76 protein-coding genes are annotated in these 84,093 nt (G+C 71.8%); 17 read left to right on the top strand and 59 right to left on the bottom strand.

The window, feature by feature from the left end; translation table 11 throughout:
* The 30 genes from VKN16_24435 to VKN16_24290 form a co-directional block, all read right to left on the bottom strand.
* Positions 1–936: GntR family transcriptional regulator (locus VKN16_24435; GenBank protein HME97366.1), on the bottom strand; the 936-nt coding region annotated here is incomplete at its 3' end.
* A gap of 159 nt (positions 937–1,095) precedes the next feature.
* A complete protein-coding gene (gene trpD, locus VKN16_24430; GenBank protein ID HME97365.1) occupies positions 1,096–2,160 on the bottom strand; it encodes an anthranilate phosphoribosyltransferase in 1,065 nt (354 codons plus the stop codon).
* Between the two features lie 8 nt (positions 2,161–2,168).
* Positions 2,169–9,347: a GAF domain-containing protein gene (locus tag VKN16_24425; protein HME97364.1), complete on the bottom strand. Its 7,179-nt coding sequence runs from the start codon at positions 9,345–9,347 to the stop codon at positions 2,169–2,171.
* 51 nt (positions 9,348–9,398) lie between these two features.
* Positions 9,399–10,112: an ABC transporter ATP-binding protein gene (locus VKN16_24420; protein HME97363.1), complete on the bottom strand. Its 714-nt coding sequence runs from the start codon at positions 10,110–10,112 to the stop codon at positions 9,399–9,401.
* Positions 10,090–10,827: an ABC transporter ATP-binding protein gene (locus VKN16_24415; protein ID HME97362.1), complete on the bottom strand. Its 738-nt coding sequence runs from the start codon at positions 10,825–10,827 to the stop codon at positions 10,090–10,092. Before VKN16_24415 ends, VKN16_24420 begins: the two co-directional genes overlap by 23 nt.
* Complete coding sequence (locus VKN16_24410) at positions 10,824–11,774, bottom strand: branched-chain amino acid ABC transporter permease (GenBank protein ID HME97361.1); 951 nt, start codon at positions 11,772–11,774, stop codon at positions 10,824–10,826. The genes VKN16_24415 and VKN16_24410 overlap by 4 nt, the downstream gene beginning before the upstream one ends.
* A gap of 31 nt (positions 11,775–11,805) precedes the next feature.
* The gene (locus VKN16_24405; GenBank protein HME97360.1) at positions 11,806–12,648 is read right to left on the bottom strand and encodes a branched-chain amino acid ABC transporter permease; all 843 of its coding nucleotides are present in this window, start codon (positions 12,646–12,648) and stop codon (positions 11,806–11,808) included.
* A 36-nt stretch (positions 12,649–12,684) separates the two neighbouring features.
* Entirely contained in the window at positions 12,685–13,965 is a 1,281-nt protein-coding gene (locus VKN16_24400) for an ABC transporter substrate-binding protein (GenBank protein HME97359.1), read from the bottom strand.
* Positions 13,966–13,999: 34 nt separating this feature from the next.
* Positions 14,000–15,151: an acyl-CoA dehydrogenase family protein gene (locus VKN16_24395; protein ID HME97358.1), complete on the bottom strand. Its 1,152-nt coding sequence runs from the start codon at positions 15,149–15,151 to the stop codon at positions 14,000–14,002.
* An 18-nt stretch (positions 15,152–15,169) separates the two neighbouring features.
* Complete coding sequence (locus VKN16_24390) at positions 15,170–16,027, bottom strand: 3-hydroxybutyryl-CoA dehydrogenase (GenBank protein HME97357.1); 858 nt, start codon at positions 16,025–16,027, stop codon at positions 15,170–15,172.
* 78 nt (positions 16,028–16,105) lie between these two features.
* Positions 16,106–16,456 carry a hypothetical protein gene (locus tag VKN16_24385; GenBank protein HME97356.1) on the bottom strand — a complete coding sequence of 117 codons (351 nt, stop codon included), beginning with the start codon at positions 16,454–16,456 and terminating at the stop codon, positions 16,106–16,108.
* Positions 16,457–16,498: 42 nt separating this feature from the next.
* Positions 16,499–17,023, bottom strand: coding sequence for an adenine phosphoribosyltransferase (locus tag VKN16_24380; GenBank protein ID HME97355.1), 525 nt, complete (start codon positions 17,021–17,023; stop codon positions 16,499–16,501).
* A 15-nt stretch (positions 17,024–17,038) separates the two neighbouring features.
* Complete coding sequence (locus tag VKN16_24375) at positions 17,039–17,794, bottom strand: HAD family hydrolase (protein HME97354.1); 756 nt, start codon at positions 17,792–17,794, stop codon at positions 17,039–17,041.
* A complete protein-coding gene (locus VKN16_24370; GenBank protein ID HME97353.1) occupies positions 17,791–18,567 on the bottom strand; it encodes an enoyl-CoA hydratase-related protein in 777 nt (258 codons plus the stop codon). Before VKN16_24370 ends, VKN16_24375 begins: the two co-directional genes overlap by 4 nt.
* Positions 18,568–18,577: 10 nt before the next feature.
* Positions 18,578–18,904, bottom strand: coding sequence for a rhodanese-like domain-containing protein (locus tag VKN16_24365; protein HME97352.1), 327 nt, complete (start codon positions 18,902–18,904; stop codon positions 18,578–18,580).
* A 30-nt stretch (positions 18,905–18,934) separates the two neighbouring features.
* Positions 18,935–20,038 (bottom strand): ABC transporter ATP-binding protein, encoded by a 1,104-nt coding sequence (locus tag VKN16_24360; GenBank protein HME97351.1) that lies wholly within the window; start codon positions 20,036–20,038, stop codon positions 18,935–18,937.
* On the bottom strand, positions 20,035–21,210 hold the full coding sequence (locus VKN16_24355; GenBank protein HME97350.1) for an MFS transporter: 1,176 nt from the start codon (positions 21,208–21,210) through the stop codon (positions 20,035–20,037). The genes VKN16_24360 and VKN16_24355 overlap by 4 nt, the downstream gene beginning before the upstream one ends.
* Positions 21,207–22,880: an iron ABC transporter permease gene (locus tag VKN16_24350; protein HME97349.1), complete on the bottom strand. Its 1,674-nt coding sequence runs from the start codon at positions 22,878–22,880 to the stop codon at positions 21,207–21,209. Before VKN16_24350 ends, VKN16_24355 begins: the two co-directional genes overlap by 4 nt.
* Complete coding sequence (pelG, locus tag VKN16_24345; protein HME97348.1) at positions 22,880–24,292, bottom strand: exopolysaccharide Pel transporter PelG; 1,413 nt, start codon at positions 24,290–24,292, stop codon at positions 22,880–22,882. The genes VKN16_24350 and pelG overlap by 1 nt, the downstream gene beginning before the upstream one ends.
* A gap of 6 nt (positions 24,293–24,298) precedes the next feature.
* Positions 24,299–25,792, bottom strand: coding sequence for a GT4 family glycosyltransferase PelF (pelF, locus tag VKN16_24340; protein HME97347.1), 1,494 nt, complete (start codon positions 25,790–25,792; stop codon positions 24,299–24,301).
* Complete coding sequence (locus VKN16_24335) at positions 25,789–26,694, bottom strand: hypothetical protein (protein HME97346.1); 906 nt, start codon at positions 26,692–26,694, stop codon at positions 25,789–25,791. The genes pelF and VKN16_24335 overlap by 4 nt, the downstream gene beginning before the upstream one ends.
* Positions 26,695–26,753: 59 nt before the next feature.
* Positions 26,754–28,106 (bottom strand): GAF domain-containing protein, encoded by a 1,353-nt coding sequence (locus tag VKN16_24330; protein HME97345.1) that lies wholly within the window; start codon positions 28,104–28,106, stop codon positions 26,754–26,756.
* A gap of 7 nt (positions 28,107–28,113) precedes the next feature.
* On the bottom strand, positions 28,114–28,674 hold the full coding sequence (locus VKN16_24325) for a CsgG/HfaB family protein (protein HME97344.1): 561 nt from the start codon (positions 28,672–28,674) through the stop codon (positions 28,114–28,116).
* Positions 28,675–28,679: 5 nt separating this feature from the next.
* A complete protein-coding gene (locus tag VKN16_24320; GenBank protein HME97343.1) occupies positions 28,680–30,155 on the bottom strand; it encodes a tetratricopeptide repeat protein in 1,476 nt (491 codons plus the stop codon).
* Positions 30,152–32,374 (bottom strand): tetratricopeptide repeat protein, encoded by a 2,223-nt coding sequence (locus tag VKN16_24315; protein HME97342.1) that lies wholly within the window; start codon positions 32,372–32,374, stop codon positions 30,152–30,154. The genes VKN16_24320 and VKN16_24315 overlap by 4 nt, the downstream gene beginning before the upstream one ends.
* Entirely contained in the window at positions 32,371–34,494 is a 2,124-nt protein-coding gene (locus VKN16_24310; protein HME97341.1) for a hypothetical protein, read from the bottom strand. Before VKN16_24310 ends, VKN16_24315 begins: the two co-directional genes overlap by 4 nt.
* Entirely contained in the window at positions 34,491–35,378 is an 888-nt protein-coding gene (locus VKN16_24305) for an endo alpha-1,4 polygalactosaminidase (GenBank protein ID HME97340.1), read from the bottom strand. The genes VKN16_24310 and VKN16_24305 overlap by 4 nt, the downstream gene beginning before the upstream one ends.
* Positions 35,369–36,178 (bottom strand): anti-sigma factor antagonist, encoded by an 810-nt coding sequence (locus tag VKN16_24300; GenBank protein ID HME97339.1) that lies wholly within the window; start codon positions 36,176–36,178, stop codon positions 35,369–35,371. The genes VKN16_24305 and VKN16_24300 overlap by 10 nt, the downstream gene beginning before the upstream one ends.
* Positions 36,175–38,007, bottom strand: coding sequence for a glutamine--fructose-6-phosphate transaminase (isomerizing) (gene glmS / locus VKN16_24295; protein ID HME97338.1), 1,833 nt, complete (start codon positions 38,005–38,007; stop codon positions 36,175–36,177). Before glmS ends, VKN16_24300 begins: the two co-directional genes overlap by 4 nt.
* A 122-nt stretch (positions 38,008–38,129) precedes the next feature.
* Entirely contained in the window at positions 38,130–38,366 is a 237-nt protein-coding gene (locus tag VKN16_24290) for a hypothetical protein (protein ID HME97337.1), read from the bottom strand.
* A gap of 228 nt (positions 38,367–38,594) precedes the next feature.
* Between VKN16_24290 and VKN16_24285 the strand changes: the two genes are divergently transcribed.
* Together VKN16_24285 and VKN16_24280 are read left to right on the top strand one after the other, a co-directional pair.
* Positions 38,595–39,041, top strand: coding sequence for a hypothetical protein (locus VKN16_24285; protein ID HME97336.1), 447 nt, complete (start codon positions 38,595–38,597; stop codon positions 39,039–39,041).
* A gap of 27 nt (positions 39,042–39,068) precedes the next feature.
* Complete coding sequence (locus VKN16_24280) at positions 39,069–39,260, top strand: hypothetical protein (GenBank protein ID HME97335.1); 192 nt, start codon at positions 39,069–39,071, stop codon at positions 39,258–39,260.
* A gap of 13 nt (positions 39,261–39,273) precedes the next feature.
* On the opposite strand, the gene VKN16_24275 is transcribed toward VKN16_24280, so the two are convergent.
* Both VKN16_24275 and VKN16_24270 read right to left on the bottom strand, forming a co-directional pair.
* Positions 39,274–39,900 carry a FecR family protein gene (locus tag VKN16_24275; GenBank protein ID HME97334.1) on the bottom strand — a complete coding sequence of 209 codons (627 nt, stop codon included), beginning with the start codon at positions 39,898–39,900 and terminating at the stop codon, positions 39,274–39,276.
* Positions 39,901–39,908: 8 nt separating this feature from the next.
* Complete coding sequence (locus VKN16_24270; GenBank protein HME97333.1) at positions 39,909–40,928, bottom strand: beta-propeller fold lactonase family protein; 1,020 nt, start codon at positions 40,926–40,928, stop codon at positions 39,909–39,911.
* A gap of 226 nt (positions 40,929–41,154) precedes the next feature.
* Between VKN16_24270 and VKN16_24265 the strand changes: the two genes are divergently transcribed.
* A complete protein-coding gene (locus VKN16_24265; protein ID HME97332.1) occupies positions 41,155–43,962 on the top strand; it encodes a caspase family protein in 2,808 nt (935 codons plus the stop codon).
* Positions 43,913–45,547 carry a tetratricopeptide repeat protein gene (locus VKN16_24260; protein ID HME97331.1) on the top strand — a complete coding sequence of 545 codons (1,635 nt, stop codon included), beginning with the start codon at positions 43,913–43,915 and terminating at the stop codon, positions 45,545–45,547. The genes VKN16_24265 and VKN16_24260 overlap by 50 nt, the downstream gene beginning before the upstream one ends.
* Positions 45,548–45,572: 25 nt before the next feature.
* Here the strand turns inward: VKN16_24260 and VKN16_24255 are convergent, their stop codons facing one another.
* From VKN16_24255 to VKN16_24225, 7 genes are all read right to left on the bottom strand, one after another.
* The gene (locus VKN16_24255) at positions 45,573–46,229 is read right to left on the bottom strand and encodes an ABC transporter substrate-binding protein (GenBank protein HME97330.1); all 657 of its coding nucleotides are present in this window, start codon (positions 46,227–46,229) and stop codon (positions 45,573–45,575) included.
* 123 nt (positions 46,230–46,352) lie between these two features.
* Positions 46,353–47,525: a SpoIIE family protein phosphatase gene (locus VKN16_24250; GenBank protein ID HME97329.1), complete on the bottom strand. Its 1,173-nt coding sequence runs from the start codon at positions 47,523–47,525 to the stop codon at positions 46,353–46,355.
* On the bottom strand, positions 47,522–51,547 hold the full coding sequence (locus VKN16_24245) for a GAF domain-containing protein (GenBank protein HME97328.1): 4,026 nt from the start codon (positions 51,545–51,547) through the stop codon (positions 47,522–47,524). Before VKN16_24245 ends, VKN16_24250 begins: the two co-directional genes overlap by 4 nt.
* A 68-nt stretch (positions 51,548–51,615) precedes the next feature.
* Positions 51,616–52,440, bottom strand: a complete 825-nt coding sequence (locus VKN16_24240; GenBank protein ID HME97327.1) for a methyltransferase domain-containing protein — start codon at positions 52,438–52,440, stop codon at positions 51,616–51,618.
* 4 nt (positions 52,441–52,444) lie between these two features.
* On the bottom strand, positions 52,445–53,281 hold the full coding sequence (locus tag VKN16_24235; protein ID HME97326.1) for a Cof-type HAD-IIB family hydrolase: 837 nt from the start codon (positions 53,279–53,281) through the stop codon (positions 52,445–52,447).
* Positions 53,278–53,523, bottom strand: coding sequence for a hypothetical protein (locus VKN16_24230; GenBank protein ID HME97325.1), 246 nt, complete (start codon positions 53,521–53,523; stop codon positions 53,278–53,280). Before VKN16_24230 ends, VKN16_24235 begins: the two co-directional genes overlap by 4 nt.
* Positions 53,524–53,530: 7 nt before the next feature.
* A complete protein-coding gene (locus tag VKN16_24225) occupies positions 53,531–53,767 on the bottom strand; it encodes a hypothetical protein (protein ID HME97324.1) in 237 nt (78 codons plus the stop codon).
* 38 nt (positions 53,768–53,805) lie between these two features.
* On the opposite strand from VKN16_24225, the gene VKN16_24220 reads away from it, so the two are divergent.
* Positions 53,806–54,363, top strand: a complete 558-nt coding sequence (locus VKN16_24220) for an NUDIX hydrolase (GenBank protein HME97323.1) — start codon at positions 53,806–53,808, stop codon at positions 54,361–54,363.
* 254 nt (positions 54,364–54,617) lie between these two features.
* Here VKN16_24220 and VKN16_24215 read toward each other — a convergent pair whose 3' ends face one another.
* The 20 genes from VKN16_24215 to VKN16_24120 form a co-directional block, all read right to left on the bottom strand.
* On the bottom strand, positions 54,618–55,574 hold the full coding sequence (locus tag VKN16_24215; GenBank protein ID HME97322.1) for a hypothetical protein: 957 nt from the start codon (positions 55,572–55,574) through the stop codon (positions 54,618–54,620).
* Positions 55,567–57,429, bottom strand: coding sequence for an adenylate/guanylate cyclase domain-containing protein (locus tag VKN16_24210; protein ID HME97321.1), 1,863 nt, complete (start codon positions 57,427–57,429; stop codon positions 55,567–55,569). The genes VKN16_24215 and VKN16_24210 overlap by 8 nt, the downstream gene beginning before the upstream one ends.
* A 21-nt stretch (positions 57,430–57,450) precedes the next feature.
* Positions 57,451–58,188 (bottom strand): SDR family NAD(P)-dependent oxidoreductase, encoded by a 738-nt coding sequence (locus VKN16_24205; protein ID HME97320.1) that lies wholly within the window; start codon positions 58,186–58,188, stop codon positions 57,451–57,453.
* Between the two features lie 6 nt (positions 58,189–58,194).
* The gene (locus VKN16_24200; GenBank protein HME97319.1) at positions 58,195–58,506 is read right to left on the bottom strand and encodes a cupin domain-containing protein; all 312 of its coding nucleotides are present in this window, start codon (positions 58,504–58,506) and stop codon (positions 58,195–58,197) included.
* A gap of 169 nt (positions 58,507–58,675) precedes the next feature.
* Entirely contained in the window at positions 58,676–60,403 is a 1,728-nt protein-coding gene (locus VKN16_24195) for a putative 2-aminoethylphosphonate ABC transporter permease subunit (protein HME97318.1), read from the bottom strand.
* A gap of 3 nt (positions 60,404–60,406) precedes the next feature.
* Positions 60,407–61,501 carry a putative 2-aminoethylphosphonate ABC transporter ATP-binding protein gene (locus tag VKN16_24190; GenBank protein HME97317.1) on the bottom strand — a complete coding sequence of 365 codons (1,095 nt, stop codon included), beginning with the start codon at positions 61,499–61,501 and terminating at the stop codon, positions 60,407–60,409.
* A complete protein-coding gene (locus tag VKN16_24185; GenBank protein ID HME97316.1) occupies positions 61,498–63,453 on the bottom strand; it encodes an ATP-dependent DNA helicase RecQ in 1,956 nt (651 codons plus the stop codon). The genes VKN16_24190 and VKN16_24185 overlap by 4 nt, the downstream gene beginning before the upstream one ends.
* A 76-nt stretch (positions 63,454–63,529) precedes the next feature.
* The gene (locus VKN16_24180) at positions 63,530–64,543 is read right to left on the bottom strand and encodes a putative 2-aminoethylphosphonate ABC transporter substrate-binding protein (protein HME97315.1); all 1,014 of its coding nucleotides are present in this window, start codon (positions 64,541–64,543) and stop codon (positions 63,530–63,532) included.
* Positions 64,544–64,574: 31 nt separating this feature from the next.
* On the bottom strand, positions 64,575–65,339 hold the full coding sequence (locus VKN16_24175; protein ID HME97314.1) for an SDR family NAD(P)-dependent oxidoreductase: 765 nt from the start codon (positions 65,337–65,339) through the stop codon (positions 64,575–64,577).
* 59 nt (positions 65,340–65,398) lie between these two features.
* A complete protein-coding gene (locus VKN16_24170) occupies positions 65,399–66,766 on the bottom strand; it encodes a glutamine synthetase family protein (protein ID HME97313.1) in 1,368 nt (455 codons plus the stop codon).
* A 106-nt stretch (positions 66,767–66,872) separates the two neighbouring features.
* Entirely contained in the window at positions 66,873–68,021 is a 1,149-nt protein-coding gene (locus VKN16_24165) for a site-2 protease family protein (protein ID HME97312.1), read from the bottom strand.
* Positions 68,022–68,030: 9 nt separating this feature from the next.
* The gene (locus VKN16_24160) at positions 68,031–68,480 is read right to left on the bottom strand and encodes a ribonuclease III domain-containing protein (GenBank protein HME97311.1); all 450 of its coding nucleotides are present in this window, start codon (positions 68,478–68,480) and stop codon (positions 68,031–68,033) included.
* Complete coding sequence (gene fabF, locus VKN16_24155) at positions 68,481–69,728, bottom strand: beta-ketoacyl-ACP synthase II (protein ID HME97310.1); 1,248 nt, start codon at positions 69,726–69,728, stop codon at positions 68,481–68,483.
* Between the two features lie 19 nt (positions 69,729–69,747).
* Positions 69,748–69,984 carry an acyl carrier protein gene (locus VKN16_24150; protein HME97309.1) on the bottom strand — a complete coding sequence of 79 codons (237 nt, stop codon included), beginning with the start codon at positions 69,982–69,984 and terminating at the stop codon, positions 69,748–69,750.
* A gap of 46 nt (positions 69,985–70,030) precedes the next feature.
* Complete coding sequence (gene fabG / locus VKN16_24145) at positions 70,031–70,783, bottom strand: 3-oxoacyl-[acyl-carrier-protein] reductase (protein HME97308.1); 753 nt, start codon at positions 70,781–70,783, stop codon at positions 70,031–70,033.
* Positions 70,780–71,730, bottom strand: a complete 951-nt coding sequence (fabD, locus tag VKN16_24140) for an ACP S-malonyltransferase (GenBank protein ID HME97307.1) — start codon at positions 71,728–71,730, stop codon at positions 70,780–70,782. Before fabD ends, fabG begins: the two co-directional genes overlap by 4 nt.
* Complete coding sequence (locus VKN16_24135) at positions 71,724–72,707, bottom strand: beta-ketoacyl-ACP synthase III (protein HME97306.1); 984 nt, start codon at positions 72,705–72,707, stop codon at positions 71,724–71,726. Before VKN16_24135 ends, fabD begins: the two co-directional genes overlap by 7 nt.
* Complete coding sequence (gene plsX, locus VKN16_24130; protein HME97305.1) at positions 72,704–73,729, bottom strand: phosphate acyltransferase PlsX; 1,026 nt, start codon at positions 73,727–73,729, stop codon at positions 72,704–72,706. The genes VKN16_24135 and plsX overlap by 4 nt, the downstream gene beginning before the upstream one ends.
* 41 nt (positions 73,730–73,770) lie before the next feature.
* Positions 73,771–73,953 (bottom strand): 50S ribosomal protein L32, encoded by a 183-nt coding sequence (gene rpmF, locus VKN16_24125; GenBank protein HME97304.1) that lies wholly within the window; start codon positions 73,951–73,953, stop codon positions 73,771–73,773.
* Positions 73,954–73,963: 10 nt separating this feature from the next.
* A complete protein-coding gene (locus VKN16_24120) occupies positions 73,964–74,473 on the bottom strand; it encodes a DUF177 domain-containing protein (GenBank protein HME97303.1) in 510 nt (169 codons plus the stop codon).
* Positions 74,474–74,658: 185 nt separating this feature from the next.
* Here VKN16_24120 and htpX point away from each other — a divergent pair, with 185 nt between their 5' ends.
* From htpX to VKN16_24060, 12 genes are all read left to right on the top strand, one after another.
* Positions 74,659–75,531: a zinc metalloprotease HtpX gene (htpX, locus tag VKN16_24115; protein HME97302.1), complete on the top strand. Its 873-nt coding sequence runs from the start codon at positions 74,659–74,661 to the stop codon at positions 75,529–75,531.
* Between the two features lie 110 nt (positions 75,532–75,641).
* Positions 75,642–76,355, top strand: a complete 714-nt coding sequence (gene ccmA, locus VKN16_24110; GenBank protein HME97301.1) for a heme ABC exporter ATP-binding protein CcmA — start codon at positions 75,642–75,644, stop codon at positions 76,353–76,355.
* Entirely contained in the window at positions 76,352–77,029 is a 678-nt protein-coding gene (locus VKN16_24105) for a heme exporter protein CcmB (GenBank protein ID HME97300.1), read from the top strand. The genes ccmA and VKN16_24105 overlap by 4 nt, the downstream gene beginning before the upstream one ends.
* Positions 77,026–77,673, top strand: a complete 648-nt coding sequence (gene ccmC, locus VKN16_24100) for a heme ABC transporter permease CcmC (protein HME97299.1) — start codon at positions 77,026–77,028, stop codon at positions 77,671–77,673. Before VKN16_24105 ends, ccmC begins: the two co-directional genes overlap by 4 nt.
* On the top strand, positions 77,673–77,807 hold the full coding sequence (locus VKN16_24095) for a hypothetical protein (protein HME97298.1): 135 nt from the start codon (positions 77,673–77,675) through the stop codon (positions 77,805–77,807). The genes ccmC and VKN16_24095 overlap by 1 nt, the downstream gene beginning before the upstream one ends.
* Positions 77,804–78,247 (top strand): cytochrome c maturation protein CcmE, encoded by a 444-nt coding sequence (locus VKN16_24090; GenBank protein ID HME97297.1) that lies wholly within the window; start codon positions 77,804–77,806, stop codon positions 78,245–78,247. The genes VKN16_24095 and VKN16_24090 overlap by 4 nt, the downstream gene beginning before the upstream one ends.
* 170 nt (positions 78,248–78,417) lie before the next feature.
* Positions 78,418–80,397 carry a heme lyase CcmF/NrfE family subunit gene (locus tag VKN16_24085; GenBank protein ID HME97296.1) on the top strand — a complete coding sequence of 660 codons (1,980 nt, stop codon included), beginning with the start codon at positions 78,418–78,420 and terminating at the stop codon, positions 80,395–80,397.
* Complete coding sequence (locus tag VKN16_24080; protein HME97295.1) at positions 80,394–80,933, top strand: TlpA disulfide reductase family protein; 540 nt, start codon at positions 80,394–80,396, stop codon at positions 80,931–80,933. The genes VKN16_24085 and VKN16_24080 overlap by 4 nt, the downstream gene beginning before the upstream one ends.
* Positions 80,930–81,385: a cytochrome c-type biogenesis protein gene (locus VKN16_24075; GenBank protein HME97294.1), complete on the top strand. Its 456-nt coding sequence runs from the start codon at positions 80,930–80,932 to the stop codon at positions 81,383–81,385. Before VKN16_24080 ends, VKN16_24075 begins: the two co-directional genes overlap by 4 nt.
* Positions 81,382–82,329, top strand: a complete 948-nt coding sequence (locus VKN16_24070; GenBank protein HME97293.1) for a tetratricopeptide repeat protein — start codon at positions 81,382–81,384, stop codon at positions 82,327–82,329. Before VKN16_24075 ends, VKN16_24070 begins: the two co-directional genes overlap by 4 nt.
* Before the next feature lie 91 nt (positions 82,330–82,420).
* Positions 82,421–83,098: a lytic transglycosylase domain-containing protein gene (locus tag VKN16_24065; protein ID HME97292.1), complete on the top strand. Its 678-nt coding sequence runs from the start codon at positions 82,421–82,423 to the stop codon at positions 83,096–83,098.
* Between the two features lie 185 nt (positions 83,099–83,283).
* A partial coding sequence (locus VKN16_24060; GenBank protein ID HME97291.1) for an ATPase, T2SS/T4P/T4SS family occupies positions 83,284–84,093 on the top strand: 810 nt, incomplete at its 3' end.

The following is an 84,093-nucleotide window of genomic DNA, read 5'->3' as shown; positions in this document are numbered from 1 at the left end:
CGCGCAAGCGGATTTTTCGGTCGCCTGAACGTCGGAGCCGCCACTTGGGCGGCCGGGCTCCTTCGCGCAAGCGGATTTTTCGGTCGCCTGAACGTCGGAGCCACCAGTTGGGCGGCCGGGCTCCTTCGCGCAAGCGCTCATCCGAACTGCCCCGCGGTCGGTGGATGGGGCGGTGTCGGCTTCCGTCACCGTCGCCGCGGGCGGGTGGCCGTCGAGGGTGTCGTAGCGAAGCTGGCGGGTGATGCGGAAGCGGTCGCCCGGAATGAAGACGCGGTCGTAGACGATGGGGGTGCCGTCGGTGCCCGTCGAGATGCGATCGGAGCGGAAGGCGGCGGTGCCCGGGCGGCAGCCCATCTCGCGGGCGGCCTGCCGGTCCAGGGGCACCGCCGACACGGTTTCGTGAGCCGCGGTGACCTCGATGCCCAGCTTGAAGGACAGGACCTGGCGGAGCGGGGTCACCGCCAGATCGGCCTTGGAGACTTCTTCGCCGATCGCGGCGGGCAGGTACGAGGCCTGGAAGCTCACCGGCTCACCGTCTACGAGGCGCAGGCGCTCCAGGACGAAGACCGGCGCCCGCTCCGGGAGCCGCAGCGACTCGGCGACGCGACGGTCCGCGACCGTCTTGTAGCTGCGCACGAACCGCGTGGCCACGTCTTCCCCGAGCGCGGACAGATCGCCCGCGAGGGCCCGCAGATGGAGAATGTCGTAGTCGATCGACGGGCGGGCGATGAAGGTGCCCAGACCGTGGCGGCGGGCGATGAGTCCATCGCGCTCGAGCAGATCGAGGGCCTGGCGCAACGTCATCAGCGTGACGCCGAACTCCCGCGCGAGGCTCCGCTGGTTGTCGAGGCGTTGGCCGGGACCGTGACCGCCGGCCACGATGCGCTCGCGCAGCGTCTGGGCGATCTGGTGATAGCGCGGCACGCGACTGGCCAAGTAGCAATCCCTCGTCTTCGAGTGTTCTAGAACTCCGGCCGGCCGCCGACTGGCTCGGTCGAGCTTGAAATCGGGATTCACGCAAGCGCGACAGGCAGTTACTGCGACCGGCGCCCATTGTACCTGCGCCGGCGTGGCGCGGTCAATGGGCGCTCAGGGCTAGGCCGCGCCCTCTCTGGCGAGCCGCTGGGACAGCGTGACGAGGGCGTCGAGCTTGCCGCCGGCCGCCCCGGAGTCGATCGACTGTGCGGCCAGGCCCACGCCCTCTTTCAGATCGCGGGCCTTCGCCCCGGCCACCAGGGCCGCCGCCGCGTTCATCAGCACGATGTCCCGCCGCGGGCCGGAAGCGCCCGCGAGCACCCGGCGGATGATCACGGCGTTCTCCTGGCGGTCGCCGCCCTGCAGCTCGGCGATGGTGGCCCGCGGCATCCCGAAGTCCTCGGGGCGCACCCGCGTGCTCCGCACGACGCCCTCGTGCACCTCGGCGATGTGGCTCTCGCCGGTGTTGGAGATCTCGTCGAGCCCGTCGGCGCCGTGGACGACGAAGGCGCGAATCGTTCCGAGCTCGGCGAGCACGCGGGCCAGCGGCTCGGTGAGGGTGGGCGCGTACACGCCGATCAGCTGGGCGTTGGCCCCGGCGGGATTCGTCAGGGGGCCGAGCATGTTGAACACGGTGCGGACGCCCATCTCCCGGCGGGCGGCCATCACGTGCTTCATCGCGGTGTGGAGCAGCGGGGCGTAGAGGAACCCGATGCCGACCTCGTCCAGGCAGCGGGCCACCTTCGCCGGGCTCAAGTCGATGCTGATGCCGAGCGTCTCGACCACGTCGGCGGAGCCGCAGAGCGACGAGACCGAGCGGTTCCCGTGCTTGGCCACCTTCAGCCCGGCGCCCGCCACCACGAACGCGGTGGCGGTGGAGACGTTGAAGGTGCCCGAGGCGTCGCCGCCGGTGCCGCACGTGTCGATCAGCATCTCGCGATCGGTGCCGGTCTGGGCGACCAGGTCCGCGCCGTCGGCGCGCACCTTCACCGCCTTCTGCCGCATCACCTGCGCGAAGCCGATCAGCTCCTCGACGGTCTCGCCCTTCATGCGCAGCGCGGTGAGGAAGGCGGCGATCTGGGCGTTGGTGCCCGCCCCCGACATGATCGCTTCCATCGCGGCCGCCGCCTCGAGGCGCGTCAGGTCGCGATGGTCGATGAGGGCGCGCAGGGCCTCGGTGATGATCGGGCTGGTCACGCCTGGCCGTCTCCCGCCCCGCGGCCGCGCACGATCGCGCTCACCGCGCTCATCACGTCGCGGATCTGCAGGGGCTTGGCCAGGACGAGATCGACCCCGTTGGCGCGCAGCTCCTCCGACGCCACTTCCACGCCGAATCCGCTCATCAGCACGATATGAACCTCCGGCGCGCGGGCCTTGACCGCGCGCGCCACCTGCCAGCCGGTCATGCCCGGCATGGCCAGGTCCGTGAAGACCAGATCGAACCGCTCGGCGCCGACTCGCTCGACCGCAGCCTGCCCCGCGCCCACCACCACCGCGGTGTGCCCCGACGCGGCGAGGATGTCGGCGACGACCTCCGCAACCTCCGGCTCGTCGTCGACCACCAGGCAGTGCAGCGAAACCGCGGCGCCCGCGGGGGCCGCAGGCGCGGCCGCCTCCGCGACCTGGTCGCTCGAGGGAAACACCAGGCGGAACGTGGTGCCCTGGCCTTCTTCGCTCTCCACCGTGATGCGAGCGCTGTGGCGCGCCAGGATACCATAGGCCATCGAGAGGCCGAGGCCGGTGCCCTTCGGTCCCTTCGTGGTGAAGAACGGATCGAAGATCTTCTGCCGGATGTGCTCGGGAATGCCGGTGCCCGTGTCGCTGACGTCGACGCGCACCTCGCCGCCCGGCCCCTCGCCGGTGCCGGTGCGCAGGGTCAGCGTGCCCCCGTGCGGCATCGCGTCGAGCGCGTTGAGCACGAGATTGGTGAACGCCTCGCGCAGCTCGGCCGGATCGCCCGCGATCCGGGGCAGCCGCTCCGCGAGCACGGTGACCACCTCGACCGCGGCCCCGCGCCGCGCGCTGTCGTGACGCCAGGTCGACTCGGTGGCCTCGAGCACCTGCTGCACGACCTGGTTGAGGTCCACCGCCACCGCGGGCTGATCGCGCCGCACCCCCGTGAAGTCCTGGAGCCGGCGCACGGTGCGGGCGCCGTCCATCGCGGCGCGCTCGATGACCTTCAGCCACTGTCGCAGCTTGCCGTCCTGGATGCGCTCGAGCAGCAGCTGGGCCCGCCCGAGGATCGAGGCCAGCACGTTGTTGAAGTCGTGCGCGACTCCCGAGGCCATCTCGCCGAGGGCGCGCAGCTTCTCGGTCCGCACCAGCTGATCCTGAGCGTCGGCCAGCTCGCTGAACGCGCGCGAGCGGTCCTCGTACAGGCGCGCGCTGCGCAGCATGAGGGCGGTGAGCTGGGCGATGTTGACGAGCAGCCGCTCGTCGGCCTCGGTGTAGGGACGGTCCGTGCTCCGCAGCGACAGCACGCCCAGCACCCGCTCGCCTGCGGTCATGGGCACGATCAGGCAACAGGGCAAGCCGACCACCGCGGGCAGCGGCGCCACCCCGTAGCGGGCGCAATCGCCGACGTAGTCCGTCGTGCGGATCGGCCGGCCGGTGCCGACCACGTAGCCGGAGAGCCCCGCCCCGTCGCGCGGGTAGAACTGCGGCGCCTCCTCGTCGCAGCGCCGGCCGTCGCGCACCCGCAAGACCACCTCGAGCCGATCGTGGTCCTCGTCCAGCAGCAGCACGGTCAGGCTCTGGACCTCGAGCACGCGCGAGACCTGCTGGTACACCGCGTCGAGCAGCCCGGCCTGGTCGAGCTGCCCGGTGACCGCGCGCGACAGCTCGTGGAGCACGGACAGCTCGCGCAGCCGGCGCTGGTTGTCCTGGAACAGGCGCGCGTTCTGCAAGGCCACGCCGACCTGGCTCGCCATCGCCTCCATCAGGCGCAGCTCGGCGTCGGACACCTCGCGCGCCTCGGCCCACCAGCCGGCCGCGAAGCCGCCGATCACCTGCTCCTGCGCCACGACCGGGACGAACAGGTGCGTCCGCACCGGAATGACGCGGCGGATGTGCTCGGGCAGCCGCGGATCGTTCGTCCCGTCGGTGGTCACCACCGCCTGCCGGCGCCGGATCGCCTCCTCGTAGAACGCGTGGCCGGTGAGCGGGATGCGGGTGCCCCGCATCTCCTCCCGGTGATCGGCCGGGATGTGATACCCGGCCAGCGGGGCCATCCACTGCCCGTTGTCCTCGACGAGCCACATGCCGGCGAGGTCCGCGCCCAGGCCGCGCACCACGTGGCGCAGCAGCTGGCGCGTCAGCGCGTCCACGTCGAGCGTCGAGGCGAGCGCCTGGCTCACCGAGAGCAGCGTCTCGGTCTCCTGCAGCTTGGTCGCGGTCTGGCGGGCCAGCTCCGCGTTCTCCATGCCGAGGCCGACCTGGGCCGCCACGCCCTCGACCAGGCGCACTTCGGAGTCGGAGAACTCGCGGCCGGTCTGCCACCACACCAGGAACAGCGCGCCCACCGCCTCGCCGCGCACCGTGGTGGGCGCGAAGAGGACCGAGTGCGCGTCGAGCCCGGCCAGCGTGTCGGGATCGAAGCGCGGATCCGTGCGGGTGTCCGACGACCAGGCGGCGCGGCCCTCGCGCCAGACCTGGGCCAGCGCGGGAAAGCGCGAGAGCGGGAACGGGTGGTTGACGAAATGCTCCCGTAGATGCCCGGGCACGTGATGGCCCGCCATCGGGACCAGCGCGTCGTGGCGGGTGTCGAGCCGGTAGATGCCTACCATGTCGGCGCCGAAGGCCCGTCCGACCTCGCGCGCCACCAGCCGCATCACGTTCTCCGGCGAATCGGGCTGCGACAGCGCGCGGCCGACCGCCAGCAGCGCGGTCGTCTCGCGCAGCCGCTCCTGCACCTGCGTGTACAGGCCCGCGTTGGTCAGGGACAGCGCGAGCTGGCCCGCCACCGCCATGGCCAGGTCCACCTGCCAGGCCTCGAAGGACGTGGTCCGCTCGGTGTGGTCGAGGATCATGACGCCGATGACCTCGTCCTGACGAATCAGCGGCACCGCCATGGCCGACTTGACCCCGAAGCTCTCCACCCACGAGGCCGGCACCAGATCGCTCGCGCGGGCGTCGGGCACGATCACCGGCCGCCGGGTGGCCACGGTGCGGGCGTGCAGCGGAGGGTCCAGAGGCAGCGCCTCGGTCATGCGGCGCGCCTGCTCCGAGCGGTCGGCGTCCGGTCGCCCGTCGGCGAACTGCGACATGAGCGGCACCACGCGTCCGTCCACCCAGCGATGGATCGAGCAGCGGTCCACCCCGCACACCTGCGCGATCTTCATCGCCACCTGGCGGAGCAGCCGCTTCGAGTCGAGCGTGGAGTTCAGGATCTCGGCGACCTCGAGCAGCGCGCGGCTTTCCTCGAGCCGGCCCCGGGTCTCGCCGTAGAGGCCCGCGTTGCGGATGGCCACGCCGGCCTGGGCCACGAAGCTCTCGAGCAGCTGCTGGTCGTCGGCGCCGAGCCGGATCGGGCCCTTGCCCACCAGCGTGAGCACGCCCAGCAGCGAGTCCTGCACCAGGATGGGCACCGCGACGATGCTGCGGATGCCGTGGGTGGCCGCCCACGCCCTGAACTCGAAGCGCGGATCCTGCATCACGTCGGGCACCTCGAGCGGGCGGCGATGCTCGGCCACCCAGCCCGCCGCGCCCTCGCCGAATCGCAGATTCCGAGTCGGCAGATCCAGACCGAAGTCGGCGGAGACCGTCTGCAGGGTCAGCGTCCGGTTCACCTCGTCGGCCACCCAGAAGTTGGCGAGGGGCACCGCGATCAGCTCGGCGGCCGCCTCCGCGATCGCGCGCAGCACCTCGTCCATGTCCAGCGAGGCCGAGACGATCTGGGCGAGCCGGGTCAGGCGACGGAGCCGCGCGGCGCGCACGTCGAGAGCCTCGTACAGCCGGGCGTTCTCGAGCGCGGCGGCGAGCTGGTTGGCGAAGACCGACAGCTGCTCGATCTCGCGGTCCACGAAGTGCTCGCCGCGCCGCCGGTACGCCACCAGCGCCCCGCGGATGTGCTCGCGCACGAGCGGCACCGCCAGGATGGCCCGCCCCCCGATGTCCGCGATCCACCGGCGCGACTCGGGGCGCAGGTGCATCCGCGGATCGCTGAGCACGTCGGCGGTCCACACCGGGCGGCCCTCGGTGAGCGCGAGGCCCACCACGCCCTCGTCGCCGCGCAGCGGCTTGGCCATGTCGGCCAGCGGCGCCGAGAACTCGCCCTGCCCCACGGCCAGACGCAGCAGCTGGCTCTCCGGATCCTGCAGCCAGATCGCCAGGTCGGGGAACGCGAGAGTCTCCCGCGCCTGGGTGGCCACGAGGTCGAGCACGCGGCTCTCGTCGAAGGTCGACACCAGCACGCGCCCCAGCTCGGCCACCGCGCGCATGCGCTCGGCCTGCTCGGAGGCCTCACGGTAGAGCCGGGAGTGATCGATGGCGATCGCGGCCTGGCCCGCGAAGGTCTCGGCCAGCTCCTGCTCGCGCGCGGTGAAGGGTCGACGGCCGCGGAAGACGAGCACGCCGATGGGCCGCTCGCCGACCAGCAGCGGCACCCCCAGGAAGTGGGTGTAGCCGAGCCGCTGACCGGCGGCCTGATGGTCGGCGATCACGTCGGCCCCTTCGAGCTCGCACATGAGTGCCTGGCCGGTGGCCAGCACCTTGCCGCTCAGGCTCTCGCCCACCTGCAGTCGCGTCCGCATCATCGTCTCGGCCGCGGTGCCGGTGAGGCCCGCCACCACCAGCTGATCGCCGTCCAGGAGCCGGAACCCGGCGTTGTCCAGCTCGAGCAGGCGGGCCGCCTCCTCGGCGATCGAGGTCAGCAGGCTCTCCGGGGTCACGAGCGCGCCGATCTTCTTGTTGATCTCGAGCAGCGAGGACAGCGACGCCTTGCGGTCGCGCTCCTGGGCGAAGAGCCGGGCATTGGAGAGCGCGATCGCGGCCTGGCCGGCCAGGCCGCTCATCAGCGAGATCTCGCTCGCCGAGGGCGCGTGCGGCTCCCACCAGTAGGCGGCCAGCGCCCCGTGCGCCTCGCCCTTGCTCACGAGCGGCACCGAGAGCACCGCGCGATAGCCCTCGCGCACCACGAGGGCACGCGTCTCGGACGTCAGGGGCACCGCGGGGTCGTTCAGCACGTCCTCGCTCCAGACCGGCTCGCCCCGGGCGACCGCCCGGCCGGTGGTGCCCTCGCCCACGCGCACCCGCAGCGAGGTCATGAAGTCGGGCGACAGGCCCCGCCCGCGCTCGTAGACCAGGAGGCCGCTCGGGCGATCCAGGCGGAAGACGCCGAGGCCGGCCACCCCCAGGAGGGCCCGGCACCGGTCGACCACCAGGTCCAGCACGCGCTCGGGCTCGAGCGTGGAGGAGACCACGCCGCTGACCTCGAGCAGGGCCTGGTACTGCGCCGCGTTGCGGTGGGCCTCGGCGAAGAGCCGCGCGTGCTCGAGCGCGACCGCGGCCTGGGTGGCGAAGTCGGTGAGGATCGACAGCTCGTCCTCGACGAACGGCGGCGCGCCCGGCCCGCGCCCCGCGGTCATCACACCCAGCGGCCGGCTGCCCGCCATCAGCGGCGCCACCAGGAGCCGGCTCGTGAACGGCACGAACTCGGCCATCGCGTTCGCGGAGCCGGCGTAGTCGTTGATCAGCGCGCCCCGCCCGGCTGCGAGCGCTACCCCGGCCTCGCCGGTCCCGATCTTGAACCGGAGGTCGCGGATCCAGTCGCCCACGTCCGACCACGCGCGCGCGTGCAGCGTCTCGCCCTCCAGCAGGTAGAGGGCGGCGTAGGCGCCGCCGATCAGCTGCTGGGCCGAGCGCGCGATCACCACCAGCAGATCCTCGGTGTCCACCTGCTCCGAGATCTGGCGCTCGATCACCCGCTGGGCCTCGAGCCGGCGCAGGCGGGCCGCCGCCATCTCCTGCAGCTGGGCGCGCTCGACGGCCAGGCCCACCGTCTGGGCCACGCCGGCCAGGATCTTGCGCTCCTCGTCGGAGAAGTCGCGCGCCTCCTTGGACACCAGCGCCATGACCCCCCAGGTCTTCAGGTCGACCGGGATGGGCAGGGCGAGCTGGGTCCGGTGCGAGCGGTCCGCCGCCATCTGGCGGATGCTCTCCCCGGACGGCGGCGCCGCGTCGAGGTGGGTGACCAGGATCCGCCCGGTGCGCGCGGCCTCGCCCATGTGCGAGTCGCCGAGCGGCCGGACCTGGAAGCGCTCGACGTACTGCGGATCGAAGCCGCTCTGGGCCAGCATCACCAGCTCACGCGCCGCGCTGTCGAGCCGGTAGACCGCGCCGACGTCCATGCCGGACAGCTCGCGAACGACCTCGAGCGTCTCCTCGGCGGTGGTGGCCAGGTCGGCCCCGCGGCCGATCGTGGCCGAGATCGCGTTCAGCGCCTCCAGCTCGCGGTTGCGACGCTCGAGGGCCGCCCGCGGACTGCCATCCGTCCGCGAGCCGGCGTGCGACCGGGGGGGCTCGGGCAGGAACGCGAGCACCACGCCGGCCAGCACCACCACGCCGCCGGCCAGCAGCGTGAGGAACTCGAGCCCGAGGCGGCGCTCGGCTCGCGCGAACTCCCGCACCGGCAGGACGACCCAGAGGGCGCCGTCCGGCGAGCCGATCACCGGGCTCTCCAGCCGTCGGACCGCGTGAGGCTCCTGGCCGGCGGTGATGACGCCGGTGGCGGCCGCGGCGGTCCAGCCCGCCGGCGCCAGATCGGGGCGGCTCGACGCGAGCGCGCGATCGCCGGCCAGGAATACCACGGCGGGGCCCGACGGCAGTCGCTCGAGGAGCGCGCCGAGGCCATCGAGCCGGCGCCCCGCGACGACCGTGCCGACGGGGGTCGGCTCCCGATCGGTGGCGCTCCTGACCGGCGCGGTCACCAGGAAGTACGGCCGGCCGCCGGCCAGCCGCAGGGTGAGGACGGGCTCGGTCGGTATCGAGGGGCCGGGCAGGCTCGGCGGCGGGCCCGCCGGCACCTGCACCAGCGGCGTGCCGCGCCGGTCCAGTACCGTGATGAAGTCGGCGAGTCCGTCCTGCGTCACGGCGAGCACGCGCGGCGACGCCGCGCGGGCCAGCGTCGACCAGTCGCCCTGCGTGACGCCGTCGATCACCGCGGGATCCCGGGCCAGCAGCGCCGCCTCGCGACGGAGCGAATCCTGATAGTCGGCCACCAGCGCGGTGACCGCGTCGACGGTGCGCGCGACGGCGACGTCCCGCGTGCGCACGAGCTGTCGATGGGCGGCGAGGTAGCCCAGCGAGGCGAGGATGCCGAGCGGAATGGCCAGCAGCAGGAAGGGAACGAGGAAGCCTCGAGCGAAGCGCCTCACACGGCTATTCTCGTTCCGTCCGGCGGCGAACTGAACCGAAATTTCGGGGGCCTAGAGACCCAGGTAGGCCTGCTTGATGTGCCCGCTGGCCAGCAGCTCGTCCCGCGGCCCGGAGAGCGTCATCCGCCCGTTCTCGAGGACATAGCCCCGGTGGGCCAGGCGGAGCGACCGCAGGACGTTCTGCTCGACCAGCAGGATCGTGATGCCCCGGCCGTTGATGCGGGCCAGATCCTCGAAGATCGCCTTCACCATCACCGGAGCCAGACCGAGGCTCGGCTCGTCCAGCATCAAGAGCCGCGGCCGGGCCATGAGGCCGCGGCCGATCGCACACATCTGCTGCTCGCCGCCCGACAGGGTGCCCGCGAGCTGCGCGGTGCGCTCCCGCAGCCGGGGGAAGAGATCGAAGACCTCCGCGAGGGAGTCGGCCACCCGACCGCGGGCCTCCGGGGTCCGGGCCCCCAGCTCGAGGTTCTCGCGCACCGTCATGGTCGGGAAGAGCTGCCGGCCCTCCGGCACGTGGGCCACCCCGCGGGCCACGATCTGCGCCGAGCTCCGCCCATCGAGACGCTGGCCCTCGAACTCGATGCGGCCGCGGCGCAGGGGCAAGAGCCCGGAGACCGCGCGCAGGGTCGTGGTCTTGCCCGCTCCGTTGGCGCCGATCAGCGCCACCGTCTCGCCCTCGCGCACCTCGAGCGAGACGTCGCGCACCGCGGTCATGTCGCCGTAGCCGACCTCGATGCCGTCAACGCGAAGGAGCGTGGACATATTCCTCGCCGAGGTACGCCTCGATCACCCGCGGATGATTGGCCACCGCCGCCGGCTCGCCCTCCACGATCTTCTCGCCGAAGTTCAGCACCGCGATGCGATGGGACAGCGACATCACCGCGCGCATGTTGTGCTCGATCAGCAGGATCGCAATGCCGGAGGCGTTGATGCGCTTGACCAGCGCGACGATGGCCTCGATCTCGGTCGGGTTGAGCCCGGCCATCACCTCGTCGAGCAGCAGGAGGCGCGGCTCGGTGGCCAGCGCCCGCGCCAGCTCGAGGCGCTTGCGCTCGGCCAGCGTGAGGGCGCCCGCGGCGTGGTCGACCTTGCCTCCGAGCCCGACCTGCTCGATGACCTCGCGCGCCCGGGCCCGGGCGTCCTCCATCCGGGCCCGGCGGGACAGCGCGCCCACCCGCACGTTGTCCAGCACGGACAGACGGGGGAACGGCCGGACGATCTGGAACGTGCGGCAGAGGCCGAGTCGGCAGATCGCGTGGGGCGGGAGGCCCACGATGGACCGGCCGGCGAAGCGGATCTGCCCGCGGTCCGGCGCGAGGAAGCCCGAGAGCAGGTTGAAGGCGGTGGTCTTGCCCGCGCCGTTCGGGCCGATGAGCCCGAGCACCTCGTCGGGCGCCACCGAGAGCGAGAGGTCGCGCACCGCCTGCAGGCCGCCGAAGCGGCGGGAGATGCCGGTGACCTCCAGCAGCGGCGTCACCGTGCGGCCGGGCGGGCCCAGAGGCGGCGGAGCGCGGGATAGGCGCCCTGGGGCAGGAAGAGCACGACCGCGATCAGCAGAATCCCATAGGCGATCAGGTGAACGCCCGACCAGCCGCCCTGGCCGAAGTAGACGCGGGCGACCTCGGCGAGCGGGCTCAGGATGAACGAGCCGAGGATCGGCCCGAGCACGGTGCCCGCGCCGCCCACGATGGGCCGGATGATGATCTCCACCGAGAGCGGGATGCCGAACACCGCGTTGGGCTGCAGCGAGAACAGGTAGAAGGCGTAGAAGGTGCCGCCCACTCCGGTGAGGAACGACGACACCACCATGGCCAGCATCTTGTAGCGGAAGGTGTTGACCCCCAGGGCCTCGCAGGCGCCCTCGTCCTCGCGGATCGCGATGAGGTAGGCGCCGAAGCGCCGCCGCTCGATCGCGGCCACCACCAGGGTGGCCATCAGCATCAGACCGAGCGCGACGTAGTAGTAGACGCGATTGTCCTGGAACTGGAACTGGCGCGGGTTGCCGGTGAACGTGATGTAGTAGCCGAGGGCGCCGCCGACCGCGTCGGTGTTGAGCGCCACGATGCGGCAGACCTCCGCGAACGCCACGGTCAAGAGCACGAAGTAGAAGCCGCGCAGGCCGAAGCGAAAACCCAGATACCCCACCACCGTCCCGAGCGCCGCGGAGAGCACTCCGCCCACCAGCATGCCGATCCACGGGGTGAGCCCGACCTCCGCGGAGAGCAGGGCCGAGGCGTAGGCTCCGAGGCCGACGAACGCGGCGTGGCCGGCCGAGAGCTGACCCGCGTAGCCGCCCACGATGTTCCAGGCCTGGCCGAGGAAGGCGTAGAAGAAGATGAAGATGAACACGGTGACCGCGTAGGAGCTGAGCACCGCGGGCAGCGCCAGCAGGACCGCGAGGGCCGCCGCGGCCAGCCACTTCATGCGCCCGGCCGTTTCGTGCGCGACGGTCCGTTCATACGGGAGCCCGGCCGAAGAGCCCGGCGGGCCGGACGAGCAGGATGACGATCAGGAGCGAGAAGCTCACCAGCTCCTTCATGGACGGGCTCAGGAATACCGCGCCGAGCGACTCGGCTACCGACACGAGCAGACCGCCGAGGAAGGCGCCGGGCAAGCTGCCCATGCCGCCGATGATCACGATGTTGAACGAGGCCACCGACAGCGAGAGCCCGCCCGCGGGCTGGAAGGGCAGGATCGGCGAGACGAGCGCCCCCGCCGCGCCCACGCAGGCCGCCCCGATGCCGAAGGCCGCCGCGTAGACGCGCCGCACGTCGGCGCCGATGACGAGGGCGCCGTAGGCGTTGTCGGCGGCCGCGCGCATGGTGCGACCCAGATCGGTGCGCTGCAGGAAGAGGTACAGCGCGAAGGTCAGCACGATCGCGAGGACGAAGGTCACCAGCCGGGCCACGTCCACGAAGATCGGCCCCAGCCAGAGGGTCGCGGCGCGCAGCGGCGAGCGCACCCGTTGGGGATCGGGGCCGAAGGCGACGAGCGCCGCGTTCTCCAGCACCAGCGCCACGCCCAGCATCAGCAGGATCTGCATCTCGTGCGGGGCATCCACGATCCGGTCCACCAGGAGGCGCTGGACGATCACCCCGGTCACGAACAGCACCGCCGCGCAGCCCACGAAGCCCACGTAGGGATCGATCCCGGCGCGGGTGGCCAGCAGCCAGGCCAGGTACATCCCCCACACCATCATGTCGCCGTGGGCGAAGTTCACCACCCGCATCACGCCGAAGATCAGCGTGAGGCCCACCGCCATGAGGCTGTAGACGCCGCCGAACAGGAGCCCGTTCAGCAGGCTCTGGGCGATGAGCGCCGGATCCAGAGCCGGCTACGCCTTGGGACGCGGGAAGACGAACTTCTGCACCGCGGCCTCCCGGGGCCAGACCGCCACCGGCTTGCCGCCGAGGATCTGGATCATGGTGGTGACCGCGTTGGGATTGTCGCCGACCTCGTTGAAGGTCACCGGGCCCGCGTACTGCATGAGGCCGCCGCTCCAGTTCGACTTGCGCAGCGCCTCCACGATGGCGTCGGGGTCCGTCGACTTCGCGCGCTCGAGCACGTCGGCGATGAGCATCATGCCGTCGTAGGAGTAGCCCGAGTTGGTGTCGAAGGTCTTGCCGCCGGAGCGCTTCAGGTAGTCCTCCGCGACCTTCTGGGTCCGCGGATTCTTGAAGTTCGCCCAGGGCAGGCTGCTCATGACGTACTCGAGATCGTCCTTCAGGACCGCGAGCTGTCCGGCCTCGTAGAGGCCCGGGCTCCCCGGCCCCACGATGCCCATGATCTCGATCCGCTGCTTGCGGATCTCGGGCAGCAGCAGCTGCGCGCTCGCCGGCCGGGTGATCGGCGCGATCACGTCGGGCTTCGCCGCCTTCGCGCGAGAGACCTCGGTGGAGAGGTCCTGGGGCGGCTCCGGCCACGGGATGACGTCCACGATCTCCCAGGAGGGCTTCGCGGCGGCGTGCGCGGCCTGGAAGCCCTTGGCGTTGTTCTGGCCGAAGAGGTCGTTGCAGTACATCAGCACCACCCGCTTGGGCGACACCTTGGCTTCCTGGAAGACCTCGCCGAAATACTGCACCGCCCGACGCCCGAACGACGAGCCGGTGGGGAAGTTCCGGTAGACGTACTGCGTCTTCTGCTGGCCTTCCTTCACCGCCTTGGCCACGTTGGCGGTGATGGGGTCGGCGGCGGCGATGTCGACCAGGAACGGGATGCGCCGCTGCTGGGCCACCGGCACCATCGCCTGGGTGGATCCGGAGTCGAAGGAGCCCATGAGCATCTGGGCGCCCTGATTCATCACGCGCTCCGCCTCGGTGCGCCCGATGTCGGGCTTGGTCTGGGTGTCGCCCACGATCAGCTCGAGCTTCGCGCCGTTGAGGGACTTGATGCCGCCCGCCGCGTTGATCGCGTCGGCCGCCATCTGGGCCCCCAGCCGGCAGGCCTGGCCGGGCTCGGCCAGGGGGCCGGTCACCGGGTGGACGACGCCCACCTTGAAGGTCGGCGTCTGCGCGCGCAGCACGACGGGGAAGCCGAGGGCGGCGGCGCCCGCCGCCGCCCCGGCGGCCTTCAGAAGGGTGCGGCGCTGCACACGCGGCTGACGACGGTCGCTCATCGAGGTCTCCTGTCGGGTTAGGGGTGACGAGACGTCAGGCCTTGCCCAGCAGCTGCTGGGCGATGACCACGCGCTGGATCTGGTTCGTGCCCTCGTAGATCTGGGTGATCTTGGCGTCGCGCATGAACCGCTCGACCGGGAACTCACGGGTGTAGCCGTACCCGCCGAAGATCTGGACCGCATCGGTCGCCGCCTTCATGGCGGTGTCCGAGGCCAGGCACTTCGCCGCGGAGGCTTCCAGCGCCGTCCCGCTCACCCCGTGGTCGATCAGGGCGGCGGCGTGGTGGACGACCAGTCGCGACGCATGCACGGCCATCGCCATGTCGGCGAGCATGAACTGGATGCCCTGGAAGGTGGCGATGGGCTGGTCGAAAGCGCGGCGCTCCTTGGCGTAGGCCACCGAGGCGTCGAGCGCGGCCTGGGCGATGCCCACGGCCTGCGCACCGATGGTGGGCCGCGACTGCTCGAGCGTCCGCATCGCGATCTTGAATCCGTCGCCCTCCTTGCCCAGCCGGTTCTCGACCGGCACCTCGCAGTCGCTGAAGTGCAAGGCCACGGTGGGCGAGCCGTGGATGCCGAGCTTGCGCTCCGCCTTGCCGACCGTGAACCCCTTCATGCCGGGCTCCAGCAGGAGCGCGGTGACCGCCTTGGCCCGCTTGCCCGGATCGCTGGTCACGAACACGGTGATGACGCCGGCGTGGGAGCCGTTGGTCACCCACATCTTGGAGCCGTTCAGCACGTAGCGGTCGCCCTTGCGGACGGCGCGACAGGTCATCGCGGCGGCGTCCGAGCCCGATCCCGGCTCGGAGAGGGAGAAGGCCGCCGTCATCTCCCCGGTGGCCAGCTTCGGCAGGTAGTGCCGCTTCTGCTCCTCGCTGCCCGCGAAGATGATCGGGTAGCCGCCCAGGTTCTGCACCAGGAAGATGGTCGACGTCGACGCACAGGCCCAGGCCACCTCCTCGGCGGCCAGGCAGAAGGCGAGCGAGCCCGCCGCCGTGCCCCCGTACTCCTCGGGGATGTGCAGCCCCATCAAGCCCTGCTGCCCCAGCAGCTTCAGCTGCTCGTGCGGGTACTCGCCGGTCTCGTCCACGTGGGCGGCGCGCGGGGCGATACGCTCGCGCGCGATCTCCCGCGCCAGCGTACGGATCGCCTGCTGGTCCTCGCTCAGATAGTAGAGATTGTTCATCGTGGCAACCGGTTGCACCTACTTCTTCGAGTAATCGTAGAAGCCCTTGCCGGATTTGCGACCGAGCTGCCCGGCCATGACCATGCGCTTGAGCAGCGGGGGTGGGGCGTAGCGGGGCTCCCGGTACTCGTCGAACATGACCTCGGCCACGTACATGGTGGTGTCGAGGCCGACCAGGTCGAGCAGGGTGAAGGGCCCCATCGGGTAGCCGCAGCCGAGCTTCATCGCCTGGTCGATGTCCTCCAGCGAGGCCAGGCCACCTTCGTAGACCCGGATCGCGTCCAGCAGGTAGGGCACGAGCAGCCGGTTGACGATGAACGCGGTGGAGTCCTTCGCCCGCACCGGCACCTTGCCGACGGCGTGCACCCACTCGTACGCCCCCAGCACGCTCTTCTCGTCGGTGAGGATGGTCTGCACGACCTCGACCAGCTTCATCAGCGGCACCGGGTTGAAGAAGTGCAGCCCCAGCACCTGCCCCGGCCGCTTCGTCGCGGCGGCCATCGCGGTGATGTTGCACGACGAGGTATTCGACGCCAGCAGGGCGTGCGGCGGGCAGATACGGTCGAGCCTGGCGAACGTCTCGTTCTTCAGCGGCTGATTCTCGGTGATGGCCTCGATCACGAGGTCGCAGTCGCGGAAGCCCTCGACCCCGACCACACCCTTGATCCGCCCGAGCACCTCGTCCCGCGCCTTCTCGTCGAGCTTCGCCTTGGCCACGAGGGCGTCGAGACTCTTGCGGAGGCCGGCCAGCCCGCGGTCGAGCAGCTCCTGGCTGGCCTCGGCCACCACTGTCGGGAAGCCCGCCTGCGCGGTGACCTGCGCGATCCCCGACCCCATCAGCCCACAGCCCAGCACCCCGACGTTGCGGATTGCCATGCCCGGTCTCCCCGATCACGCCGTCCCTGGCGGCTCCGGGACGACGTCAGCCTCGAATGGTAGGGTTCTGCGCGGCGGTCAGCGGCGGGTCTTCGAGCGGTTGTAGGCGGCCAGCGCGAACTCGTGCTCGATGTCGCCGGGCGGGCACGGATTCCTCACGGTCACGCTGATCCCGGTCTTCTTGTTGCGCATGGAGCCGTCCGGCTGGGGCTCCCACTCATCGACCGGCGATGGCCGCGGGGCCAACGCCTCGCGCTTGATGTCCTCGGTGAAGGCGCGCTCCCGCGACTCGATCGGCCGGTTGATCAGGTTCAAGATGATCGGCGCCGGCGCCGGCTGCGTGCCCTCGCCGGCCCCGACCGCGGCCGCGGGCAGCACCACCCCCGCCATCGCCACCAGCACGCCCCCGACCCACGCTCGCTCGATCATGTCCGGCCTCCCGGCTCCCATCATACAACTACTGCCGACGGTCTAGTCGTAGACGATCAGGGAGTCGATCCGGTGCCCGGCGAGACGGGCGCGGCCCTTGAGAAAGGCCAGCTCGATCAGGAAGGCGGCGCCCACCACCGACGCGCCCAGCCGCTCCACGAGTCGCAGCGTGGCCGCCATCGTGCCCCCGGTGGCCAGCAGATCGTCCACCACCAGCACGCGCTGCCCCGCTGCGATCGCATCTTCGTGGATGGCCAGCACGTCGCGACCGTACTCCAGCTCGTACTCCTCCTCGATCGTGCGCGCGGGGAGCTTGCCCCGCTTGCGCACCGGCACGAAGCCGGCCTTGAGCTGATGGGCGAGCGCCCCGCCGAAGATGAAGCCGCGCGACTCCACGCCCACGACCAGGTCGACCCGCGAGGTGTGGTAGCGGGCGGCCAGGTGGTCGATCACCGAGGCCCAGGCGGGGCCGTCCTTCAGCAGCGTGGTGATGTCCTTGAAGAGGATGCCTTCGGTCGGAAAATCCTTGATGTCGCGGATCTTTGCGCGGAGCTCGTCCAGGTTCATGGCCGAGCCGGCATGTTACCCGGCGGCCCAGGTGGGGGCAACCCGAAAAACCTCGTCGGCGAGCATCTCGAGGTCGGCAACGATGAGATCGGCGTCGGCCGACGGGAGCCGGAACCCGGCGGTGTAGTGCGCCGCGCGCATGCCGATCCCCCGCGCGCCCACCACGTCGGCGTCGGGGTTGTCGCCGATGTGCAGCGCCTGCCCGGGCCGCATCCCGGCGGCGGCGAGCGTCACGCGAAAGATCTCCGCCTCCGGCTTGCGCACGCCGATCTCGTCGGAGTACGAGATGGGACCGAAGTAGCGCAGCAGCCCGTGGCGCTCGAGCACGCGCCGCAGGATCAGCCCGGGCGTGCGGCCGGTATTGGACACGATGCCGAGGATCACTCCGCGTGCGGCCAGGTCGCGTACTGCCCGCGCGGCGCCCGGGGACAGGTCGGGCGGATGGGCCAGCACCGGGGAGATGTAGGCCTCGAGCGCGGCCGCGAAGGCGGCCGGGCTCAGGCGGGCGGCGATGCCCGGCTCCCGGGTATCGAGGACGATGCGCAGCTGCTCGGCCGGGCTCGGGTCGCGATTGTCGCTCCAGAAGCGCTCGGCCAGCGTGAGGCCCGAGCGCTCGTGGATGTCCTCGGCGTCGACCTCGCTGACCGGCGCCCCCGCGTCGTGCAGCGCGCGCCGGATGGCCTCGACGCGGCGCGCGCGCTGAGCGCGCAGGTTCTCCGGCGAATCGGTGACCAGCGTGTCCCAGAAGTCGAAGGTGACGAGGCGGATCACGAAGCGAAGCGGGGCTTGCGCTTGCCGAGATAGGCCTCCATCGCTTCGCGCGGCTCCCCGGTGGCGAAGGACTGGCCGAAGGCGTTGACGCCATACTCGACGGCGGTGCGCAGGTCCGTGTTGCGCCACCGCACGATCAGCTCCTTCTGCAGGCGCACCGCGCTCGGCGCGCACGCGAGGATCTTGCCGACCAGCTCGGCGGTCACCGCCCGCAGCTCGGACCGCGGCGCCACCCGGTTCACCAGGCCCCACTCGAAGGCCTGCCGCGCGGAGACGCTCTCGCCGGTCAACAAGATCTCGGCGGCGCGCCCGGGCCCGACCACGCCGGGCAGGAGCGCGGCCTCGATCACCGACGGGATGCCGACGCGGATCTCCGGCAGGCCCATCACCGCGTCGCCGGCCGCGGTGCGCAGGTCACAGGCCATGGCCAGCTCGAAGCCGGCCCCGAGGCAGGCGCCGTTGATCATGCAGACGGTCGGGAACGGGGCGTCGTGCACTTCGTTGATCGCCTCGTGCAGGCTGGCGATGAAGGCCTTGGCGGGGCCCGGGGTGAAGTCGCGGAGCACCTGCAGCTGCATGCCCCCGGTGGTCGCGCGGCCCGCGCCGGTGATCACGGCGGCGCGCACCCCGGCGTCCCGGCGCAGCGCCGCGAAGGTGGCGCGGATCCCCTCGACCATCTCGGGCACGATCAAGTTCAACGGCGGGCGGTCCAGCGTCACCCAGGCCAGGACGCCCTCGCGCGCGACCGTGACGAAGTCCGGCTCGACCGACATGGATCGGCGGCTAGTACCGCTTCATCTTCGGATCGATCGCCTGGGCCCACTGATCGAGCCCGCCCACCAGGTTCACCGCCTTGAACCCCTGCTGCCGGAGGAAGCCGGCCACCGCCGCGCTGCGGACTCCGTGATGGCAGTACACGACGATCTCGTCCGCGGGGTCCAGCTCGGCGGTCCGGAACTCGATCTCCTCGATCGGGATGTGGGTCGCGTTGTCCAGGCGGCACAGCGCGGTCTCCCAGTCCTCGCGCACGTCCAGCAGCACCACCGGGTCCTTGCGGTCGAGGCGCGTCTTCAAATCCTGAGGGGCGATGTCGGTTCGCTCGGCGCTCATCTCGTGGTCTCCCGCTGGGAAGATACCATGTCAGGTCGGCTCGGGCAGGAGCACCGAGGTCTCGGGAGAGATCTCGATCTTCACGTCGTCGCCGGGCTTGAAGCCGCGGCCCTGCGACGCGGAGGTCAGCATCTCCACGCGCACGCTGCCGCCGGGGATCGCCACGTCGTACAGCTGGCGCGAGCCCTCGAAGACGTGGCTCGCCACCTGGCCGCGGATGCCGCCGGCCGCGCGCTCCGACTCCTCGAGCCGCAGGGACTCCGGACGGAGGCAGAGGAGCCCGCGCGCGCCGACCGCCCAGGGATGGCCGCCCGAGGCCACCGGCACCCGCGAGCCGCCCGCGGTCTCGACCACCACCCCGAGGTCGCGCACCTCGACCACGCGCACCGGCACGAGGTTCGCCGCGCCCACGAACTCGGCCACGAAGCGGTTGCGGGGGCGCCAGTAGATCTCCTCGGGCTTGCCCTCCTGCACGACCCGCCCGTGGTCCAGCACCGCGATGCGGCTCGACAGGGCGAGGGCCTCCGCCTGGTCGTGGGTCACGTGGAGCGTGGTGATGCCGACGTCGCGATGCAGCCGCCCCAGCTCCAGCCGCATCTGGGCGCGCAGCCCCGCATCGAGGTTCGACAGCGGCTCGTCGAGGAGCAGCAGCCGCGGCTGCACCACGAGGGTGCGCGCCAGGGCCACCCGCTGCTGCTGGCCGCCCGAGAGCTGCGACGGCCGACGCGGCTCGAAGCCCGCGAGCCCGACCTGCCCGAGGGCGGCCGCCACCTTGCCGGTCAACGCCTCGCCGCTCACTCCACGCTCGCGCAGGCCGAAGGCCACGTTCTCGAACACCGAGAGATGCGGCCAGAGCGCGTAGTGCTGGAACACCATGCCGAGGTTGCGCTTCCACGGCGGCACCGCGTCGATCGGCTCGTCGTCCACCACGATGCGGCCGGTGTCGGGCGTGATGAAGCCGGCCAGCAGCCGCAGCAGCGTGGTCTTGCCGCAGCCGGACGGCCCCAGCAGCGTGTAGAACTCACCGGGCCGGATCGAGATCGACACGTCGGCGACCGCCCAGTGGTCGCCGTAGCGCTTGCCCACGCCCTCCATGCGCACCTCGGACAGCCGGATCAGCTCGGACTGGGTCACGCGGTCACGCCTCCTCCGGGATCATCCCTGAAGCGCGGCCGGCGATCCAGCCGCGCCACCAGCGGGACCACCGCGAGCCCGAGGGCGGCCAGCACCAGGTACACCGCGGCGGGCGGCAGCGACGATAGCAGCGTGGTGGCCAGCACCGGGCCGATGAAGGCAGCGCCGATGCGCGAGGAGTTCACGAACCCGATCGCCCCGCCGGACGCGCGCTGCGCGATCGCGGCCACCGCGAGCGGGAACACCGGGGCGATGCACAGCACCTGAAGGAAGCGCAGCGCGCCGAAGGCCCACACGTTGCCCGCGAGGGCGAGCGTCGCGAGGAACAGGGAGGAGCCCAGCAGGAACCACCGCACCGCCTGGCGGTCGCCCAGCAGCTCGGCCAGCCGCGGCGCGGCCATCGCGCCGAGCGAGGCGGCGACCCCGGTGGCGAAGATCAGGACGCCGCCGACCTCCAGGGTGGACTCCGTGGCCACGCCGAGCGGCGGCAGGATCTGGGGCAGGATCGAGGTGAGGAAGAAGATCTGCGTCGAGCCGGCGAGGACCACCAGCGACACCGTCGCCAGCTCGCGCACCGAGGTCGGGCGGGCCGGCGCGGCCTTGGGGTCGCGGGGCCGGCCGGGCGGCACGCCCCAGGAGACGAGCGCCGAGCACGCCCAGAGCATCACCGCGCCCAGCACGAACGAGAGGCGGAAGCCGACGCGCGCGGCCACCAGCGCGCCCGCCGCCGGGCCGAGCACCTGGCCCAGCGTCATCCCGGATTGGATGTAGGAGACCTGGCGCCGCACGTCGCCACCCGAGCGGCCCACCATGATGAACGCGAAGGTCGAGACCGCGCCCATCAGGCCCAGCAGCATGCGCGCGACCAGCATCTCGGGCAGCGTGCGCGCCGCCGCCATGCCGAGGAAGCCGAGCCCCTGGAACGCCTGCACCGCGATGAAGCCGCGCTTGGGATCGATGTGCTCGCCCAGCCGGCCCGAGATCGGCGCGGTGAGCACGGTGATCAGCGGGCTGATGCCGAGAATCCACCCCGTCCATCGGAGCGTCGCGGCCGGGTCGAGGCTCGACATCCTCTGGATGTGGAAGGGCAAGCTCACGTACACGAACGACCACGCAAAGGTGCCGAGCAGCATCGAGGCGGGGAGCACCCATTCCGCGCGCGGGCGGCTCACGGGCGCGCGTCCCACGCGCGGGAGCGGCGCGCGAGGCCGGACGCGGCCCAGGTGCCCGCCGCCACCAGCACGATGGCGACCACGCCGAGCGCCGCCCCGGGCCCGCGGCCCGCCGCGGACTGCATGTAGAGGTAGATCCCGTAGGACAGCGGCCCCAGCTCCACGCGGGGCACGAGGAGGATGGTGGACGACAGGTCCACCGCCGAGGTGATGAAGGCGAGCAGTCCGCCGGCCAGGAGCCCGCGCGTCATCAGCGGCAGGGTGATGCGCCGGAACGTCCGCGGCCGGTTGGCCCCGAGACTCTGGGCCGCCTCCTCCAGCGCGGGCGACAGCTGCTGGAGCGCCGCGTAGGCGCCCCGCACCGCGTAGGGCAGCCGCCGCACCGCGTACACCACCACCAGGATCAGCCACGTCGAGGTCAACGGCTCGCCGAGGCCGGGCACGCGGAGCCCGCCGAAGGCGCGCAGGTAGCCGATCGCGAGCACCACGCCCGGGATGGCCAGCGGCACCGTCGAGAGCGTGTCGAGCCAGTGCCGCGCGCGCACCCGGCCCCGCAGCAGCAGCCAGGCGATGACCGCGCCCAGCGCCACGTCGAGCAGCGCAGCCAGGCCCGCGTAGCGCAGCGTGTTGACGACGAACCCCGGCGAGCGGACCAGGATCTCCTCGTAGTTGCCGAGCGTGTACACGGTGGGCAGCGGGCTCAGGCTCCACACCCGCGAGAACGACAGCAGCACGATGCCCACGTGGGGCAGGAGCGCCGGCCCGAGCAGGAGCAGCGCGCCCAGCCAGGCCCCGAGCGCGCCGCGCCGGCCCAGCACGACCGGCGGCGTCTCCCCGCCCCGGCCCAGCGCGGCGAACTCGCCGCGGGCCAGCGCAGCCTTCGACAGCCAGAGGGCGGCCAGCGACAGCGCGACCAGGATCACGCAGATCACGTAGCCATCCACGTCGCTGAAGCCGATGGTGGTCACATGCACGTAGGCCTGCGGGGCCAGCAGCCGGGTGTAGTTCAGCATCAGCGGCGTGCCCAGATCGTCGATCACCCGGATGAAGGTCAGCAGCGCCCCCGCCGCGTATCCGGGCAGCGCGAGCGGCAGCAGCACCCGGCGGAAGAGACGGAGCCCGGAAGCCCCCAGGTTCTGGGCCGCCTCCTCGAGCGAGCGATCGAGCCCGCCGAGCGCCGCCGCGGTGTTGAGCAGGATGAACGGGAAGTAGTGGAGGCTCTGCACGAGCACCACGCCGGCGAAGCCCTCCATGAACGGCACCGTGACGCTGAAGCGATCGAGCAGGAAGAGGTTCACCGCGCCGCGCCGGCCGAGGATCTGCTGAAAGGCCACCGCCCCCACGAAGGGCGGGATGACGAGCGGCAGCACCCCGAGCACCGAGATCAGCCCGTGCCCCGGGAACCGGTAGCGCACGGTGAGCACGGCCAGCGGCACCGCGATGACGCTGCCGATCACCACCGCCAGCAGCCCGGCGAGCAGGGTGTTCACCAGCGCCTCGCGAGACAGGGGCCGCGCGAAGAAGGCCAGCAGCGGGCGGAGCGTGGGCGCGCCGTCGGCCACGACGGCGACCGACAGCACCTGGATGAGCGGATAGACGATGGCGACCGCGAGGAGGACCAGGAGCGAGGCGACCAGCGCGGTCTCGCCGGTCGAGCGGTGTCCTCGCATCAGGCGGAGGCGGAGCTCGCTTCGATCGCGGACGCCTCCGGGGCCATGGGCTGCGCCGCGAAGGTCAGGTACTCGAGGTCCTCCAGGGTCTGCTCGAGGCGGTGGTAGGCCCAGGCGCAGGCGAGCAGCGCGGCGAGCGGGTAGCCGAGCCCGTAGGCGCGGGGGCCCACCGCCACCGTGCCGAGGGTGAGGGCGGCGTTGGCCACGAAGAAGACCGCGGCGACCTCGGCGGCGTCGCGCCGACGGTCGAAGTAGAGCAGCACGATGCTCCCGAAGAGGCACAGCACGTGGAGCAGCGCGCCCACGAGCCCGCAGCGGAGGATGCCGAGCTGGAGACGATCGAGGCCGATCGCGGCGATCAGCCACGGCGCCAGCGCCATCGAGAGCAACGTGAGGGGCGCCTGGACGATCAGCAGGCGGCGCAGGCTGTTGCGCAGGCAGGCGACGAGCGCGCGCTTGGCGTCGAGGACCTGTCGGAGCGTGCCGTGCTTGGTGGCGACGCCGTAGTACTCGCGATAACGATCGTAGAAGTCGGTCTCGACGCTGACGAGGAAGATGGCGAGCGACGGCACCACCGAAAGGTAGCACAGGAAGATCGGGGTGTCGTACAGCGAGGCGTGAAACCAGCCCACGACCGGCAGGCCGGTGGGCCCCACCCAGAAGATCACGCGATCCACCGCGATCGCCGCGTTGTAGAAGACGCCGGCCGCGATCAGCTCCGGGTAGCGCCCGAAGGCCCGTAGCAGGTGCACCGACTCCGGGACCCGCACCCCGGTGAACTCGCGCTCGACCCGCGCGCACAGCACGAACAGGATGCCGGCCTGCCCGGCCAGGAAGCCCGCGAGATAGCCGCTCCCGCCGACGTACCGGCCCAGGCCGAGCGCGGCGAGCAGGCTGAGCGCATTGCCCGCGAAGAATGCGGCGACCACGCTCGCGTAGTCCTGCGCCGCGCCCAGGTAGATCATCACCATCCAGGTGCACGACACCACCACCAGCAGCATGACCCCGAAGAGGCGCAGCGCCGGCTCGAGTCCCGGGCACAGCGCGTAGAACGCGGTCCCGAGGACGAGGTGCGCGAGCGCGGTCACCCCGAGCGTGAGGCGATAGGAGACCACCAGCGCGCCGATGCGCCCGCGGTACAGCTCGTCGGCGAGGTGCCGCGTCACCACCATGTGGGCGGCCCCGGTGGTGATGAGCGAGACGGTATAGGTATAGACCACGATCGCCTGGAAGCGGGCGTGCGCCGCGTCGCCGATCAGGTTGCGCGACAGCAGGGCGAGGGTGCCGAGCGTGCAGATGGACAGGAGCCACGGCCCCGCCGACAACACCGCCCCGTAGAGATGCGCGCGCAGCCAGCCGCTGTAGCTGCCGTCGACGATGAGGCGCTTGAGCCGGAAGCCGATGCCCGCCATCGCGTGCTAGCCGCCCGCCGCGATGAGGCCGCGGTAGATCTCCCGGTAGCGGCGGATCAAGTCCGCCTCCTGGTAGTGCGCGCGCACGCGGGCCCGGGCGGCCCGGCCCATCTCCTCCCGCAGGCCCGGGTCGCGCGCCAGGCTCACGATGGCCTGCGCGGTCGCGCCCGGGTCGGCCAGGCCGGTCACGAGCCCGCTCGCCCCCAGCGCCCGATCCGCCGGCTCGCGGCCCTCGAGCAGCTCACGGCAGGCCCCCACGTCGGTGGACACCAGCGGGACGCCCGCGGCGGCCGCCTCCAGGATCACCAGCGGCAGCCCCTCCGAGATGCTGGTCAGCACCAGCACGTCGATGCGCGAGTAGATCTGCTTGACGTCCACGCGTCCGGTGAACTCGATGCGATCCGTGATCCCGAGGGTCGCGGCCAGGCTCCGGCACTCCGCGAGGTACTCCGGGTCCTCGTCGCCCGGGCCCGCGATCACCGCCCGCGCCCCCGGCACGTCGCCGGTCACGATCTTGACCGCGCGGATGAACGTCTTCACGTCCTTGATCGGCACCACGCGGCCCACGAAGCCGATGCGGAACTCGCCCGGCGCCGGCTCGGTCCGCGGCAGCGCCGCGAAGGGCTCCAGGTCGACGCCGTTCGGCACCACCAGGGTCTTGGCCGGGTCGGCCCCGTCGCGGATCTGGGCCTGGCGGTTGCCCTCGAAGATCGTCACGATCCGGTCGGCGTGCGCGTAGGTGATGCGCGACAGCCGATCGAACAGCCGGGCCCACAGCTCCTTGAAATACGCGGGACCGGCGGACAGGGTCATCGGCGCCTGCCGCTGCACGTAGATCCACTCGGCCTGGTCGATCTCCATGCGCCGCTCGCGCGAGTAGATGCCGTGCTCGGTGAGCAGCATCGGCCGATGCCGCCGCAGCCGCTGGGTCGCGGCCACGAAGCCGGCCCAGCCGGTGGAGACGGTGTGGTACACGGAAGCCTCGGGCACCGCCGCATGCAGCAGGCGGAAGATGGGCAGGTGCGTGAAGCGCCACGTCCAGAAATAGTCCAGGAACGAGATGTCGGGCGCCCGCTCCTCGTACAGGCGACGGACGATCTGCCACGACGGCTTGCCGTAGATGAAGTCGTGGACCGACGGGCCCGTGCCGGGGCGCGGGCACACGCCGTGGAGCAGCTCGCCGAGGCCGTCGGACCGGCCCGCCTTCAATTCCTCGTGATAGCGCCACATGGAGTCCCACGCGTCCGCGGACAGGCTCTCCCCGCTCACCGCCGGCTCGTCGCCACCGTGGATGCCCACGTCGACCAGGCTCACCACGTTGGGCGGCAGCCGGTAGCGCGGCTCGTGCGCCTCGCCCTGCGTGGCCGAGATGTGGAAGATCGCGAAGCGCAGCTCGGGCAGCGCCCCGACCAGCTGGTGGATCCACGCCGACACCCCGCCGGTCACGAACGGATAGGTGCCCTCGAGGATGAGACAGATGTCGGCGCCGGGCGCGCTCACGCCGCCGGCTCCTCCCCCGCCCACCAGCGCAGCGTCTCGTCGGCGCGCCCGGCGGCCGCCGCCTCGCGCGCGAGGGCGAGGAGGTCGCGCCACCGCCGTTGGCGGAAGAGGATCTCGGAGAGCAGCAGGTCGGCCTCGCCGGACGGCTCACGGCCCCGCGCTTCGCGCGCGAGCGCCTCGGCCTCGTCGACCTCGTCTCGCGCGAGCAGCACGCGCGCGAGCGCGCGCGCCGCCGACGGCCAGCCCGGCCGCAACGCCCATGCGCGGCGGTACGCGGTCTCCGCCTCGCCGAGCCAGTGGCGGCCCATGGTCGGATCCAGGATGCCGCTGGCCTGGTAGGCCGCGCACGCGTCGCCGTGCGCGAGCTGGCGCTCGGGGGAATCGGGCTCCCCGCGCCGCCCCTCCTCCGTCTGGCCGATCCGGCCCACGAGGCGCTCCTCCACGCGCTGCAGGGCCCCGGAGGCGGCGATCTGGGTATCCCGGTCGGGCGCCTGCAGGGCCTCGCGCAGCAGCGCGACCGAGGCGGCGTCCCCGCGCCGGGCCAGCAGGCCCACGCCCCAGCGCTGGGTCCGCGGATCGGCCGAGCGGATGAGGTCCGCCACCGGCTGCACCGACACCTGGGCCTGCAGCCACTCGAACACGCGGTCCACCGGCTCGGGCGCCTGCCCGGGTCCGGGCAGCTCGGCCATCTCCGCGTGCGCCCCCGCGTAGAGCCCCGACGGGGCGGCCCGCCGCTGCCAGAGCGCGATCGCCCCGATGCCGGCGAGCCCCAGCCCCGGCAGCGCCAGCACCAGGGCCGCGGCCAGGAAGCGCGCGTCGGGACGATCCCGCCGCCGGCTCCGCTCGACCAGGAGCGCGGCGGCCAGGTGCGCGCCGAGGGCGGCGAGCCACCATCCGAGCACCGCGCCGGACAGCGCGATCAGCTCGGCGAGCCAGGCCAGGGCGAAGGCGACGGTGGAGCTCAGGAGGCGACTCCGCCGGGCCGCTCGCGCACCGCGAGCACGCGGGTCGAGAACTCGAGATCCTGCGCCTCGTCGGCGTACGGGGCGAAGTGGAAGTTGGCGATCTCGCGGGACAGGCGATCGAGCACGATCTCGGCGCGCGCCGGCGCGGTCTCCGGCAGGATGATCGCGAACGAATCCTCGGTGGCGTAGCGGCAGACGATGTCGACGTCGCGGAGCGTGCGCGAGAACACCATCGACAGCACGCGTCCCAGCTCGGCCCGTCGCGCCGCATCCACCGCCCCGTAGCGGTGGATGCGGAAGATCAGCACCGAGAGGGGACGGCCGTAGCGATCCGCGCGCACCTCCTCCTCGTGGATGCGGCGCTGGTAGTAGGCGTAGGTGTAGGCGCGCACCAGCTCGTCCTCGATGGTGCGGGCACGCGCCCGCTCGTGCGCGCGCGCGTTCTCGAGCGCCCGCGCTCCCCAGTCCGCCACCAGGCCGAGCCGGTCGAGCGCGACCGGGGTCAGGCGCAGGAACGGCAGCGCGGTCACGGTGACGCAGCCGAGCAATGCCCCGCCGTCGGCGACGAGCGGCGCGGCCATGAGCAGGCTCGCGCTGGCGAGGTCCTCGACCGAGGCGTGCTGGCTCTGGTCGCGAACGCTCACCGGCCGCCCGAGCCGGATGGCCAGGCCGACCAGCCCCTCGTCGGGCCGGATCTCCGATCGGTCGGGCGGCGATCCCTCCGCCGCGCGCAGCCGCAGGAGGTCGCCCTCGAGAGCGTAGCACTGGCAGGCGTCGGCCTGCAGGAAGCGGCGCGCGGTGAGGGCGATCGCCGGGTAGAGGCGATCCGCCTCCAGCGTCTCGAGCGCACGGGCGGCGGTGTAGAGGCTGGACAGGGAGGCGCGCTCGTCGGCCACGCGCCGCTCGAGCTCGTGCTTGGCCTCGGTGGCGGCCATGAAGCGGACGGCCTGATCGGCCAGCTCCTGCTCGAGCGAGGCCACCCGCGCTTCCACCGCGCGCGTCTCGCGGAGGTGCGCCTCCCGCAGCGCTCCGAGGGCGAAGCCGGTGGCCAGCAGCAGGAGCGGGGTGACGTAGTGGTGCAGCGTTCGCAGCTCGGTCCAGCTCACGTGGTCCAGGCGTGCGACGATGCACCCCGCGATCGCCGCCGCGGTGACCAGTCCGCTCACGAGGCCCGCGCGCAATCCGTGGCGCGAGGCCACGATCGCGATCAACAGGAGCGCGGGATGCGGCTGCACGCCGAGCAGGCCCGGATCGCCGGGCGCGAGCAGGACGTTCAGGACCACGAGAGCGAGGAGGCCCGCGCCCAGCTCGACGAGGTACACGGGCGGACGACGGATGGGCCCGGCCACCCGGCGCTTACCGGGCTCGGGCGTCGCCCAGGGCGCCGGTCAGGTAGGCGGCCATCTCGTGCGTGACCTGTTGCGCGACGCGCGCGAGGCCATCCTCGCGGAACCAGGACGTGCCGACCCGCGCGTAGCTCGCGGTCCACACCACCTCGCCCGAGGTGACCTCGACGAGCCGGGCGGTCAGGCCCACCGCGGGCGTCTCGGAGAGCCCGGGCTTGTAGCGATACTCGGTCACCGAGCCCTGCAGCACGTGGCTCACCTGCAGGAGCCGGCCCACCCGCTGCGCCGAGGGCAGACGCGCCGCATCCGCGGGATCCAGGTTGTCGCGGCGAAGCAGATCGGCGACCTCGCTCGGGTCCATCACCGCGAACGCGCCGGTCGCCAGCAGCTCGGAGACGAGGAGATCGGACGCAGCCTGTCCCGCCCGCAGGGCCGCGGTCTGGTTCTCGAACGGCAGGACCGCGACCCGGCTGGGCCTCGCCGCGCCGGGCTTCACCCACTCCTGCACCGCGCTCGCGCATCCGAGCGCGGTGAGCAGCGCCGCCATCAACAGCATCACTCTCGGCCGCATGTCGGTCAGTATCGGATCTCGAGACGGCCGAGGAACGACTGCTCCTCGCCTCCGACCGTGGTCGATTCGGTGTTCCGAGTATAGAGCACGCGTGCGTCCAGCCAGGGACGAATTCGCCAGCGGCCCTCGCCGGTGACCTCGTACGACGTCAGCGCGCGATGGAGATCGCGCCGCCCGACCGCGCCGGCCTGCACCCGCAGCGCGGAGGTGACGTCCCAGCCCACGAGGCCGCCGAGGGCCACGATGTCCTCGCGCCGGATGAACACGACCTGGTCGCGCAGGGGGCTATCCGCGGTCGGCGTGTACTGGGAGAAGAACACCTGCGGGATCAGGGTCACCTGCACGCGGGTCCGCACCAGCTCGATCTCCGCGCGCGCCGCCGCTTCCCAGCGATTGCCGAGATCCTGGTGGGAGGCGCGGTAGTGGCGGAAGTCGTAGTGGAGGCCCAGCACCACCGGGGTCAGGATGCGCCGGGCCACGTCCACCGTCACCCGATCCGTGGTGCCGTTGAGCGGCACCGCCGAGACCGGATTGGTGAGCAGCTCGCGGATCGCGATGTCGAGGATCGCAGTGGTGGCGCGCGCGTCGTCGTACAGCGCGCCGAGCCGGCCGGTGGTGCGGAAGATGCTCTCGCGCCGCCGCGACTCCTCGGGCCCGGCCCACACCGTCACCGCCCGCGTGGCCTGGAAGCCGAGCGCGGCGAGCACGGTGCCGATCTCCTCGGTGAACGCGTTCTGGCTCTCGGAGTGATCCTGGTGATAGGTCCCGTAGCGGGAGCCGGCCCGGAGCCACCAGCGGTCGGCCAGCCAACCGACCCACACCGCCTCCTCGACGTGCTGGGTGGCCGACTGCTGCAGCAGCGAGTAGTGCCCCAGCTCGAAGCGCGGCGCGTGCGCGTAGACGATCTCTCGATGGGCCAGCAGCAGGTCCCGGTCCTCGGGGTGGGCCTCGAGCAGCCGGCCGTACAGATCCCGCGCCCGGCTCCACCGTCCCGCGGCCAGCTCCGCGGCGGCGAGATCGGCGGTGAGGCCCGCGTCGGCCGGCCGCTCGCGCGCGAGCGCGTCGAGCCGGCGGCCCGCCTCGGCGGGCGCGCCGCGCGCGAGATCGACGCGGGCGCGGAGCCGCCGCAGGCGCTCCGACGTGGGATCGTCGGCCAGGTACCGGTCGAGCGCGGCGGCCGCCTCGTCCATCAGGCCCACGTCGGCCAGCAGCTCCGCGTACTCCTCGCGCAGCGAGCGATCGTCGGGGCGACGCGAGAGCAGCGCGCGATAGGCGGCCAGCGCCTCCTCCACCCGCCCGAGCCGCACCAGGATGCGCGCCCGCATCGCCTCGGTCTCGACCGGATCCGCGGTCGGCGCTTCGGGCGCGGGCCCGCCGGCCTCCGGCGTCTGCCCGGAGACCGCCGAGGCCGAGCCGGCGAGGAGCAGGAGGGCGAGGAGCCCGCCGCGCCAGCCGGACCGAAGCCGGATCGCGTCGCTCACCGGGATCGGGGCGGCAGCAGCCGGAGGGCGCGCTCGTACTCGGCGCGCGCCCGCTCGTCGTGGTGATCGGCCGAGTACAGCTCGGCGAGCAGGTAGTGGACCTCGTAGTCGCCGCCCTTCACGCGATTGAATCGCTCCAGCGCGGTGCGCGCGCCGGGCGCGTCGTGGCTCCAGGCCATGAGCTGGCCCGCGCGCTTGAGGGCCTCCGCGTCATCGGGCTGCAGCTCGAGGAGCCCGCGATAGGCGCGTAGCGCGACGTCGTTGCGCGACATCGCGAGGCTCCGGCGGCCGACCTCGCGGAGGGCCTGCGCGTCGCGAGGCCGGGCGCGCATGACGCTCTCCCACTGCCGGAGCGCGGCGTCGCCGGCACCCGTCCAGTCGTAGAGCTGGGCGAGGGCCAGCCGCGCCTCGATCGCCTCCGGTCCGCGGCCGTCGGAAGCGGCCAGCACCGCCTCGTACTCCGCGATCGCCTCGGGATAGCGACCGAGATCGGTGAAGACCTTGGCGACCTTCACGCGATAGCTCGGACCCGCGGAGGGCGCGAAGCGCCGGTGCACGCGGAGGCCTTCGTCCACGCGCCCGGCCTGCGCGGCGAGCGCCAGGTAGCGCAGCACGAAGGGCTCGTCGAGCGGACGTCGCTCGACGAGCGGCTGGAGCAGCCGCAGCGCGTCCTGCAGCCGCCCGAGGCCCTCGGCGGCCTGCGCGGCCGCCTCGCGCAGCGCCGCGTCGTCGGGTCGGCGCGCGAGCCGACGCTCGGCCTCGCGCAGGAAATCGGCCGGGCGGTCCTGGAAGCGATACAGCTCGCCGAGGCGCACGAGGGCGGCCTCGGGCAGCGCGCCGCGGCGATCGAGCGCCTCGTAGACCGCGATGGCCTCGCGCTCCTGGTTGTTCCACTCGTAGAGCTGGGCCAGCCGCAGCGCGTCCGCGATCGCGCCCGGGTTCCCCTCGACGAGGCGACGCTGACGCGCGATCGCGTCGCCCATGCGGTTGGCGCCCACCAGGGCCTCGATCGCCTGTCGCGCGTACCGGTCGTCGCTCGGCGAGAGCGCGGCGAGGCGGTCGAGCGCGGCCACCGTCTCGCTCGGGTCGCCGGCGCCCTGGGCCAGCGCCGCCACGCGCTGCTGCAGGGCCCGGTCGCCCGGCCGCTCGCGCGCCACCCGCTGGAGGAGCGCCAGCGCGCGGCGCGGGTCGCTCGACCACTCGTAGAGCTGGGCCAGCGCCAGCGCGGCGTCCGTGCGCGACGGGGCGATCTCCACCGCCCGCTCGTAGGCGCCGATGGCCTCCGGACCCCGGTCCTGCTCGACGAGCAGCCGTCCCAGCTCCACCAGGACGTCGGCGTCGCGCGGGCGGAGCGCGGCCAGCTCCCGCTGCACCTCGAGGGCCCGCGGTCCGTCGCCGCGGGCCCGGTACCGCGCGACCAGCTGCCGCCGCGCGGTCTCGTCCCGCGGATCGGCCGCACGCTGGCGCTCGAGCAGGGCGATCTCCTCGACCTGCGCTGCGCCGCCGGGAGCGGGCAGCAGCCGGTCGCGGGCCTCGACATCCTTCGGGTCGAGCCGGGCCAGGACCTTCCACTGCTCGACCGCGCGATCCCCCTGCCCGATCGAGTCGTACAGCTGGGCCAGCCAGCGACGCGCGTCCGGATCGGTGGGGCGGCGGTGGACGTACGCCTCGAGCACGGCGGCGGCTTCGTCCTGGCGATTCAGGTTGCGGGCCGCGGTGGTCAGCTCGAGGACCGCCGACGGATCGGACGGAGTGAGAGCGACGAGCTTGCGCAGCACCGCCAGCTGTCGCTCGTAGTCTCCGCTCCAGAGATATGCGGTCAGGAGGCGCTCGAGCAACGGCCCGTCGTCGGGATGCGGCTCCGCGGTCAGCCGCTCCAGCACGGTCGCCGCCGCGGCCGGATTCTTGTTCCACTCGTACACGTCGGCCAGATTCAGCAGCAGGTCCCGGCGGCGCGGCGCGCGCTCCGCCGCGGCCACGAGCGCCGTGATCTGCCGATCGGGATCGCCGAGCGCCTCGTACGCCGACGCGAGGCCGACCCAGAGATTGGCGTCGCCCGGCTCGCCGCGGAGCGCCTCGGTGAAGACGTCCCGCGCCTGCGTGTACTGACGGCTCGCCAGGTAGGCCCAGCCGAGGTCCGCGCCCCACGGCAGCGAGAGCGCGAGCAGCGCGAGGGTGAGCAGCACGCCCACCGCCAGCTTCCAGCGCGCGATCTTCACGCGAGCCGGAACTCCACCTCACCCGCCTCGCCGCCGCGAACGACCAGGCGCCCGTCCGCGCTCACGCGGGAGCGAAGCCGGCGTGCCCCGCCGGCGTCGCGAATCTCCACGTCCGTCTCGCGCGCCGCGGGCAGCCCGGCGATCTCCACCTCCTTGGCCCCGATGCCCGCGACGGTGAGCGCGACGCGGCCATCCGCGTGCGACCACGCGGTCACGCGGTGGCTCGAGCGGGCCAGATAGGGTGCCCGCGCCGGCCGGTCGGTCAGCACCACGTGCGCGGGCTCGGGCCCGGCCAGGTGCACGTAGAGCGCGCCCTGATGGTGCACGAATCCCAGCACGCCCGACGAGCGCGCCAGATCCACCGAGGCGGCCGTGTCGTCGAAGCGGATGGTGCGGAGGGCGCCGTGCCGGTCGATCCGCCACCCCTCGGCGGTCCGGGCGATGCGCGCGGTGCGGAAGCCCTCGACGATGGCGAGGTATTCGCTGGTGAAGAGCGGCGCCAGCGGCTGTCGCAGCACCCACTCGTGCACCTCGTGCAGGGCGTGCAGCGAGGCCACCCGCTCGCCCGAGTAGTAGTGGTAGTAGACGTTCACCGGGGCTACCCGCCGCGGCGCCTCGGTGTTCTCGAAGGTCTGGATCACGTAGCGGAACCCGTAGAAGGGCCCCGTCCAGAGGTTGGTGTACAGATTCTCGTTGGAGCCGGAGGTGTACGTCTGCCACTGCGTCCCCACCTGCCGCATGAGCGGGGCCACCCGCGTGTAGCTGGGCCACTGGCGGTCCCGCATCGGATCGCCCCCGTTGATGTTGGGCACCCCGAGCCGGGCGAGGATCGCGATGGCGTCCTCGCTCACCCGCGTCGAGCCCGACCACTGGAAGAGCCGCACCCGCTTGCCGGGCGGCAGGAGCCGCTCCTCCATGTAGCGAATGGCGCCCGCGGTCTCGGTCTCGACCGCGTAGGGCACCCGCGGCAGGTCGAAGCTGCGCGTCCGCTTCTCCCAGTCGAGCGGATGCGTGTACGAGTGGCTCCCCGCCTCGACGTTGGGCCGCGCGTAGATGGCCCGGGCCAGCTGGTGGAACTCGGGCGAGCCGAGCAGCGTCGGCTCCACCTCGGCCACCACCACCGAGACGCTGATCGGCAACCGGTAGCGGGACAGGATCTCGTCCAGGATGATCTGGCCGCTCGACGCGCCCGCGCGCACCTCCGAGCGGTTGCGAAGGCCGTCGCCGTCGATGTGGGAATAGAAGATGCGCCGCCCGTACTGGGTGGTGGTGTCCGGCCGCGGCCAGTCCCCGACGCCGAGCGCCTCGCGGAAGAAGGCGAACGGATCGATCCACCACTGCGCGCCCGCCTCGCCGGGAAACTGGAAGCGCACGTACTCCGCGGCCGCGAACCCGCCCCAGGGGCCGGTGACCACCATCGCGCTCTCGGAGTCGGGCAGATCGCGTCGGGCCAGCACGAGGTGGGCCCGGCTGCCCGGCGCCCGCGCCACGACCTGCTGATAGTAGGGCAGGCCGGGCGGCAGCTTCCGCTCGAACTCCATCATCGTCGGGTCCTTGCGCCGCAGCTCGATGACCCGCTGGTTACCCGTCCAGTTGCCAAGGAACTGCAGCCCGGTGGGCGCGAGCGCCTCGTTCACGGCCTCCAGATCCACCGTCTTGAGCGTCTTGCGGTCGCGAAGGGCGCCCAGCTGGCCCAGGATCACGACGCGGCGCCCGGCCCGCGTCTGGGCGCCGAGCCAGCGCAGGTAGGCGAGCGGGTCCGCCATCTCGTCGGTCTGGAACCAGGTGACGATGCCGCGGTAGCGGCCCATGACCTTCTCGTCGGGCAGCCCGCGGTCGATGTCGTAGTACTCCACCATCAGCCCGAGCCAGTTCAGCGGCATCTGGGCCCACGCGTGGACCTCGTTGTTCGTCGCGGTCATCTTGCGGCGGCCCGACACGTCGTTGTCGGGATCGCTCGACTTGTACAGCGCGAGGACGTAGCGCGGCAGGTCGGCGGCGGCCGGCGCAGACGGCGGCGCCGGCGCGGCGCGGGCGGACGATCCGGCGCGCAGGGCGAGCGCGCCCGCCGCGGCGGCCGAGCGCCGGAGCAACGCGCGCCGCGAGAACCGTCCGCTCATGGCGGCGAGAGGGTGAGCAGCGAGACGCGGTCGAGGCCGATGGTGGAGACGTACGGGACGAATCCACGGGCGCGCGAGCGCCGGATGAGCTCGGACGGCCAGCGCGCGTTCGGCTCGGCCGCCGCGTACTCGATGGTGAACACGGGCAGCCCCAGGGCGGCCACCCGCGCGAGCAGGCCGGCCCGCGCCTCCGCCTCCTCGGCCGGTCGCACGCGGTACCGCTGCGCCTTGAAATCGTAGTCGCTCCAGATCGATTCGAGCGCCACCGCGTCGACGGCCTCGGGGCGGCGCTCCACCACCGGGAGCCCGCCGTTGAGCATGAGGAGCGCGCGGGGGTTGCGGCGCTTCATCTCGCCGAGCACGCGCTCGAGGGCCTGGGCCATCCCGGCGTGGCGCGCCGGATCGGTGTGTTCGAGATCGAGGGCGGAGTCGGCGGTGTCGAGGAAGAGGCCGTTCACCGGACCGGCGAGGGCCGCCGGCACCACCCGATCGAGGAGCCAGCGCCGATAGGCCTCGGCCCGCACGTCGAGTCGTCGCGCGTCCGGCCAGCTGGGATTCGGCGCGAGCACCCACGGCTCGTCCTTGATCGCCGCGTACTCGGGATGACTCGTGTTCACCTCCCCGAGGCTCACATAGGTGAGGACGACCGCCCCGTGCCGCTTGATCACGGGCAGCGGGGGGTGCCCATGCGGGTCGAGCACCACCACGTCGAAGCGGGCGAGATCGGGTCCCGCCGATGCCTCGGCCCCGTAGTAGACGACCCAGGTGCGCACGCCCGCGAGCGGGCGAATCATCGGCGGCGCGGACGCTCCGCCGGCCGGCGCCGTCGCCCCGCCGAGCCCGAGGGCCAGGGCGGCGGCGATCAGGCGCCGGGTCAGGCCCACGCGCCGAGCGCCTCCGCCCGGCTGGCGTGCACCGTGATGGCCTTCACGAGGCGGGTCATCTCGAAGATGGCGCGCACGTCGTCCTGCAGCCCGCAGAGGCGCATGTCGCCGCCCGCCCCGCGCGCGTGCTTCATCGACGCGACGAGAGCGCCGAGGCCCGAGCTGTCCACGTAACCGACGTGGTCCAGATCGATCAGGAGCTTGCGGCCGCCCTTGTCCACCAGATCGGTCAGCGTCCGCTTCATCTGATCCGCCGCCGCCATGTCCAGATCGCCCTGGGGCGCCACCACCGAGATCGTGCCCGACTTGGTCACTTCGATGTCCATGGTCTCTCCTGGCCGGACCGGCGCCCGGTCGTCGATGAACCCGACGGCCGGACTCGCGGCCCGCCGGTACTTCGTGAGCGTCCAGCGGGTGCCCCGCTCGCGCTGCACGTCCACCGCGAGCGAGTCCGCGATGCGGCGGACGAGGTGGATGCCCATGCCGTGCTCGGGCAGCGATTCCAGATCCGGCTCCACGTAGCGCGAGGCATCGAAGGTCTTGCCCCAGTCCTCCACCTCGATCTCGACCCGGTCGTCGTAGCCGCGCACCGAGACATCGATGGACTGGCCGCCCCGGCCCTCGTAGGCGTGCTCGATCGAGTTGGCGCACAGCTCGCCGACCGCCAGCAGCAGCTCCGAGCCGGTGGCCCGGTCGACGCCGAGGCCCGCCAGCGCGCCCCGCAGCCACTGCCGGAGCCGGCCGAGGTGCTCGGCCTCGCTCGACATGGTGAAGCGGCCGGGCGCCGCGGTCCCGTTCATTCCACGGTCACGCTCTTGGCCAGGTTCCTCGGCTGGTCCACGTCGCAGCCCTTCAGCACCGCGGTGTGATACGCGAGCATCTGCAGCGGCAGGACCAGCATGATCGGCTCGAGCCATGGCGAAGTGGGCGGCACCACGAGGATGCGATCGGCAGTGCCGGCCGGGGTGTCGGCGTCGACGGTGAGCAGCAGGACGTGGGCCTCCCGCGCGCGGACCTCGGCCAGGTTGCTCAGCAGCTTGGTCTGGTCCGGCCCCGCGCCGGCCACCGCCACCACCGGGAAGCGCGGATCGATCAGCGCGATCGGCCCGTGCTTCATCTCGCCCGCCGGATAGCCCTCCGCGTGGATGTAGGAGATCTCCTTCAGCTTGAGGGCGCCCTCGAGGGCCACCGGATAGTTGATGCCGCGCCCGAGGTACAGCACGCTCCGCGCCTCCTGCAGCCGCCGCGCCTCCTCGAGGACGTCGGCCTCGAGCCGCAGCGCGTGCTCGAGCAGCCCGGGCAAGCGCAGCATGTGATCGAGCAGCTGCCCCGCGTCGGCCGGGCTCAGGGCGCCGCGCGTGATCCCGAGGTGGATCGCCAGCATGGCCAGGCTGAGCAGCTGTCCGGTGAACGCCTTGGTGGACGCGACCCCGATCTCGGGCCCCACCAGGGTCTGAATGACGCCATCCGACTCCCGGACCATGGACGAGCGCGGCGAGTTGCAGATGGTCAGGGTCGGCACGCGGCGCCCCTTCACCGCCCGAAGCGCGGTCAGGGTGTCGGCGGTCTCCCCCGACTGCGAGATGGTGATCAGCAGCGAGTGGCGCGGCAGCAGGGCCGCGGTACCGCGGAACTCGGAGGCGTAGTCGACCCGCACCGGGATCCCGGCGAGCCCCTCGATCAGATAGCGGCCGACGAGCCCCGCGTGCCACGACGTTCCGCACGCCACGATCTGCACGTGCTCCAGCTCGCGCATGGCCGCGGCGGTGAGGCCGAGATCGGAGAGCACGACGTCGCGGCCCCCCGCCGCGAGCCGTCCGGAGATCGTCTGCGCGAGGACGCGCGGCTGCTCGTGGATCTCCTTCGCCATGAAATGGCGATGGCCCTCCTTCTGAACGACGAGGCTCTCCCGATCCACCCGGTGACGCGGCCGGTTCGCGAGCACGCCGTCGACGTCGGTGATGCGGACCCCGGAGGCCTTCACGACGCAGACGTCGCCGTCCTCCAGGTAGGTCACCTCGGTGGCGTATTGCTGGATGGCGAGCACGTCCGAGGCGACCAGGTACTCGTCCGGGCCATAGCCGACCACCAGCGGGCTCGAGCGCCGCGCGGCCAGGATCAGGTCGGGCTCGCGCGCCGAGACGAGGGCCAGGGCGTAGCTGCCCTCGAGCCGCCGCAGCGTGGCCCGGAACGCCGCCTCCAACCCCACCCCCTGCGCCATGTGGTAGGCGACGAGCTGCGGGACCACCTCGGTATCGGTGGCCGAGGAGAAGACGCAGCCCTCGGCCTCGAGCTTCTGGCGGATCTCGAGATAGTTCTCGATGATGCCGTTGTGGACCACCGCGATGGTCTGCGCCGCGTCGGTGTGCGGGTGGGTGTTGGCCACCGTCGGGGCGCCGTGAGTGGCCCAGCGGGTGTGGCCGACGCCGACGTGCGCCTCCACCGGCTCCCGCAGGATCTCGCGCTCGAGATTGGCGATCTTGCCGACCTGCCGGCGCAGCTTCAGAACGCCGTCCAGCGGCGTGGCCAGGCCGGCCGAATCGTATCCCCGATACTCGAGCCGTTTCAGGCCGTCGACGACCACGATCTCCGCGAAATTGCTCCCGATATAGCCGACGATCCCACACATTCGACACGAGTATAACAGTGAGGACGGATCGATCGGATGCGATGGGAGCGGCGATGACGCGAAGCATCGAAACGAGGCTGTCAGGGGCGCGGCGGGCGCCCGGTGCGCCCGCCGGGGGCGTGTTACCGGGCGCGTGAGAGGCCGAGCTGCGCGCCCACCGGGTAGCCGTTCCGGTCCCGGCGATACGGATCGGCGGTCACGGCAGCGCGCCAGGCCTGATACCGGCGCTCGTCCTGCCAGCGCCGCAGCGCCCACACTGCCAGCCCCACCGCGACGCCACCCAGCGCGACGACGCAGACCGCCGCGCCGCGCTTCATCAGCTTCTCCAGCACCAGCCCATCCTTGACGGGCGTGTCCATGTCCAGCCTCCTCGACCTCGTCAGCAGCCTGCGGTGGTCGAGGAGCAAGACGTGGGCCACGCGAGAGTCGGCCGGAAATCAGCTAGTTGGTTCACCATCGACGAGGTCCGCTGCCGAGCTTGTCAGGCCCGGCGGCCAGAGTTTGTCAGGCGGCATCGAGCGCCTCATCATAAACGTGCGTCCTTGCAGTGCGCAAAATCTGGCGCTCTTCTTGCTCTTCGTCCAGCCATGGCGTCGTTACGATCCAAGATCGTCGGCGGAACCTTGCTCGGCCTGCTCGTCCTCACGCTCGCCGTCGCGCTACTCGTCCGGTCCGCCCGCGAGGTCCGGCCGGTCGCCGAGACCCCGGTCGTCGCGGCTCCCGAGCCGGCGCCGGCCGCGGCGGTCCCGGAGCCCGCGCCGCGGCCCTCGCGCTCGAAGGGCCAGAGCGACTGGATGTTCTTCTTCCGCGCCGGGGATACGCTGAGCCGCATGGCCGACGGGGTCGCCCTCGGGACCGTGGTCCGGCTCGAGCGCTCGCATTCGTTCCCCGACGGTTCCGTCGGCCCCGCCTACATCGTCCGCTCGGCCGAGCAGCAGGACGCCGCCTTCGACGCGGACGAGCTCGAGCGCAGCGCGCGAATCGAGGCCATTCGAGAGACCGCCCGGCCCCCCATCGGCACCCGCCCCCGGTGACGGCGCGCCGATGATCGCGAGGTTCACATGGACGGTGACAATGCGACTCTCGACACGATCTTCCTGGTCGTCGGAGCGGTGCTGATCTTGCTGACCGGCCTGCGAGTCTCGCGTCGTCGCTCGGACAAGAAGCCGATGGAAGGTCAGCGCGCCTTCACGATCGGCATCCTGGTCTGGCTCGCGCTGATGGGCGTGGCCCTCTACATGATCTTCGGCTGAGGCCCCGCCGCGCTCACTGACTGACCGCCTGCTTCCATCCCACCGCGGCCGCCGCGTTGGCGGGCTGCGGCGCGGTGCAGGCCGCTCCCCGGGCGCCCACGCTGGCGGTGCCGCTCTTCACCGCGCAGACCCCGAACGGCGTCCCGAACTCGGCGCTGCCGCTCACCACCGTGAGCGCGCTCTGTCCGTCCTCCGCCACCTTCACGTCGACCTCGGCGTCGCGCACCGTCGCGACCGCGGCCGGTGTCTCGATCTCCAGCGCGCCCGGGCCGCTGCCCCCCTTGGCCCACACCTCGCCCTGACTCACGCGCAAAATGCGGATCGTCCCCGCCGCCTTCTCCCAGCGCGAAAGGATCTTCAGCGAGGTCTTCTCGTTGAGCGCCACCGGCGCGCCCGGACGCAGCTGCACCATGGCCTGGCTGCCCGGCTCGGTGCGGAGCACGTCGCCCTCGAAGAGCGGCAGCGAGCCGCGCCCCTGCAACCGATGCTCGATGCCGTCGGTCCTCACCACCACCAGCGTGCCCACCGCATTCTGCGCGGTGCCCACCGGCACGCCCTGCGCGACCGCGTCGGACGGCGCCAGCGACCACGCGGCCCACGCCAGCGCGGCCGCGAGACTCCCGGATGCGATGCGGCCCACGGCGCCCCTCAGTTCCCGTGAAAGACGACGCGGATGGGCTTGCGGCCGACCGGCACGGTGGCCAGCACCGAGCTGCTGCCGGTGTCGATCACCTTCAGGTCGTTCGAGACCTCGTGGACCACGAAGAGGCGCGTGCCTTCCCGGTTGCCCGAGATCCCGTTCGGGCGCTGACCGACGTCGATCTGCTCGAGGATTCTCAGATTCTTCGGGTCGGCACTCACCACCACCACCCGGTTCAGTCCGGCGACGGTGACGTAGGCGTTCGGGCCCTGGAGGCCCTTGAAGCCGAACGCGATCTGCTGCGGCGCGGGACCGACGTTGAGCGACGCGATCTTGTCCTGGGTGGCGGGATCGATGACGTAGATGTCGGTGCCCCCGGTGTTGGTGCCCCAGATGCGCCCGTCGGGGCCGAGGACCAGGAAATGCGGATTCGTGCCCACCGGGATCGCCTTGATCACCTTCAGCGAGGCGGTGTCGATGATCTCCACCGTCTTGTCGCCCTGATTGCTCACGTACGCGAAGCGTCCGTCGCGCGAGAACGTCAGCCCGGTCGGCCCCTTCCCCACCCCGATGGTGCCGAGGATGCGGAAGCTCGTGGTGTCCACGATCGAGATCGTGTTGTCGCCGATGTTGGCGACCCAGGCCTGGCGGTTGTCGTTGGTGAGCGTCACCACGTGCGCCCGATCGCCGGTGGCGATCGACGCCACCGTCTCGAGCGCGCGCGTGTTGATGGCCGACAACCGGCCGGAGGCCAGGTTGGTGGCGAAGAGCCAGCGTCCGTCGCGGGAGACGGCCAGGTCGTGGGTGGCGTGGTTGCGCGCGTCCACCGTGCCGACGACCTGGTAGCTGTCGCCGTCGATGACCGTCACCGAGTTCGAGCTCTCGTTGGCCACGAAGACGCGCGCGCGGGGCGACTCGTCGGCGGCCTCCTTCGCGGTCTGCGTCTCCGTCGCGCAGCCGGAGAGGGCGAGAACGCAGGCGGTGACGATGGCGGAGCGTCTCCGGATGGCTGAATGGATCGACGGCATGGACTCCTCCCTGGCAACCACAGCGGAACGGCTCGGAAAGCGCCCCCTACCTTGGTCCAGGACGCCTTGCGAGTCAAGGACATTCCCGGGTTTCGGTTCGTTGACAGGGCGGAGGTGAGGGCTTAGTCTCTACTTCACACTGAGCGCCATGTCCGCCCGGACGAGCCTTGGGGAGAGCCTGAGCAACGCGATTCCCGCGAAGTGGATGCGATGCAGTAAGGGCAGCATGCCGGGCGCGCTCCTCGCCCTCCTGACGATCCTTCCCCTGACGTTGCTGGGGAGCCCCGCGTCGGCCCAGGCACCCAGGGCGGAGCGTCCCACCTACTCGGTCGGCGACAAGTGGATCCGCAGCGACGGCGCCTACGACCTCATCCGGATCGAGAACGGCCGCTACGTGTTCGCGGCCGACGGCGGGCGCGAGGTGCATCTCACCCGCGATCTCGGCATCGCCCGCATCGTACGGGGCGGACAGGTCGTGCTGGAGCTGGAGCCGCCGGCGTCGCCCACGTGGCCGCTCGAGGTCGGCCAGTGGGGCGTGAGCTGGCTCACCCTCAAGAGTCTGGACCCGCAGTACGGGCAGAGCCTCGCGCGCCTCTCCTGGAAGGTCGACGCCTACGAGGACGTGCGCGTGCCCGCGGGCACGTTCAAGGCCTACCGCATCGTGCAGGTGCTGGAGCCGCGCTTTCTCGCCGCGTCACCTCAGGCCCGCCGGGTGGAGCTGGCGTTCTGGTACGCGCCGGCCATCCAGCAGCTCGTCCGCGCCGACGGCAACGACCTGAGCGGCTTCGCCTTCCAGGCGGTGGCGCTCGACAAGCCGACCGCCACCCCGTTGGTGGTGGCCGTCATGGACCCGAAGGACGAGAGCCGCGTGACCGGGGAGCGCGCGACGCTGACCGGCAAGATCACGGGAGGCGCGGGCACGCTGCGGATCGCGGTCACGCTCAACGGCGCCGAGATCGCGCAGAAGCAGGAATCGAGCGTGCCCGGCAAGGACGTGCCGTTGAGCGTGCCGGTCAAGCTCGCGCCCGGCAAGAACACGCTGATCGTCACCGTGACGGACGGCTCCGGTGCCTCGCGGCAGGAAGGCCGCGTGCTGTTCTATGACAAGCCCGCTCCGGCCATCGCCGCCGCGCCGTCGGCTGCGCCAGCGCCGGCGCCCGCTCGACCGGCGCCGCCAGGCGTGCCGGGCCCGCCGCCGGCCTCGGCAACATCCCCGGCGCCTGCGCCCGCTCCGGTGGCGCCTGCGCCAACACCGCCCGCCGCCGCGCCGCCCGCCGCCAGACCACCGGCCGTGGCCGCGCCGGTACCCGCGCCGCCGGTCTCCGCGGCGCCTGCCGAGACCGGCGCGGAGCCGAAGCCCCAGCCGGAGCCTTCGCGCGCGCCCGCCCCGGCCACGCCCGCTCCGCCGACTCCTCCGTCAGCGGCCGCTGCGCCGGCCAGCCCGTCGCCACCGGCTATGCCGACGCCACCGTCGGGCGGGACTGCGCCCCCGCGCGCACCCGCGGCTCCCGCCGCCGCCCCCGCCGCGGTGACGCCGACGCTGCCGTCGGCGCCTCCCCCGCCCGCGGTGGCCGCGCGGCCTCCCGACACATCCAGGAGCGTGCCGGCGTTCCGCATCGCGATCTCGACGCCGGCGAACCAGGCGCGCGTGAACCAGGACAGCCTGACGTTCGCGGCGGTGGTGAACGGCGGCACCGGCGTGCGGCAGGTGCTGGTCACCGCCAACGGCGTCGAGCTGTGGAAGCAGGAGAACCGGACCCAGCAGTCCTCGATGGCGGTGAACCTGCCCGTGAAGCTGGTCGAGGGGCAGAACACGCTCGTGGTCACCGCGTCGGAGACCGACGGGACGATGCACCAGGAGATGCGGACGATTCACCTCGAGAAGCTGGTGCCGCTCGCGGTGGACGTGCGCTACCCGGAGGACCGCTCGCGGGTCGCCGACGAGGCCAGCGTGGTCGCGGCGGTCGCGCGGTCGAGCAAGGGGGTCAGCCGCATCACCGTCTCCCTCAACGGCACCGAGGTCCACCAGCAGGAGGAGCGCAGCCCGCAGAAGTCGGTGGCGGTGAGCGCGCCGCTCACGCTGCGCGACGGCCCGAACGCCATCGTGATCACCGCGCTGGAGCCGGACGGCACCGCGCGGCAGGAAGTCCGCACCGTGATCCTGGATCGCCCCAAGCCGGTGGCTCCGCTCGCGGCGCCCGCTCCGCCCGCGCCACCGGCCCCGCCGCCCTCCACGCAGTGGGCGGTCGTCATCGGGGTGGGCGGCTACGAGAGCCCGGCGGTGCCGAAGCTGCGCTACCCGGTGGCGGACGCCGACGCGGTCTACCAGACGCTGCTGGCTTCCGGCGGCTTCAAGAAGGAGAACATCCTGCTGCTCACCGACAGGACCGAGCGCAAGCCCACCCTGCGCAACATCAAGTGGGCGCTCGGGACGTTCCTGGCCCGCTCGGCTCACAAGGACGACCTGGTCGTGATCTACTTCGCGGGCCACGGGGCGTCCGAGGTGGACCAGCGCGGCATGGAGCGCGACGGCCTCTCGAAGTACCTGGTGCCGATCGACGCCGACCCCGACGATCTCTACTCGAGCGCCCTGCCCATGGACGAGATGCAGAACGTGCTCCAGCGGATCGAGGCCGAGCGGGTCACCGTCTTCCTCGACGCCTGCTACAGCGGGGCCGCGGGCGGACGCACCTTCGCCTCGACCAAGACGCGCGGGGTCAATGTGGACGACATCTTCCTCGACCGCCTCACCCGCTCGAAGGGCCGCGCCATCGTGACCGCGTCGCGTCCGTCCGAGGTCTCCATCGAGCTGGCCGACCTGGGCCACGGCGTCTTCACCTACTACCTGGTGCGCGGGCTGCAGGGCTACGCTGATCTCAACCGCGACGGCATCGTGTCGCTGCAAGAGATCTACGAGTACCTCGCCCAGGAGGTCAGCAAGAAGTCGCGCGCGGTGGGCGGCAACCAGCATCCGATGCTCAAGGGTGAGCTGGAGGGCATCCTCCCGCTCACGAAGACCGGGAAGCGCAATTAGCCGCCTCGCCCGGACCCTGGCCGCGCTCGCGATCCTGGCCGCGCCGGCCGGCGTCACCGCCCAGCCCGCGGCCGATCCGCAGAGCTGGGAGTCGCCGATGGCGGCAGGCGATCGCGCCTACCAGCAGGGGCGCTACGCGGAAGCCGAGCGCTTCTTCGCCTCCGCGCTGGAGCGAGCGGAGCGCGTGGGACCTCAGGATCCGCGGGTGGCCCTGAGCCTGGGCCAGCTCGCTGCCGCCTATCAGGCCGGCGGCAAGTATCCGCCCGCCGAGCCCCTCCTCCAGCGCGCGCTCGTCATCGGCGAGACGCTGCTCGGACCCAATCATCCCGAGGTCGCCGCGACCTTGACCGCGCTGGGCGGCCTGGACGCCGCGCGGGGCCGCTTCGGCCAGGCCGACCCGCTCCTGCGCCGCGCCCTGTCCATCGACGAGCGCGTGCTGGGACCCGAGCACGTCGAGGTCGCCGGCACGCTCGACGCGCTGGCCTCGCTCGAGCGCCAGCAGGGCCGCTACACGGACGCCGAGACCCGCAGCCGCCGCGCGCTGGCCATCCGCGAAAAAGCCCTGGGGCCCGAGCAGGTCGAGGTGGCCGCGAGCCTGTCGACCCTCGCCGCGCTCTACCGGACCCAGAGCCGCTACGTGGAGACCGAGCAGCTGACCCAGCGCGCGCTGGCCATCCGCGAAAAAGCCCTCGGGCCCGAGCACCCGGCGGTGATCGCGCCGCTGGTGACGTTGAGCGCGGTGTACGTCGAGCAGGGCCGCTTCGCTCAGGCCGAGCCGCTGGCCCGCCGCGCCCTCGCGGTGGCCGAGAAGGCGCTCGGGCCGGAACACCCCGACGTCGCGACGGCCCTCGACCCGCTCGCCGCGCTCGCCCGGGTTCGCGGCCGCTACGCCGAGGCCGAGGCGCTCGGCCGGCGCGCGCTCGGCATCCGCGAGAAGGCGCTCGGGCCGGAACACCCCGCGGTGGCCGCGTCCCTCAGCGATCTGGCCGAGGTCGCGGTGCTCAGGCAGAACGGCGCGCCGGCCGAGCCGCTGGCCACCCGCGCGATCGCCATCCAGGAGAAAACGCTCGGACCCGAGCATCCGGATCTCGCGCGAAGCCTGCGCGCGCTCGGCGAGTCGCAGCGGCTGCAGAATCGATATGCCGACGCGGAGACGTCGTACCAGCGGGCGCTCGCCATCGACGAGAAGCGGCTGGGCCCGGACTCGCCGCGCGTCGCGCTCGATCTGGTCAGCCTGGCCAACCTCTACCGGATCCAGGGCCGGTTCCCCCAGGCGGAGCCGCTCTATCGGCGGGCCCAGGCGATCGGCGAGAAGGTGCTGGGGCCCGAGCATCCCCAGGTCGCGGCCGGCATCGTGGAACTGGCGTCGCTCTATCGCGCCCAGAGCCGCTTCGCGCAGGCCGAGCCGCTGTACCAGTGGGCGCTGACGCTCCAGCGCAAGTCGCTCGGCCCGGAGCATCCGGAGGTCGCCGAGACCCTCGACGAGTACGGCGCCCTGCTCAAGCAGACGAATCGCGACGCCGAAGCCGCCGAGATGCAGGCCCAGGCCCGCGCCATCCGCGCGAAGCTCCCCGCCGCGAACTAGGGCGGCGCGCGGGCGCGGCCCGGCCTCAGCGGATCCGCGAGGACGCCCCCTCGGCCAGCTCGCGCGCCCGCGCGTAGGCCGCCTTGGCCTTCGCCTCCTGGGCGTCCGCGGCGTGGATCGCGCCCCAGGCCGCCTTCAGCTCCGCGTGACGGAACGTGATCACGTGATCGAACAGCGAGTTGACGATGTTGCGGCGGCCGGAGGAGAGCTTGTGGACGAAGTCCACCCCGCCCAGCTTCGTCGCGAACGGATTGGGATAGCCCTTCGGGGCCTTCGCGCAGAGCGCGGGAACCACGGACAGGCGGCCGATCCCCGGCCCGAAGAGCCGCAGCTGGCCCTCCTCGCCCAGCAGGTACTCGACGAAGGCCCGCGCGTTCGCCGGATTGGGGCCGTTCCTCACCACCGCCACCGAGGCCGGCACCACCGACATGAGCGAGGGGTACGCGAAGTCGATGGGCCGGCCGGAGGCGATCGCGGAGAGGCCGAAGAAGTCGATCACCACGCCGATCCCGTATTGCCCCGAGACCACCGCCTCCGGCACCCCGAAGCGGCGCTCGGTGATCGAGCCCATGTTGCCGCCGGTCTGCCGGAGCAGCGTCCAGCCCCTCTCCCAGCCGTACGCCTGCAGGATCACCTCGATGGTGAGATGCGTGCTGCCGCTGCGCGAGGGCGCGGAGATCACGACGAGGTGAGGATCACCACCTCCTGCCGGGCGGGCTGGGCCGAGGCGACCCCGACGGCGGCGAGGAGCGCGAGCAGGGCAACGAGGGGCGAGGCATGCGGATCGACCTCCTGGCGCGGGAGCCTAGCGCCTGAGCACGAAGACGGTCATGTCGTCCTGGATGCGCGAGCCGCCGCGCCGGAGCACGTCCTCGGCCAGGAGCCGGGCCAGCGCCGGCGGATTGCGCGCGCGCTCGCGCACCAGCACCGGACGGAGCGCGGCGCGCCCGGGCCGGTGGCCGTCCTGGTCCTGGGCCTCCAGGATCCCGTCGGTGACCAGGATGAGAGCGTCGCCGGGCGTGTCGAGGCCGAGCGTGGTCTGCTCGTAGACGGAATCGTCGAAGACGCCGAGCACCGGGCCGCCCGCGGCGCCCATGTCCACCGCGGTCGGCTCGCCGCCGGCGCGGAAGAGCACCGGATCCGGATGCCCCCCGCTCGAGATCGTGACCCGGCCGGGCTGGGCCGGATCGAGCACCGCGAGCACCAGCGTGGCGAACATGGTCGGGGGCATGTCCAGGCACAGCGAGACGTTCAGCCGGGTGAGCACGTCGGCGGGCTCGGTCAGGCCGCGGGCGATCTCGCGCAGCAGCGTCCGCACCATGACCATCAGCAGCGCGGCCGGGATGCCCTTGCCGGAGACGTCGCCGACCGCCACACCGGTCCGCTCGCCCATGGGAACGATCTCGAAGAAGTCGCCGCCCACCACGGTGGACGAGCGCAGCACCGCGCCCGCTTCGAGGCCGGCGATGGCCGGCGGCACCGGGGGCATCAACCGCTCCTGGATGTCGCGCGCCGCCTCGAGATCGCGGCCGAACTGGGCCATGCGCTCGGCGGTGAACCAGTCGCCCAGCACGCTCATGAGCGGGCTGGCCACCCGCGACTGTGCGGTGCGCTTGAGGAGGGCCTGCACCCGGGCCAGGATCTCGGCGGGCTCGAACGGCTTGGCCACGTAGTCGTCGGCGCCGCGCTCGAAGGCGTCCATCTTGTCGGTCAGGGTGGAGCGGGCGGTGAGCATGATCACCGGCACGTGCGCGGCGGGCGCGTGCGCACGGATGCGGCGCAGCGTCTCGAGGCCGTCGGCCCGCGGCATCATGATGTCGAGCAGGATCAGGTCGGGCGCCTGGCGCTCCACCGCTTCCACGGCCTCGACTCCGTCGGCGGCGCTCACCACGTCGTAGCCGGCCCGCCGCAGGGTGACGCTCAGCACCGTGTTGATGTCCACCTCGTCGTCGACGACCAGGATGCGCGCGGCGGTCACGGCCGGGCCTCGTCGCGCGGCCGGATCTGCGCGTGGATCGCCTTGAGCAGGTCGGCGGACGTGAACGGCTTGACCAGGCCGACGGTGGCGCCGAGGGCGCGCGGGTCGCCCGCCTCGATTTCGATCGCGCTCAGCACCACCACCGGGGTGTCGCGCGTCTCCGGCTGCTCGCGCAGCAGCCGGATCGCCTCGAAGCCGTCCAGATCCGGCAGCATGAGGTCCATCGTGATGACGTCGGGCTGGCGCTGGCGGGCCATCTCGACGCCCTCGAGCACGCGGCCCGCCTCGATCACCCGTATGCCGGCGGTGTTGAGCATGTCGCGCAGCAGCGCGCGCACGTCGGGCTCGTCGTCGACCACCAGCACCAGCGGCGCCTGCTCGGCCCCCGGCGCGGGCAGCTCGACGCGGGGCGTGGCGCCCACGACGCCGGGTACCGGCAGCCGCACCGTGAAGGTCGCGCCCTGCCCGGGTTGGCTCTCGACCCCGATCCGACCGCCGTGCTCCTCGACGATGCCGCGGCAGATGGCGAGCCCGAGCCCGGTGCCGCTCACCGCGCGCACGGTGCGGCCGTCGAGCTGCTGGAACTTCTTGAACAGGCGGCCGACGTCCTCGGGGGCGATGCCCTGCCCGTGATCGGTCACCCAGATCTCGACCTGGCCGCCGGCGCCGCGCGCCCCGACCTCCACCCGGCCGCGCTCGGGGGAGAACTTGATGGCGTTGGAGAGCAGGTTCGTCACCACCTGGACCATGCGGTCGAAATCCACCCGCACCTCGGGGGTGTCCGGGGCGACCTCCGACTCGATCGCGATGGTCCGCGACTCCGCGAAGCCCTTGATGCCCTCCACCGCCATCTCGACGAAGTCGACCGGGCGATGCAGGGCCAGGTCCAGATGGATGTGGCCGGCTTCCATCTTGGAGATGTCGAGGATGTTGTTGATGAGCCGGATGAGGCGGTCGGTGTTCTTCAGCGAGATGTCCACCAGGTGGCGCTGGGTCTCGTCGAGCACGAGCCCCTCGTCGGAGAGGAGCAGGTGCAGCGAGCCCTTGATGGACGCCAGCGGGGTGCGCAGCTCGTGGGAGACGGTGGAGACGAACTCGGTCTTCATCCGGTCGATCTCGCGCTCGCGCGTGACGTCCCGGATCGTGACGGTGGCCCCCACCACCGCCCCCAGCAGGTCCCGGGTCGGCATGGCCAGCCAGCGCAGCGTCCGCCGCTCCGGGCGGCGCACCTCGAGATCTCCGTCGGCGGTCTGCTCGGGACGGCCGATGGCCGCGACGAAGGCCTGGCCGGCGGCGGCCGTCCACTCGACGGATCCCTCGATCGTCTCCATCAGCGAGGAGAGGCCGCGGCCGATCACCTCGAGGGGATTCACCCCGAGGAGATCACCGCCCTGGCGGTTCAGGGCCACCACGCGGCGCTCGAGGTCGAGCACCAGGAAGCCCTCCGACGTCGACGCGAACACCTGCTCGAGCCGCGTCTTCCGGTTCTCGGCCTCCTCGAAGAGGCTCGCGTTGTCCAGGGCCATCGCGAGCTGGTCGGCGTACGCGGCGACGAGCCGCGTCTCCGCCTCGGTCAGCTCGCGCGGCGCGGTGAACACCAGCAGCAGCCCGCCCAGGACCCGGCTCCGGCCGCGCACCGGGAAGGCGGCGAGCCCCTCGGCCGAATCCAGGGCCCCGGAGGCGACCAGGTCCGGCCGGGCCGACGCGTCCGGAACCAGCAGCGGTGCCTCGCGCCGCCGCAGTGGCTCGGCGAGGGCCCGCACCGCCTCGTGGCTCCAGTCTCCCGACGAGATGACGTCGCCGCCGCGCTCCTCGAACAGCACGAGACCGGAGCGGCGCGCCCCGAAAGTCTGGGCGAGGGTGCCGGCCGCGTCGGGCAAGAGCCGGCGGACGTCGAGCGTGCGGTGAAGCGTGCGCGCCGCCGCGTTGAGCAGCGCGGCGCCGGCCAGGTTCTGCCGCGTGGCCGAGTACAGGCGCGCGTTCTCGATGGCCACCGCGCCCTGCGCGGCCAGGTTGGCGAGCAGGTTCACCTCGCGCTCGGTGAACACGTGGGGCACGAAGTACGACCCGCCGAGCACCCCGAACACCTCGTCGCGGATCAGGATGGGCACGGCCAGATAGGCGCGGGGCGCGTCGGACCGCGCCATCGCGGCCGCGTTGCCCTCCGAGTACACCATCGACGAATCGGTCAGGCGATCGTTGCACCACGCGGGACGCCGCTCGGAGTAGGCGCGCCCGGTGACGCCCTCGCCCGGCCGGAGCAACAGGGGCCGCGCGAAGTCCATCGGATGGTTGCGGCCGCGCACGAATACCAGCCCACCGCGCGCGGGATCCCAGCGATAGAAGCCGGCCGCCGCGCAGCCGAGGGCCTGGATGGTGCCGTCGGAGATCAGGTCGATCACCTCGTCGAGCTCGAGAGTCGACGAGAGCTTGCGGGTCACGTCGAGCAGGATGGTGGCGTCGCGCTCGCGCTGACGCGTCTCCCCGTAGAGGCGCGCGTTGTTCACCGAGGTGGCGAGCTGCTGGCAGAAGAGCTCGAGGTGCGCGACGCCGCGGCGGGTCAGGGGGCGGCGGCTCGGCTTGTTGTCGGCGCTGACCACCCCGATCGGCCGCCCCTGAAACAGCAGCGGCACCAGGGCGAACCGGCGGGTCCGAAGCACCGGATGGCCGTGCAGGCTCTCCGGCAAGGGCGGCATCTGCGCGAGCTGCTCGTCGCTGCTCACCATCAGGGTGATCCCGGAACGCCACACGACCTCGAAGCCCCCGCTGCCCTGGAGCGGGATGTGACGGGGCACGTCGGGGCGCACGTCGCTCCCCGACACCAGGCAGAGCGTCGCCCCGTCGCTCTCGGCGAGCCAGACGTTGAGCCGATCGAAGTTGAGCGCGCGGCTGGCCCCCGCGGTGAAGATGTCCGCGCGCTCCTGCAGGTCCATGGTGCGGTCCATCGCCTGGGTCAGGGCGTAGAGGTCTTCGGTCAGCCGCCGTCGGTCCTGGATGTCCTGGAAGAGGCGCGCCTTGGCGATCGCCGCCGCGGACTGGCTGACGAAGATCTCCAGCAGCTCGCGATCGTCGGCCGCGAACCGGAAGGCATTCCATCCGCCGAACACGAGCACGCCCAGCAGCAGGTCCTGGAAGACGATGGGGATGCCGAGGAAGCTCTTGAGCCCGCTCTGCCGCCACCAGTCGGGATCGGCGATCCGCGGGTCGCCGAACACGTCGGCGATCTCCAGCTGGGTCCGCTCGGCGGCGACCCGGCCCACCTCGCCCTCGCCGACCTCGAGCGTCCGCCGCAGGAGCCCGGTCATGCCGCCGGCCGCCGCGCGCGCTTCGAGGCGCTTCGCGAGCCCGTCGAACACCCACACCGAGACCGCGGGCACCCGCATCAGCTCCACCGCGGAGGCCGCGATGCCGGAGAGCACTTCGTCGGGCTCGAGCGAAGAGGAGACGAGCTGGTTGAGGCGCGCCAGCGTGTGCAGGCGCGTGGCCCGCGTGTTGAGCGCCTCGTGCAGGCGCGCGTTGCGCAGCAGGACGCCGGCCTGCTCGCCGATCGCCTGCAGCGGCGCCAGCTCGGCGTCCTCGAAGCGGCGGCGCGCCGTCCACCACACCAGGTAGAACGCGCCCGCGACCTGCCCGTCGATGAACAGCGGGATGATCAGCCCCGACTGGTGGGGGAATCGGCGGAAGAGATCGATGGCGAAGCGCGCATCGGTCGGCAGATCGTCGCTCCAGATGACCTGCCCGCTGCGGAAGACCGCGTCGAACCCGCGCTGGTCGGCGGCGGTGAGGCGGCTACTGGCCAGGCCCTCGAGCGCCGCCTTGGGTACGTGATACGCCGCGACCGGCGTCAGCTCGGCGTCTTCGCTCTGCCGGACGTAGGCCGCCACCGTCTCGGCTGAGGTGAGCCGGGCCAGCTCGCGGCAGATGAGGCGCAGCGCCTCGCCGAAGTCGGTGGTGGTGCTGGCCACCCGCGCGACCGCGAGCAGCGCCGCCGTCTCGTGCAGCCGCGACTCCAGCCCCCTCACGCCGTCGGCACTCATGCCCGTCCAGTATAAGCGCCCGCCGGTTTCCTCCCTCCTTCCTGCACCCGGGGCTAGGGGCGGGGCTTGAGGCCGGCGGCGCCGTAGTAGTTGAAGGTGAAGACAAAGTGGCCCGCCGCGTCCGCCCGCTCGATCGCCGCGACCCAGCGGGCCGCGCGCGCCGCGCCGATCAGCCCGAACTTCACCGCGTTGCCGGCGCGCCGCTCGAGCAGATCGTGCGTGAACGGATCGAGGCTCCGCACCTGGTAGACGTCGGCGAGCAGGCGCACGCGCTCGAGCCCCAGCGCCACGAGTCGGCGCACCAGGGTGCGGCCCGAGTAGGGTTCGGGATACATGCGCGCGGCCACGCCGTCGAAGATCAGCCGCGTCAGCGCTCGATCCGGATGATCGAGCACCTGGGTGCCGAAGTCCTGGTCCTGGAGCCCCACCACCCCGCCCGCGCGGGTGACCCGCACCAGCTCGCGCAGCACGGCGCCGGGGCGCGCCACGTGCAGCAGCACCGTCACCGCCAGCGCGCAATCGAAGCGGCCGCTTCGCAGGGGCAGGGCGCCGGCGTCGCCCAGCCGGAAGTCGATGCGGCCGTCGAGCCCCGCCTCGCGCGCGCGGCGGCGCGCTGCCGCCATCAGCACGCGGCTCTTGTCCACGCCGGTGACGCGGCCGCGCGCGCCCACCAGCGCGGCCACCTCGCGGGTCACCACCCCGCTGCCGCAGCCCACCTCGAGCACGCGCCATCCCCGCGTGATCCCGCAGAAGCGCAGGAAGCGCCGGCGCAAGCGCGCCTGGGTCGGCGTCCGGCCGCGCGACTCCATCATGCGCACGTAGCGCGCCGGATCGGGCTGGCGGTCGATGGCGCGCCAGGGATCGGGATGCGCGGGCACGGCGTCAGTCGAAGCGGCCGGGGAACAGCTCGGCGAACAGCGCGAGCAGGCCGCCGTCGGCTGCGTCCGGCGCCACGCGGTCGGCCGCGTGCCGCACCGGCTCGGGCGCGTGCGGCATGGCCACCCCGAGGCCGGCCTCGCGAAGCATCTCCAGATCGTTCTCCTGGTCGCCCACCGCCACCACGCGCGCCAGCGACACGCCGAGATGAGCGGCCAGCCGCGCCAGCGCCGCGCCCTTGGAGGCGGTCACCGGGATGATCTCGAGGTAGTCGCGCCGGGTGCGCACCAGGCGGCCGTGCTCGGCCACCACCGGGGTCAGCTCTTCCCGGACCACGTCGAGATCGCGCGGGTGCGCGATGAGCAGCGTCTTGATGAACGCGCCCAGCTCGAGGAACCCGGCCGGATCGTCGACCACCTCCACGCGCAGCCCCTCCTCGTCGCAGTAGCGGCGAATCTCGAAGGTCTTCTCGACACAGTGGAGCCGCCCGTCGCGATAGAAGATGGGGTGCACCGGCGCGTTCGAGAACACCGCCCAGGCGCGGGCGAGCACGCCGCGGGGCAGCGTCAGTGAGACCAGGTCGGGGCGGCCGCTGCCGTCGCGGACGAGCGCGCCGTTGTAGTAGATGACCGGCGCGGTGATGCCCAGCTCGTCCCGGTAGCGATCGGCCGCAGCGGGCATGCGGCCGGTAGCGATCGAGACCGCGAGCCCACGCTCGGCGGCCCGCCGGAACGCGGTCGCCAGCGAGGGCTCGAGCGTCATCGAGCCGTCGATCAAGGTGCCGTCGAGGTCGCAGACCAGCAGGTCGTAGCCGGCTACCTCCCGGCTCGCGGCCGGCCTCACGCCCGCCGCTCGCCCCGCTGGTAGCGGGCCGCGCACTCGCGGCTGCAGAAGTAGGTGGGCGCGCCCTCCGCTTCGCCCCGGACCGCGCGCGACATCAGGACGTAGGTCTGGCAGACCGGATCCTTGACCAGCTCGTCACGACGCGGCGGCGCCGACGGCAGCTTCGACTTCAAGAGCGCGGGCAGCCGCGAGAGGACGACGACGGCCAGCAGGAGGACGGCCAGGATCAGCAGCGCGCGCATGGCGCGGTCAGCGCGGGTCGGGACGGATGGAGAGCGAGCGCAGGAAATCCCGGTCCTGCTCGGTCAGGTCGAAGCCCTCGGCGCTCCCGGCCGCGCGCACGCCCGAGAAGAAGATCCCGGTCTCGGCGCCGCGCCGGAGGATCTCCTGCACCGCCTCGCGTGAGGCCTCGGTGGCCTTGAGCGACAGCTCGATGGCGCGCAGCAGCTTCTCCATCAGCCGATCGGCGGGGCGCTCTTGCGTCATGGGGCTTACGATAGCACACTGACGCGGCGAGGCTTCCCGTGGCCCCCGACGACTCGATCACCGGCTGGCGATTCCTGCGCTCGACCCCGCGCGAGCGTCTCGGCAAGCTCACCCTTCGCGACGACGTCTGGCGGCTGCCCACCGGCGTCGAGAAGACCTATCCGATCCTGCACGTCGGTCTCACGGTGGGCGTGGTCCCCTTCGTGGACGCCGAGCGCGTGCTCCTCGTGCGGCAGTTCCGTCACCTGGCCCGCACCGATTCCTGGGAGCTGCCTGGCGGCGGCGGATTGCCCGGGGAGACACCGGAGGCGGCCGCCCAGCGCGAGCTGCGCGAGGAGGGCGGCTACCGGGCCGGGCGCCTCACGTTCCTCACTCGCTTCCTGCCGTCGGCGGCCTACCTCGACGAGACCGCCCACTGCTTCATCGGCGAGGAGCTGGTCGCCGATCCCCTGGCCTCCGACGACGACGAGTTCTTCGAGCGCCGCATCGTGCCCTTCCGCGAAGCCGTCGCCATGGCCCTCGATGACCGCATCACCGAATCGGTCTCCAAGCTCGCCCTCCTCGCCACCGCCCTCAAGCTCCACCTGAAGCTATAGCCACGCGACGATTCAAGATTCTATCGAGGACGAGGCGCCGCGCCGCCGTCGGTGACCGCCGCGCACCCTGCACGACGGAAACGGCAACCGGCGGGGATCGCGGGGCCAGCGGGGGAGGGGCTCTCCGCGAAACCGTGTCTTCTGCGGGTAGGCGAAGCGCGAAGCCTCCCATCTCGTGGCCCGATCGAGAGCCCACGCGGTCACGCGACTCAGCGTGTTTCGCGGAGAGCCCTCCCCCGCTGGCCGCCGCGCGCTCAACGCCGCGGCGGGTCGGTGACGAGCAGCCGAGCCTGGTCGTGCGCCTCGTCCGCCTCCCGCTGCAGCCCCGTCCGCGCGTACAGATCGCCGAGCAGCGCATGGAGACTCGCCTGATCCGAATCGGCCGCCAGCGCCGTCACCACGACCGCGCGGGCGTCGTGCAGGAAGCCGCGACTGGCCAGGAACCCCGCCTCCACCACCGCGCGCGAGCTGGCCGGCACGCTCGGGCCCAGCGCCTGATCGACGTCGCGGAGGTCGCGCCGTAGATCGTCCGCGCGCTTCCCGTCGGCCACCTCGAACCGGGCGGCGTCCACGCGGGTCTGGCCCGAGTACAGCTCGACCGTGTAGGCGGCGCCCGGCACCAGGGCCGGCGCATCGGCCGGGTACACCAGGCGACCGCCGGTCAATCCGGGGCGCTCCAGCACGATGCCGGACGGTCCGGTCACGCGGATCGCGTAGCGGGCGAACTGGTAGCCCTGCCACTCGAACTGCAAGCTCTCCGGCAGGACCGGGCCGGTGCGCGGGCTCAGGACGACGGGCGGCCGCGCCGTGCTCCGGGTGGACAGCACCGGCTTCGGCGTCTCGCGCGGGTTGCTGCCGAGGAACCCGAGCCCACCCTCGAGCAGGAGGAACGCCTTCTGCAGCTTGGACTCGGCGGGCGCCGCCGTGACGACGAAGGGCGAGCTGGCCGCGTCCACCTGCACCGTCCCGCGCCGGCCGGCCAGCACCACCACCGCCGCGGCGTCCTCGGTGGCCCGCAGGCTGTCGCCGACCTTCAACGCCAGTAGCGGCCCCGCCGGCCGCCACTCCGACGCGCCGGGCCCGCGCACCTCGATCCGCCCGCGGCCGGCCTTGATCTCGGTGATCATGGCTCCGACGTCCCGCACCTGAGCGGTCGCCACGTGGGCGGTAGCCAGCACGGCCACGATCAGCCCGATCAGCGCTCTAGCCATTCGCTCCTCCAGCGCCGGCCGATGCCGGCAGCAGCTCGAACACTTCCACCGGTTGCGCCCGTCCCCTCACCGGCACCGTCCCGCGCGGCCTGACCGCCCCGCGCCCGCGAATCGCCTCGAACGTCGCCCGGCTGATCAGGATGGACGTGGCGAAATCCCGGTTCAGCCCCTCCATCCGGGTCACGGTGTTCACTGTATCCCCGATCACCGCGTACTTCTTCTTTCGTGGAGAGCCCACGTTGCCCGCGAACACCTGGCCGGTGTTGATGGCGATCCCCATCGTCAGGGCCGGTCGGCCGGCCGCCACCCAGGCCGAATTCAGCCGCTCCAGCGCCGCGTGCATCTCGCGGGCCGCGGTGACCGCGTTCCCGGCATGGTCGGGATCGGCCAGCGGAGCCCCGAAGACGGCGAGAATGGCGTCTCCCACGAAGTCCTGCACGATGCCGTGGCGCGCCAGGATCACGTCGATCATGGCCGTGAAGTATTCGTTCATCGTCTCGGAGATGCGCTCGGGCGACAGCCGCTCGGCCACCGTCGTGAAGCCGCGCAGGTCCGAGAACAGGACCGACACCACGCGCACGTCCCCGTCGAGCGCCGCGTCCTGATGGAGCACGCGGTCCATCACCTCGGGACCCACGTACTGGCCGAAGGCGCGCCGCAGCCGGCGGCGAGCGAAGAGACGCGAGCCCTCGAGGTAGAGGAACATTCCGAGCACCGGGGCCAGGAAGTCGAGCCAGTATCCGCCGCGCGTGTAGGCCTCGTAGCTCCACACGGTGACGCAGATGACGAACAGGATCGCGACCAGCGCCACCAGTCCCGCGCGGAGCCAGAGCGAGAGCAGGGCGACGAGCACGCACGCCGCGATGAGCACGGCCAGGTTCACCGGCCAGGGCGGCGGCAGGAAGGCCCGGCGGGTCAGCAGGGTGTGGACCATGTTGGCGTGGATCTCCACGCCCGACATCGCGCCCACCGGAGTGGCGTGGGCGTCGCGGCTCTCCGCGAAGGTCGCACCGACCAGCACCACGCGGCCGCGAAACGGATTGTCGGCCGCGGGCTCGACCGCGCGCCGGGCCGCCTCCACGATGGGCCCACTGGGAAACGTGGTCAGGGTGCCGGGTGGTCCCGTGAAATCGATGCGCCAGGTGGACTCGCGCAGCGTGCCCACGTCGAGCGGCTCGGCCTCGCCGAAGGCTCCGTGCCGGTCACGCACCGGGAGGTCGAGCGAGCCGCCCTCCGTGGCGAGCGCGGCGGCCAGCGTCTGTTCGGTGTAGCCGGCCAGCGAGGCCATCACGGCCAGGGAGAGCGCGGGCAGCGACCGATCCCCGTCGGTCGGCAGCGTCGGCGCCATGCGACGGATGATGCCGTCCGAGCCGATGAGCCCGTTCGAGAAGCCGACGAGCCCGGGCAGATCGGCCGAGAAGAGCGGATCCAGCCGATAGGCGGCCGCGGGGACCGGCGTCGCGATCGCGGCGAACACCAGCGGACGGCGCCCGTCCCGGTTCCAGCGCTGGGCCACCGCCACCAGCGCCTCGTCACCCTCGGCGGGCACCTTCAGCGTGATATCGAGGCCCACCACGCGCGCGCCGCTCCGCAGCAGCATGTCGCACAGGTCGGCCAGGTACCGGCGGGAGATGGGCTGGCGCTCCCCGACGCTGCGGAAGGCGTCCTCGTCGAGGGCCACCACCACGATGCCGGGCGCGCGCACCGGATCGCGCAGGAAGAGGAACGCGTCGACCGCGCGGGTCTCCCAGCCCGCCAGCACGCCCACCCGGGAGAGGCCGGTCACCGCCACGCTCACCGCGATCCCGATCAGCAAGGCGCGCACGACATTCCGGGCGGCCGGCGGCATCGGCATCACCCGCCCGACGATGCGTCGCTAGTACGTCGCCCGCCCGCCCGAGAGATCGTAGACCGCCCCGGTGCTGAAGGTGCACTGGTCGGACGCGAGCCACGCCACCAGCGCGGCCACCTCGTCCGGCCGGCCGACCCGGCCCATCGGGATCTTGGAGACCAGCAGATCCACCGTGCTCTGCTCCATCTGCTCGAGCAGCTCGGTGCCGATGACCGCGGGCGCGACCGCGTTGACGAGGATCCCGCGCGTGGCGACCTCCTTGGCAAGCGCCTTGGTCAGGCCGATCACCCCGGCCTTGGCAGTCGAGTACGGCACCAGCGTCGGGTTGCCCTCCTTCCCGGCGATCGAGGCGATGTTGATGATGCGCCCGCTCCCCTGGCGCAGCATCACCTTCACCGCGGCCCGGCAGCAGAGGAACACGCTGGTAAGGTCGACGTCGATCACCCGCTGCCAGTCCTCGTCGGACAGCTCCCAGATCGGGAACGAGCGGCCGGTGATCCCCGCGTTGTTGACCAGCACGTCGAGGCGACCCCACTCGCGCTCCACCCGCGCGATGGCGCCGTCGACCTCCTTCGTCTGCGTCACGTCGCCGACCAGCGCTCTCGCGCCGCCGCCCACGGAGCGGGCCGCCGCCTCCACCCGCTCGCCGTCGCGGTCGAGCAGGGCCACCCGCAGGCCGTCGCCGGCCAGCCGCGTCGCGATCGCCAGGCCGATGCCGCGAGCCGCCCCGGTGACGAGCGCCGTGCGGATGGAGGGAGGCATCGCCGGCTAGTACGCGGGCGGCGCGTAGACGGTGAGACAGAAGAGCGGCGCGGCGCCCGGGTTCTTCACGTGATGGCGCGCTCCCGCGGGGATCACCGCGCACGCCCCGGGCCGGGCATGGTGCGGCGTGCCTTCGATGGTCACGATCGCCTCGCCCTCGATCACGTAGACGACCTGGTCGCCCGCGTGCGTCTCCTCCGGACCACTGTCCCGGCCGGGTGCGATGGTCATGACCGCGGTCTGGGTGCGCTCCGTCTCCTGCAGGACCTCGAAGAACTGGCCCTTGTGGCCCTGGAGGTTCACCACCGCGTTCTTCATCGCGCCGTCCTCGTGAGTCCCTTTTTTCCTGTACGTGACGCTTGACCGTGGTAGTTGGTCACACGCCCTTCATGTTCCATACGTGTCTCTTGGCCGTGGGCGGTTGGTCACACGCCCTCGATATTCTGACGGTCATCGCGAGCGATGACCTTTGTAAGGCGGCTCCGCGTTATCTTAGCGTGCTTTCGGGCGGGTCGCGCCAGGCTTCGGTGCGACGGCTCACGCCGCGAAGGAGGGCCCAGTATCCCAGGCGCACCGCCAGCCCGATCGCGATGATGCAGACCGACATCGCGGCGGCCTGCGCGGTATCACCGGCGTCATCCATCAGCAGCACCGCGACCGCGGCCAGCTCGGTACCGGGGGCGACCAGGAACACCACCGCCGAGAGGGTGACCATCGCGTTGAGGAAGAAGTACATGCTGATGCCCACGATCGACGGCAACGCCATCGGCACGGTCACTCGCCAGAAGGTGCGGTAGAACGGGACGCCGAGCGAGGCGGAGACGTTCTCGAACTCGGCGTCCATCTGCCGCAGCGCGGTGGTGGCGGTCAGGAAGCCCACCGTGAAGTAGTGGACGACGTTGGAGACGATCAGGATGGCCAGCGTGCCGTAGAGGGCGTTGAGGACGCTGCCGGGGGCGTTGAACGCGAAGATGTAGGCGAGGCCCAGCACCATGCCCGGGATGGCCACCGGCAGCACCGACACCAGGTACAGGAGGCCGCTCCACGCCGTCCGGCACTTCTCGACCACGTAGGCGCCCCCGAACGCGAGCCCGGTGCCGACCAGCGCGGTGAGCGCGGCGACGTACACGCTGTTGGCCAGCGGCGCGTAGCCGCCCACCGTGGCGAACGTGTAGTGCCGGAGGGTCGGCGTGAAGTTGTAGGGCCACCGCACCACCAGGGAGTAGACCGCGATCGCCAGGTACAGGCCCGCGATCGCCCCGGCGATCAGCGCGCAGTAGGCGAAGCAGCCCCAGTCGGCCGCGGGCCGGCGCCGCGGGGTGAGCGGCCGCGAGGACGCGGTGACCAGCGCGTACTGGCGGCGCTGCACGATGCGGTCGACCAGGAACGCCAGCACCGCCGGGATCAGCAGGACCACCGAGACGGTGGCGCCCATCGTGAAGTTCTGCTGGCCCGAGACCTGGTTGTAGATCTCGGTCGCCATCACCGAGAACTTGCCCCCGATCGCCTTGGGCGCGCCGAAGTCGGTGATCACCAGCGTGAACACCACGAAGCAGGCGCTCACCAGCCCGAACTTCACCCCGGGCAACGTCACGGTCAGGAACGTCTTGAGCGGCGAGGCCCCCAGGGTGCGCGCGGCGTCGTAGAGGCGCGCATCCGTCGCGGACAGGGCAGCCACCAGGATGAGCAGCGCGTGGGGGAAGCAGTAGAAGACCTCGGCGGCCACGATGCCCTTGGGACCGTAGATGCCGACGTTGAAGCCGGTGGCCCGCGTGACGATCCCGTTGTTGCCGAATACGTAGATGAAGGCGAGGGCCTGCACCAGCGAGGGCGCGAAGAGCGGCAGCATCGCCACGACCCGGAAGAGGCCGCGGCACGGCATCCGGGTGCGGGTGAGCCCGTACGCGTAGACGAAGGCGAGGACCACCGTGATCGCCATCGAGATCAGCGAGACGAACAGGCTGTTGCCGATGGAGGCCGCGATGGCCGGCGTGCCGAAGTACCGGCGGTAGTTGGCGAGGCCCACGAACGCCCCGTCGTTGGCGAGCAGGCTTCGCCACACCACGTGAATGAGCGGGTAGAGCACGAAGAGGTAGAGGATGGCCGCGAAGACGGCCACCAGCACGAGGCGGACGACGTCCTCACCGCCCACCCGGTGGCGGATGGTCCGGTCCGGGATGGCCGCGGACAAGCTCTCCGGCCGCGTGTCCGACATGTCCTAGACGCGGGCCGAGAACACCCGGAGCGCCTCGGGCGTGAGCGACAGGGTCAGCTCGCCGCCTTCCGCCACCCCGAGGGCGGCGAACGCGCTGGCCGCCACGTCGCATTCCAGCGGGGGGGCGCCGTCGGGCAGCGCGAGGCTCAGGCGGGTGAACGGGCCGAGGAACTGCACCGCCCGGATGCGCGTCACCAGCCGATTCTCGACGCCGGCGGTCGCCGCGCCCACTACGATCTCCTCGGGCCGGATGGCCAGCGTCAGCGGCGTCCCGGCCGCGAGCGGCTCCGCCGCCCCGTGCCGCATCTGCACGGCGCCGAGCCGCGCCCACCCCGGCCGCTCGCCCGCGGTCGCCTCGATGAAGTTCATCTGACCCACGAATCGCGCGACGAACGGCGAGCGCGGCCGCATGTAGACCTCGACCGGGGTGCCCACCTGCTCCACCGCGCCGTGGTTCATCACCACGATCCGGTCGGCCATGGCCAGGGCCTCCTCCTGGTCGTGCGTGACCATGATCGTGGTCACCCCGAGCCGTCGCTGCAGCGCGCGCATCTCGTGCCGGAGCGACTGGCGCACCCGCGCGTCGAGGGCGGAGAGCGGCTCGTCCAGCAGGAGCAGCGCGGGCGACGGAGCCAGCGCGCGCGCCAGCGCGATCCGCTGCTGCTCGCCGCCCGAGAGCTGCGCCGGGTACTTGTGCCGGTGCGCGGCCAGCCCCACCAGGGCCAGCAGCTCGTCCACCCGCCGATCGATCTCGGCCCGCGCGACCTTGCGCGTCTCGAGCCCGTAGGCCACGTTGCGTGCGACCGTGAGGTTCGGAAACAACGCGTAGGACTGGAAGACGATGCCGTAGTTGCGGCGGCTGGGCGGCAGCGACGAGACGTCGCGTCCGCCCATCGTCACCGAGCCGGCATTCTGGCGCTCCAGGCCGGCGATGATCCGCAGCAGCGTCGTCTTGCCGCAGCCGCTCGGCCCGAGGAAGCAGACGAACTCGCCGGCCGACACGGCCAGGCTCACGCCGCTCAAGGCGACGAACTGGCCGAACTTCTTGGCGATGCCCTCGAGGGCGACCGCCGCCGGCCGGCCGGTCTCCGCGCTCACCGTCGTGATGCCGGCTCGGCGGCCGATGCCACGACCTGCAGCAGGCCCGCGCCGTACCGCTCGGCCTTGTGCCGCCCGACACCGTGAGCCAGCTGCAGCTCGTCGAGCGTGCGCGGCCTCAGCATGGCGATCTCGCGCAGCGTCCGGTCGCTGGCCACGATGAACGGGGCAACGCCCTCGGCGCGGGCCACCGTGAGGCGGTGACGGCGCAGCGTCTCGAACAGCGCCTGCGCGGCCGCGTCCAGCTCGGCGGCCGCGGCCGCCGGTCGAGGCTGGCCGGGCTCGGCGGACCGGGTGGCCGCCGGGGCGGGCGTGCGCCGGGTCAGCGGGGGCAGCAGGAGCCGCGCCGGGCGCTGGCCCTTCATCACCGCGCGGCCCTCCTCGGTCAGCACGACCACCGGCCGCTCGCGACCGCTGAAGCTGACCCAGCCCGCGGACACGCAGCGCCGGAGGAGCGCGAGCAGCCAGGGCGCGGGGTGCTCCTTGAGGTTGCCGAAGGTCGGCACCCGGGTGAGCCCGGCCCGCTCGATGCGCTCGTCCGGCTCGCCGTGGATCAGCTTGACCGCGGTCTGCAGCCCGAAGCGCTCGTGCACGCGCGCCACGCCGGACAGCGCCTTGCGCACGATCAGGGTGACGCGCTCCTGGTCGCCCGCCTCCTGGTCGGCCTGCAGCAGCCCCTGACAGACGTCGCAGCGGCCGCATCCGGCCAGGGTCTCCGCCTCGTCGCCGAAGTAGCGAAGAATCGCATCGTGGCGACAGCTTCCACCCTCGACCCAGCGAATCAACTCGAGGAACATGCCCCACTTGTGCTCGACCATCGCCGGGTCGGCCGTGGCGCCCTCCGCCCCCCGCTCCAGCAGCGCCCGGCGGAGCGCGAGATCTCCCGCGCCGACCAGCAGCAACCCGAGCGCCGGCGCTCCGTCCCGGCCGGCGCGGCCGACCTCCTGGTAGTAGGCCTCGATGGAGCCCGGCGGGCCCAGGTGGATGACCGCCCGCACGTCCGGCCGGTCGATGCCCATGCCGAATGCATTGGTGGCCACCACGACTTCGACGCGGCCCTCGACGAACTCGCGCTGCACGATCTCCCGGGCGCGGCCCTCGAGCCCCGCGTGATAGGCCACGCCCCGCCAGCCGTGCGAGGCCAGCCGCTCGGCCTCGTCCTCCGACTTCTTTCGCGTCGGCGCGTACACGATGGCGGTGCCCCGGCCCTTGCCGGGGCCGCCCAGCGCCTCGGCGAGCGCGCCGTCCACCAGCCGCTCGCGCTCGCGGCGACCGTCCACCTCCACGGCCCGGAGCGCGAGGTTGGGCCGGGCGAAGCCGCGGACCATCTGGGGCGTGTCGGGCGGCAGGCCGAGACGGGCGAGGATCTCGTCGCGCACGATCGGCGTCGCGGTGGCGGTGCAGGCCAGCACGCGGGCGCGCGGGAAGTCGGCGATCACCGACCCGATGCCGAGGTACTCCGGGCGGAAGTCGTGCCCCCACTCGCTGATGCAGTGCGCCTCGTCCACCGCCACCAGCGGCACGTCCAGGTCGCGCAGCATGGCCCGGAAGCCGGGGAAGGCCAGGCGCTCCGGCGCGACGTAGACCAGCGAGAACGCCCGCGCGGCGAGCCGGGCCATGCGTCGACGCATCGCGGCGGCGTCGAGCGTGGCCGCCAGGTAGGTCGCGGCCACGCCGCGCGCCTCGAGGGCCTGGACCTGGTCGGCCATCAACGCGACCAGGGGTGAGATGACCAGCGTGGTGCCGGGCAGCAGCGTGGCCGGTAGCTGGTAGCTCAGGCTCTTGCCGCCGCCGGTCGGCGCCACCAGCAGGAGCCGGCCCTGGGCGAGCAGCGTCTCCACCGCCTCGCGCTGGCCCGGCCGGAAGGCGGCATAGCCGAGCCGCGCGAGCGCGGCGTCAAGCTCTGAGGCCGAGGACGTCGGAGACGTGGAGGCACCCGGGCGCTTCATCATTTATTCGCTCGGCTCGCCTTCGGCTGCACCTCGCCAAACTCGAATCGGCTCGCCTGCGGCTGCACCTCGGCCGGGGTTACTTGGCGTAGCGCTTCTGCCACTCGGCGAGGATGCGGTCGCGGTTCTTCGCCGACCAGTCGAAGTCGTTCGGGAACACGACCTTGCTGATGTCCTTGGGCAGACCCTCCGGCGTGGGGAAGCCCGCGACGCTCACCGCCGCGAAGAACTGCGAGGCGATCTTCAGCGACTCGTCGGTGATGGCCCAGTCGAGGAACTGCTTCGCCGCCGGATTCTTCGCCCCCTTCCGGGTGAGCCCGTTGGCCTCGATCTCGTAGCCGGAGCCCTCCTTGGGCAGCACCATCGCCACCGGCGAGCCCTTCTTGATCATCTCGTGGGCCACGTACTCGAACGAGACGCCGATGGCCCGCTCGCCCGCCGCCGCGTCCTTGCAGGGCTTGGAGCCGGACTTCGTGTATTCCGCGATGTTCTTGTCGAGCGCATCGAGGTACTTCCAGCCCTCTGCCTCTCCCATGCGCTGCAGGATGGACACCACCGAGAGGTACCCGGTGCCCGAGGAGGCGGGGTTCGGCATCACCACGTGGCCCTTGTAGACCGGCTTGGTGAGGTCGGCCCAGGACTCGGGCTTCGGCAGCTTGTGCTGCTTGCCGGTCTCGGTGTTGTAGCAGAACGCGGACATATAGATGTCCAGGCCGACCCAGGCCGGCGGATTGGCCTTGTCCCGGAAGAGCGGCTGCACGCGCTCGAGCCCCTTCGGGGCGTAGGGCTCGAGCAGGCCCGCGTTCTTGAACTGGAGCATGTTGGTGGCGCCCACGCCCCAGATGAGATCGGCCTGCATGTTGTCCTTCTCGGCCATGAAGCGGGCCGCGATGTCGCCGGTGGACAGCCGCAGCATCTTCACGTCGAGGTTCGGCAGCGCCTTCTCGTAGGCCTTCTTGTACTCGGTGATCTGCTCGTTCTCGATCGCGGTGTAGATGACCACGGTCTGCTTCTGGGCCGCCGCCGGGCTGGCGACCGAGAGCACCAGCAGCGCCAGGATCAGGGCCAGGGCGCCGCGCGAGCGTGTCAGCATGAAACGCCTCCTTGGAGTGGGGGTTGAGGCCTCACTGGGCCATGAAGCCGCCGTCCACGATCATCTCGGCTCCGGTCATGAAGGAGGATTCATCGGAGGCGAGGAAGAGCGCGGCATTCGCGATGTCGCGGGGCTGGCCGATCCGCCCCAGCGGGATCCCGGTCTTGAACTCGGCACGCAATGCGTCGTTGAGGTAGGGGGCCTGCAACGGGGTCTCGATGATCCCCGGATGGATGACGTTGCAGCGAATGTTGTCCTTGGCGAACTGGATGGCCAGCGACTTGTTCAGCGAGATCAGCGCGCCCTTGGCCGCGGTGTAGGCGTCCTGCGCCCGCGTGAAGCCGGCCAGAGCGGAGACCGAGCCCACCAGGATGATGGAGCCGCCGCCCGCCTTCTGCAGCGGCGGGATCCCGTGCTTGGTGACCCAGAAGACGCTCTTCAGGTTGATGCCCATCACCCGGTCCCACTGCTCGCCGTCCGTCTCCAGCACCGAGCGGTCCCGGTCCTTCCACAGCACGCCCGCGTTGTTGTAAAGGATGTGCAGCGCCCCGAACCGGCGCACTCCGTCCTCCACCATCCGGCGGACGTCGGCCTCCACCGCCACGTCGCCCACCACCGCGAGGGCCTCGCCGCCCGCCTTGCCGACCAGATCGACGGTCTCGGCGGCGGCACGGGCGTTGAGGTCGCACACCACGACGCGCGCCCCGTGCTCGGCGAACAGGACCGAGGCCTCGCGGCCCATCCCCATGCCCGCCCCGGTGATCAGCGCGACCTTCTTCTCGAGCCTTCCCGGCATTCACGCTTCTCCTGCCTCTCCCTCTCCCCTCAGGGGAGAGGGCGGGGTGAGGGGGTGGTCTAGATCCGCTCGAAGTTTCGTAGCAGCTCCCAGTCGGTGACGGACTGATCGAAGGCCTGCTGCTCGAGCCGCCCGTGCTGCAGATAGTGCTCGACCACCTTCGGTCCGAACGCGTCCCGCGCCACTCGTGAGCGCTCCAGCTCGGCGAGCGCCTCGCGCAGCGTCTTCGGCACCTGGGGCAGCGCGTCGTGATCGTACGCGTTGCCGTCGAACATGGCCGGCGGCTTCAGCTTCTTCTCCACCCCGTGCAGGCCCGCCGCGATGGTGGCCGCGAAGGCGAGGTACGGGTTGGCGTCGGCGCCGGGGATGCGGTTCTCCACCCGGAAGCCGCCGTCCTCGCCGCAGACCCGGAAACCGCACGTGCGGTTGTCCCAGCCCCACGCGATCCGGGTCGGCGCGAACGAGCCCGCCTGGTAGCGCTTGTAGGCGTTGATGGTCGGCGCGTAGAAATAGGCCAGCTCGCGGGCCATCGCCACCTGGCCGGCGAGCCACTGCTGGAACAGCGGCGTGCCCGCGCGCGAGCCCTTCGCGCTGAACAGGTTGCGGCGCCCGGCGCGGTCCCACACCGACGAGTGCAGGTGGAACGACGAGCCGGCCGCGCCCATGTCGTACTTGGCCATGAACGTCACCGAGCAGCCCTGCTGCCAGGCGATCTCCTTGACCCCGTGCTTGTAGAGCACGTGACGGTCGGCCATCTCCAGCGCGTCGGCGTAGCGCAGGTTGATCTCCTCCTGCCCGCGTCCCCACTCGCCCTTGGAGAACTCCACCGGCACCCGCGCCGCCTCCATCCCGTTGCGGATGGCCCGCACCAGCGGCTCCTCTTTCGAGGTCTGCAGAATATGGTAGTCCTCGAGGTAGCTCGAGACCGGGGTGAGGTCGTGGAAGCGCTTGGCCCGCGCCTCGTCGAAGGACTCCTTGAAGAGGTACAGCTCGAGCTCGGAGGCCGTCTTCACCCGGTAGCCGATCTTCCCGGCCCGCTGCAGCTGACGGCGCAGCACCCAGCGCGGGGCCTCCTCGATGGGCTCGCCCTCCTCGGTGTACACGTCGCAGAACACGAGCGCGGTCTTGGGAAGCCACGGCAGGAGCCGCCAGGTCGTCAGATCCGGGACCAGCTTCATGTCGCCGTAGCCGCGCTCCCACGACGCGAGCCGGAAGCCGGGCAGCGGCTCCATCTCCATGTCCACCGTGAAGAGGTAGATGCACGCGTGGACGCCGTCGTGCAGAACGTGATCGAGGAAGTAGCGGCCGACCACCCGCTTGCCCAGCAGCCGACCCATCCCGTCGGCGAACACCGTGAGCACGGTGTCCACCTCGCCCTTGCGGATCAGTGTCTCGAGGCCCTTCTGGTCTGCCCGATCTTCAGGCACGTGCGGATGTCTCCCCGGCGATACGGACGGTGACGAGCGGTTGCCAACGCAAAGCGCGGCAATCTTACACCGGGGTCAGGTCTTGCATTCCTACATTTCGGGCGGCCTAGCTGATCGGGACGGGCGGAATCAGGAGGACGAGGAGGATCAGACAGAAGACGCCGAGGACGTAGCGGCGCGGGGAGATCGGGGTGAGGTCGTCGAGCGGCGGCGCGTGGTGGAAGCCCATCAGCAGCAGGATCAGGCCCGCGAACACGATCCAGTTCGGCGAGCGAAACAGCGCGCCCAGCGCCATGAGCGCCACGAAGGTCGCGATGGACACCTGCCGGTGCCACGGCCCGAAGAGGGCGTAGACGATCCGCCCGCCGTCGAGCTGACCCACCGGGAACAGGTTCAGCGCGGTGACGAACAGTCCGACCCAGCCCGCGAGCGCGACCGGGTGCACGAAGACGTCCATGCCCTGAGGGATCGGCCCGAACACCAGCCAGGTCAGGCCCCGCATCAGGATCGAGTCGCCGAAGGTGATCCCGGTGTGCTCGGGCAGCACCATGCCGACCCGCGACCAGCTGAGGCCGAGGAGCAGCGCGGGGATCGCCACCACCAGCCCGGCCAGCGGCCCGGCCACCGCGATGTCGAACAGCGAGTTGCGGTCGCGTGCGGGCGAGCGCATCCGGATCACCGCCCCCATGGTGCCGAACAGGAAGATGGGAGGCGGAGCCGGGATGAAGAAGGGCAGGCTCACCGACGCGCCGTAGTGGCGTGCGGTGAAGTAGTGCCCGAACTCGTGCGTGCCGAGGATCGCGAGCAGGGTGAACGCGAAGGGAACCCCGTCGAGCAGCTTGGCCGGCTGCAGGAGCGGGTTGAACGTGACGAACGGAAACGAGCCGCTCAACATGAAGCCGGCCGCGAGCGTGGAGATCACGGTGAGCACGAACAGCACGATGTTGGTGCTGGAGCGACCCCGCTCCCCCACCTCGCCGAGCGGCACCGCCCGGATCCACACCAGATCTCCCTGCCGGCCCAGGAACGGCGAGTAGCCGAACGACTTGAAGCGCGGCTCGATCAGGGCGAGGGCGCGCGCCGGCTCGACCAGGAGCGTCCCGCCCCATCCGAAGGTCGCTCCGCGCACCTCCTGGCGCTCGACGCGGAAGATGTCCTCCACGTTGCGCCGCAGCAGATCCTCGATGACCGGATAGCCCTCGGGCGTGATCCCGTTCAGCTCGTGCGTGGTCGAGGAGAAGGGCCACAGGCGCATGGGTGCAGGTTACCACACGGCCAGCGCGGCGACCGCGCGCCGGCACGCGTCGAGGCCGCCCTCGCGGTAGATCACGCCGAGCACGGCTTCCAGCGCGGTGGCGAGCATCGAGTCCTTGTCGCGTCCGCCGGTCTGCGCCTCGCCGCGTCCGAGCCGCAGGTGCGCGCCGAGGCCCAGATCGCGCGCCCAGCGGGCGAGGTTCTCGCCGGACACCAGCGCGGCGCGCCGCGGGGTCAGCACCCCGACCGGCTCCGCGGGCGTGTCGGCGAGCAGGCGCTCGGCCACCACGAGGCCGAGCACCGCGTCGCCGAGGAGCGCGAGCCGCTCGTTGTCGGCCGCGCCCGGATTTTCGTTGGCGAACGACCGGTGGGTGAGCGCCTCCCAGAGCAGATCGCGGTCGCGAAAGGAGTGGGCGAGGCGCCGGCCCAGCGCCTCCCGCGGGTCGACCGCGGCGGTCAACTAGGCGCGATACTTCCGGAAGACGAGGGTGGCGTTGGTGCCGCCGAATCCGAAGGCATTGCTCAGCGCGATCTCCACGTCCTGCTTGCGCGCCTGGTTGGGCACGTAGTCGAGATCGCAATCCGGATCCGGGCTCTCGTAGTTGATCGTCGGGGGCAGCACGCCGTGATGGATGGCCAGCGCGGTCGCGATGGCCTCGATGCCGCCGGCCGCCCCGAGGAGATGCCCGGTCATCGACTTGGTGGACGAGACCGCCAGCTTGCGCGCATGCTCGCCGAAGACCCGCTTGATCGCCATGGTCTCCGACTTGTCGTTGTAGGGCGTCGAGGTCCCGTGCGCGTTGATGTAGCCGACCGTCGACGGCTCGATCCCCGCGTCGCGCACCGCCAGCGACATGGCCCGCGCGGCGCCGTCCGCCTCCGGATCCGGCGCGGTCATGTGGTGCGCGTCGCCGGTCATCCCGTAGCCCACCACCTCCGCGTAGATGCGCGCGTCCCGCGCGAGGGCGTGATCGAGCGACTCCAGCACCAGCAGGCCGCCGCCTTCCCCGCACACGAAGCCGTCCCGCGCCGCGTCGAAGGGCCGGCTCGCCCGCGTGGGCTCGTCGTTCCGCGTCGACATGGCCTTCATCTGGCAGAAGCCCGCGAAGGTCAGGGGCAGGATGATCGCCTCCGACCCGCCCGCGATCATGACGTCGGCGTCGTTGCGCTGGATGATCTTCATCGCGTCGCCGATGGCGTGGTTGCCGGTGGCGCACGCGGTGACGATCGAGGAATTCGGGCCCTTGGCCCCGAAGCGCATCGAGATGAGCCCCGAGGCCATGTTGATGATCAGCATCGGGATGAAGAACGGCGAGACGCGGTCCGGCCCCTTCTCGAGCAGCACCTTGTGCGTCTCCAGGAGGGTGGTGATGCCGCCGATTCCGGAGCCCACCAGCACCCCGAAGCGGGTGCGGTCCACCCGCTCCACGTTCAGGCCCGCGTCCTCTACCGCCATCGCCGCGCAGGCGATCGCGTACTTGAGGAACGGGTCGAACTTGCGGTCGTCCTTCTTGTCGATGAACCGGAGGGAGTCGAAGCCCTTGACCTCCCCCGCGATCTTGGTGGGCAGCGGCCCGGCGTCGAAGCGCGTGATGGGGCCGATGCCCGACTTGCCCTGGAGCAGCGCGGCCCAGAACTCCTCGGCCGTGTTGCCCACGGGGGTGACGGCCCCCACCCCGGTGACGACGACTCGGCGCGCCTCCACCATCGCCGGCTCCGCCCGCGCCCTACGAGTTCTCCTTGATGTAGCTGATGGCGTCTCCGACGGTGGCGATCTTCTCGGCGTCCTCGTCGGGGATCTCGAGGTCGAACTCCTCCTCGAAGGCCATCACGAGCTCCACCGTATCGAGGGAATCCGCTCCGAGGTCCTCGATGAACTTCGCGGCGGGCAATACCTCGTCTTCCTCGACGCCCAGCTGCTCGACGATGATCTCCTTCACCCGCTCCTCGACCGGCTTGGCCATGCCCTCCCTCCCTGACTGACTTCGCTTGATCTGAAAGGCTTCGTGGTCACACGTACAGCCCGCCGTTGACGTGAATCGTCTGCCCGGTGATGTAGCTCGCGCCCTCGCCGGCGAGGAACCGCACCACCTCCGCCACCTCGCGCCCCTGCCCGATCCGCTTGAGCGGCACCTGCTGGAGCATCGCCTCCCGCGCCTCCGCGGGAATCGCGGCCGCCATGTCGGTCTCGATGAGACCGGGAGCCACCGCGTTCACGAGGATGTTCCAGTGCGCGAGCTCCCGCGCGGCGGCCTTGGTGAGCCCGATCACTCCCGCCTTGGCCGCCGAGTAGTTCACCTGCCCGGGATTGCCCATGGCCCCGGCGGTGGACGCGATATTGATGATGCGCCCGCTCTTCTGCCTGATCATCACCTTGCCCACCGCGCGGGTCATCAGGAACACCCCGCGCAGGTTCGTGTCGAGCACCTGGTCCCAGTCGTCGTCCTTCATCCGGACCAGGAGCTGGTCGCGCGTGATGCCCGCGTTGTTGACCGCCACGTCGATGCGGCCGAAGCGCTCCCGGGTCGCCTCCACCAGGCGATCGACGTCCTCGCGCTTCGCCGCGTCCGCCGCGACCGCCAACGCCGCCCCGCCCAACGCCTCGAGCTCCTTCACCGCCGCGTCGAGACGCGCCGCGTCGCGGCCAGAGACTACCACGGAGGCGCCGTCGTCTGCCAGCGCGCGAGCGATGGCGAGACCGATGCCGCGCCCGCCACCGGTGACGATCGCGACCTTTCCGGCCAGGGACTTGGCCTCGGTCACGCGGCGCCTCCCCGGACGGCGCCAACCGCCTTCTCCAGCGACGCCGGATCGTCCACGTTGTGGCCGCGAACGCCGTCGAGCGTGCGCTTGAGCAGCCCGGTCAGCACGCGTCCGGGGCCGACCTCGACGAACGCGGTCGCCCCCTCGCGCTGCAGCCGCGCCGTGCACTCGGTCCAGCGCACCGGGCTCGCCACCTGCTGCACCAGGAACGGCTTCACCTCGTCGGCGGTGATGGTCACGCCCGCGTCGACGTTGCGCACCACCGCGATGCGGGGCGCGCCCACCGGCACCCGCTCCAGCTCCGCGGCGAGGCGGTCCGCCGCCGGCTTCATCAGCGCGCAGTGGAAGGGAGCGCTCACCGGCAGCATCACGCTCTTCTTGGCCCCGCGCGCGGCCGCGCCCGCCACCGCGCGCTCCACCGCGGCCCGGTGCCCGGCGATGGCAATCTGGCCCGGCGAGTTGATGTTGGCCACCCCGACCACCTCACCCTGCGCGGCCTCGGCGCACAGCTGCTCGGCGGTGGCCAGATCCAGACCGAGCAGCGCGGCCATCGCCCCGGTGCCGACCGGGACCGCCTCCTGCATGAACTCGCCGCGCCGGCGCACCAGCCGGACCGCATCCGCGAATTGCAGGGCGCCGCCCACCACCAGCGCCGAGTACTCCCCGAGGCTGTGGCCGGCCGCGAGCCGCGGAGTGACCCCGCGCTCGGCCAGCGCGGCCGCCGCGGCCACGCTCGCGGTGAGCACCGCGGGCTGCGTGTTGGCGGTCAGCGCCAGATCGGCCTCGGGGCCTTCGAAGCAGAGCCGCGAGAGCGCGAAGCCGAGCGCGGCGTCGGCCTCGGCCCATACCGCGGCGGCCGCCGGCGAGGCCTCCGAGAGAGCCCGGCCCATCCCGACCTCCTGCGAGCCCTGACCGGGGAAGAGGAACGCGATCCCGCCCGCTACCATCGCAGGAGCACGGCTCCCCAGGTGAAGCCGCCTCCGAAGGCGGCCAGCAGGACGAGGTCGTTGGGCTTGATGCGTCCGGCCTCGAGGGCCTCGGCCATGGCCACGTACACCGAGGCCGCCCCGGTGTTGCCGTAGCGATCGACGTTGACCATCACCCGCTCCATCGGCACCCGCAGCCGCTTCACCGCGGCCTCGATGATGCGCAGGTTGGCCTGGTGGGGCACGAACAGATCGAGATCGGCGGCGGTGAACCCGTTGTTCTTGAGAATGCGCTCCGCGCAGTCCCCGAACATGCGCACCGCCACCTTGAAGACCTCGTTGCCCTTCATGCGCGCGAAGTGCAGGCGCTGGTCCACCGTCTCGTGGGTGGCCGGCCGGAGGGAGCCGCCCGCCGGCTGGATGAGGAGATCGCCGTAGCGGCCGTCCGAGTAGAGATCGGTGTCGATGATGCCCGCCCCGTCCTCGGGGGACGGCCGCAGCACCGCCGCGCCCGCCGCGTCGGCGAGCAGGATGCAGGTGCCGCGGTCGGTGAAGTCGGTGATGCGCGACAGGCACTCCGCCCCGATGCAGAGCACGGTGCGGTACTTGCCGGTCTGCACGTACTGGGCCCCGATGGAGAGGCTGTAGACGGAGCCCGCGCACGCCGCGTAGACGTCCACCGAGCCCGCGTTGCGGCAGCCCAGCTTGTGCTGCACCAGGTTCGCGGTGGTCGGGAAGTGCATGTCGCCGGCGGTGGTCCCCACCACGACGAAGTCGATCTCGTCCGGCGCCACCTGGGCCCGGTCCATCGCCTGCCGCGCCGCGCGGACGGCCAGGTCCGACGGCCCCTCGCCCTCGTCCACGATGCGCCGCTCCCGGATGCCGGTGCGCTGGACGATCCACTCGTCGGAGGTATCGACCATCTTCTCCAGCTCCTGGTTCGTCAAGATCCGCGAGGGGGCGTAGGATCCGACACCGATGATGCGGGCCCGGTTCATTCGCGGCCTCCCTCCCGCCCCTCGGCCAGCACCGCTTCGGCCTCGAGAGCGGTCTTGATGTGCTGGTTCACGTCGTTGCGAACCCATTCCGCCGCCACCCGGACCGCGTTCTTGATCGCCTTCACCGGCGAGGCGCCGTGACAGATGATCGCGGCGCCGTTCATGCCCAGCAGCGGCGCGCCGCCCATCTCGGTGTAGTCGACCCGCTTCTTCAGCCGCGCAAAGGCGCGCTTGGAGAGCGCGGCGCCCGCCAGCGACATCATGTCCCGCGAGAGCTCCTCGCGGATCATCGCGGTGAGCATCTCGGCGAGGCTCTCGGACACCTTCAGGCACACGTTGCCGGTGAAGCCGTCGGTCACCACCACGTCGCAGCGGCCGTTGTAGATGTCGCGCCCCTCGATGTTGCCGATGAAGTTCAGCGACGAGCCCCGGAGCTCCTCGAAGGCCTCCTTGGTCAGCTCGTTGCCCTTGCCTTCCTCCTCGCCCACCGAGAGGATGCCCACCCGCGGGTTGTCCTTGCCCACGATGTGGCGCGAGTAGATGTGCCCCATCACCGCGAACTGGAAGAGGTGGCGCGGCTTGGGATCGACGTTGGCCCCCGCGTCGATGAGCACGGTGTAGCCGGACAGGCTCGGCAGCGGGGCCGCGATCGCGGGCCGGTCCACGCCGGGCAACACGCCCAGCACGAACATGCTGATGGCCATGGCAGCCCCGGTGTTGCCCGCCGATACCAGCGCACCGCACTCGCCATCCTTCACCAGCTCGGCCGCGACGCGCAGGGAGGAGTCGCGCTTGCGGCGCAGGGCCTGCGAGGGCGATTCGGCCATGCCCACCACCTGCGAGGCGTGGCGCACCGTGACCGGCAGGTCCTGGGCTCGGAGCCGGGTGATCTCCCGCTCGATGGCCGACTTGTCGCCCACCAGCACGGATTCGAGGCTGAACTCGCGGCACGCCGCCACCGCGCCCTCGACCACGACGGCGGGTCCGAAATCGCCTCCCATGGCGTCGACCGCGATCTTCATGGCGCCGATCTTATGGCACGCCCGGGGCCAGCCGGAAAGAACTATTCTCCCTCGACCGAGATGACTTCGCGTCCCTTGTAGAAGCCGCAGTGCGGGCAGATGCGATGCGGCGGCTTGACCTCGCGGCACTGCGGGCAGAGCGAGCGAGTCGGCGCGGCCATCTTGTAGTGGGTGCGCCGCTTGCGGCCGCGCGTCTTGGAGTGACGTCGCTTCGGCAGAGGCATCGGGAGTCTCCTATCTCGTACGCTCGGCCCAGCCCTTGAGGGCCGCCCAGCGCGGATCGGGCGCGTGCGTCTCGCACGCGCAGCGCGTGACGTTGCGATTGACGCCGCACACCGGGCACAGGCCCTGGCAGGCCTCGCGGCACAGCGGCTTCATGGGCAGGGCCAGCGTCGCCTCGGTCTCGAGCAGCGCGGTGAGATCGAGCTGGCCGTTGTGATAGACGTCGGTCTCCAGGTCGTCGGCGCCCAGCTCGCGCTCCTCGCCCCGGGTGGCCGGGCCGGGCACGAAGCGGGCGTCCACCGACGGGTGCACCGTGACGTCGTAGGACTCGAGGCAGCGGCCGCAGGCCAGCGGGACGCGGGCCGAGAAGTCCCCGCGGACGACGACCACGTCGTCGTCCTTCTCGACGATCAGCGAAAGGTCGTCCAGCGCCCACGCGGCATCCTGGAACGGGCGCGGAAAGTCTGCCACGCCCTCGATGCGCAGACCCTCGGCAGGAATCTCGGCGACACGGATGAGCACTGAGGACCCCGGGCTAGCCTCTGACTCGGCTATCTTACGTAAGTTTCGATCAATTAAGGCGTTTTCTATTCGGACGGGTCAGTATATGCACCGGGTTACCCCTTGTCAACCGAAAAGCCCGTAAATGCCCGTCGGCTTGACGCTCTGGGGGCCGACTGCTACATTCCGTTCGGGAGGACGAACCCATGGGCAACCTCGTGAAAACCGGTGTCCTGCTGGCGGCGCTGACCGTGCTGCTCGTGCTCATCGGCGGGGCCCTCGGCGGACAGCAGGGCATGATCCTGGCCTTCGTCATGGCCATGGTGATGAACTTCGGCAGCTACTGGTTCTCGGACCGCATCGTGCTGGCCATGTACCGGGCCCAGCCGGTGGCCGAGGCCCAGGCGCCCGCCCTCTACCGGATCGTCCGGACCCTGGCAACCCGGGCCGGGATCCCGATGCCACGGATCTATCTCCTGCCCGACGAGACGCCGAACGCGTTCGCGACGGGCCGGAACCCGCAGCATGCCGCGGTCGCAGTGACCGACGGCATCATGCGCATCATGAGCGAAGAGGAGCTGGAAGGCGTGCTGGCCCACGAGCTCTCCCACGTGCAGAACCGCGACACCCTCATCATGGCGATCGCCGCGACGCTGGCCGGCGCCATCACCTACGTGGCCCACATGGCCCAGTGGGCGATGATCTTCGGCGGCGGCCGTCGTGACAGCGACGAGCACGAGTCCGGCGGAGGCGGCGTGCTGGGCGGACTGCTCATGATCGTGGTGGCGCCCATCGCCGCCACCCTGATCCAGCTCGCGGTGTCGCGCTCCCGCGAGTACCAGGCCGACGCCAGCGGGGCCCAGATGGCGGGCCAGCCGTGGGGGCTCGCCAAGGCGCTCGAGAAGCTCGAGATGGCTTCGAAGATGGCTCCGATGCAGGACGCCACCCCGGCGACCGCGCATCTGTTCATCGTCAACCCGCTCACCGGGGGCGGCTGGACGACCCTGTTCTCGACGCATCCTCCCATCGCGGAGCGGGTGGCGCGCCTGCGGGCCATGTCCAGGACGCAGGCCAGGTAGCCGATCCCCACTTCGCCACTCGCAGACCTCCCGGCGCTCTCCCCTCGGGGCAGAGCGCCGGGTGAGGGGCTTCGGGGGAGACGGTCAGCCGTCTCCTCCTTTTCGCAGACATGATCGCGGCGCATGACCTCCGGAAGATCTATGGCGGCACCGTCGTGCTCGACGGCGTGTCCCTGACCGTCCCCGCCGGCCACTGTCTGGCCCTGCTCGGTCCGAACGGCGCGGGCAAGACCACCCTGCTCCGGATCCTGGCCACGCTGCTCCGCCCGACCGCCGGCACGCTCCGGATCGATGACGTGGACGCGCTGCGCGAGCCCGAGCGTGTGCGGCCGCTGCTGTCGATGGTGGCCCACGGGTCGCACGTGTACGAAGACCTCACCGCGCGCGAGAACCTGCGCTTCTGGGAGACGCTGCGCGGCGGTGACCCGGCGCCGTCCCGCCTCGGCGCCGCTCTCACCCAGGTGGAGCTGGACGGCGTCGCCGACGAGCGGGTGCGGACGTTCTCGTCCGGCATGAAGCGCCGCCTCGCTCTGGCCCGCGTGCTCCTCGGCCAGGCGCGCGTGCTGCTCCTGGATGAGCCGTTCACCGGCTTGGACCGCCGGGGCCGCAAGTGGGTCAACGAGTTCTTGCTCGGGTTCAAGGCGCGGGGGGGCGCCGCGGTCCTGGCCACCCACAGCTTCGGCGGCGGCCTCGGGGTGGCCGACCGCGTGTGCATCCTCGGCCAGGGCCGGCTGCTGCTGGAGCGCCCGGCCGCCGATCTCTCGGCCGACGAGCTGCACCGGCTCTACGAGAGCCTCACCGATTCCGTCGAGGACGCCCCGTGAGCTACGCGCGCCGGGCCTGGATCATCCTCTGGAAGGACTTCCTGGTCGAGCGACGCTCCAAGGAGCAGCTCAACGCGCTCCTCTTCTTCTGTCTACTGCTGCTCTTCCTCTTCCAGTTCGCCCTCGGCCCCGACCGCGAGCGGCTCGCCGCGGCGCTGCCGGGCCTGCTCTGGCTCGGCTTCATCCTGGCCGGCCTGCTCGGCCTCGGGCGCAGCTTCCTCGCCGAGCGAGAGAATGACTGCTGGGAGGGCCTGCGGCTCAGCCCCGGCGACAAGTCGGCCATCTACGTCGGCAAGCTCGCGGGCAACTGCGTGCTGATGGCCGTCGTCGAGATCATCCTGGTGGTACTCTTCGGGGTGTTCTACGGCGTCGATCTCTGGACGCCCGCCGCCCCGCTCGCCCTGGTCCTGGCGATCGGCACCGTCGGGCTCGCCGCGGTCGGCACGCTCTTCGCCGCGATGACCACGCACGTACGCGCCCGCGAGCTCCTCTTCCCGGTGCTGCTCCTGCCCGTGCAGGTGCCGGTGCTGCTCGCCACCGTGAGCGCGACGCAGGCGCTGCTGCTGGGCCAGCCGCTGGCCGACGTGGCCCACTGGCTCAAGCTGCTCGTGGGCGCCGATCTCGTGTACGTCACGATCGGGCTGCTCACCTTCGAGTTCGTGCTCGAGGCATGACGATCACGCGGATCCTCGGCTGGCTGGCCGCGATCGGTCTGATCGCGGGCCTCGCGGCCGGCTTCGGCTACGCCCCGCGCGAGGCGATCCAGGGCAACGTACAGCGCATCATGTACCTGCACGTGCCGTCGGTGCTCACCTCCTACCTGGCCTTCGGCCTGGTGCTGATCGGCAGCATCGCGTACCTGGCCACGCGGCGCGCCGGCTGGGACCGGCTCGCCGGTGCCGCCGGCGAGCTCGGCGTGCTCTTCACCGGGCTCACCATCGTGACGGGCTCGATCTGGGGCAAGCCGACCTGGGGCACCTGGTGGACGTGGGACGCGCGGCTCACCTCGACCGCCGTGCTCTTCTGCGTTTACGTGGGGTATCTCCTGCTGCGCAGCCTCATCGAGGATCCCGACGCCCGGGGCCGCTACGCGGCGGTGGTCGGCGTCCTCGGCGCGGTGAACATCCCGATCGTGCATTTCTCGGTGAAGTGGTGGCGGGCGCTGCACCAGCCCTCCACGATCCTCGGGCCCGAGCCCTCGCCGATCGACCCCGCGATCGGGCTCGCCCTCTTCGTCAACTGGATCGCCTTCACGCTACTCTTCGTCTACTTCCTGTCCCGGCGGATGGAGATCGCCCGCCTCGAGGAGCAGATGTGATGCCGGCCAACTGGGGCTACGTCATCGCCGCGTACGGCATCGCCGCCGTCGCGCTGTTCGGCTACTGGCGACACCTCGCGCGCCGGGCCCGGGCCGTCGCCGCGCGGCCGGCCGCGAAGGGGCGCCGCGCGTGAGCCGCAAGACCCGATTCGTCGCGGGGGGGCTCGTCATCGTGGCCGCGCTCGCCTATCTCCTCTACACCGGGGTGAGCCAATCCGTCGTCTACTTCGTCACCCCCGCCGAGCTGGGCGCCGCGCCGGTGCCCGGCAAGGCGTATCGTCTGGGCGGGATGGTGCTGCCGGGCACGCTCACATGGGACCCGAAGAGCCTGGACCTGCGCTTCACGCTCTCCGACGGGCAGGCGTCGGTCCCGGTGCGGCATCGCGGCACGCCGCCCGATCTCTTCGCGGAGAGCCGCGGCGCGGTGGTCGAGGGCACGTGGAGCCGCGACGGCTACTTCCAGGCCACCACGATCCTCGCCAAGCACTCCGAGGAGTACAAGGCCCCGCACGACGCCAATCAAGCCGGCTACAAAGAATTGCTCAAAACGCTGCGAGGGTCCGATGGACGGTAGCCCGATGCGCGCATGCCCCCCGGTCGCCTCGGTCACCCCGATGAGCCCCGCAGGGGCGAAGAGGCCCCACCGCCCACCGACGTCTTGCACCGCGGAGGAGCCCCGATGAGCCCCGCAGGGGCGAAGAGGCCCCACCGCCCACCGACGTCTTGCACCGCGGAGCGCTCAGAATGACGCCCGAGCTCGGCTACGCCGCGACCGTCGCCGCGCTGGTGCTGGCCGTCTATGGCGCGGGGGCGGCAGCGTGGAGCGCGCGCACCGGTCGTCCGGACCTGCGCGCCTCCGCGGAGCGCGCCGCCATCTCCGTGTGGGTGCTGATCACCGCGTGCATGCTCGTGCTGGTATCGGCCTTCCTCAACTTCGACTTCTCGGTGCGGTACGTGGCCAACAACACCAACCTCGGCACGCCGTACTACTACCGCATCACCGCGCTGTGGGGCGCGCTCGAGGGCTCGATCATCCTGTGGGCGTGGATGCTCTCGCTCTACACCCTCATCATGGTGACGCGCTATCGCCGCACCCAGCCGCAGCTCTACCCCTGGGCGCTCGCGGTGATGCTCTCGATCTCCGCCTTCTTCCTGCTCGTGATGACCGTCCCCGCGCCGCCCTTCGAGCGCCTCTCACCGATACCAGTAGACGGCCGGGGTCTCAATCCGCTCCTCGAGGACTCTGGAATGATCACCCACCCGGTGGCCCTCTACCTCGGGTTCACCGGCTTCACGGTGCCGTTCGCCTTCGCGATGGCGGCCCTCATCGTGGGCCGCACCGGCGACGAGTGGATCACGATCACCCGGCGCTGGACGATCGTGGCGTGGTACTTCCTCTCCCTCGGCCTGCTCATCGGCGGCTGGTGGAGCTACCACGTGCTGGGCTGGGGCGGGTACTGGGCGTGGGACCCGGTGGAGAACGCGGCGTTCATGCCGTGGCTCACCGCGACCGCGTTCCTGCACTCGGTGATGATCCAGGAGCGGCGGCGCATGCTCAAGCTCTGGAATCTCACCCTGATCATCCTGACCTTCAGCCTCACGCTCTTCGGCACCTTCCTCACCCGCTCCGGGATCATCGGATCCGTCCACGCCTTCAGCCAGGGATCGGTCGGCCAGTTCTTCCTGGGCTTCCTGGCCCTGGTGATGCTGGGCGCCTTCTCGCTCCTCGCCTGGCGCCTCGACCGGCTGCGTGCGCAGGGCGAGCTCGACTCGGTCGTCTCGCGCGAATCCGCCTTCCTGCTCAACAACCTGTTCCTGGTCGCGGCGGCCTTCACGGTGTTCTTCGGCACCGTGTTCCCGCTGCTCTCGGAGGCGCTCCGCGGCACGAAGGTGAGCGTGGGCGCGCCGTTCTTCAACCTGGTGAACATCCCGATCTTCCTGGCCCTGATCTTCCTCATGGGCGTGGGTCCGCTCATCGCGTGGCGGCGCGCGTCCGCCGAGAACCTGCGGCGCAACTTCCTCAAGCCGGTGCTGATCGGCATCGCGGGCGCCGCGGTCTGCCGGGCGCTCGGGGTCGCCAACGCGCTGGTGCTGCTCTGCCTGGCCCTCGTGGTGTTCGTGGCCGCCACCATCGTGCTCGACTTCGCGCGCGCCGCGCGCGCCCGTCGGCGCACCGGCGACGGCTGGCTCGAGGCCACGTGGGGGCTCGCCCTGCGCCAGAACCGGCGCTACGGGGGGTTCGTGGTGCACCTGGGCATCCTGGTGATCGCCCTCGGCGTCGCGGGCTCGCAGGCCTGGTCGACCCAGACCGAAGCCACCCTCAACCGCGGCGAGAGCCTCACCCTGGCCGGCTACACCATCCGCTTCGACGGCCTGCAGGCCGCCGAGGAGTCGAACCACTTCAAGGTCGTCGGGACGTTCACGGTGTCCGACCGCAAGGGACCGTTCACGGTGCTGACTCCGGCCAAGAAGTTCTATCCGCAGGAGCAGACGCCGATCGCGGCGGTGGACTATCGCCTGGGCTTCCTCGAGGACCTCTACCTGGTGCTCGGCGAGTTCGCGCGCGACGGCTCGCACGCCACGATCAAGATCCAGGTCAACCGCATGGTGTCGTGGCTCTGGATCGGCGGCCTGCTCCTCACCCTCGGCACCGTGCTGGCGATCGCGCCCGAGCGGCGGCGGGCGCCCGCGCCGGTGCGCGCGGGCGAGCGCGCGGCCGCATGAGCCGGCGCTCCCGCCTCCTGCGCTGGCTCATCCCGCTGGCGGTCGTCCCGGTGCTCGCGCTGCTGGCCTATGGCTTCCGCACCGATCCCCGCGAGATTCCCTCGCCGCTCGTGGGCAAGCCCGCCTCACCGTTCCGGCTGACCGCCTTCGACGGCCAGCCGGTGTCGCTCGACGCCTTGAAGGGCCGGGTGGTGGTCGTCAACTTCTGGTCCTCGTGGTGCTATCCGGCGTGCTACGAGGAGGCCCCGAGCCTGGAGCGGGCCTGGAAGGCCTACAAGGATCGCGGCGTGATGCTGGTCGGGGTCAACTTCCAGGACAAGGACGAGCCGGCCCGTCGGTTTCTCACCCAGTTCGGCCACACGTTCCCGAACGCGCCCGATCCGTCGGGGCGCGTCTCGGTGGACTACGGCGTCTACGGCGTGCCCGAGACCTACTTCATCGATCGCCGGGGGCGCGTGCGCTTCAAGCAGGTGGGCCCGGTGAGCGACGATCTGCTCAAGCGCCAGATCGAGACGCTCCTGGCGGAGGCCGCGTGAGACCGATCGCGCTCGTGTGGATCGGGTGGCTCGCGCTGGCCGTCGGGATCGCGTCCGCGGCGGCCCCGGTGAGCGAGGAGACCGTGCACGACGTGGCGGCCCAGCTGCGCTGCGTGGTCTGCCAGAGCCTGTCGGTGGCGGACTCGCCGTCGGAGACCGCGCACCAGATGAAGGCGATCATCCGCGAGCGGCTGGGCGCCGGCGAGAGCCCCGAGCAGGTGAAGGCCTACTTCGTCGAGAAGTACGGCACATGGATCCTGCTCTCGCCCCCGCGCCAGGGCTTCAACCTGCTCGTGTGGGTCGTGCCGTTCGCGGGCCTGGCGGGTGGCCTCGTGCTGGTGCTGATCCTGGTCCGGCGCTGGAGCCGCCGGTCCCCCGCGCCGGCCTCGACGCCGCTGAGCGCCGAGATGCGCACGCGCATCGAGCGCGAGATGGCCGAGCGCGAGTCGTGAGCGGGCTGCAGGCCGTGCTGATCGTCGCGATCGCGCTGCCCGCGCTGGCCGTCGCGCTCTGGCCGCTCGGGCGCCGCCGGCCCGACCGCGCGCCGGCGGCTTTCGCGCGCGCGGACTACGACCGCCGGCTCGAGCTCGACGAGGAGAAGACCGCGCTCTACCGCGCCCTGCGCGAGCTCGAGTTCGACCACGAGGCCGGGCATCTCTCCGATGGCGACCATCAGAGCCTGCGCGAGCGCTACGAGGCGCGCGCCGCCGCGCTGATCACCGAGCTGGACGCGCTCGGCGGCCCCGTGGAGCGCGAGCGCCCGCCCGCAGCTCCCGCGCCGGCGGCACCATCGCCCGCGAGCCCCCGGGCCCCGTGGACCCGACAGCCGGCGGTGCTGGCGGCCGGCGCGGTGGTGCTGGTGATCTTCGGCGTGGTGATCGGCGTCAACGCGGGCCGTTACACCGAGCGTGATCAGTCCTTCACCCCGCCCGGCGCGCGCCTGCCGGTGCCCGGCCCGCCGCCGTCGCCGGTGGGTCCGCCCATGGCCCGGCTCGAGCCGGGCAAGCCGATCCCGCCCGAGATGCTGGCCGGCATGCTGCAGGCCGCGCGTCAGAGCCTCGTCGAGGGCCGCTACTCGGAGGCGATCGCGGCGTACCAGGCGGTGCTCAAGCGCGATACGAAGAACGTGGACGCCATGACGCACCTGGGCCTGATCGTGGCGATCGGCGGACACGCCGACAGCGCGCTCGAGACCTTCTCGAAGGCGCTGGACATCGACCCGAAGTACGCCCCCGCGTATCTCTACCGCGGCCAGGTGCTGTACGAGCAGAAGCAGGACTACGCGGGAGCGGTGCAGTCCTGGGAGCGCTTCATGGCCCTCGTCCCCACCGGCGAGGACCGCGACCGGGTCGCCGCGCTGGTCGAGGACGCCAAGAGCAAGCAGCGCGCGCACTGAGCGCCCTCGAATCCTTGCCGAGCGCGGGCGGCATCGAGTATGGTGCTCGTCAATGCCTCGTCGCTCACTTCTCCGAATCGTCGCTGCCGCGATGCTCGCCGTCGCCAGCCCGCTCGGGCTGCCGATCCCCTCGGCGACCGCGGGCACTGCGCGGGTGGTCGACGGTGATGGCGTGGTGCACTGGACCAACGTCCCGGCCGACCCGCGGTACCATGGCCTGCCCGGCACCACCGGCACCAGCACGGGTTGGCTCCGGTTCCCCGACCGCGCCCGACGCGACCACGCCGCCGACATCCAGGAGATCTCACGACGCTTCGGCGTGAGCCCGACCCTCGTGCGGGCCATCGTGCGTGCCGAATCAGGCTTCGACGCGGCCGCGGTGTCCGCCAAGGGCGCCGGCGGCCTGATGCAGCTGATGCCGCAGACCGCGTCGGCCCTGGGCGTGGCCGATCGCTTCGACCCGCGGGAGAACATCACCGGCGGGGTCCGGCACCTGCGCTACCTGCTCGATCGCTACCGGGGCAGCGTGCCGCTCGCGCTGGCGGCCTACAATGCAGGCGAGAGACCCGTCGATGTCCATCGGGGGATCCCGCCCTATCCCGAGACGCAGCAGTACGTGCGTCGCGTGATGCTCGAGGCGGGACTGAAGGACACCGCGGTAGCCCCAAGCGTGCTCTACCGCTTCGTGGGTCCCGACGAGACGATCACCTACAGCAACATCCGCCCGACCTCGAAGGACGTCAGGCTCCGGCCGCGCCGCGATCCCTAAAGTTCTTGCGCGGCGAGGGTCATCGGCTCGACGGGCTCGCGGGAAGCCTCATGCCGGGCTCGCCACCCGATCCCCGGACGGCATGGCATCGCGCTTGCTCCCCCGTACCGGCCCGAATGTGACGTAATGAATACAGCGCTGAAAGAACGAGAGGATTGACGACACCTCTCTGCGGAGTTCACAATTTGGACACCTTGGAGATCCAGCCGAACTCGCTTCGCCTCGGCCAAATCCTCACCCGGGAACGCGTGATCACCCCGGACGTCCTGCGGGAAGCCATGGCCCGAGCGTTGCGGGAGCGCCTCCGCCTGGGTGAGACCCTGGTGGTCATGGGTGCCGCCACCACGTCCGACATCCTCCGGGCGCTGGCCACCCAGCAGGGCATGGCGTTCCTGGCTGCCGACGAGCTGCCCTCGACCCCGCCCGCGCTCAAGGAGCTGTCGCCCAAGTACCTGCGCCAGTACGTCGCCTGCCCCATCGCGGTCGAGGCCGGCACGGTCACGGTGGCGACGGCGGATCCGACCAACCCGCAGCTGCTCGACGATCTCCAGCAGCTGCTCGGCCTGACCGTCAAGCTGTGCGTGGCGCCGGCCCCCGCCATCCTCGAGGCCATCGAGCGGGCCTACGGGGCCAATACCGCGCTGCAGAAAATCGTCGAGGGCATGGGCGGTTCGGCCACCGCGCATCACGCCGAGCCCGAGGAGGACGTCAACCACCTCCGCGACATGGCCTTCGAGGCGCCGGTGGTGCGCCTCGTCAACCTGCTCATCGACGGGGCGCTGGCCGCGGACGCCTCCGACATCCACATCGAGCCGTTCGAGGACAGCCTGCGCGTCCGCTACCGGATCGACGGACTGCTCTACGACCAGGAGGCGCCGCCCCGCCGGCTGCAGGCCGCGCTCACCTCGCGGATCAAGATCATGGCGGAGCTGAACATCGCCGAGCGGCGGCTGCCCCAGGACGGGCGCATCCGGGTGACCGGGCAGGGCGGACGG

The organism is Candidatus Methylomirabilota bacterium (assembly GCA_035315345.1).
Lineage (GTDB): Bacteria > Methylomirabilota > Methylomirabilia > Rokubacteriales > CSP1-6 > CAMLFJ01.
Note: the sequence above shows the minus strand (reverse complement) of the source record. Positions and strands in the feature narration are given on the sequence as shown.

What these genes read in the sequence shown, in the direction of transcription:
- VKN16_24325 (HME97344.1), bottom strand. Translation starts at nt 28,674, where the DNA reads ATGCGGCCGAGAGTGATGCTGTTGATGGCGGCGCTGCTCACCGCGCTC.
- glmS (HME97338.1), bottom strand. Translation starts at nt 38,007, where the DNA reads ATGTGTGGGATCGTCGGCTATATCGGGAGCAATTTCGCGGAGATCGTG.
- VKN16_24365 (HME97352.1), bottom strand. Translation starts at nt 18,904, where the DNA reads ATGAGCGCCGAGCGAACCGACATCGCCCCTCAGGATTTGAAGACGCGC.
- VKN16_24285 (HME97336.1), top strand. Translation starts at nt 38,595, where the DNA reads ATGGCGTCGTTACGATCCAAGATCGTCGGCGGAACCTTGCTCGGCCTG.
- VKN16_24085 (HME97296.1), top strand. Translation starts at nt 78,418, where the DNA reads ATGACGCCCGAGCTCGGCTACGCCGCGACCGTCGCCGCGCTGGTGCTG.
- plsX (HME97305.1), bottom strand. Translation starts at nt 73,729, where the DNA reads ATGAAGATCGCGGTCGACGCCATGGGAGGCGATTTCGGACCCGCCGTC.
- VKN16_24210 (HME97321.1), bottom strand. Translation starts at nt 57,429, where the DNA reads ATGCCGATGCCGCCGGCCGCCCGGAATGTCGTGCGCGCCTTGCTGATC.
- VKN16_24150 (HME97309.1), bottom strand. Translation starts at nt 69,984, where the DNA reads ATGGCCAAGCCGGTCGAGGAGCGGGTGAAGGAGATCATCGTCGAGCAG.
- VKN16_24390 (HME97357.1), bottom strand. Translation starts at nt 16,027, where the DNA reads ATGGCAATCCGCAACGTCGGGGTGCTGGGCTGTGGGCTGATGGGGTCG.
- fabF (HME97310.1), bottom strand. Translation starts at nt 69,728, where the DNA reads ATGGTGGAGGCGCGCCGAGTCGTCGTCACCGGGGTGGGGGCCGTCACC.
- VKN16_24395 (HME97358.1), bottom strand. Translation starts at nt 15,151, where the DNA reads ATGAACAATCTCTACTATCTGAGCGAGGACCAGCAGGCGATCCGTACG.
- VKN16_24135 (HME97306.1), bottom strand. Translation starts at nt 72,707, where the DNA reads ATGAACCGGGCCCGCATCATCGGTGTCGGATCCTACGCCCCCTCGCGG.
- VKN16_24215 (HME97322.1), bottom strand. Translation starts at nt 55,574, where the DNA reads ATGGCTAGAGCGCTGATCGGGCTGATCGTGGCCGTGCTGGCTACCGCC.
- VKN16_24350 (HME97349.1), bottom strand. Translation starts at nt 22,880, where the DNA reads ATGCGAGGACACCGCTCGACCGGCGAGACCGCGCTGGTCGCCTCGCTC.
- VKN16_24370 (HME97353.1), bottom strand. Translation starts at nt 18,567, where the DNA reads ATGTCGGTCGAGCCGGACTTCGTCACGGTCGCGCGCGAGGGCGTCCTG.
- VKN16_24205 (HME97320.1), bottom strand. Translation starts at nt 58,188, where the DNA reads ATGCCTCCCTCCATCCGCACGGCGCTCGTCACCGGGGCGGCTCGCGGC.
- fabD (HME97307.1), bottom strand. Translation starts at nt 71,730, where the DNA reads ATGGTAGCGGGCGGGATCGCGTTCCTCTTCCCCGGTCAGGGCTCGCAG.
- VKN16_24080 (HME97295.1), top strand. Translation starts at nt 80,394, where the DNA reads ATGAGCCGGCGCTCCCGCCTCCTGCGCTGGCTCATCCCGCTGGCGGTC.
- VKN16_24185 (HME97316.1), bottom strand. Translation starts at nt 63,453, where the DNA reads ATGATGAAGCGCCCGGGTGCCTCCACGTCTCCGACGTCCTCGGCCTCA.
- VKN16_24270 (HME97333.1), bottom strand. Translation starts at nt 40,928, where the DNA reads ATGCCGTCGATCCATTCAGCCATCCGGAGACGCTCCGCCATCGTCACC.
- VKN16_24310 (HME97341.1), bottom strand. Translation starts at nt 34,494, where the DNA reads ATGAGCGGACGGTTCTCGCGGCGCGCGTTGCTCCGGCGCTCGGCCGCC.
- VKN16_24380 (HME97355.1), bottom strand. Translation starts at nt 17,023, where the DNA reads ATGAACCTGGACGAGCTCCGCGCAAAGATCCGCGACATCAAGGATTTT.
- VKN16_24195 (HME97318.1), bottom strand. Translation starts at nt 60,403, where the DNA reads ATGTCGGACACGCGGCCGGAGAGCTTGTCCGCGGCCATCCCGGACCGG.
- VKN16_24180 (HME97315.1), bottom strand. Translation starts at nt 64,543, where the DNA reads ATGCTGACACGCTCGCGCGGCGCCCTGGCCCTGATCCTGGCGCTGCTG.
- VKN16_24065 (HME97292.1), top strand. Translation starts at nt 82,421, where the DNA reads ATGCTCGCCGTCGCCAGCCCGCTCGGGCTGCCGATCCCCTCGGCGACC.
- pelG (HME97348.1), bottom strand. Translation starts at nt 24,292, where the DNA reads ATGGCGGGCATCGGCTTCCGGCTCAAGCGCCTCATCGTCGACGGCAGC.
- VKN16_24265 (HME97332.1), top strand. Translation starts at nt 41,155, where the DNA reads ATGCCGGGCGCGCTCCTCGCCCTCCTGACGATCCTTCCCCTGACGTTG.
- VKN16_24095 (HME97298.1), top strand. Translation starts at nt 77,673, where the DNA reads ATGCCGGCCAACTGGGGCTACGTCATCGCCGCGTACGGCATCGCCGCC.
- VKN16_24300 (HME97339.1), bottom strand. Translation starts at nt 36,178, where the DNA reads ATGAACGGGACCGCGGCGCCCGGCCGCTTCACCATGTCGAGCGAGGCC.
- VKN16_24175 (HME97314.1), bottom strand. Translation starts at nt 65,339, where the DNA reads ATGCCGGGAAGGCTCGAGAAGAAGGTCGCGCTGATCACCGGGGCGGGC.
- rpmF (HME97304.1), bottom strand. Translation starts at nt 73,953, where the DNA reads ATGCCTCTGCCGAAGCGACGTCACTCCAAGACGCGCGGCCGCAAGCGG.
- VKN16_24420 (HME97363.1), bottom strand. Translation starts at nt 10,112, where the DNA reads ATGTCCACGCTCCTTCGCGTTGACGGCATCGAGGTCGGCTACGGCGAC.
- VKN16_24400 (HME97359.1), bottom strand. Translation starts at nt 13,965, where the DNA reads ATGAGCGACCGTCGTCAGCCGCGTGTGCAGCGCCGCACCCTTCTGAAG.
- ccmA (HME97301.1), top strand. Translation starts at nt 75,642, where the DNA reads ATGATCGCGGCGCATGACCTCCGGAAGATCTATGGCGGCACCGTCGTG.
- VKN16_24280 (HME97335.1), top strand. Translation starts at nt 39,069, where the DNA reads ATGGACGGTGACAATGCGACTCTCGACACGATCTTCCTGGTCGTCGGA.
- VKN16_24200 (HME97319.1), bottom strand. Translation starts at nt 58,506, where the DNA reads ATGAAGAACGCGGTGGTGAACCTCCAGGGCCACAAGGGCCAGTTCTTC.
- ccmC (HME97299.1), top strand. Translation starts at nt 77,026, where the DNA reads ATGACGATCACGCGGATCCTCGGCTGGCTGGCCGCGATCGGTCTGATC.
- VKN16_24225 (HME97324.1), bottom strand. Translation starts at nt 53,767, where the DNA reads ATGACGCAAGAGCGCCCCGCCGATCGGCTGATGGAGAAGCTGCTGCGC.
- VKN16_24385 (HME97356.1), bottom strand. Translation starts at nt 16,456, where the DNA reads ATGATCGAGCGAGCGTGGGTCGGGGGCGTGCTGGTGGCGATGGCGGGG.
- VKN16_24290 (HME97337.1), bottom strand. Translation starts at nt 38,366, where the DNA reads ATGGACACGCCCGTCAAGGATGGGCTGGTGCTGGAGAAGCTGATGAAG.
- VKN16_24410 (HME97361.1), bottom strand. Translation starts at nt 11,774, where the DNA reads ATGAAGTGGCTGGCCGCGGCGGCCCTCGCGGTCCTGCTGGCGCTGCCC.
- VKN16_24230 (HME97325.1), bottom strand. Translation starts at nt 53,523, where the DNA reads ATGCGCGCGCTGCTGATCCTGGCCGTCCTCCTGCTGGCCGTCGTCGTC.
- VKN16_24165 (HME97312.1), bottom strand. Translation starts at nt 68,021, where the DNA reads ATGCGCCTGTGGCCCTTCTCCTCGACCACGCACGAGCTGAACGGGATC.
- htpX (HME97302.1), top strand. Translation starts at nt 74,659, where the DNA reads ATGGGCAACCTCGTGAAAACCGGTGTCCTGCTGGCGGCGCTGACCGTG.